This window comes from Mycobacterium sp. Soil_C_30 (assembly GCF_057656995.1).
This window is the reverse complement of sequence record NZ_JBDGJH010000029.1, coordinates 1-93,634: the sequence shown is the minus strand read 5'-3', so window position 1 is coordinate 93,634 and position 93,634 is coordinate 1. Positions and strand designations below refer to the sequence as shown.

General features: G+C 67.2%; 89 protein-coding genes and 1 tRNA gene. 46 read left to right on the top strand and 44 right to left on the bottom strand.

Translation table 11 applies throughout. From position 1 onward, the window contains the following. Window positions 1-82: 82 nt before the first annotated feature. On the bottom strand, window positions 83-574 hold the full coding sequence (locus AC3A6P_RS33280) for a methylated-DNA--[protein]-cysteine S-methyltransferase (protein WP_487696658.1): 492 nt from the start codon (window positions 572-574) through the stop codon (window positions 83-85). Then, the gene (locus AC3A6P_RS33275) at window positions 571-2,076 is read right to left on the bottom strand and encodes an AlkA N-terminal domain-containing protein (RefSeq protein WP_487696664.1); all 1,506 of its coding nucleotides are present in this window, start codon (window positions 2,074-2,076) and stop codon (window positions 571-573) included. Before AC3A6P_RS33275 ends, AC3A6P_RS33280 begins: the two co-directional genes overlap by 4 nt. 123 nt (window positions 2,077-2,199) lie before the next feature. On the opposite strand from AC3A6P_RS33275, the gene AC3A6P_RS33270 reads away from it, so the two are divergent. Together AC3A6P_RS33270 and AC3A6P_RS33265 are read left to right on the top strand one after the other, a co-directional pair. Continuing rightward, the gene (locus AC3A6P_RS33270; protein WP_487696657.1) at window positions 2,200-2,646 is read left to right on the top strand and encodes a nitroreductase family deazaflavin-dependent oxidoreductase; all 447 of its coding nucleotides are present in this window, start codon (window positions 2,200-2,202) and stop codon (window positions 2,644-2,646) included. Window positions 2,647-2,740: 94 nt separating this feature from the next. After that, on the top strand, window positions 2,741-3,454 hold the full coding sequence (locus tag AC3A6P_RS33265) for a phytanoyl-CoA dioxygenase family protein (RefSeq protein WP_487696656.1): 714 nt from the start codon (window positions 2,741-2,743) through the stop codon (window positions 3,452-3,454). Here the strand turns inward: AC3A6P_RS33265 and AC3A6P_RS33260 are convergent. Then, entirely contained in the window at window positions 3,427-3,744 is a 318-nt protein-coding gene (locus AC3A6P_RS33260) for a DUF732 domain-containing protein (protein WP_487696655.1), read from the bottom strand. The genes AC3A6P_RS33265 and AC3A6P_RS33260 overlap by 28 nt on opposite strands. Window positions 3,745-3,774: 30 nt before the next feature. Between AC3A6P_RS33260 and glsA the strand changes: the two genes are divergently transcribed. Continuing rightward, entirely contained in the window at window positions 3,775-5,070 is a 1,296-nt protein-coding gene (glsA, locus tag AC3A6P_RS33255; RefSeq protein WP_487696654.1) for a glutaminase A, read from the top strand. Here glsA and AC3A6P_RS33250 read toward each other — a convergent pair. Continuing rightward, the gene (locus AC3A6P_RS33250) at window positions 5,053-6,663 is read right to left on the bottom strand and encodes an adenylate/guanylate cyclase domain-containing protein (RefSeq protein ID WP_487696653.1); all 1,611 of its coding nucleotides are present in this window, start codon (window positions 6,661-6,663) and stop codon (window positions 5,053-5,055) included. The genes glsA and AC3A6P_RS33250 overlap by 18 nt on opposite strands. Window positions 6,664-6,824: 161 nt before the next feature. Here AC3A6P_RS33250 and nucS point away from each other — a divergent pair, with 161 nt between their 5' ends. Continuing rightward, window positions 6,825-7,496 (top strand): endonuclease NucS, encoded by a 672-nt coding sequence (gene nucS / locus AC3A6P_RS33245; protein WP_487696652.1) that lies wholly within the window; start codon window positions 6,825-6,827, stop codon window positions 7,494-7,496. Continuing rightward, window positions 7,496-7,792: a hypothetical protein gene (locus AC3A6P_RS33240; RefSeq protein ID WP_487696651.1), complete on the top strand. Its 297-nt coding sequence runs from the start codon at window positions 7,496-7,498 to the stop codon at window positions 7,790-7,792. The genes nucS and AC3A6P_RS33240 overlap by 1 nt, the downstream gene beginning before the upstream one ends. Before the next feature lie 5 nt (window positions 7,793-7,797). Here AC3A6P_RS33240 and mce read toward each other — a convergent pair whose 3' ends face one another. Continuing rightward, a complete protein-coding gene (mce, locus tag AC3A6P_RS33235; protein WP_487696650.1) occupies window positions 7,798-8,283 on the bottom strand; it encodes a methylmalonyl-CoA epimerase in 486 nt (161 codons plus the stop codon). An 81-nt stretch (window positions 8,284-8,364) separates the two neighbouring features. Between mce and AC3A6P_RS33230 the strand changes: the two genes are divergently transcribed. The 3 genes from AC3A6P_RS33230 (at window position 8,365) to AC3A6P_RS33220 (ending at window position 10,938) form a co-directional block, all read left to right on the top strand. Then, window positions 8,365-9,546, top strand: a complete 1,182-nt coding sequence (locus tag AC3A6P_RS33230; RefSeq protein WP_487696649.1) for an acetyl-CoA C-acetyltransferase — start codon at window positions 8,365-8,367, stop codon at window positions 9,544-9,546. A gap of 65 nt (window positions 9,547-9,611) precedes the next feature. Beyond that, window positions 9,612-9,995 (top strand): DUF3817 domain-containing protein, encoded by a 384-nt coding sequence (locus AC3A6P_RS33225; protein ID WP_487696648.1) that lies wholly within the window; start codon window positions 9,612-9,614, stop codon window positions 9,993-9,995. A gap of 13 nt (window positions 9,996-10,008) precedes the next feature. Then, entirely contained in the window at window positions 10,009-10,938 is a 930-nt protein-coding gene (locus AC3A6P_RS33220; RefSeq protein ID WP_487696647.1) for a tetratricopeptide repeat protein, read from the top strand. A gap of 6 nt (window positions 10,939-10,944) precedes the next feature. Here AC3A6P_RS33220 and glgB read toward each other — a convergent pair whose 3' ends face one another. Then, window positions 10,945-13,170: a 1,4-alpha-glucan branching protein GlgB gene (gene glgB, locus AC3A6P_RS33215; protein ID WP_487696646.1), complete on the bottom strand. Its 2,226-nt coding sequence runs from the start codon at window positions 13,168-13,170 to the stop codon at window positions 10,945-10,947. Between the two features lie 13 nt (window positions 13,171-13,183). After that, window positions 13,184-15,271: an alpha-1,4-glucan--maltose-1-phosphate maltosyltransferase gene (locus AC3A6P_RS33210; protein ID WP_487696645.1), complete on the bottom strand. Its 2,088-nt coding sequence runs from the start codon at window positions 15,269-15,271 to the stop codon at window positions 13,184-13,186. Window positions 15,272-15,464: 193 nt separating this feature from the next. Here AC3A6P_RS33210 and glgP point away from each other — a divergent pair, with 193 nt between their 5' ends. Both glgP and AC3A6P_RS33200 read left to right on the top strand, forming a co-directional pair. Continuing rightward, the gene (gene glgP, locus AC3A6P_RS33205; protein WP_487696644.1) at window positions 15,465-18,077 is read left to right on the top strand and encodes an alpha-glucan family phosphorylase; all 2,613 of its coding nucleotides are present in this window, start codon (window positions 15,465-15,467) and stop codon (window positions 18,075-18,077) included. After that, window positions 18,074-18,925, top strand: coding sequence for a virginiamycin B lyase family protein (locus AC3A6P_RS33200; protein ID WP_487696643.1), 852 nt, complete (start codon window positions 18,074-18,076; stop codon window positions 18,923-18,925). The genes glgP and AC3A6P_RS33200 overlap by 4 nt, the downstream gene beginning before the upstream one ends. On the opposite strand, the gene AC3A6P_RS33195 is transcribed toward AC3A6P_RS33200, so the two are convergent. The 3 genes from AC3A6P_RS33195 to AC3A6P_RS33185 form a co-directional block, all read right to left on the bottom strand. After that, the gene (locus tag AC3A6P_RS33195; protein ID WP_487696642.1) at window positions 18,922-20,376 is read right to left on the bottom strand and encodes a neutral zinc metallopeptidase; all 1,455 of its coding nucleotides are present in this window, start codon (window positions 20,374-20,376) and stop codon (window positions 18,922-18,924) included. The genes AC3A6P_RS33200 and AC3A6P_RS33195 overlap by 4 nt on opposite strands. 70 nt (window positions 20,377-20,446) lie before the next feature. Continuing rightward, window positions 20,447-22,426: an ATP-dependent DNA helicase gene (locus tag AC3A6P_RS33190; protein WP_487696641.1), complete on the bottom strand. Its 1,980-nt coding sequence runs from the start codon at window positions 22,424-22,426 to the stop codon at window positions 20,447-20,449. An 11-nt stretch (window positions 22,427-22,437) separates the two neighbouring features. Continuing rightward, window positions 22,438-23,730 carry a nicotinate phosphoribosyltransferase gene (locus AC3A6P_RS33185; protein ID WP_487696640.1) on the bottom strand — a complete coding sequence of 431 codons (1,293 nt, stop codon included), beginning with the start codon at window positions 23,728-23,730 and terminating at the stop codon, window positions 22,438-22,440. 98 nt (window positions 23,731-23,828) lie between these two features. On the opposite strand from AC3A6P_RS33185, the gene clpS reads away from it, so the two are divergent. The 13 genes from clpS (at window position 23,829) to AC3A6P_RS33120 (ending at window position 32,735) form a co-directional block, all read left to right on the top strand. Further along, window positions 23,829-24,131, top strand: coding sequence for an ATP-dependent Clp protease adapter ClpS (clpS, locus tag AC3A6P_RS33180; RefSeq protein WP_487696639.1), 303 nt, complete (start codon window positions 23,829-23,831; stop codon window positions 24,129-24,131). Between the two features lie 6 nt (window positions 24,132-24,137). Beyond that, window positions 24,138-24,725: an oxidative stress transcriptional regulator AosR gene (gene aosR, locus AC3A6P_RS33175; RefSeq protein WP_487696638.1), complete on the top strand. Its 588-nt coding sequence runs from the start codon at window positions 24,138-24,140 to the stop codon at window positions 24,723-24,725. Next, on the top strand, window positions 24,722-25,780 hold the full coding sequence (locus AC3A6P_RS33170; protein WP_487696637.1) for a P1 family peptidase: 1,059 nt from the start codon (window positions 24,722-24,724) through the stop codon (window positions 25,778-25,780). The genes aosR and AC3A6P_RS33170 overlap by 4 nt, the downstream gene beginning before the upstream one ends. Before the next feature lie 3 nt (window positions 25,781-25,783). Continuing rightward, window positions 25,784-26,197, top strand: coding sequence for a M67 family metallopeptidase (locus AC3A6P_RS33165; RefSeq protein WP_487696636.1), 414 nt, complete (start codon window positions 25,784-25,786; stop codon window positions 26,195-26,197). A 13-nt stretch (window positions 26,198-26,210) separates the two neighbouring features. After that, window positions 26,211-26,486, top strand: coding sequence for a MoaD/ThiS family protein (locus AC3A6P_RS33160; protein ID WP_487696635.1), 276 nt, complete (start codon window positions 26,211-26,213; stop codon window positions 26,484-26,486). Further along, complete coding sequence (locus AC3A6P_RS33155) at window positions 26,483-27,463, top strand: cysteine synthase (RefSeq protein ID WP_487696634.1); 981 nt, start codon at window positions 26,483-26,485, stop codon at window positions 27,461-27,463. The genes AC3A6P_RS33160 and AC3A6P_RS33155 overlap by 4 nt, the downstream gene beginning before the upstream one ends. A 76-nt stretch (window positions 27,464-27,539) precedes the next feature. Beyond that, the gene (locus AC3A6P_RS33150) at window positions 27,540-28,121 is read left to right on the top strand and encodes a rhomboid family intramembrane serine protease (RefSeq protein WP_487696663.1); all 582 of its coding nucleotides are present in this window, start codon (window positions 27,540-27,542) and stop codon (window positions 28,119-28,121) included. Further along, window positions 28,118-28,939, top strand: a complete 822-nt coding sequence (gene murI / locus AC3A6P_RS33145) for a glutamate racemase (RefSeq protein ID WP_487696633.1) — start codon at window positions 28,118-28,120, stop codon at window positions 28,937-28,939. The genes AC3A6P_RS33150 and murI overlap by 4 nt, the downstream gene beginning before the upstream one ends. A 60-nt stretch (window positions 28,940-28,999) precedes the next feature. Continuing rightward, window positions 29,000-29,773, top strand: a complete 774-nt coding sequence (locus tag AC3A6P_RS33140) for a cyclic nucleotide-degrading phosphodiesterase (protein ID WP_487696632.1) — start codon at window positions 29,000-29,002, stop codon at window positions 29,771-29,773. A gap of 98 nt (window positions 29,774-29,871) precedes the next feature. Continuing rightward, window positions 29,872-30,651 (top strand): ribonuclease PH, encoded by a 780-nt coding sequence (gene rph, locus AC3A6P_RS33135; RefSeq protein WP_487696631.1) that lies wholly within the window; start codon window positions 29,872-29,874, stop codon window positions 30,649-30,651. A gap of 8 nt (window positions 30,652-30,659) precedes the next feature. Beyond that, window positions 30,660-31,271 carry an RdgB/HAM1 family non-canonical purine NTP pyrophosphatase gene (gene rdgB / locus AC3A6P_RS33130; RefSeq protein ID WP_487696630.1) on the top strand — a complete coding sequence of 204 codons (612 nt, stop codon included), beginning with the start codon at window positions 30,660-30,662 and terminating at the stop codon, window positions 31,269-31,271. A 24-nt stretch (window positions 31,272-31,295) separates the two neighbouring features. Next, complete coding sequence (locus AC3A6P_RS33125) at window positions 31,296-32,192, top strand: MFS transporter (protein WP_487696629.1); 897 nt, start codon at window positions 31,296-31,298, stop codon at window positions 32,190-32,192. Between the two features lie 24 nt (window positions 32,193-32,216). Continuing rightward, window positions 32,217-32,735 carry an MFS transporter gene (locus AC3A6P_RS33120; RefSeq protein ID WP_487696628.1) on the top strand — a complete coding sequence of 173 codons (519 nt, stop codon included), beginning with the start codon at window positions 32,217-32,219 and terminating at the stop codon, window positions 32,733-32,735. Here AC3A6P_RS33120 and AC3A6P_RS33115 read toward each other — a convergent pair. The 3 genes from AC3A6P_RS33115 to AC3A6P_RS33105 are packed head-to-tail and all read right to left on the bottom strand — an operon-like array spanning window position 32,683 to window position 34,134. Beyond that, on the bottom strand, window positions 32,683-33,036 hold the full coding sequence (locus AC3A6P_RS33115) for a DUF3817 domain-containing protein (protein ID WP_487696627.1): 354 nt from the start codon (window positions 33,034-33,036) through the stop codon (window positions 32,683-32,685). The two genes, AC3A6P_RS33120 and AC3A6P_RS33115, sit on opposite strands and share 53 nt — an antisense overlap. Next, window positions 33,033-33,419: a hypothetical protein gene (locus tag AC3A6P_RS33110; protein WP_487696626.1), complete on the bottom strand. Its 387-nt coding sequence runs from the start codon at window positions 33,417-33,419 to the stop codon at window positions 33,033-33,035. The genes AC3A6P_RS33115 and AC3A6P_RS33110 overlap by 4 nt, the downstream gene beginning before the upstream one ends. 37 nt (window positions 33,420-33,456) lie before the next feature. Further along, window positions 33,457-34,134, bottom strand: coding sequence for a hypothetical protein (locus tag AC3A6P_RS33105; RefSeq protein WP_487696625.1), 678 nt, complete (start codon window positions 34,132-34,134; stop codon window positions 33,457-33,459). A 67-nt stretch (window positions 34,135-34,201) separates the two neighbouring features. Between AC3A6P_RS33105 and AC3A6P_RS33100 the strand changes: the two genes are divergently transcribed. Then, window positions 34,202-34,285, top strand: a tRNA-Leu gene (locus tag AC3A6P_RS33100). Window positions 34,286-34,311: 26 nt separating this feature from the next. On the opposite strand, the gene AC3A6P_RS33095 is transcribed toward AC3A6P_RS33100, so the two are convergent. The 6 genes from AC3A6P_RS33095 to AC3A6P_RS33070 form a co-directional block, all read right to left on the bottom strand. Further along, window positions 34,312-35,415, bottom strand: coding sequence for a GGDEF domain-containing protein (locus tag AC3A6P_RS33095; RefSeq protein ID WP_487696624.1), 1,104 nt, complete (start codon window positions 35,413-35,415; stop codon window positions 34,312-34,314). A 122-nt stretch (window positions 35,416-35,537) separates the two neighbouring features. After that, the gene (locus tag AC3A6P_RS33090) at window positions 35,538-37,004 is read right to left on the bottom strand and encodes a sodium:solute symporter family protein (RefSeq protein WP_487696623.1); all 1,467 of its coding nucleotides are present in this window, start codon (window positions 37,002-37,004) and stop codon (window positions 35,538-35,540) included. Between the two features lie 14 nt (window positions 37,005-37,018). Beyond that, the gene (locus AC3A6P_RS33085; protein ID WP_487696622.1) at window positions 37,019-38,623 is read right to left on the bottom strand and encodes a thiamine pyrophosphate-binding protein; all 1,605 of its coding nucleotides are present in this window, start codon (window positions 38,621-38,623) and stop codon (window positions 37,019-37,021) included. After that, window positions 38,616-39,575, bottom strand: coding sequence for an agmatinase (gene speB, locus AC3A6P_RS33080; RefSeq protein ID WP_487696621.1), 960 nt, complete (start codon window positions 39,573-39,575; stop codon window positions 38,616-38,618). Before speB ends, AC3A6P_RS33085 begins: the two co-directional genes overlap by 8 nt. Window positions 39,576-39,587: 12 nt before the next feature. Continuing rightward, complete coding sequence (locus tag AC3A6P_RS33075; protein WP_487696620.1) at window positions 39,588-41,156, bottom strand: purine-cytosine permease family protein; 1,569 nt, start codon at window positions 41,154-41,156, stop codon at window positions 39,588-39,590. Then, on the bottom strand, window positions 41,153-41,557 hold the full coding sequence (locus AC3A6P_RS33070; protein ID WP_487696619.1) for a YybH family protein: 405 nt from the start codon (window positions 41,555-41,557) through the stop codon (window positions 41,153-41,155). The genes AC3A6P_RS33075 and AC3A6P_RS33070 overlap by 4 nt, the downstream gene beginning before the upstream one ends. Window positions 41,558-41,800: 243 nt before the next feature. On the opposite strand from AC3A6P_RS33070, the gene AC3A6P_RS33065 reads away from it, so the two are divergent. From AC3A6P_RS33065 to AC3A6P_RS33055, 3 genes are read left to right on the top strand one after another with little or no spacing between them, the layout of a single operon-like run. Continuing rightward, complete coding sequence (locus AC3A6P_RS33065; protein WP_487696618.1) at window positions 41,801-42,763, top strand: Lrp/AsnC family transcriptional regulator; 963 nt, start codon at window positions 41,801-41,803, stop codon at window positions 42,761-42,763. After that, the gene (locus AC3A6P_RS33060; protein WP_487696617.1) at window positions 42,741-44,747 is read left to right on the top strand and encodes a TRAP transporter permease; all 2,007 of its coding nucleotides are present in this window, start codon (window positions 42,741-42,743) and stop codon (window positions 44,745-44,747) included. Before AC3A6P_RS33065 ends, AC3A6P_RS33060 begins: the two co-directional genes overlap by 23 nt. Continuing rightward, window positions 44,744-45,754: a TAXI family TRAP transporter solute-binding subunit gene (locus tag AC3A6P_RS33055; RefSeq protein ID WP_487696616.1), complete on the top strand. Its 1,011-nt coding sequence runs from the start codon at window positions 44,744-44,746 to the stop codon at window positions 45,752-45,754. Before AC3A6P_RS33060 ends, AC3A6P_RS33055 begins: the two co-directional genes overlap by 4 nt. A gap of 20 nt (window positions 45,755-45,774) precedes the next feature. Here the strand turns inward: AC3A6P_RS33055 and AC3A6P_RS33050 are convergent, their stop codons facing one another. The 5 genes from AC3A6P_RS33050 to AC3A6P_RS33030 all read right to left on the bottom strand — a co-directional run bounded on the left by AC3A6P_RS33050 (window position 45,775) and on the right by AC3A6P_RS33030 (window position 54,442). Further along, a complete protein-coding gene (locus AC3A6P_RS33050) occupies window positions 45,775-47,724 on the bottom strand; it encodes an HNH endonuclease signature motif containing protein (protein WP_487696615.1) in 1,950 nt (649 codons plus the stop codon). 208 nt (window positions 47,725-47,932) lie between these two features. Continuing rightward, a complete protein-coding gene (locus AC3A6P_RS33045; RefSeq protein ID WP_487696614.1) occupies window positions 47,933-49,738 on the bottom strand; it encodes a sulfatase-like hydrolase/transferase in 1,806 nt (601 codons plus the stop codon). Between the two features lie 207 nt (window positions 49,739-49,945). Further along, entirely contained in the window at window positions 49,946-52,315 is a 2,370-nt protein-coding gene (locus AC3A6P_RS33040) for a lysylphosphatidylglycerol synthase transmembrane domain-containing protein (protein WP_487696613.1), read from the bottom strand. A 59-nt stretch (window positions 52,316-52,374) separates the two neighbouring features. Then, window positions 52,375-54,000 (bottom strand): fatty acyl-AMP ligase, encoded by a 1,626-nt coding sequence (locus AC3A6P_RS33035; protein WP_487696612.1) that lies wholly within the window; start codon window positions 53,998-54,000, stop codon window positions 52,375-52,377. A gap of 31 nt (window positions 54,001-54,031) precedes the next feature. Then, window positions 54,032-54,442, bottom strand: a complete 411-nt coding sequence (locus tag AC3A6P_RS33030) for a DUF5994 family protein (protein ID WP_487696611.1) — start codon at window positions 54,440-54,442, stop codon at window positions 54,032-54,034. Window positions 54,443-54,706: 264 nt separating this feature from the next. Between AC3A6P_RS33030 and AC3A6P_RS33025 the strand changes: the two genes are divergently transcribed. After that, window positions 54,707-55,597, top strand: a complete 891-nt coding sequence (locus AC3A6P_RS33025) for an SDR family NAD(P)-dependent oxidoreductase (RefSeq protein ID WP_487696610.1) — start codon at window positions 54,707-54,709, stop codon at window positions 55,595-55,597. A 1-nt stretch (window position 55,598) separates the two neighbouring features. Here the strand turns inward: AC3A6P_RS33025 and AC3A6P_RS33020 are convergent, their stop codons facing one another. Beyond that, window positions 55,599-56,447: an oxygenase MpaB family protein gene (locus AC3A6P_RS33020; protein ID WP_487696609.1), complete on the bottom strand. Its 849-nt coding sequence runs from the start codon at window positions 56,445-56,447 to the stop codon at window positions 55,599-55,601. A gap of 158 nt (window positions 56,448-56,605) precedes the next feature. Here AC3A6P_RS33020 and AC3A6P_RS33015 point away from each other — a divergent pair, with 158 nt between their 5' ends. From AC3A6P_RS33015 to AC3A6P_RS32990, 6 genes are read left to right on the top strand one after another with little or no spacing between them, the layout of a single operon-like run. Next, on the top strand, window positions 56,606-56,956 hold the full coding sequence (locus AC3A6P_RS33015) for an L-rhamnose mutarotase (RefSeq protein ID WP_487696608.1): 351 nt from the start codon (window positions 56,606-56,608) through the stop codon (window positions 56,954-56,956). A 45-nt stretch (window positions 56,957-57,001) separates the two neighbouring features. Further along, complete coding sequence (locus AC3A6P_RS33010) at window positions 57,002-58,306, top strand: MFS transporter (RefSeq protein ID WP_487696607.1); 1,305 nt, start codon at window positions 57,002-57,004, stop codon at window positions 58,304-58,306. Between the two features lies 1 nt (window position 58,307). Beyond that, on the top strand, window positions 58,308-59,474 hold the full coding sequence (gene rhaI, locus AC3A6P_RS33005) for an L-rhamnose isomerase (protein WP_487696606.1): 1,167 nt from the start codon (window positions 58,308-58,310) through the stop codon (window positions 59,472-59,474). A 5-nt stretch (window positions 59,475-59,479) separates the two neighbouring features. Then, on the top strand, window positions 59,480-61,516 hold the full coding sequence (locus AC3A6P_RS33000; RefSeq protein ID WP_487696605.1) for a bifunctional aldolase/short-chain dehydrogenase: 2,037 nt from the start codon (window positions 59,480-59,482) through the stop codon (window positions 61,514-61,516). Next, window positions 61,513-62,952, top strand: a complete 1,440-nt coding sequence (locus tag AC3A6P_RS32995; RefSeq protein WP_487696604.1) for a rhamnulokinase — start codon at window positions 61,513-61,515, stop codon at window positions 62,950-62,952. Before AC3A6P_RS33000 ends, AC3A6P_RS32995 begins: the two co-directional genes overlap by 4 nt. 31 nt (window positions 62,953-62,983) lie before the next feature. After that, window positions 62,984-63,982 carry a LacI family DNA-binding transcriptional regulator gene (locus AC3A6P_RS32990; RefSeq protein ID WP_487696662.1) on the top strand — a complete coding sequence of 333 codons (999 nt, stop codon included), beginning with the start codon at window positions 62,984-62,986 and terminating at the stop codon, window positions 63,980-63,982. Window positions 63,983-63,989: 7 nt separating this feature from the next. Here the strand turns inward: AC3A6P_RS32990 and phoU are convergent, their stop codons facing one another. The 7 genes from phoU to AC3A6P_RS32955 form a co-directional block, all read right to left on the bottom strand. Next, window positions 63,990-64,655 carry a phosphate signaling complex protein PhoU gene (phoU, locus tag AC3A6P_RS32985; RefSeq protein WP_487696603.1) on the bottom strand — a complete coding sequence of 222 codons (666 nt, stop codon included), beginning with the start codon at window positions 64,653-64,655 and terminating at the stop codon, window positions 63,990-63,992. Window positions 64,656-64,725: 70 nt separating this feature from the next. Continuing rightward, window positions 64,726-65,883: an NAD(P)/FAD-dependent oxidoreductase gene (locus AC3A6P_RS32980; protein ID WP_487696602.1), complete on the bottom strand. Its 1,158-nt coding sequence runs from the start codon at window positions 65,881-65,883 to the stop codon at window positions 64,726-64,728. Between the two features lie 5 nt (window positions 65,884-65,888). Continuing rightward, entirely contained in the window at window positions 65,889-66,323 is a 435-nt protein-coding gene (locus AC3A6P_RS32975) for a type II toxin-antitoxin system Rv0910 family toxin (RefSeq protein ID WP_487696601.1), read from the bottom strand. A 271-nt stretch (window positions 66,324-66,594) separates the two neighbouring features. After that, a complete protein-coding gene (locus AC3A6P_RS32970; protein WP_487696600.1) occupies window positions 66,595-66,918 on the bottom strand; it encodes a putative quinol monooxygenase in 324 nt (107 codons plus the stop codon). Between the two features lie 10 nt (window positions 66,919-66,928). Continuing rightward, window positions 66,929-67,954, bottom strand: a complete 1,026-nt coding sequence (locus AC3A6P_RS32965; protein ID WP_487696661.1) for an NAD(P)-dependent alcohol dehydrogenase — start codon at window positions 67,952-67,954, stop codon at window positions 66,929-66,931. Between the two features lie 5 nt (window positions 67,955-67,959). Then, window positions 67,960-68,700, bottom strand: coding sequence for an iron-sulfur cluster assembly protein (locus AC3A6P_RS32960; RefSeq protein ID WP_487696599.1), 741 nt, complete (start codon window positions 68,698-68,700; stop codon window positions 67,960-67,962). A 2-nt stretch (window positions 68,701-68,702) separates the two neighbouring features. Beyond that, window positions 68,703-69,761: an amidohydrolase family protein gene (locus AC3A6P_RS32955; RefSeq protein ID WP_487696598.1), complete on the bottom strand. Its 1,059-nt coding sequence runs from the start codon at window positions 69,759-69,761 to the stop codon at window positions 68,703-68,705. A 165-nt stretch (window positions 69,762-69,926) separates the two neighbouring features. Between AC3A6P_RS32955 and AC3A6P_RS32950 the strand changes: the two genes are divergently transcribed. Then, window positions 69,927-71,387, top strand: a complete 1,461-nt coding sequence (locus tag AC3A6P_RS32950; RefSeq protein ID WP_487696597.1) for an AAA-type ATPase lid domain-containing protein — start codon at window positions 69,927-69,929, stop codon at window positions 71,385-71,387. Here the strand turns inward: AC3A6P_RS32950 and AC3A6P_RS32945 are convergent. The 3 genes from AC3A6P_RS32945 to AC3A6P_RS32935 all read right to left on the bottom strand — a co-directional run bounded on the left by AC3A6P_RS32945 (window position 71,380) and on the right by AC3A6P_RS32935 (window position 74,334). Beyond that, entirely contained in the window at window positions 71,380-72,834 is a 1,455-nt protein-coding gene (locus tag AC3A6P_RS32945; RefSeq protein WP_487696660.1) for an adenylate/guanylate cyclase domain-containing protein, read from the bottom strand. The genes AC3A6P_RS32950 and AC3A6P_RS32945 overlap by 8 nt on opposite strands. A 13-nt stretch (window positions 72,835-72,847) precedes the next feature. Beyond that, window positions 72,848-73,438: a TetR/AcrR family transcriptional regulator gene (locus AC3A6P_RS32940; RefSeq protein WP_487696596.1), complete on the bottom strand. Its 591-nt coding sequence runs from the start codon at window positions 73,436-73,438 to the stop codon at window positions 72,848-72,850. Between the two features lie 68 nt (window positions 73,439-73,506). After that, window positions 73,507-74,334 (bottom strand): SDR family oxidoreductase, encoded by an 828-nt coding sequence (locus tag AC3A6P_RS32935; RefSeq protein WP_487696595.1) that lies wholly within the window; start codon window positions 74,332-74,334, stop codon window positions 73,507-73,509. Between the two features lie 87 nt (window positions 74,335-74,421). Between AC3A6P_RS32935 and AC3A6P_RS32930 the strand changes: the two genes are divergently transcribed. The 4 genes from AC3A6P_RS32930 to AC3A6P_RS32915 are packed head-to-tail and all read left to right on the top strand — an operon-like array spanning window position 74,422 to window position 78,483. Next, on the top strand, window positions 74,422-76,047 hold the full coding sequence (locus tag AC3A6P_RS32930; RefSeq protein ID WP_487696594.1) for a methylmalonyl-CoA mutase family protein: 1,626 nt from the start codon (window positions 74,422-74,424) through the stop codon (window positions 76,045-76,047). A 32-nt stretch (window positions 76,048-76,079) separates the two neighbouring features. Continuing rightward, window positions 76,080-76,478, top strand: a complete 399-nt coding sequence (locus tag AC3A6P_RS32925) for a cobalamin B12-binding domain-containing protein (RefSeq protein WP_487696593.1) — start codon at window positions 76,080-76,082, stop codon at window positions 76,476-76,478. Continuing rightward, a complete protein-coding gene (locus tag AC3A6P_RS32920; RefSeq protein ID WP_487696592.1) occupies window positions 76,475-77,431 on the top strand; it encodes an LLM class F420-dependent oxidoreductase in 957 nt (318 codons plus the stop codon). The genes AC3A6P_RS32925 and AC3A6P_RS32920 overlap by 4 nt, the downstream gene beginning before the upstream one ends. After that, entirely contained in the window at window positions 77,428-78,483 is a 1,056-nt protein-coding gene (locus AC3A6P_RS32915) for a CaiB/BaiF CoA transferase family protein (protein ID WP_487696591.1), read from the top strand. The genes AC3A6P_RS32920 and AC3A6P_RS32915 overlap by 4 nt, the downstream gene beginning before the upstream one ends. Here AC3A6P_RS32915 and AC3A6P_RS32910 read toward each other — a convergent pair. Continuing rightward, a complete protein-coding gene (locus tag AC3A6P_RS32910) occupies window positions 78,471-78,797 on the bottom strand; it encodes a 2Fe-2S iron-sulfur cluster-binding protein (RefSeq protein WP_487696590.1) in 327 nt (108 codons plus the stop codon). The genes AC3A6P_RS32915 and AC3A6P_RS32910 overlap by 13 nt on opposite strands. Window positions 78,798-78,895: 98 nt before the next feature. Here AC3A6P_RS32910 and AC3A6P_RS32905 point away from each other — a divergent pair, with 98 nt between their 5' ends. Genes AC3A6P_RS32905 through AC3A6P_RS32890 form a run of 4 tightly spaced genes read left to right on the top strand, consistent with a single transcriptional unit; the run spans window position 78,896 to window position 83,052 of the window. Then, entirely contained in the window at window positions 78,896-80,335 is a 1,440-nt protein-coding gene (locus AC3A6P_RS32905) for a class I adenylate-forming enzyme family protein (protein ID WP_487696589.1), read from the top strand. Then, the gene (locus AC3A6P_RS32900; protein ID WP_487696588.1) at window positions 80,313-81,215 is read left to right on the top strand and encodes an acyl-CoA dehydrogenase family protein; all 903 of its coding nucleotides are present in this window, start codon (window positions 80,313-80,315) and stop codon (window positions 81,213-81,215) included. Before AC3A6P_RS32905 ends, AC3A6P_RS32900 begins: the two co-directional genes overlap by 23 nt. Next, window positions 81,202-82,290 (top strand): acyl-CoA dehydrogenase family protein, encoded by a 1,089-nt coding sequence (locus tag AC3A6P_RS32895; RefSeq protein ID WP_487696587.1) that lies wholly within the window; start codon window positions 81,202-81,204, stop codon window positions 82,288-82,290. Before AC3A6P_RS32900 ends, AC3A6P_RS32895 begins: the two co-directional genes overlap by 14 nt. Further along, window positions 82,291-83,052 (top strand): enoyl-CoA hydratase/isomerase family protein, encoded by a 762-nt coding sequence (locus AC3A6P_RS32890; protein WP_487696586.1) that lies wholly within the window; start codon window positions 82,291-82,293, stop codon window positions 83,050-83,052. A 51-nt stretch (window positions 83,053-83,103) separates the two neighbouring features. On the opposite strand, the gene AC3A6P_RS32885 is transcribed toward AC3A6P_RS32890, so the two are convergent. Beyond that, a complete protein-coding gene (locus tag AC3A6P_RS32885; RefSeq protein WP_487696585.1) occupies window positions 83,104-83,868 on the bottom strand; it encodes an SDR family NAD(P)-dependent oxidoreductase in 765 nt (254 codons plus the stop codon). Between the two features lie 115 nt (window positions 83,869-83,983). On the opposite strand from AC3A6P_RS32885, the gene meaB reads away from it, so the two are divergent. Next, a complete protein-coding gene (meaB, locus tag AC3A6P_RS32880) occupies window positions 83,984-84,883 on the top strand; it encodes a methylmalonyl Co-A mutase-associated GTPase MeaB (RefSeq protein WP_487696659.1) in 900 nt (299 codons plus the stop codon). A gap of 19 nt (window positions 84,884-84,902) precedes the next feature. Here meaB and AC3A6P_RS32875 read toward each other — a convergent pair whose 3' ends face one another. Then, window positions 84,903-85,556, bottom strand: coding sequence for a TetR/AcrR family transcriptional regulator (locus tag AC3A6P_RS32875; RefSeq protein WP_487696584.1), 654 nt, complete (start codon window positions 85,554-85,556; stop codon window positions 84,903-84,905). A gap of 190 nt (window positions 85,557-85,746) precedes the next feature. On the opposite strand from AC3A6P_RS32875, the gene AC3A6P_RS32870 reads away from it, so the two are divergent. Both AC3A6P_RS32870 and AC3A6P_RS32865 read left to right on the top strand, forming a co-directional pair. Further along, on the top strand, window positions 85,747-86,760 hold the full coding sequence (locus tag AC3A6P_RS32870) for an acyl-CoA dehydrogenase family protein (protein WP_487696583.1): 1,014 nt from the start codon (window positions 85,747-85,749) through the stop codon (window positions 86,758-86,760). Beyond that, window positions 86,760-87,935, top strand: a complete 1,176-nt coding sequence (locus tag AC3A6P_RS32865) for an acyl-CoA dehydrogenase family protein (RefSeq protein ID WP_487696582.1) — start codon at window positions 86,760-86,762, stop codon at window positions 87,933-87,935. Before AC3A6P_RS32870 ends, AC3A6P_RS32865 begins: the two co-directional genes overlap by 1 nt. A gap of 28 nt (window positions 87,936-87,963) precedes the next feature. Here AC3A6P_RS32865 and AC3A6P_RS32860 read toward each other — a convergent pair whose 3' ends face one another. The 6 genes from AC3A6P_RS32860 to AC3A6P_RS32835 are packed head-to-tail and all read right to left on the bottom strand — an operon-like array spanning window position 87,964 to window position 93,200. Continuing rightward, window positions 87,964-88,758 carry an acyl-CoA dehydrogenase family protein gene (locus tag AC3A6P_RS32860; protein WP_487696581.1) on the bottom strand — a complete coding sequence of 265 codons (795 nt, stop codon included), beginning with the start codon at window positions 88,756-88,758 and terminating at the stop codon, window positions 87,964-87,966. A 6-nt stretch (window positions 88,759-88,764) separates the two neighbouring features. Next, a complete protein-coding gene (locus AC3A6P_RS32855) occupies window positions 88,765-89,886 on the bottom strand; it encodes an acyl-CoA dehydrogenase family protein (RefSeq protein WP_487696580.1) in 1,122 nt (373 codons plus the stop codon). Next, on the bottom strand, window positions 89,883-90,323 hold the full coding sequence (locus AC3A6P_RS32850) for a nuclear transport factor 2 family protein (RefSeq protein ID WP_487696579.1): 441 nt from the start codon (window positions 90,321-90,323) through the stop codon (window positions 89,883-89,885). The genes AC3A6P_RS32855 and AC3A6P_RS32850 overlap by 4 nt, the downstream gene beginning before the upstream one ends. Continuing rightward, complete coding sequence (locus AC3A6P_RS32845; protein ID WP_487696578.1) at window positions 90,307-91,527, bottom strand: metal-dependent hydrolase family protein; 1,221 nt, start codon at window positions 91,525-91,527, stop codon at window positions 90,307-90,309. Before AC3A6P_RS32845 ends, AC3A6P_RS32850 begins: the two co-directional genes overlap by 17 nt. A 1-nt stretch (window position 91,528) precedes the next feature. Further along, window positions 91,529-91,858, bottom strand: a complete 330-nt coding sequence (locus AC3A6P_RS32840; RefSeq protein WP_487696577.1) for a hypothetical protein — start codon at window positions 91,856-91,858, stop codon at window positions 91,529-91,531. Beyond that, window positions 91,851-93,200 carry an aromatic ring-hydroxylating oxygenase subunit alpha gene (locus AC3A6P_RS32835; RefSeq protein ID WP_487696576.1) on the bottom strand — a complete coding sequence of 450 codons (1,350 nt, stop codon included), beginning with the start codon at window positions 93,198-93,200 and terminating at the stop codon, window positions 91,851-91,853. The genes AC3A6P_RS32840 and AC3A6P_RS32835 overlap by 8 nt, the downstream gene beginning before the upstream one ends. Window positions 93,201-93,634: the final 434 nt, after the last annotated feature.

Genomic DNA, 93,634 nt, shown 5'->3' with positions numbered 1-93,634 from the left:
CGGGTGGAAAAGTAGGACACCGCCGAACACACATTCAGAAATACCCCCCACACCCGTGGGGGGTATTTCTATTTCCAGACTTTCAATCGAACAGCGTCAAGGACGCCACATTCTGCTCCAATGCGAGCAGCATCCGCTTTCGATCGAGCCCGCCGCCGAATCCGGTCAAACTGCCATTCGCGCCGATAACCCGGTGGCACGGGACGATCACGGCGATCGGATTATGTCCATTCGCCAAACCGACGGCACGGAAAGCCGTCGGGCTTCCAATTTGAAGCGCAATATCGCCATAGGATCTGGTTTCGCCGTAAGGAATGGTGCGAAGCGCTTCCCAGACTTTCTGCTGAAATGGTGTGCCCTGGAATTCCAGCCGCAGATCGAATTGTTGCAATTCGCCTGCGAAATAGGCAGCCAATTGTTCGACTGCGTCGGGGAATGCGCGATCGTCGAGTGTCCAGTCGGCCCGGTCAGGCTCATACGTTTGATCGACCATTCGCAGATTCGTGAGCACCGGCCCTCTGCCGGCCAGTGTGAGTAGGCCGATGGGACTGTCAATCACGCGGTATCGGATCATGCTGCTTTCTTCGTTTCTTTCTGAGGCCCTCGCGGTGGCCAGTGGTTGACGTCGTGGTCCAGTGCGGTCCAGAGATATTGGGTGGCGTATGAGCGCCACGGGCGCCATCTGCTGCCGTATTCGGTGAGCGCTCGTACGCCGTCGGGTATGTCGAGCTGAGCAGCGGCGGCCCGGACCCCGAGATCCGAGGCGGGGAAGGCGTCTGGATCGCCGAAGCACCGCATCGCGATGATCTCTGTGGTCCACGGCCCCACTCCCGGCAATGCCATCAACTGGTCGCGGGCCCGTTGCCAGTCGCATCCGGCGTCGAGCACGAGCTCGCCGCTGGCCAATGACTCGATGAGCGCGATGACGGTACGCCGGCGGGTGTGGGGCACGGCGAGGCGCATCGGGTCCAGCTGCAACAGCTCCTCGGGGGTGGGAAAGGTGTGGGTGAGGCCACCGGCTGGGTCGGCGACGGGCATGCCGTAGTGCGCGACCAGCCGGGCCGCGTGCGTCCGTGCCGCTTTCGTGGACACCTGCTGGCCCAGCACGACGCGTATCGCGAGCTCCGCCTCGTCAACGGTGCGGGGTATCCGCTGGCCCGGGGACTTGGCGACCAACGGCTGCAGCGCCGAGTCCTCACCGAGGGCGGCGTCGATGGCTTCGGGGTCGGCGTCGAGGTCGAGTACCCGGCGACACCGTGCCACGGCCGCGGACAGGTCGCGAAAGTCCTCCAGGTGCAGGCTGCACCGCACATGGTCGGTGGCGGGCGTCAGGCTGACGATGCCCGTTCCGCGCGGCAACCGCAGACTGCGGCGATATGCCCCGTCGCGAACCTCCTCGCAACCCGGTACCGCCGTGGCGCCCAGATGGCCGAACACCCCGTCGTACGTGAATGGGGCCCGGACCGCGAACCGCAGGGTGAGGGTGCCCGAGTTTCCTGTGCGGGGCGTGCCCTTGGCGGCCTGGCGGCGCAACTCCGTTGGCGTGGAGGAAAAGACCTCGCGCACGGTGTCGTTGAATTGCCGCACACTGGCGAAACCCGCGGCGAACGCAATCTCACTGAAGGGCAGCGCGGTGGTCTCGATGAGCACTCGCGCGGTCTGTGCGCGTTGGGCTCGAGCCAGCGCCAGTGGCCCGGCACCGGCGTCCGCGTTCAGCAGCCGCTCGAGCTGGCGCGGTGTGTAGCCCAGCTTGGTGGCCAGACCCGTCACGCCCTCCCGGTCCACGGTGCCGTCAGCGATCAGCCGCATGGCCCGGGCCACCACGTCGCCGCGTTCATTCCACTCCGGCGACCCTGGGGAGGCGTCCGGCCGGCAACGCTTACAGGCGCGGAAGCCGGCTTGCTGCGCGGCGGCCGCAGTCGGGAGGAAGCGGACATTGCGGGCGAAGGGGGGACGCACCGGGCAGCTGGGCCTGCAATAGATCTTGGTGGTGAGCACGGCTGTCACGAACCAGCCGTCGAATCGCGGATCCTTGGATTGCACGGCGCGATAGCAACGATCGAAGTCGTCATGGATGCCGGGTTGCATGGGTACCACGATTACACCCGGGCACCGACACCGCTGGCGGGTTTACGACATCGCGGTGGCGGCTGCCAACCGGACCTCGGTCCGGTTAAGCTGGTACCGGGAGGTGATCCGATGAACCAGATCAACAAGGCCGAGCTGGCGTCCGATCCTGCGGCGCTCGGCGCATTCAATCGCGGTGTCATTGCCGAGTTCAGGGCGAACCAGGGGGCCATCGCCGGTCTGCCCGGCGGTGACGTCCTGCTGGTGCACACCACGGGCGCCCGGTCCGGGAAGGCGCGAGTGACACCGCTGGCTTATCTGACCGTTGACGGCCGAATGCTCGTGGCGGGCTCGTTTCTCGGATCGGCCAAAGATCCGGCGTGGGTGCACAATCTTCGGGCGCATCCGCGTGCACGCGTGGAGGTGGGCACCGAGGTCTACGATATCGACGCGCGGGAGGTGACCGGTGAAGAGCGAAATCGGTTGTACTCCAGGGTGGCCGAACTCGCGCCGGTGCTGGCGGACTATCAGGCCAAAACCGAACGGCCCATCCCGCTGTTCGAACTGCGCAGAGCCTGAACATTCGTGAAAAGAACTGTTACCGCCAGGCTTTCGTGACCTGCGGTGATAAATCGTTGGCGCTCCGGGAGCTTGACGTGCCACGCTGGCTGCTGTGGTCGATGTCGACGCGTTCATGGCACAGGGATATCTGAAGATCGAACAGCCCGAGTTGCGCTCGGCGGCGGACGACGCGCGGGCACGGCTGTGGAGACAACTGAACTTGGGGCCTGACGACCCGGACGGGTGGTCCGAGCCGGTGAGGTGGGTGTCCGATCTCACCGGCGGCGGGCCGTTCGGCGCCCTGGTGGGCAGTCGCCGCCTGGCCGAGACTCTGGACATGATCTGCGGCCCCGGCGGGTGGGTGCCGCGCGGTGCGCTGGGCAACATCCCGGTTCGATTCCCGGTGTCACCGCCGGCCCAGGACCGAGGGTGGCACATCGATCTGAACACCCCGGGTGCCGATGGCACCTGGTGGGTCAGTGGTGCACCGCACACGCTTCTGCTGTTGACCCTGCTGTCCGAGGTTGGGCAGGACGACGCCCCGACCCGCATCCGGGTCGGCTCTCATCGCGACGTGGCCGGCGTCCTCGGCCCGGCGTTGCTCGACGGTATGGAGGCCGGACCGATTGTCGACGCGGCGAGCGGGGAGCGGCCGGTGGTGCATGCGACGGGTGCACCGGGGGACATGTATCTGCTACATCCGTTCACTGTGCACGCCGCCGACGAACATCGTGGGCGCACACCGCGATTCATGGCGCAGTGCCCGGTGATGCTCACCGCGCCCCTGACGCCGGAACGCTACCCGAGCCTCAACGCGCTCTCATGATGGTCGCAGTACTCGGCCACCGCGAAGCCGGCGACCATACTGGCCGTCTCGAATGACAGGTCATGACCGGCCGACAACTGCTCAACCACGACGGGCAGGGCCTGCCCCGCATCGAAACCGGCGCACACCGACCGTCCCATCTCCGCCGCCGCCGCAGGGCTCTCGGCGGTGACACCGATCATCTCGAGTGCGCCGACGAATGTGTCATCGTCTGCGGCAGCGGGCGCAGCGGTCAGGCACGCAGCAGCGAGCAGGACGGTGGTCGCGGTGATGGTCTTGGGCAGGGTCACGTCTGCGATCTTGCCAGCTAGGATCGCGGCGTGGCGGAGTTGGTGCAGCAGTACCTCGATCGGATCTGTGAAGAGCACGCGATGTGCACCGAGGGGGCATTGGCCGCCTATATCCCGGAGCTCGCCGGTGTCGACCCGAACGGCTTCGGCATGTCCCTGTCGTCAGCAGATGGCCACGTCTATCAATCCGGCGATGCGACAGTCGAATTCACCATCCAGTCGATCTCCAAGCCGCTGACCTACGCGCTGGCCCTGCACCAGCTCGGTGAGGAGGCAGTGGATGCGAAGATCGGTGTGGAACCCTCGGGTGAGGCGTTCAACGAGATCAGTGTCGACCGCGTGAGCAAGACCCCGAAGAACCCGATGATCAACGCCGGTGCCATAGCCGCGGTGTCACTGATCGAGGGCGCTGACGCCGACGAGCGATTCGAGTGCATCCGCGATTTCTACTCCGCGTGCGCCGGCCGGCAGTTGCACCTCGACGAGCAGGTCTACCTCTCGGAGAAGGCCACCGGCAGCCGCAACCGCGCGATCGCCTACATGCTGCAGAGTTTCGGGGTGCTCGAAGGCGATCCCGACGAGGTTCTCGATGTGTACTTCAGGCAGTGCTCTCTGAAAGTGACGAGCACCGATCTGGCGCGCATCGGTGCCACCCTGGCGCGCGGCGGCGTGAACCCGATGACGGGCAGGCGCGTGACCGACAATCACGTGGCGCAGCGCACGCTCAGCGTCATGGTCACCTGCGGTATGTACGACGCCGCCGGGGACTGGGTGACAGGGGTGGGGTTGCCGGCCAAGAGTGGTGTCGGCGGCGGCATCATGGCGGTACTTCCGGGTCAGCTCGGAATCGGTGTCTACTCACCGCTGTTGGATGCCAAGGGCAACAGTGTTCGTGGGGTTCGGGTGTGCCGCAGCCTGTCTCGCCAGCTCGGGTTGCACTTCCTGACCGTCAGTCGTGAGTCCCGTTCGACCATCCGCGCGGTGTACGAACCCGTCGACAATGTGCGGGTCTATGAGGTGCATGGCGATCTCCTGTTCGCCGGGGCGGAGCAGGTGCTCAGAACGGTCAGCCGGGAGTGCGGCCATCTGGATGTGGCGGTGCTGGACGTATCGCGATTGGACACCATCAACGACCCGGCCCGGGAATTGTTGGCCGGCATGAGTTCTGCCCTGCGACAGCAGGGGAAGACAGGTCTGCTGGTGGACCCCGATGGGGCGGTGATCCGTTCTCCACACCGGTTCGACGCCACGGCGTTCACGACTCTGGAAGAAGCGGTCAAGGAGGCCGAGCGCTGGTTGCAGGAGCAGTCAGAGCTGGACCGGTAGCGCCAGCCGGGTGGGTTCGTCGTGACCGCGCAGCGTCACGGTCTCACCGAAAGTCCAATGGCGTCTTTCGTTTTCGGTCGCGCCCTCGATGGTATCCGACGACGCCAGTAGCCGGCCCGGCACGGACTTGGCCAGCTCGCACAACCGCGCTGCTTCGTTGACGGGTTCGCCTATCACGGTGTACTCGAAGCGCTGGCGTGCGCCGACATTGCCGGCCACCACCTGGCCGGCCGCAACGCCGATTCCGGCCTGACACTCGGGGATCTCCTCGACGAGCCGCCTGGCGATGGCCCGGGCCGCCGCCAGCGCGGCGTCCTCGGGACACTCCAGCCGGTTCGGGGCGCCGAACACCGCAAGGCACGCGTCACCCTCGAATTTGTTGAGCAGTCCCTGCTGGCGGTCCACTTCGTCGACGATGACGGCGAAGAATCGGTTGAGCAACTGCACCACCTCGGCCGCGGGGCGGCCCGTGACCAGCTGGGTGGAGCCGATGATGTCGACAAAGATCACCGCGGCGTGCCGCTCCTCGCCGCCGAGCTTCGGACGTTCCCGCTCGGCGGCGGCCGCCACCTCGCGACCGACGTGCCGTCCGAACAGATCGCGCACCCGTTCCCGCTCGCGTAGGCCCGCGACCATCGTGTTGAACCCGCGCTGGAGCTGGCCGAGTTCGGTGCCGTCGAACACCACCAGGTTGGTGTTCAGGTTGCCGTGCTCGACGCGGCTGAGGGCGGCGCGCACCACCCGCACCGGTGTCGCCGTGAGCCAGGACAGGATCCACATCAAGGTGAAGCCGAAGATCAACGCGAAGGCGGCCAGGATGATCACCGCGATGGTGAACTGCGTGGGGGTGACGTGTCGCAGCGTCAGGGTGATGATGGCCGCCAGCAGAATGCCCAGCACGGGAACCCCTGAGCCCAGGATCCACACCACCATCGTGCGGCCCATGATTCCGGCGGCGAACCGGCGTGGGGGCGGGCCGGCCTCGAGTGCCTGGGCGGCGACCGGGCGCAACGCGAACTCGGTGAACAGGTAGCAGCTTGCCGACACCACGATGCCGCTGAAACTGATGCCCAAGAGGAACTTCGCGATGTAGCGGGTGTCCTCGAGGCCGAACAGTGTGGTCAGCAGAACGGTGCCGCCGCCCCACAGCGCCAGCAGTACCCGAGTGAGGTGCCACGGCGCGAAGAAGGTGTTGCGCTGATCATCACGGGTCGGCGGGGTTTCTTCGATGGCCCAGCGGACGTTGTTGATCACCCGTCGGGTGGCCCAGAAGATCCCGACCACCAGTGCGGCCGCAATGTAGGCAGGGGCCACGCCGTAGGTGATCCAGCGGACCTCCGGCTCGAACACGCTGGGCTGAGGGAACGCCACCATCACGACGAGCGTGGCCACCCCGATGCCGATCAGGTTGGCCACGATGATCAACAGCGTCAGGATCGCCTGGATGCGCACCCGGCGTCGCGCCTGGGTCTCAGCGACCCGACCCAGAAGCCAGGAGCCGTACTCGGGCGCCTCCGGTAGCCGACCGCTCTGGCGGGTGACGGACTCGAGCACGCGGCCGAGGCGCTGCGCCAGCGTCGGGTTGGCATTCATGGTGGCGCAAGCCTAGTGGGCGCGCCCATCCGTTGAGCTCGACTTGGCGGCTCCTCAACCGTCTCGTCCCTCGACGGTATCGGTCGCCGCTGGGCGGGGTTGGGCGGCTCCTCAACCGTCTCGTCCCTCGACGGTATCGGTCGCCGCCTAAGGTGGTTCGCGTGCGTCTTGTCATCGCTCAGTGCACCGTGAACTACGTCGGCCGTCTGACCGCGCATCTGCCCTCGGCGCGGCGGTTACTGCTCGTCAAGGCGGACGGTTCGGTCAGCATCCACGCCGACGACCGGGCGTACAAACCGTTGAATTGGATGAGCCCGCCGTGCTGGCTCACCGAGGACAGCACCGACGATCGTCTGGTGTGGGTGGTCGAGAACAAGGCCGGCGAACAGCTGCGGATCACACTGGAGGAGATCGAGCACGACTCGAGCCACGACTTGGGTGTTGACCCGGGGCTGGTGAAAGACGGCGTGGAAGCACACCTGCAGGAGTTGCTGGCCGAACACGTGGAGCTCCTGGGTGCGGGGTACACCCTGGTGCGGCGCGAGTACATGACCGCCATCGGTCCGGTGGACCTGCTGTGCCGCGACGAACAGGGCCGCTCGGTGGCGGTGGAGATCAAGCGGCGCGGGGAGATCGACGGCGTGGAACAGCTCACCCGCTATCTGGAACTGCTCAACCGCGATTCGCTGCTGGCGCCGGTGGCGGGGGTATTCGCGGCCCAGCAGATCAAGCCGCAGGCGCGCACACTTGCCACCGACCGCGGAATTCGCTGTCTGACTTTGGATTACGACCAGATGCGCGGTATGGACAGCGACGAGTTCCGGCTGTTCTGATGGGCCGCAGGCGCAGGGCGGACAGGCGGCAGCAGCCGGTCCGCCCGCTGTTCCAGTCGCGGCGGATCGAGGTGGGGCCGGACGGGTACGACTACGAGGTGGTGCAACTACCCGGCGCCAGAGCCGTCAAGACCTACCGCTGCCCAGGCTGCGACCACGAGATACGAGTCGGCACCGCTCATGTGGTGGTCTGGCCGGCCGATCTGGGGGACAACGCCGTCGACGACCGTCGGCACTGGCACACGCCGTGCTGGGCCAATCGGGCTACCCGCAGCCCGACCCGACGGTGGTCGTGAGAAATCTAGTGTGAATCCGCGGCCGGCTCGACGAGCTCGATGAGCACGCCGCCACCGTCTTTGGGGTGGATGAAGTTGATGCGGGAGTTCGAGGTACCGCGCCGCGGAGCGTCGTAGATCAACCGCACACCCTGGTCGCGCAGACGTGTCGAGAGGGTGTCCAGGTCGCTGGTGCGGTAGGCGAGCTGCTGCAGGCCCGGGCCCTTCTTGTCGAGGAACTTCGCAATGGTCGACGAGTCGTCGATGGGCGCCATCAGCTGGATCTGGGCGCTGCCCTTGGGGGCGCCCCGCACCGACAGCATGGCCTCGACGATGCCCTGCTCCTCATTCACTTCCTCGTGCAGGACGATCATGCCGAGGTGGTCGTGATACCACTTCTTGGCCTCCGCCAGGTCCGGGACCGCGATGCCGACGTGATCGATCGCGGTGACCAGGGCAGAAGGCGTCGTGGTGCCCAGGACGGACTGGGTATCTAGCTGCTCGGTGGTCATAACGCAAAGGTAACCTTTTCAGCAGGATCACACACCTGCCGGTGGCCCGATCGGCCATTCACATCCACTCTGGAGGACTTTATGACGACGTCGGTGATCGTTGCTGGAGCGCGGACCCCGATCGGCAAACTGTCGGGGGCGTTGAAAGATTTTTCGGGGTCTGACCTGGGTGCGGTGGCGATCAAGGGCGCCTTGGAGCGAGCCGGGGTGGATGCCGGGCTGGTGGACTACGTGATCATGGGCCAGGTGTTGACGGCCGGGGCCGGGCAGATGCCGGCGCGCCAGGCCGCGGTGGCGGCCGGCATCGGCTGGGATGTCCCGTCGTTGACGATCAACAAGATGTGCCTGTCGGGCATCGATGCGATTGCACTGGCGGATCAGCTGATTCGGGCCGGGGAGTTCGAGGTGGTGGTCGCCGGTGGGCAGGAGTCGATGACCAAGGCGCCGCACTTGCTGATGGACAGCCGGGCCGGATACAAATACGGCGACGTCACGGTGCTGGACCATCTGGCCTACGACGGCCTGCACGACGTGTTCACCGACCAGCCGATGGGGGCGCTGACCGAACAGCGCAATGATCAGGATCGATTCACCCGCGTTGAGCAGGATGAGTACGCGGCCGGGTCTCATCAGCGCGCCGCGGCGGCGTGGAAGGACGGGGTGTTCGCCGACGAGGTGGTGCCGGTGTCGATTCCGCAGCGCAAGGGTGATCCCATCGAGTTCACCGAGGACGAGGGCATCCGCGCCAACACCACCGCCGAGTCGCTGTCGGGCCTGCGTCCGGCGTTCCGCAAGGACGGCACCATCACCGCCGGGTCGGCGTCGCAGATCTCCGACGGTGCCTGCGCCGTGGTGGTGATGAGCAAGGCCAAGGCCGAGGAGCTGGGCCTGGAGTGGCTGGTCGAGATCGGCGCCCACGGGGTGGTGGCGGGTCCGGACTCGACGTTGCAGAGCCAGCCGGCGAATGCGATCAAGAAGGCGGTGGCCCGGGAGGGCATCAGTATCGAGGAGCTTGACGTCATCGAGATCAATGAGGCGTTTGCGGCGGTGTCGTTGGCCTCGGCCAGGGAACTCGGCGTGAGCCTGGACAAGGTGAACACCAACGGCGGCGCCATTGCGGTGGGGCACCCGATCGGGATGTCGGGCGCCCGGATCACCCTGCATGCGGCGCTCGAACTCAAGCGCACCGGCGGTAAGTACGCCGTCGCGGCGCTGTGCGGGGCCGGCGGCCAAGGGGACGCCCTGATCCTGCGGGCGCCCTGACCTACGGCACCGATTCGTACGACGTGGCGTAGTAGCCAGCGCGCCGGTCAGGCACAATAGGGGCCATGTCTAGCGCTTATGATCTTCGGTCCACGGCAGGACGCTTCCGGCTCGTGGCTCTCCTGGAAGCCGTCAGCTGGGTCGGATTGCTGGTGGGGATGTTCTTCAAGTACGTCGGATCCCCCCGCACCGAGATCGGCGTGAAGATCTTCGGGCCGGTGCACGGCGGTGTTTTCGTCGCCTTCCTGGTCGCCGCGCTGTTCGCCGGGATCGCCTACAAATGGGGCATCGGCACATGGTTGCTGGCGTTGCTGGGAAGCATCGTGCCGCTGGGCAGTGTGATCTTCCTCATATGGGCTGACAAGACGGCTCGGCTGGGCGACGCCCCAGCCGTCCGGAGCAGCGTTGCGCCGGGCGGACCAGCGCGGCCCGCACCCGAGGCGACGTGACAGACTTGAGGGCGTGACGAGACCTGGATCTCCTGGGCGCCCCCCGGCCGGGGCCGCATTTGCCGCGTCGATGGCCGGGGCAGTTGACCTGTCGGGGCTCAAGCAGCGGGCACAGCAGCCCGCCGCAGGCGCCGCAGACGGCACCTCCGCGGGCTCGCCGCCGGGTACGGAGGTCACCGAGGCGACCTTCGAGTCCGACGTGCTGGTGCGGTCCAACGAGGTGCCGGTGGTGGTCGTGCTCTGGACTCCGCGCAGCGACTCCTCGGTGCAGCTGGTGGAGGACTTCTCCGGCCTGGCCGCACAGGACGGCGGCAAGTGGGCGCTGGCCACCGTCAACGTCGACACCACGCCGCGGGTGGCCCAGGCGTTCGGTGTGCAGGCCGTCCCGACTGTGGTGGCGCTGGCAGCCGGCCAGCCGCTGGCCAGCTTCCAGGGTTCGCAGCCGCCTGATCAGCTGCGCAAGTGGATCGACTCGCTGCTGAGTGCCACCGCCGGGAAGCTCAGCGGCGGCGCCGAGGGTGAGCCCGAGGAAGTGGACCCGGCTCTGGCGTCGGCGCGCGAAGCACTCGAAAACGGTGATTTCGCCACCGCCAAGACCGCCTACCAGGCCATCCTGGACAACGATCCAGGCCACGTCGAAGCCAAAGGCGCGGTGCGCCAGATCGACTTCCTCACCCGCGCCACCGCACATCCGCAGAACGCTGTGGCACTCGCCGACGCGGCGCCCTCGGATATCGACGCGGCGTTCGCTGCCGCCGACGTCCAGGTGCTCAGCCAGGACGTCAGTGGCGCTTTCGACCGTCTCACGGCACTGGTGCGGGCCACCTTCGGCGACGACCGCACCCGGGTGCGGACTCGACTGATCGAGTTGTTCGACCTGTTCGACCCCGCGGACCCGGATGTCATCGCCGGGCGCCGCAAGCTGGCCAACGCCCTGTACTGATATCGGCTACTCGGGCCGCTCCGGCTCGAGCCACAACGCCGAGTTGGGCGGCAACACCAGCACCGCAGAGGCGGGCCGGCCGTGCCACGGATCGGCGGTGGCGTCCACCCCGCCCATGTTGCCTGCGCCGCCCCCGTTGTAGATGGTGGCGTCGGTGTTGAGCACCTCACGCCAGCGTCCGGCCAACGGCAGTCCGAGCCGGTACTGGCTGTGCTCGGAGCCGGAGAAGTTGAAGATGCACGCCAGCGTCGAGCCGTCCTTACCGAACCGCAGGAAGCTCAGCACGTTGTTACCCGAGTCGTTGGCATCGATCCAGGAGTAGCCCTCCGGCTGAGTGTCCTGCGTCCACAGCGCGGGGTGGCTCTTGTAGATGCCGTTGAGGTCCCGGGTCAATGCCTGGATGCCGGTGGAGAAGCTCTGCTCGTCGAGCTGGTACCAGTCGACGCCGCGCTCCTCGGACCATTCGGCACGCTGGCCGAATTCCTGGCCCATGAACAGCAGCTGCTTGCCCGGGTGTGACCACTGGTAGGCCAGCAGGGTGCGTAGGCCGGCGGCTTTGACGTGATCGTTGCCGGGCATCCGGCCCCACAGCGTGCCTTTGCCGTGAACCACCTCGTCGTGGCTGATCGGAAGGACGTAGTTCTCGCTGAACGCGTACAGCATGGAGAACGTCATCTCGTGATGGTGGTAGCTGCGGTAGATCGGGTCGCGGCTGATGAACGCCAGGGTGTCGTTCATCCAGCCCATGTTCCACTTCATCGAGAAGCCCAGGCCGCCGAGATTGGTCGGCCTGGTGACACCGGGCCAGGACGTCGACTCCTCCGCGACGGTGACGATGCCCGGGGTGAGCTTGTGCACCGTGGCGTTCATCTCCTGCAGGAATTGCACGGCCTCGAGGTTCTCCCGGCCGCCGTATTTGTTCGGCGACCAGCCGCCCTCGGGGCGGGAGTAGTCCAGGTAGAGCATCGAGGCGACGGCATCCACCCGCAGCCCGTCGATGTGGTATTCCTGCAGCCAGTACAAGGCGTTGGCCACCAGGAAGTTACGCACCTCGGCTCGGCCGAAGTCGAAAACGTAAGTGCCCCAATCAAGTTGCTCCCCCCGACGGGGGTCGCCGTGCTCATAGAGTGGGGTGCCGTCGAATCGGCCCAGCGCCCACGCGTCCTTGGGGAAGTGGGCGGGCACCCAGTCGACGATGACGCCGATGCCGGCCTGGTGCAGCCGGTCCACGAGATAGCGGAAATCGTCGGGCGCGCCGAACCGCGACGACGGTGCGTAATACGACGTCACCTGGTAGCCCCAGGACCCGCCGAACGGGTGCTCGGCCACCGGAAGCATCTCCACGTGTGTGAATCCCTGTTCGACCACGTACTCGGTGAGCTCGTCGGCCAATTGGCGGTAGCTCAGCCCGGGACGCCAGGAACCCAGGTGCACCTCGTAGGTGCTCATCGGTTCGAACACCGGGTTGACCGTGGCGCGCTGGGTCATCCAGTCCTCATCGGACCAGGAGTAGCCGCTGGTGTACACCTTCGAAGCGGTTTGCGGCGGTACCTCGGTGGCGAACGCCATCGGATCGGCACGGTCGGTGACACTGCCGTCGGCGCCGCGGATCCGGAACTTGTACAAGCCCTCCTCCGGGAAACCGGGCCAGAACAGCTCCCACACACCGGTGGAGCCCAGGACACGCATCGGCGCCTGCTGGCCGTCCCAGTGGTTGAAATCGCCGACCAAGCTGACACCCTTGGCGTTGGGCGCCCAGACGGCGAACGACACCCCGTCCACGGTGCCGTCGGCGGTGGTGAACGAGCGGCGGTGCGCGCCCAGCACCTCCCACAGGCGTTCGTGGCGGCCCTCTGCGAACAAGTGCAGATCGATTTCACCCAAGGTGGGCAGGAACCGGTACGCGTCGGCGATCAGATGGGTGTCGATACCGCCGTCGGAGGACTGATAGCTGACCTCGAGCCGGTAGTCGATCAGGTTGGCGAACGGCAGAGCCACCGCGAAGAGCCCGGAGTCGATGTGCTGCAACGGATATCGCACACCTCCGATGACCGCCACCACGTCGGTGGCGTGCGGCCGGAATGCCCGGATGACGGTGTGGTCGCCGTATTCGTGCGCGCCCAGAAGGGCGTGCGGGTCGTGATGGGTACCGGACACCAGCCGGTCCAGATCAGACGGATCCGGTGCCAGATGCTTGCTGACGGTGTCTTTCTGGGTTCCCGAGTGAGTCATCGTGACGCTCCTTTCACTCGCGCCGCAGCAGAACTGCGCGCTTGTCGGGCGGAATGAGCGGCATGTTCAGCACATGCGCGACTGCCCTGGCCGGGTCGATGCGGACATAGTTGCCCTGACCCCATTGGTATTCCTCTCCGGTGATCTCGTCGCGGACCCAGAATCGCTCGTAGTCCTCCATACCCAGAGCGCTCATGTCCAACCACAGGGTGCCTTCCTCAGGCCCGAACGGATTGAGGGTCACCACCACCAGTACGGTGTCGCCGGTCTCGGGGTCGAACTTGCTGTAGGCCAGCAGCGCGTCGTTGTCGATGTGGTGATAGTGGATGGTGCGCTGCTGGCGCAGTGCCGGATGGATGCGACGAATTTCGTTGAGCCGGGCGATGAATGGCTCCAGCGACCGACCCTCGGCCAGCGCGGCGTCGAAATCGCGGGGCCGCAGTTCGTACTTCTCGGAGTCCAGGTACTCCTCGCTACCTTCCCGAACCGGCTGGTGCTCGAACAACTCGAAGCCGGAGTACACGCCCCACACCGGACTCATGGTCGACGCGAGAACCGCCCGGATGGCGAACATGCCGGGGCCGCCGTGCTGCAGGCTCTCGTGCAGGATGTCCGGCGTGTTGACGAACATGTTGTGCCGGGCTTCGTCGGTGCGGGCGGCGACCTCCTTGCCGAATTCGGCGAGCTCCCACTTGGCGGTGCGCCAGGTGAAGTAGCTGTACGACTGGGTGAAACCCAGCCGGGCCAGGCCGTACAGCCGCGCCGGCCGGGTGAACGCCTCGGCCAGGAACAGGATGTCCGGGTCGTAGGCTTTGGCCTGGCCGATCAGCCACGCCCAGAAGTCCGGCGGCTTGGTGTGGGGGTTGTCCACTCGGAAGGTCTTCACGCCGTGGTCGATCCAGAACTTCACCACCCGCAAGACCTCGTTGTAGAGGCCGGCCGGGTCGTTGTCGAAGTTCAGCGGATAGATGTCCTGGTATTTCTTCGGCGGGTTCTCGGCGTAGGCGATGGTGCCGTCGGGCAGTTCGGTGAACCACTGCCGGTGATCCTTGGCCCACGGGTGGTCGGGCGCGCACTGCAACGCCAGGTCGAGGGCTACCTCCATGCCGAGATCATTTGTGGCGGCGACAAATTCGTCGAAGTCATCGATGGTGCCCAGGTCCGGGTGCACGGCGTCGTGCCCGCCTTCGTCGCTGCCGATCGCCCATGGTGAGCCGACGTCGCCCGGGGCCGCGGTGACGGTGTTGTTGCGGCCTTTGCGGTGCACCTTGCCGATGGGGTGGATGGGCGGCAGGTACACCACGTCGAAACCCATCCTGGCGATACGCGGAAGTGCCTTGATGGCGGTGGTGAAGGTTCCGTGTACGGGGTTGCCGTCGGCGTCCCAGCCGCCGGTGGAACGCGGGAAGAACTCGTACCAGGACGCGAACCGGGCGTCGCTGCGGTCGACCCAGACGCCGTACTGGTCGCCGCGGGTCAACAGTTCGCGCAGCGGGTAGGTCTCGAGCAGGGCGGTGACATCCGCCGACAGTGCGGTAGCGGCGCGCACGAACGGGTCGCCGGGTTCGCGCAGCTTGGTGGCGGCCTGGATCAACGGATAACGATCCTGGCGCGGGACACCCGCGGCGGCGCGCTCCAGGAGTTTGGCGCCGATCAGCAGGTCATTGGACAGCTCGGCTTCGCCTTGGCCGGCGTCGAGCTTTGCGGTGATGGCTTTGCGCCAGGTCGCGATGGGGTCACCCCACCCGTCGACCCGGTAGGTCCACAGGCCCACCGCGTCCGGAACGAACTGCCCGTGGAACACGTCCGGTGTGCGCCCGGCCGACATGGGCAGGCGCTGGGGCTTGACCCGCGGTGACGGGGAGACGATCTGGTCGATGGGGATCGGCTCTACCGGTTGCGCGCTCGGGGTAGGACCCGCGACCAACTGCGGATACGAGGTGCCGTGATAGCGCACCACCAAGGTGGCGGCCACGGCGTCATGACCTTCGCGCCACACCGTGGCGGACACCGGCACAACCTCTCCCACCACGGCTTTTGCCGGGAATTTCCCGCCGGATATAACTGGCTGGACGTCGTCGATCTCGATGCGACCGGGCACCCGAGCTCTCCTCTAGGCGTCTAGGGCGCGGCGGGGCCGCGCGGTGAATTGCCGTCTCTGTCGTCCTGACTGGTACTTCGGTTAACCACTTCGCGTCCACCTCAACCGTAGTGTCCGCGCACCGCCGAAGGGAGGGGCGCAATCCGCTGTGTTGCTCACAAGGCGCGGCGCTCGCTCAGTAAGGTGGGGCTACGTGAAGGCTCTCCGACGGTTCACGGTCCGTGCTCATCTGCCTGATCGGTTATCGGCGCTGGAACAGCTGTCGGTCAACCTGCGCTGGTCATGGCACACCCCGACGCAGGAGCTGTTCGCCAGCATCGACCCGCAACTCTGGTCGCGCAGCGGCGGTGATCCAGTTGCCCTGCTCGGGTCGGTGACCCCGGCGCGGCTCGACGAACTGGCCGGCGACGGGTCGTTCCTGCACAGACTCGACGCGCTGGCCGCCGATCTGGACAACTACCTCACCCGCCCGCTGTGGTATCAGCAGCAACAGGACTCGTCGGACGCTGCGCTGCCGGCCGGAATCGCGTACTTCTCGATGGAGTTCGGGGTGGCCGAGGTGCTGCCGAACTACTCCGGCGGCCTGGGGATCCTCGCCGGCGATCACCTGAAATCCGCCTCCGACCTGGGTCTGCCGCTGATCGCGGTCGGCCTGTACTACCGCTCCGGCTACTTCCGGCAGTCGCTGACCGCCGACGGCTGGCAGCACGAGACGTATCCGTCGGTGGATCCCGCCGGCTTGCCGTTGCGGTTGCTCACCGAACACGGCGGCGCGCCGGTGCTGGTGTCGCTGGCGCTGCCCGACGGCGCGCAACTGCACGCCCGGGTGTGGATTGCGCAGGTCGGTCGCATCCCGCTGTTGCTGCTCGACTCCGATATCCCCGAGAACGACCACGACCTGCGCGGCACCACCGACCGGCTGTACGGCGGTGACCAGGAGCATCGCATCAAGCAGGAGATCCTCGCCGGCATCGGTGGGGTGCGCGCCATCCGCGCGTTCACCCGGGTGGAAGGGCTGCCCGCACCCGAGGTCTTCCACATGAACGAGGGTCACGCCGGGTTCCTGGCTGCCGAGCGCATCCGCGAGTACATCAGCGGTTCCGGGCTGGACTTCGGCACCGCGCTGGCCGTGGTGCGGGCCAGTACCGTCTTCACCACGCACACCCCCGTCCCGGCCGGCATCGACCGGTTCCCGACGGACATGGTGAGCCGGTACTTCGCCGATGACGTTGCCGCGCCGCTGTTGCCCGGGGTGACGCTCGAGCAGATCCTGTCCTTCGGCGCCGAGGACGATCCGTCGAAATTCAACATGGCCCATATGGGGTTGCGCCTGGCGCAACGAGCGAACGGTGTGTCGCTGCTGCACGGCCGCGTCAGCCGGGAGATGTTCAACGAACTGTGGCCGGGTTTCGACCCGCGCGAAGTGCCGATCGGGTCGATCACCAACGGTGTGCACGGGCCCACCTGGGCGGCCCCGCAGTGGCTCGAGCTGGGCCGTGAACTGCTCGGGACAGACGACCTGGGTTCACTCAGCGAGCCGGACACCTGGAAGCGGCTGCAGCAGGTGGATCCGGGCCACCTGTGGTGGATCCGGTCTCAGCTGCGGGCGCTGCTGATCGACGACGTCCGGGCCCGGCTGCGGCGCTCCTGGTTGGAGCGTGGCGCTTCGGAGGCCGAATTAGGCTGGATCGCAACAGCATTCGACAAGGACGTGCTGACCATCGGGTTTGCCCGACGGGTTCCGACGTACAAGCGGCTGACACTCATGCTGCGGGATCCGCAGCGGCTGGAACAGCTGCTGCTCGACGACACCCGGCCGCTGCAGTTGATCGTCGCGGGCAAATCGCATCCCGCCGACGACGGCGGCAAGGCGTTGATCCAGCAGGTGGTGCGGTTTGCCGACCGGCCCGAGGTGCGGCACCGGATCGCCTTCCTGCCGGACTACGACATGTCGATGGCACGGCTGCTGTACTGGGGCTGCGACGTGTGGCTGAACAATCCTCTGCGGCCCCTCGAAGCGTGTGGCACGTCGGGCATGAAGAGCGCGCTCAACGGTGGGCTCAACCTGTCGATCCGCGACGGCTGGTGGGACGAGTGGTTCGACGGCGAGAACGGCTGGGAGATCCCCACCGCCGACGGCATCATCGACGACAACCGTCGCGACGACCTGGAAGCGGCGGCACTGTATCGGCTGCTGGCCGAGTCGGTGACCCCGAAGTTCTACGACCGCGACCATTCCGGAGTGCCGGGGCGGTGGGTCGAGATGGTGCGCCACACCCTGCAGGCTCTGGGCCCGAAGGTGCTGGCCTCCCGGATGGTGCGCGACTACACCGAGAAGTACTACATTCCGGCGGCGGCATCGTTGCGGCGCACCATCGAACCTGCCGGGGGAGAGGCATACGGGACGGCCCGCAAGCTGGCCGATTTCCGCGACCGTGTGCAGAAGGCGTGGCCGCATGTCGAGATCACCGACGTCGACAGCAGCGGGCTGCCCGACACCCCGCTGCTGGGTTCGCAGCTGACGCTGACGGCGGTGGTCCAGCTGGCCGGGCTGCGCCCGGATGAGGTGGTGGTCCAGGCGGTGCTCGGCCGTGTCGACACCGGCGACACGCTCATCGATCCCATCACCGTGGTGATGACGCACGTCAGCAGCTCCGACGTCGGTGGTGTGGAGAGCTCGGCGACGTTCGCCACCACCACGCCGCTTCCGGTGGCCGGTTCCGTCGGCTACACCGTCCGCGTGTTGCCGCACAACGATCTGCTGGCCGGCGACAGCGAGCTCGGCCTGGTCACGCTGGCTCGATGAGCACAGCTCTGACGGTCGCCGTCGACGGCGGACCGTATGCGCTGGCGGCCGCCCCCGACGGGTCGATGTGGGTGACGTTGGTGCACAGCGGCTCGGTGGCCCGGATAGACAGGGCCGGAAACCCGACCGTGTTCCCGGTGGCGCCGGGTAGCAAGCCGTCGATCATCACGGCGGGACCGGACGGGGCGATGTGGTTCACCTGCGCCGGCAGCGACCGGATCGGCCGCATCACCGCGTCAGGTGAGTTGCGTTTTGTCGAATTACCGGACGGCAGTGGGCCTTTCGGGCTGACGGTCGGGCCGGACTCGGCGCTGTGGTTCACCACGATGACGCGCGGCACTCTCGGGCGGGTCACGACCGAGGGTGAGGTCACCGACGAGGCCCACCTCGGTGGGATGCCCTCGATGGTGATCACCGGCCCGGACAATGCGCTGTGGTGCACGCTCAACGAGCGAAATGCGGTGGCGCGAGTGGATCCGCGTACCGGGAAATCCACCGTGCGTGAACTGCCGACCCCGAACGCCGGACCGGTCGGGATCACGGCCACCCACGACGATGCGGTGTGGTTCACCGAGATCCGCGCCGGCAGACTCGGCCGCATCCCACTGCACGAGGCCATCCAGGAGATCGACCTTCCGGGCAAACCGCACGCCGTGGTGGCCGACATGGTCGACGGTGTCTGGGTGAGTCTGTGGGGTGCCGATCAGCTGGCCCGCGTCACCGGCGACGGTGAGATCACGACGTTCGATCTGCCCGCAGGCAGTGAGCCCCACGGCTTGGCCGTCGACGCCGACGGAGCGCCCTGGGTGGCGCTGGAGTCGGGATTTGTTGTCCGCCTGCCGCTTTAGGGGAACCGCCGCATACAGCGGTCCTGGTCACCGAGGACGCCGATCCGGAACGCGTCGATGCGGGAGAAGCCGGCCGGAACCGACTCGCCGTTGACATCGCCGGCGGCCAGACCGTTGGTCAACAGTCCCGCCACCGCTTCGTCGAGATCGCCCGCGGTGAGGGCGAAGGTGTTCCCGTCGGAGGTTTTCACCTGCTCGGCGAGTTTGGTGGTGGCCACGCCGGTCAGGCACGCCGTCCGCAGCCCGGCGGCGGCGTTGTCGAGCACCAGCCCGCCGTGCTCGCGCTGCACGGCCATCATGTACCGCGACATCAGGATCGAGTAGGCGGTGTTGTCGCCCGACAGTGCTGCCGAGAACTCGTCGTCGCCGCTCGGGGTGCCGATCGCCTCGAGTTCCGGCAGATCGACGGCAAGGGTGTTGGTGGCCGGGCAGTACGACACCGGCGGGCTGGGCCGGGCGTCTTCGCAGTCCTTCGCCGACTCCGCGTCGAAGCTCAGCGCGGGCGGGTTGGTCGGCTGGAACAGGATGGTCAGGGCATCCACCAGCGTGCGCACCGACTCCTCCGAGACCGGCCATTCGCCGGTTTGGCCGCCCTGCAGCTGCACCGGCAGCTCGCCGCGTCGCTGCGCCACCTCCTTGGCGTCGATGTTGGCGCACGCGGAGGGCCCGTCGCTGAAACCGAACTGGAAGGCGGAGATCCGCTCGAACGCCGATCCGTGCTCGTCGCCGCCGCTGTAGAGGTCGTCTTCGGTGAGGAGCGGATCGCGGAACGTGATGATGCCGGCCAACAGATTGTTCAAGCCGTCACCGGTGCTCAACGAGAACCGGGAGGAATTGCCCTCGGCGACCCAGCGCATGTACGAGCCCGCGAAACAGTCGGCCTGCTGTTCGCCGACCAGGACGGCGGTGCCGCGTTTGTTCAGTTTGGCCTGACGCTGGATGGAATGGCCGTACTCGTGGGCCAGCACCATGGTGATGCCCATGTCGCCGTTTGCGCGGCGCAACGACGGCAACAGCACTCCGCGATCCCAGCCGATGGTGCGGTCCATCGAACAGAAACCCGCGTTGACGAATCCATAGGTTTCCAGGTCGCAGAAAGTGCCGTCGTAGTCGTCGGCGTCCCAGGAGATCAGGGCCGACACCGGACGGAACTCCCCGGGGAAGACGTCACTGTAGACGCTGTTCCAGTACTCCTCGATATCGCTGATGGACTGGCCGGCGACCTCGTCGATGTCCCCGCCGTCGGTGCCCTCGACATCGCGGGTCGGTTCCTTGGCGTCGGGGCGCAGACCGGAGGGGCCGTCGACGGCCGGCAGGCCAGCGACGCGGAACGGGTCGGCGAACACCGAGACCGGAGTGCCCTCCAACGTCGTGGAGCAGGAGGTGAGCGCCGCCGTGACGGCAAGGACGGCGCCGGCCGATACGAGTGTGCGGGGTCGTCGCAGGCGCATGGGCCACCTCTCGCGTGAACACATCCGGGGTTGCCCCGTCCGGTGTTCGCCAGGATAGTGCGGGAGCGGGTCAGCCCGTGGTGCTGTCGAGACTCGCGCGCAGCCGGCTCAACGCCTGCCGGGCGGCGCCGGGGTCGGTGGTGGTCCAGAACGGAGGCAGCGACGCGCGCAGGTACCCGCCGTAGCGGGCGGTGGCCATCCTCGAGTCCAGGACGGCGACGACGCCGCGGTCGTCGGCGCGCCGCAGGAGCCGGCCTGCTCCCTGGGCCAGCAACAGCGCGGCGTGGTTGGCCGCCACCGCCATGAACCCGTTGCCACCTCGCGCTCCGATGGCGCGCTGGCGCGCCGTCAGCAGCGGGTCGTCGGGGCGCGGGAACGGGATGCGGTCGATCAGCACCAGCGACAGCGACGGCCCCGGCACGTCGACGCCCTGCCACAGCGACAGCGTGCCGAACAGCGACGTCGCCGGATCAGCGGCGAACTGTTCGATGAGTGCCGACATACCCTCTTCGCCCTGGCACAGCACCGGGGTGTCGAGCCGCTCGCGCATGGCCTCGGCGGTGGCGCGGGCGGCACGCATGGATGAGAAGAGCCCGAGGGTGCGACCGCCCAGTGCGGTGATCAGGCCTTCGATCTCGTCGAGTTGCTCGGCGGATCCCACACCGTCGCGACCCGGTGGCGGCAGGTGTTTGGCGATGTAGAGGATGCCGGACTTGGCGTGCTCGAACGGCGATCCCACGTCCAGTCCCCGCCACTTCGGCGCCTCGTCGCCGGCCAGCCCCCACGCGCCGGCCATCGCTTGGAAGTTGCCCCCCAGCGTCAAGGTGGCCGAGGTCAGCACCGCCGTGGACCGGGAGAACAACCGGGTGCGCAGGAGACCGGCCACCGACAGCGGGCCCACCCGCAGGATGGAACGCACCGAACCCCGGTTGTCCTCGCGGTCGAGCCAGACGATGTCCAGCCGCTCGGTCAGCGGCGGCTCGAACGAGGTGAGGATTCTGGTTGCGGTGTCGGCGATCTCGGTCAGCGCGGCGACTGCCTCGGTGCGCGCGGCCGCGGCCTGCGGATCCCGCGGTGCCGGGTCGATCGACTGCCGCGCGGCGCTGGCGGCATCGCGCAACGACGTCAGATACGTCGCGAGTTCGTCATCGAGGTGATCCATCCGGCCGGGTTCGGTGTCGTGGATCGCCGAGGAGAACACGGCCGCCGCCGCTTCGAGTCGCGAGGTCAGTTCGGGGCCCACCAGGCGGGTGGCGCGCCGCGTCGCGGCGCCCAGAGCGGCGGAGGTCAACTCACCGGTGGCCACACCGGTCACTCGGTCGACGAGTTCGTGGGCTTCGTCGACGACCAGCAGCTCGTGCTCGGGCAGCACGGCGGCATCGGCGATCGCGTCGATGGCCAGCAGCGCGTGGTTGGTCACCACCACATCCGCCAAACCGGCTTGGCCACGGGCTTTTTCGGAGAAGCACTCGGTGCCGAACGGGCACCGCTGCGCGCCGATGCACTCCCGGGCCGACACGCTGACCTGCGCCCAGGCCCGGTCGGACACACCGGGTTTCACTTCGTCGCGGTCGCCGCTGCGGGTCTCCGACGCCCACTCGGTGAGCCGGGCGACGTCGCGGCCCAGGGCGGAGGCCGCCATGGGTTCGAACAGCAGTTCCTGCGGCGGGGTGTCGGCATCGGTGCCCGCGGAACCGTTGTGGATCTTGTTCAGGCACACGTAGTTCGAGCGGCCTTTCAAGAGCGCGAAACTCGGCTCCCGTGGCAGCGACTCGGCCAGCGCGGCGCTGAGCCGGGGCAGATCCCGGTCGACCAGCTGGCGCTGCAAGGCGATGGTGGCGGTGGAGACCACCACCGGACCACGCTCGTCGGCGGCCTTGGCCAGCGCGGGCACCAGGTAGGCCAGCGATTTCCCGGTTCCGGTCCCGGCCTGCACGGCCAGGTGTTCGCCCTTGTCGAAGGCGCGCGACACCGCCTCGGCCATCTCGACCTGTCCGCTGCGCTCAGTCCCTCCGAGGGCGGATACCGCGAGCGCCAGCAGCTCGGTCACATCGAGCGTGCTCAGGGTGCGACGACCCGGGTCGAGATGGCCGGCTCACCCGCCGACAGTTTGAGGCCCTCCCACGGAATGCTGGTCAGTCCGGCGGCCACGCGGGCACGGGCCTCGGCCAGCTCGGTGGACGCCACGACGTCGCCGCCGCGGACCAGCGGCACCGTCAGCAACCGGCCTTCCTCGACGTCGGCGGGCGGAGTGTGCGCGGGGAAGATCACTTCTTCGACGATGGTGCCCGACGACCTGGCGTAGCGGACCGCCTGTTTGCGACCGCCATGGGATTCCTTGTGGCTGCTGCGTTTCTGCACCGGGATACCGTCGACCTCGACCAGCTTGTACACCATGCCCGCGGTGGGGGCGCCCGAGCCGGTGACCAGTGAGGTGCCGACGCCGTAACTGTCGACGGGCTCGGCGCGCAGCGCGGCGATGGAGTATTCGTCGAGATCGCCCGACAGCACGATCCTGGTGTTGGTGGCGCCCAGCGCGTCGAGCTGTGCCCGCGCCTGCCGGGCCAGCACACCCAGGTCACCGGAATCGATGCGCACCGCTCCCAGCTCGGTGCCGGCCGCGGCGATGGCGTTCTCGATACCGGTGGTGACGTCGTAGGTGTCCACCAGCAGGGTGGTGCTCACGCCCAGTGCGGCGACCTGGGCGCGGAAGGCAGCCAGCTCGTCGGAACCCTGGGCGGTGGTGTGCAGCATGGTGAAGGCATGTGCGCTGGTGCCCAGCGCCGGCACACCGTGCACCCGCTGGGCCTCCAGATTCGACGAGCCGTCGAACCCGGCGATGTAGGCGGCGCGGGCAGCGGCCACGGCCGCACGTTCGTGGGTGCGCCGCGAGCCCATCTCGATGAGGGTTCGGCCCTGGGCGGCGCTGACCATCCGGGCGGCGGCCGAGGCGATGGCGGCGTCGTGATTGAAGATCGACAGCGCCAGCGTCTCGAACAGCACGCATTCGGCGAAGCTGCCGTGGACCGAGAGCACGGGCGAGCCCGGAAAGTACAGCTCGCCCTCGGGGTAGCCGTCGATGTCGCCGGTGAACCGGAAGTCACGCAGATACAGCAGCGTGTCGGGATCGAGGAACTCCGAGAGCAGATCGAGGGCCTGTTGGTCAAAGGTGAACTCCGCCAACGCCTCCAGGAACCTGCCGGTGCCCGCGACCACGCCGTAGCGGCGACCCGGGGGCAGCCTGCGGGCGAACAGCTCGAAGCTGGTTCGGCGTTGCGCTGTACCGTCGCGCAGCGCAGCCGACAGCATGGTCAGCTCGTACTTGTCGGTCAGCAGCGCCACCGTCACGGCCATTACGCTAACGTCCGAGCGCCGGTTCCCGTTTACGGGTATCACAAGCGTGTCCGTGAGGCCGGTTACCCGCGCCTGCCGCCCTCGGTATCCTCATAGCCATGGCTTCGCCAGCATCGACCAAACCGGGGTCTGTCGGGCAGCGGCATGGCGACACCGTGGATTCGACACAACGGCCCTGGGTGACGATCGTCTGGGATGACCCGGTCAACCTGATGAACTACGTCACCTACATCCTGCAGAAGCTGTTCGGGTACTCCGAACCCAAAGCCACCGAGTTGATGCTGCAGGTGCACAACGAGGGCAAGGCGGTGGTGTCGTCGGGCACGCGGGAATCCATGGAGGTCGACGTCTCGAAGCTGCACGCCGCCGGGCTGTGGGCCACCATGCAGCAGGACCGCTGACGGACGGTGCGCAAATGGAAGCGAGTGGACACCGCTGACGGTCCCCGGTTTCGGTCCGCCCTCGACCCGCATGAAGCCGCGTTGCTGCAGAACATGGTGACCTCGCTGGTGGGCATGCTCGACGAGCGGGAATCGTCGTCGCCCAGCGACGAACTCGAACAGATCACCGGGATGCGCACCGGACACACCGCAGCCCCCGAGGACGCCACGCTGGGACGTCTGCTGCCGGACTTCTTCCGTCCGCAGAACGACCACCCGGCCGGCTCGGCGGCCGCCGAGAGTTTGAACAGCGCGCTGCGCAGCCTGCATGAACCGGACATCATCGACGCGAAACGTCAAGCAGCGCAACGTTTGTTGGACACCTGCCCGCAGGGTGGCGGTCGCTTCGAGCTCTCCGAGGACGACGCGTTCGCGTGGGTGGCCTCGGTGAACGACGTCCGGCTGGCGCTGGGCACCATGCTCGACATCGGTCCGGGCGGGCCCGACTCGTTGCCGCCGGGTCATCCGATGGCCGGGCACCTGGACGTCTATCAATGGCTGACCGTGCTGCAGGAGTATCTGGTGCTGAGCCTGATGGGCAAGAGCACGCGATGACGGGGTCGATCACCGACGTCGCCGGCATCCTGGTGGGCAACCACCACAAACTCGATCCCGACGCCACGCTCGGATCCGGCTGGGCCGTCGGCACCACCGTGATCGTCACCCCACCCGGCACGGTCGGGGCCGTCGATGTGCGCGGCGGGGCTCCCGGCAGCCGGGAGACCGACCTCCTGGAACCGGCGAACAGTGTGCGCTACGTGGACGCTGTGTTGCTCACCGGTGGCAGCGCGTACGGGCTGGCCGCTGCCGATGGCGTGATGCACTGGCTCGAGGAGCAGGGCCGCGGTGTCGCCATGGACGGCGGTGTGGTGCCGATCGTGCCCGGGGCGGTGATCTTCGATCTGCCGGTGGGGGGCTGGCAGTGCCGTCCCACCGCTGAATTCGGCTATGCCGCCGCGGCGGCCGCCGGGATCGATTTCGAACTGGGCACCGCCGGCGCCGGCGTCGGAGCCCGCGCCGGGGTTCTCAAAGGCGGTCTGGGAACCGCATCGGTGACGCTGCCGGGACTCGGCGTGACGGTCGGCGCCGTCGTTGCCGTCAACGCGGCGGGCAACGTCGTCGACCCCGAGACCGGGCTGCCCTGGATGGCGCATCTGATCAGGGCGTTCGGCCTGGTGACACCACCGGCTGAGCAGGTGGCCGCGCTCGCCGACCTCGACCGCGAGAAGGGGCCGCTCAACACCACCATCGCGGTGGTGGCCACCGACGCGGCATTGAGCCCGGCGGCCTGTCAGCGCATGGCCGTCGCCGCGCACGACGGTCTGGCGCACAGCATCCGCCCGGCTCACACACCCATCGACGGTGACACGGTGTTCGCGCTGGCCACCGGTGCCATCGAGGTGCCGCCGGACCCGGCCACCCCGGCTTCCATGTCACCGGAGACCAAATTGGTGGCCGCCATCGGCGCCGCCGCGGCCGACTGTCTGGCTGTGGCCGTGCTCACTGGAGTGCTGGCCGCTGAGCCCATCGCCGGAATACCGACCTACCGTGGCATGTTGCCCGGAGCGTTCGGTATCGGGGCGACGGGGAATGTTCACGAGGGAGTTTGAGAGTTGTTGACGATCCGTGCCGACCTGGTCGACGCGATGGTGGCGCACGCTCGCGCCGATCATCCCGACGAAGCGTGCGGTGTCCTGGCGGGCCCCGAAGGGGCCGACCGGCCGGAGCGGCACGTACCGATGGTGAACGCGGAGCGTTCGCCGACGTTCTACCGATTCGATTCCGGGGAACAGCTCAAAGTGTGGCGCGCCATGGACGATGCGGACGAGGTCCCGGTCGTCATCTACCACTCCCACACGGCCACCGAGGCATATCCGAGCCGCACCGACATCTCGTATGCCTCCGAGCCCGACGCCCACTACGTGCTGGTGTCCACCCGGGACCCTGAAAAGCACGAGCTGCGCAGCTACCGGATCCTCGACGGGGTGGTCACCGAGGAACCCGTCAACATCGTCAGTCAGTACTAGGAAGGCCCAACCCATGTCTGTTTCCGTGTCGATCCCCACGATCCTGCGCACCCACACCGGCGGTGAGAAGCGCGTCACCGCCGACGGTGCCACCCTGCAGGCCGTGATCAGCGACCTCGAGGCCAACTACTCCGGGATCTCCGAGCGCCTGGTGGACAACGGCAAGCTGCACCGGTTCGTCAACATCTACGTCAATGACGAGGACGTGCGCTTCTCGGGCGGACTGGACACCGCGATCTCCGACGGCGACTCGGTCACCATCTTGCCCGCTGTCGCTGGTGGGGCATGAGATACAACTCGCTGCTCGAGTCCGTTGGTGACACCCCGATCGTCGGGCTGCAGCGGCTGTCGCCGCGGTGGGACGATTCGGACCCGGCAACTGGGGGAGGCCCGCACGTGCGGTTGTGGGCCAAGCTCGAAGACCGCAACCCCACCGGGTCCATCAAGGACCGGCCCGCGCTGCGGATGATCGAACAGGCCGAACGGGACGGTCTGGTCAAACCTGGTGACACCATCCTGGAACCCACCAGCGGCAACACCGGGATCTCGTTGGCCATGGCCGCCCGTCTCAAGGGTTACCACCTGATCTGCGTCATGCCGGAGAACACCTCCATCGAGCGGCGTCAGATCTTGGAGCTCTACGGAGCGCAGATCATCTTCAGCCCCGCCGAGGGCGGCTCCAACACTGCCGTCGCCACCGCCAAGAAGCTTGCTGCGGAACATCCGGACTGGGTGATGCTCTACCAGTACGGCAACCCGGCGAACGCCGACGCGCACTATTACGGCACCGGCCCGGAGATCGTGGCCGACCTGCCCGAGATCACCCACTTCGTCGCGGGCCTGGGCACCACCGGGACGTTGATGGGCACCGGCCGTTACCTGCGCGAGCACGTCCCAGGCGTGCAGATCGTGGCGGCCGAGCCCCGGTACGGCGAAGGGGTGTACGCACTGCGCAACATCGACGAGGGCTTCGTGCCGGAGCTCTATGACCCCGAGGTGTTGACCACCCGGTATTCGGTGGGCGCGTTCGAAGCGGTCAAACGGACCCGGGAGTTGGTGCAGGTCGAAGGGATCTTCGCCGGGATCTCCACCGGAGCGATCCTGCACGCCGCGCTCGGTATGGGCGCCAAGGCGCTCAAAGCGGGGGAGCGCGCCGACATCCTGTTCACGGTGTGCGATGCCGGCTGGAAGTATCTGTCGACCGGGGCGTACGCCGGTAGCCTGGACGAAGCCGAAGACGCTTTGGAAGGGCAGCTATGGGCTTGATCTTCGCAACGGTGTCCATGTGAACCAGCCACTCGGATACACCCAGCAACCACAACCGAAGAAACGCCCACCCTGGATGGTGGGCGGCGCGACGGTCATCTCGTTCGTCGTGCTGCTCTACGTCATCGAGCTGTGGGATCAGCTGTCGGGACACACCCTGGACCGCAACGGGATTCGGCCGCTGGAGACCGACGGTCTCAAAGGCATCATCTTCGCCCCGCTGTTGCACGCCGACTGGCAGCATCTGGTGGCCAACACCGCGCCGGCCCTGGTGCTCGGGTTCCTGGTGTCGTTGGCCGGGATGTCGCGCTTCGTCTGGGCCACCGCCATCATCTGGATCCTGGGTGGGGTGGGGACCTGGTTGATCGGTGACCTGGGGTCGGCCTACGAGACCAACCACATCGGCGCCTCCGGGCTGATCTTCGGCTGGCTGACCTTCCTGTTGGTGTTCGGCTTCTTCGTCCGCAGTGCCGTGCAGATCACCATCGGCATTGTCGTGCTGTTCGTCTACGGCGGCATCCTGTGGGGTGTGCTGCCCGGGACGTTCGGAGTGTCCTGGCAAGGCCATCTGTGCGGTGCCGTCGCGGGCGTCATCGCGGCGTACCTGCTGTCCAAGCCGGAACGGGAAGCACGACAGAACAAGCGTCTGACGCGGTGAGCGACCCGTCCTCGCCGGTCGGGGTGTTCGACTCGGGCGTCGGTGGATTGACCGTCGCGCGGTCGATCATCGACCAGTTGCCCGACGAGAACATGATCTACGTCGGTGACACCGGCAACGGGCCGTACGGCCCGCTGTCCATCGCGCAGATCCGGGCCCACGCCCTGGCCATCATGGACGACCTCGTCGACCGCGGGGTCAAGGCGTTGGTGATCGCCTGCAACTCAGCGTCGTCGGCGTGTCTTCGGGATGCCCGCGAGCGTTACGACGTCCCTGTCATCGAGGTCATCCTGCCCGCGGTGCGGCGGGCGGTCGCCACCACCCGCACGGGGCGCATCGGCGTCATCGGTACCCAGGCCACCATCACCTCGCACGCCTACCAGGATGCGTTCGCCGCGGCGCGCGACACCGAGATCACCGCGGTGGCCTGCCCCCGGTTCGTCGATTTCGTCGAACGCGGAGTCACCAGCGGGCGGCAGGTGCTCGGGCTCGCCGAGGGTTACCTCGAGCCGCTGCAGCGCGCCGATGTCGACACCCTGGTGCTGGGATGCACGCACTATCCCTTGCTGTCCGGCCTCATCCAGTTGGCGATGGGTGACCACGTGACCTTGGTGTCCAGTGCCGAGGAGACCGCCAAGGACCTGCTGCGGGTGCTGACCGAACAGGATCTGCTGCGCCCTCACGAGGAGGGCCCGGCGGCGCTCAAATTCGAGGCCACCGGCGATCCTGACGCGTTCACCGGATTGGCCGCGCGTTTTCTCGGACCAGCGGTCACCGGCGTTGCTCCAGTGCAACGGCACGCGGCCACCCGAGGCTGATTTTCTGCGAATCCGATGCGGTGATGTTTTCATCGGGGTGATACCGGGCATGGCAAGCTAGTGACCGTGCGAATCACCGTGCTCGGCTGCTCCGGCAGTGTGGTGGGCCCTGATTCGCCCGCGTCCGGGTACTTACTCAACGCCCCTGACACCCCGCCCCTGGTGATCGATTTCGGCGGCGGCGTGCTCGGCGCCCTGCAGCGGTACGCAGATCCGGGCGAGGTGAACATCCTGCTGTCGCATCTGCACGCGGACCATTGCCTTGATCTACCCGGCCTCTTCGTCTGGCGGCGGTATCACCCGAACCCGCCGGTGGGGCGCAAGTTGATGTACGGCCCGAGTGACACCTGGTCGCGGCTGGGCGGCGCATCGTCGCCGGAGGGCACCGAGGTCGACGATTTCAGCGACATCTTCGACGTGCATCAGTGGGTCGACGGGCAGTCGGTGGAGTTCGGCGCGCTGACGGTGCAGCCGCGGCTGGTGTCACACCCCACCGAGTCCTACGGCATGCGGTTCACCCACTCGTCCGGTGCGGTGCTGGTCTACAGCGGCGACACCGGGATCTGTGATTCGGTGATCGAGCTGGCCCGCGACGCCGATGTGTTTCTGTGCGAAGCATCGTGGACCCACGCGCCCGATCGGCCCGAGGCCGTCCATCTGTCGGGCACCGAGGCCGGTCAGATCGCGACGAAGGCCAACGTGTCTGAGCTGTTGCTGACCCACATCCCGCCGTGGACGTCGCGCGAGGACGTCATCAGTGAAGCCAAGGCGGAGTTCGACGGCCCGGTGCGGGCCGTGGTGTGCGGCGAGACGTTCGACGTCCGAGTCGCCTGATCCTTGGGTCCGGGCGCACCGGCTCGACCATTTTGTAGCGGTGCCCGCTCTCCCCGGCTCCTTCGTCGCCGCCTCGGCGACACCGATAGGGTTGCCTGATGTCGAGTCGCGAAGACGGCCGCCGTGACGACGAGTTGCGGCCCGTGGTCCTCACCCGTGGATTCACCTCGCACCCCGCCGGTTCGGTGTTGGTCGAGTTCGGCGAGACCCGGGTCATGTGCACTGCCAGCGTCACCGAAGGTGTGCCCCGGTGGCGCAAGGGTTCGGGGCTGGGTTGGCTGACCGCCGAGTACGCCATGCTGCCTGCGGCCACGCACACCCGCTCCGACCGTGAGTCGGTCAAGGGCCGGGTCGGCGGTCGCACGCAGGAGATCAGCCGGTTGGTCGGCCGGTCGCTGCGAGCCTGTATCGACCTGCGGTCGCTGGGGGAGAACACCATCGCCATCGACTGCGATGTGCTGCAGGCCGACGGTGGTACCCGCACCGCGGCCATCACCGGGGCCTACGTCGCGTTGGCCGATGCCGTCACCTACCTGGGCGCGGCGGGCAAGCTGTCGGATCCCCGGCCGCTGTCGTGCGCCATCGCGGCGGTGAGCGTCGGCGTGGTCGACGGCCGGGTGCGCGTCGACCTGCCCTACACCGAGGACTCGCGCGCGGAGGTCGACATGAACGTCGTCGCCACCGACACCGGCACGCTCGTCGAGGTTCAGGGCACCGGCGAAGGCGCGACGTTCCCGCGCTCCACCCTGGACAAGCTGCTCGACGCCGCGCTGGGTGCATGCGACCAGCTGTTCGCCATCCAGTCGAAGGCCCTCGAGCTGCCGTACCCGGGTGAGCTTCCGGAGGGGCCGGCCCCCAAGAAGGCGTTCGGAAGCTGACGCAGCGGATGTCTCGGATCCTGGTTGCCTCGCGAAACGCCAAGAAGCTGGCCGAACTACAGCGCATTCTCGACGGCGCGGGTATCACCGGCATCGAGCTGGTGTCGCTCGCCGATGTCCCGCCGTATGACGAAGCTCCGGAGACCGGCGCGACCTTCGAGGAGAACGCGCTGGCCAAAGCGCGTGACGGTTTCGCCGCCACCGGATTGCCGTGTGTGGCCGACGATTCCGGGATCTCCGTGGATGCGCTGAACGGTATGCCCGGGGTGCTGTCGGCGCGCTGGTCGGGCCGGCACGGCGACGATCCGGCCAACACGGCTCTGCTGTTGGGTCAGCTGGCCGACGTGCCTGCCGACCGCCGTGGTGCGGCGTTCGTGTCGGCCTGCGCTCTGGTGTGGCAAGACGGCGAAACCGTGGTGCGCGGTGAGTGGCCGGGAACCGTGGCCCACGCGCCGCGCGGGGACGGCGGGTTCGGGTACGACCCGGTGTTCGTGCCCGTGGGTTCGGATCGTTCGGCGGCAGAGCTGACGCCGGCGGAGAAGGACGCCGCGTCACATCGTGGCCGCGCCTTGGTGCAGCTGCTGCCGGTCCTGGCGGACCTGGCCCAAAAGAATCGATAGCCTATCTAAGGTAGAGTCCGGGTGATGCCCCGGTCTTCGCATCCCGGCGTTCTGATCGCCGCGCTCTGTCTGGCCGGTATCGGCGTTTCGTTGATGCAGACCCTGATGATTCCCGTCATTCCGGAACTGCCCCGCCTGCTCGACACCAGTGCCGACAATGCGAGCTGGGCCATCACCGCCACCTTGTTGGTGGCCGCGGTCGCGACACCGATGTTCGGGCGCCTCGGCGACATGTACGGCCCACAACGGGTTCTCGTGGTGTGTGCGGTGCTACTGACGTGTGGTGCTCTGGTCGCGGCGACGTCCACGTCGCTGTTGCCGCTGATCATCGGTCGCGGACTGCAGGGCTTCGGCATGCCGATCATCCCGCTGGGCATCAGTGTGCTCAGGGCGAGTGTGCCCGCCGATCGGGTCGGCTCGGCGATGGGCATGATGAGCTCGTCGCTCGGAGTCGGTGGCGCACTTGGTCTTCCGCTGGGAGCCGTGATTGCCGAGAACCTGAACTGGCATGCGCTGTTCTGGTTCGCCACCGGACTCGGTGTGGTTTGCGTCGTGGTGTTCCTGACGATGGTCCCGCATGTCCCGGCGACTGCCCGCGACCGCTTCGATCCGCTCGGGGCGCTGCTGCTGGCGGCCGGGCTGGTGTGCTTGTTGCTGCCGATCTCCAAGGGGGGCGCGTGGGGGTGGACAAGCCCCACGACGGTGTCGCTGTTCGGTGCCTCCGCGGTGATCCTCGCGCTGTTCGGCCTGTGGCAACTGCGTTTTCCGTCACCGATCGTCGATCTCCGCACCACCGCGCGGCTGCCTGTTCTGACCACGAACATCGCCTCGGTCGGCGTCGGTGTCTCGCTCTACGGCATCTCGCTGGTGGCGCCGCAGATCCTCGAGCTGCCTCGCGAAACCGGGTACGGCCTCGGTTAATCCGTCCTGCACGCCGGGCTGTGGATGGCCCCCGGTGGCCTGGCGATGATGTTCGCCTCCAACATCGCGGCCCGGGTGGCGGCCAGACGTGGCCCGAAGTTCACGCTGGTGCTCGGTTGCCTGATCGTCGCCGCCGGCTACCTCACCGGATTCGTGCTCGTCACCAGCGCGCCCGGGGTCATGGTGATGAACATCGTGGTGAGCGTCGGCGTCGGCTTCGCCTTCTCCTCGCTGCCCGCGCTGATCAATGCCGCGGTGCCCGTGTCGGAAACCGCGGCAGCCAACGGGATCAACTCGCTGGCGCGGGCGTTGGGAACGTCACTGTCCAGCGCGGTGATCGGAGCGATCCTCGGCGGTATGACGATGGCCTACGCCGGGCGGGAGATCCCGACGGAGAACGCCCTGCACTTCGCGCTCGGGTTCGTCACCTGCGCCGCCGTCGTCGCCGCGCTACTGGCGCTGCTGATCCCGAAAGCGGCGGCGCCGGATCTCAGAGATCGAAGCGCGCCTTCAATGCCTTCGTCTGTTTCTGCTCGACGATGATGCCGAGGAGCGGGATGGTGCCGGCCAGCAGGATGCCCACCGTCTTGCCCAGCGGCCACCGCACCTTCACCGCCAGGTTGGCCGCGAACAACAGGTAGATGAAGTAGGCCCAGCCGTGCACGATCGCGATCCAGTTCCACCGTTCATCGCCGAAGCCGTACTTCATCACCATCTCGAAGCACAGGGCGATCAGCCACAGACCCGTCACCCACGCCAGCACCCGGTATCCCGTCAGCGCCTTGCGGATCTGATCGACAGGAGCCGTCACGATCGGGGCGTCGGGGGTGTTGGGAGCGGTCATGCGGTGGTCCTGTCCTGTTTCTCGTTGTCACCCTTGGCCAGCTCGGCCAGGTAAGCGTTGTACTCGCGGAGGGCGGGGTCGTCGGAGTCCTTGTCGGCCTCGGCCGACTTGGGACGCTCCGGCAGCAGACCCTCGGGAATCTCGGTCAAGTCGGTGGTCGACTTCTGCTCGGGCGGCGCCGCCTCCAGCACCACGAACTTGCGGTAGGCGTACACGCAGAACCCGGCGAAGAACGGCCACTGCAGCGCGTAGCCCAGGTTCTGGAAAGTGCCCGATGCCGACTCGTAGCGGGTCCACTGCCACCAGCCCAGAGCAAGGCAGCCGCAGGCAGCGACGATGACGAGCGCTATCAGCGCCCATCTCCGACGCTGTGTAGTGGGCATGCTTAGACGGTACCGCGATCGCCATTGCCACTGGTAATCAGCATTTCGGTCCGATGAACTCGTCGAGCCGCGCGGTGTCGGCCTTGCGGTACACGGCGATCATGTAGCGGCTGTTCTGCGTCCAGTGGATGCCCAGCATGTCGAGTGCCCAGCAGAACAGGCCGCGGATATCTTCGGAGTGATTAGTGAAGTGGTAGCGCACGCTGGCGACGCCGCGGTCGTTGGCCACCACGCGACAGCCGTCACTCTCGATGAGGCCGCGGATTGCGCGGAGGTGCTTCTTGCCCGGGCCATGCTGAGGTAGAAGGCATGGCCAATGCGCCGAGTAGAGATTGACCTCGACCCAGTTCCCGGCACAGGCCTGGACTGCCGCTCGTTGTCCTCGCATCACCGCGTCGATCGCGTCGCGGCACCGCTGGATGATGGCTGGGTACTTCGCGTCGAGTGCGATGCGCAGTTTCCAGACCTGTCGAGCCCGCGAGATGCATCCATCACCGAGGTACATGGCCAGGAGGTAGGCGTAGGGAGCCGCGGGCAATCCGGAGAAATCGTGATCGCAGATACCTGAATCCATCCGTCGTCGGCGGATACCTCGCTCTTGCCTCCAGTCGCGGATAGTGGGCCGTGGAATACCGGTTGCGCGCGAAATCGCGCAGTCATTCATGCCGGCGGCAATGAGCCTGTGCACGGCTTCGTATTCGTCGTGTGACCGCATGACTCAACGTATTCGCGGGCACCGACAAGTTCTCCGCCATAGAAAGGCGGTACGATCACACCCGCTTGCGGGCGTGGCGGAATTGGCAGACGCCATGGCTTTAGGTGCCATTGTCCGGAAGGACGTGGGGGTTCGAGTCCCCCCGCCCGCACTCACAAGGGGAGCAGTTGTCCGCGGCTAGCTCACCGAATCCTCGGCACAGTGGTGTGCCACTTGGTTCCCGCCATTGCGTTTCGCGCGGTACATCGCGGCATCGGCGTCGGCGGTGAGACGGGCGATCAGCGCCTGGTGGCTGGCGTCGTCGTTGTGGTCCAGCGGAGCGCTCGCCGTGCCGACACTGGCGGTGATCTTGACGGGCAGCGCGGCGATGGCATCGCAGATCCGTTGTGCCAGCCGGTCGGGTTCGCGGTGCGCCGACACGTGCGCGATCAGGAACTCCTCGCCGCCGCTGCGGGCAAGCACGTCGGCCTTGGCGGTGCTGGCTCGTAACGCGTGCGCCACTCGCACCAGCGCGCGGTCACCCGCCAGATGCCCGTGTGTGTCGTTCAGCGCTTTGAAACTGTCCAGATCGACCATGACCACGGTCAGGCAGACATCCGCGGCGTCGCGGGCCACTACCAGCCCGAGGGTCTTGTGTTCGAACGATCGGCGGTTGAACAACCCGGTCAGTGGATCGCGGTCCGAGTGCAGTAGATCCACGCCCAACGCGTTCACCAGCGCCCGGATGGCCAGCGGCATGGCGATGTTGATCTGCAGCACCAACAACAGATCCACCACCCCCAGCACCGGATGGCCCGACAGCGCCAGTCGCAGAGCCAGAGCCGACCCCACGGTCGCCGCGACCGCGAAGTTGTAGAGCACCACCCGGGTGGAGTGGAAGAAGGCGAAGTAGGCGCCGATCACGGCGAACGCATTACAGCCGATCAGGGCAGCGATCGGCTGGGGGTGCGCCAGGCAGGCCAGGGCGATGGCCAGACTGGACGTCAGACCGAACAGCATCGACTGCCGTTCGGTGGGCCAGCGCCAGATCCACAGCAGCGCCGACGCCAGGCCACCCGCGATCGCGAGCCAGGTCATGGCGACGGGCACGGTTCCGCGGGCCCCGTCGGGGCTCAGCAGCAGGGCCACCAGACACAGCGCCATCGAGCCGGCGATGCTGCCCATCATGATGCGCGCGGCTCCGCTCATACCGCGGGCGTGGAGGTAGCCGCTGAGCCAGTCGTAATGATCGGGGCGCTGCTGCCACCGACCGGGCTGCCACCACCGGTTCGACCACCGCATCGTCACTCCCTGGGCCAGCTACCGAACTCACAGCAGCAAAGAACCCGAGAGTACCAAGCAAAGACAGCGATGCAGGTCGGAAGCCTTTGTAGGGCAAGCTGGCTACGGGTGTGGCCAGCCGGCTACCGAGTGGCCGGCTGCGTGGCGTCGCGGCCCGCCAGCCGGTCTTCCCAGATCTGCAGTACCTGGGCATCGGTGCGGGGGCTGGTGAGACTGCCGACCACGTAGGCGATCAGGCTGGCGGCCAGGCCGTAGTAGATGGGCTCGTTGGCCAGCACATCACCCACCACCACCATGGTGGTCAGGGTGACGACCGTGCCCGCGGCCATCGACCACAGCGCGCCGGCGCCGGTAGCGCGTTTCCACAGGAACCCGCCGAGAATCGCCACCAGCAGACCGCCGACCAGGATGTCGTAGGCGATGGTCAGCGCTGCCACCACGTCGTTGAGCAGTGCCGCGATGACGATCACGGCGACGCCGAGCACCACGACGTACAGCCGGTCCGAATGCACGTCCCGTTCGGCGTCGGGGGATTCGTCGACGGTGCGGCCCACCAGCCGGGCCAGCAGTGGCTTGACGTCGGTGCGTGCGACGGTGGCGGTGGCGATCAGCGCGCCGGACGCGGTGGACATCATGGCGGCGACGGCCGCGGCCAGCACCAGACCGCTGATGCCGACCGGCAGGATGGTCTCGGCGATCTGGGCGTACACATCGTCGCTGACCTCGATGTCGGTCAGGAATGTCGACGCGGCTGCGCCGATCAGGGCACCGGCGACGCCGTAGAACAGGCAGTAGATGGCGGCGGCGGTGCCACCCCATTTCGCGACGGCCGGGGTGCGGGCGGTGAAGACGCGCTGCCAGATGTCCTGCCCGATCAGCATGCCGAAGCTGTAGACGATAAAGAACGTGATGATGGTCTGGGTGCCGATGGCACCGAAATCGAAGATGGAGTCGCTGGCGCGTTCCCGGATACCGTCCAGGCCGCCGGCTTCATTCCACGTGAACGGCAGCAGCAGGCAGAAGATGCCGATGGTCTTGAGGATGAACTGCACCATGTCGGTCAGCGTGATCGACCACATGCCACCGATCGACGAGTAGAGCATCACGACGGCCCCACCGATGATGACGGATACGGTCCGGTTGGTGCCGAACAGCACGTTGAACACCGTCGCATAGGCGATCGTCGAGGTCACCGACAGCATGAGCGTGTAGGCCACCATCACCAGCCCGGAGGCGGCGGTGGCATCCACCCCGTAGCGCAATCGCAGCATCTGGGCGACGGTGTAGACGCGCAGCCGCTGGATGGGCCCGGCGAAGAACAGGCTCAGCAGCAACAGGCCCACGGCGATGGCGACCACCAGCCACATGCCCGAGATGCCGTACTCGTAGCCCAGACCGACGCCGCCCACCGTCGACGCACCGCCGAGTACGACGGCCGCCATGGTGCCGGTGTACAGCGCGGGCCCGAGCCGGCGGCCGGCGACCAGGAAGTCGGCCGAGTCCTTGGTTCTGGTCTTGCCCCAGAAGCCGAACGCCAACATGGCGATCAGATAGACGACAATGATGGCGATGTCGATGGGCTTTCCCATGGGATCTCCTGTGGTCAGGTGGCTGCGAACATGCGCAGCGTTGTCGGTAGGACCACGAGGGCGGGTCCAGGGCGGGTGAACGTCTCGGCGATGGCATCGCCGACGGTATCCGGGGTGGAGACTGTAGCGGGAACGCCGAAACTGCTTGCGAGCGCGGCGAAATCGGGGCGTGCCAGTTCGGTGGCGGTGGCCTGGCCGAAGGCTTCGGTCATGTACTCCCGCAGGATGCCGTAGCCGCCGTCGTCGACGATCAGCCAGGTGACATCGGCGTTGTGTTGGCGGGCGGTGGCCAGTTCGGCGATCGAGTACATGGCGCCGCCATCGCCGGATACGGCGAATGTGCGTGTGCCCGAGCCGATTGCCGCCCCCAGAGCGGCGGGGTAGGCGAAGCCGAGCCCACCTGCACCCTGCGCGGAATGGAAGCCACCGTCGCGCGGGTCCCACGCCGACCACGCCCAGTAGCCGGCGATCGTCATGTCCCAGAAGGTGTGGACATGCGACGGTACGGCCGCACGAAGATCGCGCATCAGGTTCAGCTCGAGGTCGAGATCCTGCTCGGAAAGTCTGTGCTGCACCGATTTTCGAAGTTCTGAGGCGACGACGGCGCCGCGCCCGCCGTCTCGCGGGGTGACAGCCTTTCCGATGGCCTGCAGTGCGGCGGCTGCGTCGGCGTGAATGCCCAACCCCGGGTGGTTGGATTCCAGCACCCGCGACTCGGCGTCGATGTGGATGATCCGGCCCCGCGGCGCGAACGTGAAGTAGTTACTGGTGACCTCGCCGAAGGAGGTGCCCACCGCCAGCAGAACGTCGGCGTGTTCCAGCAGTTCGGTGGTGTGGCGGTCCTCGATCCAGGAGGCCGCCGACAGTGGGTGATCGAACGGCATCGCGCCCTTGCCGCCCACGGTGGAAATTACAGGTGCGTCAAGGGTTTCCGCCAACGACACAAGTGCCGGCGGTCCGCCAGGGGAACGACGTACCCCGCCGCCGGCCAGGATGACGGGGCGCGCGGCGCTGTTCAGCAGCGCCGCCGCTTCGTCGACGAGCTCGGTGCGCGCCGGGCGCTCGGCGATGTGTGTCACCACCGACGTCACCGGCGGCACGTGGGTGGCTTCCAGCAGTACGTCCTGCGGGATCTCCACCCATGTCGGTCCGGCCGGCGCGGACTGCGCGAGCGCCCACGCGTCGGCCAGCAGGCTGGGGATCTGCGCGGCCTCGCGCACCACCGCCGTGCTCTTGGTGACGTTGAGCGCGCTGCGCTGCTGGTCGTCGAGTTGGTGCAGCATGCCTTTGCGCTGCCCGAGCCCGGCACGTGGGACCTGGCTGGTGATCACCAGCAGTGGCACGCCGGTGGCGTAGGCCTCCTGCACTGCGCCCAGTGCTGTCAGCGCGCCCGGGCCGGTGGACAGGAACAGCACACCCACCTCGCCGGTGGCCCGGGTGTAGCCGTCGGCTTCGAACGCGGAGTTGTTCTCCACCCGCGAGCTCACGAACTTCAGGCGGCTGCGCCGGATCGCGTCGAACAGTCCGAGCGCATGCTGACCCGGAATGCCGAACACATGCGAAACCCCGAGAGCAGCAAGTGTTTCCACAACAACGTCGCCACCGTTGCGCTCAGCCACCGGAGTTCTCCTCGTGGCGTAACGCCAGCAGCGACACCAGGTCGTAGGCGACGTGGGACGCGGCCACACCGGTGAGTTGGGCGTGATCGTAGGCGGGGGAGACCTCCACGACGTCGGCTCCGATGACATTCAGCCCGCGGAACCCGCGCAGTATCTCCAGCAGCTCACGGCTGGTGATGCCGCCGGCTTCGGGGGTGCCGGTGCCGGGGGCGTGGGCGGGATCGAGGACATCGATGTCGATGGACAGGTAGACCGGCCGGTTGCCCAGCCGCTGGCGCAGCTTGTCGACCACCTCCCGGACACCTTGGTAGTACACGTCGGACGAGGTGACGATGCCGAAGCCGAACCGGCGGTCGTCCTCGAGGTCCTTCTTCCCGTACAACGGACCCCGGATTCCCACGTGGCTCAGCGCCTCGGTGTCGAGGATGCCTTCCTCGACGGCGCGGCGGAACGGGGTGCCGTGGGTGTATTCGGCGCCGAAATAGGTGTCCCAGGTGTCGAGGTGGGCGTCGAAGTGCACGAGCGCGACGGGGCCGTGCCGGTGGGCGGCCGCGCGCAACAGCGGCAGCGCGATGGTGTGATCGCCACCGATCGTCACCAGGCTGGCGCCACCTGCGGTCAGTTCGAGTGCGGCGGCCTCGACCGTCTCGATGGCCTCGTGGATGTTGAACGGATTCGCCGCGATATCGCCGGCGTCGGCCACCTGTGCGATGTCGAACGGCGACACGTCCAGTGCGGGGTTGTAGGGCCGGATGAGCCGCGACGATTCCCGGACGTGGCTGGGGCCGAAGCGCGCGCCGGGACGGTAGGACACCCCCGAGTCGAACGGCACCCCGGCGATCACGACGTCAGCAGAGGGCACCTGATCCAGCCGAGGCAGACGGGCGAACGAGGCGATACCGGCGAAGCGCGGGTTCTTCGAGGCGTCGACGGGACCGATGGGGCTGTTCATGAACCAATCTTTCTACGCAGGAACGGAATCAGGTTTGTCGATGGAAGTGATGGGGTGGTTGGCGGGAGCGCCGGTGGGTACCACCCGCGGACCGTCGGGGCCGAAGGCGTCGCGCGGTTCGGGGAAAGCGAACAGCAGCGCCGGGTACAGGACGGCGGCAATGCCCAAGCCCACCGGGATGCTGAGATCGATTCCGGCTGCCAGGTTTCCGAACGGGCCGACGAACTGACCCGGCAGGTTGACAAAGCAGATGCTCATGGCCGCGGCGGCCAGCCACGCGCCGAGGCCACGCCAGTTCCAGCCGTGGCGAAACCAGTACCGACCGCCTCGCTGACGGCGGTTGAACACCTGCAGTGCGTCGGAGTCGTACCATCCGCGGCGGACGAACCAGCCGATCATCATGACCACCATCCACGGTGCGGTGCAGGTGACGATCAGGACGGCGAACGTCGAGATGCTTTGCACCACATTGAAAGCGAAGCGACCCACGAAGATGAACCCGATCGCCAGCACCCCGATGAACACCGTTGCCTGGACCCGACTGAAACGGGGGAAGACACTGGAGAAGTCCAGACCGGTGCCATAGAGCGCGGTGGTACCGGTGGACATGCCGCCGATGAGGGCGATGAGGCAGACCGGAATGAAGTACCACCCCGGGGACACTGCGAGCAGACCGCCGATGTAATTGCCCTCGTCGAGGTATTCGGTGGCGTTGGTGGCCACGACGGTGGCGGTGACCAACCCGAACAGGAAGGGGACCAGCGTCGCGATCTGGGCCAGGAACGCCGCCGTCATCGACTTCCAGGCCGGGGTTTCGCGGGGGATATAGCGGGCCCAGTCGCCCAGGAAGGCGCCGAACGACACGGGGTTGGACATCACGATCAGCGCCGCGCCGACAAACGACGGCCAGTACAGCGCGTTGGTGTCGGGATCGGCATCAGGCCCGAAAATGCCGGCGTAGCCGGGATCGAATGTGTCTGCAAAGGCGAAGATGCCGAGGACGAACAGCAGGGTGGCGGCGATGACGGCCACCTTGTTCACCAGCAGCATGAATCGGAAGCCGTAGATGCAGACCGTCAACACCAGCAGCGCGAAGATCCCGTAGGCCACGGCCACCGCAAGATCGTTCTGGGCGCCGCTCTCGTCTGAACCGATGGCTCGGGTCGCTCCGCCCACCAGCACATCGCCGGAGGTCCATACCGAGATCGAGAAGAACGCGACGGCGGTGAGCAGGGACAGGAACGAGCCGATGACGCGGCCGTGCACACCGAGGTGCGCTGAGGAAGACACCGCGTTGTTGGTGCCGTTGCGGGGCCCGAAAAGCGCCATCGGGGCGAGGATCAGTGCGCCGAGCACCAGGCCGGCCAGCGTCGCCAGCAGCGCATCGCGGAAGGACAGCCCGAAGATGATGGGGAAGCTGCCGAGTACCACGGTGGCGATCGTGTTGGCACCGCCGAACGTCAACCGGAACAGATCGAGCGGCCCTGCGGTGCGTTCGGCGTCGGGAATGGGCTCGACGCCGTGGGTCTCGACCTGGGTCACCTTGGGCGGTGTTCCCTCGGGTGGGATTGTCGCGTTCACGCTGTTGTCTTTCCTGCCGGCGCGGGGCTCAGGTGTTCGTGCACGGCCAGTAGGCGGTCGCCGTCGCGGATGTAGACGATCGTCTCGCGCTCGCGGGTGGCGCTGTGCTGTCCGTCGATCGAGGTGACGGTCTCGACGGTGTGGGTGAGCACGGCGGTGTCCCCGAGAAGCTGGACCAGGCGGTCGCTGCTGACGCACGACTCAACCCGCCAACCGCTGTCCAGCCAGGACGCCCACAGCGCTTCGTAGCTGGCCCGGTCGTCGAGGCGGGCGTCCTCGGGGTGGAACACGAACGTCGCGGCGGGAGAGAAACCGGCGAAGTAGGCCGAGGTGTCGGTGGCGGCGAACGCCGCGACCAGCGACTCGGTAGCTGTGAGCACCTGCTCGGTGGTCAGGGCCATCTTGTTCCGATCAGTCAGAAGATCTGGGTGATGAACATCGGGGTGATGTGGTGCGGGTCACTGTAAAGCCGCGTTGGACGTGTCGCAAGCAGTTCGATCGTTACGCGGGTGTTTCTGATCAGGATCTGACGGCATTAGGTAGATGATGCGTACAACGATGCTCCAGAGGGGGTATCTAGCGCGCGATATGGTGTTGACGGCCGTCGCAAAAATCTTCGGGCGAGTTTGGGTGGGAGGGCGGATATGGACGAAATCGACGAGGCGATCGTGGCTCTGCTCGAGGTGGACGGCCGCCTCACCAACGGCGAGATCGCCCGCGCCGTGGGATTGTCCCGGTCGGCAGCGGCGGCTCGGGTGCAACGGCTGATCGCGAGCGGGCAGGTGATCATCCGTGGGGCGGTTCATCCGGCAGTTCTCGGCCGTGGCGCCCTGGCGCACGTGGGCCTGGCGCTGAACGGGCCTGCCGCGGCCGTCGCGCAGCTCATCAGCCAGCGGCCCGACGTGCCGTTTCTGTCCTTGACCAGCGGTCCGCACGGTATCGTCGCCGAACTCAGAGCGGCGTCGCTTCGCGACATCGACTGCAGCATCAACGAACTGCGCGCACTGGACGGCGTTGTCGGTGTCGACACCCTGACTTACGTCGAGGTGGTCCGCGACGTGATCGGACCGGTAGGTGACGTGCGCACCGAGATCGACGACGTGGACCGGGTTCTGCTGCGGGCATTGCAGGACGACGGCCGCGCTTCCTTCGTCGACCTGGCTGCGGTGGTGGGTTTGTCGGCCGCGGGTGCGCGCCGGCGCGTGTTGAGGTTGATGGACTCGCAGGTGGTACGCGTCGGCGCGGTGGTACGGCACTCGGGCCGGGACCGGCAGAGCGCCATGGGCCTCGGGGTGCGTCTGGCCGGTGACCATGATGATGTGGTGGCCGCCATCGCGGCCATGCCGTCGGCCATCTTCGTCGCCCGCACGTTGGGTCGTTACGACATCCTGGTCACGGTCCGAGCCTTCTCCAACACCCAACTCGTCGAGGCGCTGGACGCGGTGCGCGCTCTGCCCGGCGTCCTCGCCGTCGACAGCTGGGCTCACCTGGAAGTGGTGAAGGAAAGCTACGCCGCCGGATTCGAGGGACCGGAACTCGGGAATTCGCCACGCGCCGGCGCTGGGCGGCTTAACGTTTCGTTCGATGCAGAGGGCAGCTCCGAGTGAGCCACGCAGCGCCGATCAGCCGGCCCTGCCGCAGGTTGATGACCAGGAGCGCCCGGGGCGCGAACTCGGGGGCAGGGTCGACGGATTCGTCGCGATCGTCGCCTTCGCAGTTGCGGTGCTCACCATCTGGCAGGTGTTCCGCCCGCTGGCGCAGGGCAGCCAGTTCTATCTGATCGTCTTCCTGGCCGGCACGCTACCGCTGATCTTCCTGGTGTACCGGTCCGGTTGGCGGCGCCTGGATCCGGCCGACCGGCCGGGTGCCGTCGACTGGCTGCTGGCGGCGGTCACACTGGTGGTCTGCCTGTATCCGGTGCTGCCGATGACGATCGGTTCCGGCGGTGGCGGCTACAACGCCTTCCTGGACCGCCAGGGGCTGCTCGAGCCGACCGACGTGGTGATGGGCGCTCTGCTGCTGGTGCTGATCCTCGAAGCCTGTCGGCGTACGACGGGGTGGGCGTTGCCCGTCGTCGCGGGTGCGTTCCTGGCGTACGGGTATTACGGCGGGCTGCTTCCGCAGAGCTGGACCATCGCCCACGTGGGTCTGGATTTCGACCAGATCGTCGATGCCCTGTACAACTCAGGCAGTGGGTTCTTCGGCACGCCGCTGGACGTCGCCGCCACCTACATCGTGTTGTTCACCATCTACGGCGCGGTGCTCGAACTGTCAGGCGGCGCAAGGTTCTTCGTCGCGCTGTCGGTGGCGGCCTTCCGCAGGTCCCGCAGCGCAGCGGGCCGCACCACCGTGGCCTCCGGCTTCCTGCTCGGCACCGTGTCGGGTTCGGGCACCGCAACAGCCGTCACCGTGGGCGCGGTCACCTGGCCGATCATGCGGCAGTCGGGATACACCCCGGAACGGGCCGGCGGTGTCCTGGCTGCCGCCGGTGTGGGCGCACTGCTGTCGCCGCCAACGTTGGGCGCGGCGGCCTTCATCGTCGCGGAGTATCTGGAGGTTTCGTACCTGGTGGTGCTCGGCTGGGCCACCATTCCGACCATCCTCTACTACCTGGGCATCCTGCTCGCGGTCGAGATCGATGCCCGCCGTTTCGGTATGCGCAATACCGAGATCGAGGCAGAGTCCGCGTGGAAGCTGCTGGCCAGGTTCGGTTATCACTTCTCCTCGTTGATCGCCATCGTGGTGCTGCTGGCCGTCGGAGTCTCGGCAACCCGCGCCGTCGTGTACGCCACCGCACTGGCTTTTGTGCTGTCCTTCCTCGACCGTCGCGGCAGACTGACACCGCGGCGGCTGTTCGTGGCGCTCAGCTCAGGAGTGCGGGGGGTGCTGCCCGTGGTCGCGGTGTGTGCGGCGGCCGGTGTCATCACCGCGATGACCACGAAAACTGGCCTGGGCGCGCAATTCTCGTCGCTTTTGGTGGGCGGTGTCAGTGCGCTCACCGACAACCGGACGCTCATGCTGGGGTTGACGGCGGTGTTCGCCGCGATCGCGCTGGCGTTGCTGGGGCTGGCCGTTCCGGTGACGGCGTCGTTCGTCATCGGCTGGGTGATCATCGGGCCCGCGTTGCTGGCTCTCGACGTGCCTGCCCCGGCTGCGGCCATGTTCGTCTTCTACTACTCGGTGTTGTCCGAGGTGACTCCGCCGACTGCCCTTGCAGCCGTGGGTGCTTCCGCGGTCACCGGTGGTCGGGCGTTCCCGACGATGTGGCAGGCGTTGCGGTACGCCGCGCCCGCGTTCCTGGTTCCCATCGCCTTCGTGCTGACCGATCCGGGTGAATACCTGCTGGGCCGGGGGCCAATCCTCGGCGTGGTGTGGGCGCTGGCCGCCGCCTGTGTGGGCATCGTGGCGTTGTCCTTCGCCGCCGGCGGCTGGGTGCTCGGCGTCGGGTCGGCAGGGGTGATTCCGCGCATCCTGGCCGCTGCGGCGGCTCTTCTGCTGCTGTTTCTGCAGCCGGTCACCATCGTGGCCGGTCTGGCGTGCCTGCTGATCGCGGTCGCGCTCACTTTCATCGACCGAAGGAGATCGACGTGAGAAGTGCTGCAACAGTTTTCGCGCTGCTGGCGCTGGCCGGTGCGGCCGTCACCGGCTGCGGTGGTCGCCAGGACGCCCCGACGGCCGACTCCGGGGGCGAGGTCACCTGCGAGGTCAGCGGCGACACCAGGGTCAGCATCGCAACCGGTAATGCCACCGGCGTGTACTTCTCACTGGGCAACGCGTTCGCCGAGCAGGTCTCGGACGCCACCGCGGGCAAGGTGAAAGCCACCGCCGCTGAGACCGGAGCGTCGGTGCAGAACATCCAGCAGCTGGTCAGCGGCACCTATCAGGTGGCGTTCTCGCTGGCCGACACCGCTGCCGACGCGGTGGAGGGTAAAGGTAGCTTCGACGGCAAAGAGCAACCGGTGCAGGCGCTTTCCCGCATCTACCCCAACTACACGCAGGTGATCGTGCGCAACGACGCCGGCATCTCGACCATCGCGGACATGCGCGGCAAGCGGGTGTCGACGGGGTCGCCCGGCTCCGGCACCGAGGTGATCGCGAACCGTCTGCTGGAGGCGGCCGGCTTGAATCCCAGCGCCGACGTCTCCGCCCAGCGGCTGGATCTCACCAAGACCGTCGACGGTATGAAGGACGGTTCGATCGATGCCCTGTTCTGGTCGGGCGGTCTGCCCACCCCGGGTATCACCGACCTGTTCACCTCGGCGCGCAATGACGTCACGTTCCTCGACATCACGCCGGAGCTGCCCAAGATGCAGGAAATCAGCCAGGTGTACGAGGAAGGGGTGATCCCGGCTGCGACCTATGGGCTGCCCGCTGACGCCAAGACCATCGTGGTGCCGAACCTGCTGTTGGTCCGCGACGACCTGGACGCCAACGTGGCGTGCGTGCTGACCAAAACGCTGTTCGAGCGTCAACCGCAGCTCGCCGAGGTGGTGGGTGCGGCCAAGGGAATCGAGCTCGACAACGCGCGCAACACCGATCCCGTCCCGCTGAACCGGGGTGCCGAGGCCGCACTCGATCAGCTCGGCGGGGCCTCCTAGTTTCTGCCTCGCTTCTCCAATCAGAAGGGCGGTGGGTCGTTGGGGTCGGCGTTTTGGGTGTGGTCTTCGAAGAAGAGGCGGTAGCCCCAGTTGTCTTTGGGGGTGGCCGCGCGGTGGGTGGGGGTGCCGGCGCTGGCGCGGTGGGCAGCGTTGAGTGCGCGCTCTGCGGCGATGCGGTAGGCGCGGTCTTTAGCCTTGGTGCGTTTTCGTTTCGGCATCTTCACCGACTTGTCGGCGGCCGCCTCTTGTCTCGGACTGCCCCGCTGCACCGGCGCCGAGGTGGTGTTCACGCCCGGGAACAGGATGCGACTCAGCGGGATGCTGGTGTAGGTGTGGCCGGTGGGGGTGGTGAAGAGGACGGTGCCGTTGGGCTTTTGGACTTCCGACCAGCCGTTGCGGAAGGTTTTGATCAGGTGGTGATGGCGGCAGTGGCCCTTGAGGTTGGAGGCATGCGTGGGCCCGCCCTCGCCCCAGGGGATGGTGTGGTCGAGGTCGGCGTCGCGAATGGGTCGGTCGCAGCCCGGAACCCGGCAGGTCAGGTCACGGGCTTGCACGAATTCGCGGTCCGCGGCGCGGATGCGGTAGCTCTCGGTCGGGTCGACCGCCGGGGCCTTGATGTGCCGGACCTCGGCGCCGGCGGCGATCAGGGCCGCGATCAACGCATTCGGCACCACCCCATAGCCGGGGATGAACCCCGGCACCGTGCCCGTCTTGGGAGCTGTTGGGGCGGATATGGTTTCGGCAGCCTCTGGCGCTATCGCAGCAGCGGGCTCACCAGCCTCGGCGACCGGCGCGCCTGCGTGTGTGGTTTCGCCGGCGGTAGCAGCGTCGCTGTCTGCGTCCGCGCTCGCCGCCTCTGACCCGGACTCCTCGCCCGCCGGCAGCTCGGCTTCTCGGTCGGCAGGAGCCGGGCAGTGCCGCGGAGCCGACGGCCGCGGCTCCTGGTCCGCCTCGGACTGCGCCGGTTGCCCGTTCGGTGTCGCGGGATCGTCGCCGGCGCTGGGCTCCGCTGCGTCTGCCTGCTCGGGCTGGCGGGCCGCAGGCTTCGTGTCCTTGGTGGGGTATGTGATGGTGACGTTCGTAGGCCCGGTGGGGAACACCCCGTCGCCATGGATCAACGGATCGGGTTGGCTTTCGAGCAGGGCGCCCTCGGCGTAGATGTGCACCACGAACCGCGAGGCCACCCCGTCGTCGGCGGCCGCGGGGCAGATCTCGGAGCCGCACAGGCATTTCAGGTGATCGGCGTCAGCGCCCAAGGCCTCGGCGGCGTCGGCGAGCCGCTGATCCAGCGTGCGGGGATCATTGGGGCACACCGCTTTGGCCATGGTGCGCAGTTTGCCCATCAGCAGGGCGCCACCCGGTTTGGTCAACCGCATCGTGAGGGTGGTGATGCCGGCCTTGTCATCGGTGTGCTCCACGGTGACCCCACGCCCGCGCACCGTGTTACGCACCCGCCGCACCGCATCCGGGTCGAAGCGTTCGACCCAGACATCGATGGCGTTTTTCAGTTTGTAGTACGACAGCCCGCTCCACCCGCACAGCGTGGCCGCCTCGACACACGCGGCGTCGATGGCGGCCAGCGCCTCGTCATCGACCACCAAGAACGTGCGTTCCACCACGGTGGACATCACCCGCAACGAAATCTCCCCTCGGTGAAACAGGGCGGCGAGCTGGGGGAAGCGGTCTCGCATCGCGGCGCCGATCTGCAGTTCGCGATAGGCCCAGCGCGGAGAGATCCCGAAGGCCAGCCCGATCTGGGCCACCACGTCGTCTTCGTCATCGACGGCACCCAGGCAGGTGTCCTCGTCGGCATCAGCGAGCCACCGCGCGGCCCACTCCGCCAACAACGCCAACCGCTGCGCTTCCCCGGCGGCGACGAACCGGCCCCAGCCCACCGCGGCATCGACGAGCGGGGCGGCATCACTGCCACCTCGCAACTCGTCGATCATCGTCGGCAACTGGGGGAACATGCCCCGACCATACCGACCGGGTCCGACAAAAACGGGCGCGGCGGAAACGGTCAGAACACAAGCAGCGGAACTACTTTCACGTCGCTGAAAAGTCGCTCCCAGGCGGGCACGCCCGCACTACAACCCCGCGACCACCGCCCAGCTCCCCTCAGCATCACCGAATCCACAACTACCTCCGAGTCGCTGAAAAGTCGCTCAAAGGCGGGCACTAGGTGAATCGCTCCCACAGTTGACGCAACAGACTCTTGGCCTCGGGTGCCTGCCGAGCCGCGTACGGCCACGGTTGATTGCGTTCCGGCACCGACGCCGCGCGGGACTGCTTCAGCCGGGTGCGCAGGTACGTGCGTAGCTCGAGCAGGCCGGGATCGGTCCAGCGGTTCACACTCTCGATCGGGTCGGCGGTGAGGTCGTAGAGTTCCCACTGATCGTCGAGCGGATCGGTGCGGTAGGCCGGCCCGCCCATACCGGTGGCGGCCAGGTGCCGTACGCCCGGTTCGGTCCAGGTGGCGGGGTCGTCGAAACACCGCACCAGTTTCCACAGGTGTCCGGCGGCCCCGGGTGCCGCGGCATCGTCGACGCGTACCACCAGGCCCTCGAAGTTCGCGGCGACGTGCGCAGGCAGCTTGATACGCAGTGGCGCAGGCGGATTGGAGGTGATGCCGAGCTGGCGCGCACTCGCGGAAGCGCCGGTGTCGCCCTCGAGGACGTTATCCCGGGTCATGAGGTAGATCGCGCGGTCCTCGTCGGCTGCAGCGCCGTGCACCACCGGCATCAGATCGCGACCAGGAAGGGGATGGACCTCGGAGAATGATTCGGCCAACTCCGACGCCACCGCACCAACGTCCACGCCGGCCGCGGCCAACAACGTCGGCACCAGGTCCACGTGTGATGTCGGCGCTGACACGGTGCGCGGTTGCGTCGCCTGCTCGCCGATCCGCGCGATGACGAATGGCACGCGGGTGGCCTCGTCGTAGAGGTTGAACCACTTCTGGTGGAGGCCACCGTGCGCCCCCAGCAGGTCGCCGTGGTCGGAAGTACGCACCAGCACGGCATTTTCGGACCCGCCCTCGGTGACGGCGCGGCGCACCCGGTCAAGTGGACCGTCGACTTCGGCGTGCAGGCGGTAGTAGAGATCCCGGTAGCGCTGCGCCTGCTTCCGGTAGGTCCGGCTGATTGCGGCAGCAGGGCCGTATCCGGAGTAGTAGGACTCACGGAAGGCGATCTGCGCTGCGGGTTTGGTCGACAGATCTTCGTTCGCGGTGGGTGGTGCCGGAACCGGGGGCGGATCAAGCGGTGAAGCCACCACCGGGCTGCGTCGCGTCCACGCCGGAAACAGCACGATGTCGTGGGGATTGACGAAACTGGCCACCAGCAGGAAGGGGCGCAGGGCGGGTTCGTCGCCCGCGCGTCTGCGCTCGTAACGGTCGTTCAGCCACGCGACGATGCGGTCGGCGAACAGGCCGTCGCGACGAAACCCGCTGTTGGACAGGGCAGCGCCATGCGGCTCGGGTCCCACCCAGCCGGAGAACCCGTACGGCGCCAGTGGGTCGGCATCGAGGTAGCGCTGTACGGCGGCGGGGTCGATCACGCCGGCGTCGTCGTTGGTGGCCAGCGGCCGGCCGGTGTCGGGATCGGTGAGATCGGCGTGGGAGATGTGCCACTTTCCGTCGTAGTGGGTGTCGTATCCGGCTGCGCGGAACCAGTTCCCAAGGGTTGGTACTTCACCGGCGCGCAGCCAGCGCAGCCGCGAGTCGTCGTAACGCTTGCCGATGCCGTCGGTCTGGGTGACACCGTGGAGGTCGGGGTACTGCCCGGTGAAGATGGTCGGACGACTCGGCACACACGCCAACGATCCGGTGTAGTGCCGGGTGAACGAAACGCCGTGGTCGTCGAACCACTTTCGTCCCGTCAGCACGCGGTCGCGCCAGGACCGCACCTCGTCGGATTCGTAGGGTGGGATGGCGCGTTCCTCATCGGTCATGATGATCACGATGTCGGGACGGTCAGGCGACATAGGTGTCCTTCCACTGTGCTGCGAGCCCGGCGAAAAGCTTGCCGGACTGTTGGGCCGAGACGGTGGTGGTGAGCGTCACCGTGGTCAAATCCGAGGCATGCGCTCGACAGTGGTTGCCCATCCGCTGAGCGCTCCGAAATCGGCGAGCACGTCCCAGATCGCTTGTCGGCTGGCAGCTGGTGCGGCCGCGGCTGATGTGCGCCACTGTCAGATCATCTCGTTCTTGCCCAGCCAGCGCATGACCTGCCAACCGACGATCACCGGCAGCCAGCAGGTGAGCACCCGGTAGAGCAGTACCGACGGAACGGCCACGGCGGCGGGCACACCGAACGCGGCCAGGCCGCCGATCAGAGCGGCTTCCACCGCGCCCACTCCGCCCGGTGTCGGGGCCGCCGAGGCCAGTGTTCCGCCCACCATCGTGACCACCGTGACGGTCACGAAGGTGGCGTCACCGCCGAACGCCTCGACGCTGGCCCACAGTGCCAACGCCTGCCCGAGTGTGGTTGTGGCACAACCCAGCACGATCACCGCCAGCCTTTTGGGCTCGCGGGCCAGGTCTTTGAGGTCTTTGAGCACCTCGTTGAGCCGCGGCCGGACGGCGTCCTTGAGCCAGCGGCGCAGTTTCGGCACGAACATGAACACCCCGACCAGCCCGAGTGCCGCACCCGCGATCAGGTACAGCACGGTGGCGTCGGGGACGAATTTCGCCAGGTCGGCCGGTACGGCCGCGGCGAGGCTGAACGCGATGAGCAGCGCGATGTGCGTCATCACCTGAACCGACTGCTGCAGTGCCACCGCGGTGGTGGCGCGCAACGCACCCAAACCGCCCTTCTGCAGGAACCTCGTCGACAGCGCGAGGCCGCCGACGCCGGCGGGGGTGGTGGTAGCGGCGAAGGTGTTGGCTACCTGCATCAAGGTGAGCTTCCAGAAACTCACCAATCCCGCCGCGGACGCCCACAACGCCGCTGCCGCACCGGTGTAGCGCAGCGACGAGATCGCCAGGCCGGCCACTGCCCACCACCAGTTGGCGTTGCTCAGCTCGTCGAAGAAGGCCGGCACGGTACTGATGAACGGATAGGCGACGTAGACGAGTGCGACCAGCAGGACCAGCTGGATCAGCTGATTGCGGGTGAACCGGGTGATGGTCTCTTTCTTGATCTGGTCGGCGCCGGTCTGGCGCATCACCTCGTCACGGGCGTCGGCCATCACCGCCTTGTCGTCGGGAATCTCCTTGAGCAGCCGCGAGGGCATCGCAGCCTTGGTCAGCCGGCGTGAGGCGGTGAGCACCGCGTCGGAGTCGAAGGCCGCGATCGCGGCGGCCACAGCGGGCTGAGCACCGTAGAGATGCGTGGTGGTCACCAGCAACTGCGCGATGTCGGCTTGCAGGTGCACATCGGATGCCCCGAACTCGGCGCTGTCGAAGCCGCCGAAGAGGGTGGCGCCCTCGTCGACGGTCAGCTCCTTGGTCCGCAGATCGCCGTGGGCGATCACGTGGTCGTGCAGCTGCCGCAGGGAGGCCCACGCGCTGGCCGCGGTGTCGCGGCTGGTGCATTCTTCGATGGGCACGCCGCGCGCCGGCGTGTGGGCATACAGTGTCCAGCCCCGGTTGAGGTCGGCAACGGCGATCGTGGTGGTGTTGGCCACGCCGATGTCGTCGATGGCAATGCCCATCAGGGCCCGGTGTTCGACCGCGCGCCGCTGGGAAGCGTGCAAGGGGGCGATCTCCCGTTTGCGCAGGCGCGCCCATCGCCAGAATTGGCGCAACGCGCCCCCACTTCGCTGATTGGGGCCGTACAACTCGACGACGGCGGGTTCGTCGGGCCCGAAGGCCGAGATCACCAAGGGTCCCGCCCCGGCCGGACGCACCACCGTCAGCCCCGTCACCGCGAGACCGCGGCGGGCCAGGGCGCGCACCGCGCCGTCGAGGGGCACCTCCAGTGCGGGGGTTCCCACCACCAGCACCGTGAACGCCCCGACGAACCAGCCGACCGACAGCCCGAGCAACGACCGGGCGGGCACCACGGCGCTGACCACCAGGTGGATGGGGACGAACGCCAGCAGCAGCCCCCACCACCAGCGCCGCCACCGCGCGGGCAGCCACGGCCCGGAGACGGTCAGCACCGCGGCCAGCATCGCGATCCAGCGCGGGTCGTCGAGGAACTGAGACAGCAGGGTGTCCAGCCGGTCGGAGAGGTCGAAGTGCCATCGTGGTGCGGCGATGCCGTTGCCGGTGATCGACAGCGACAGCACGGCCACCACCCCGGCGGCTGCGTACGCGCCGAGCAGTTTCCATTGCCTGCCGACGATCAGCCCGATCAGGATGGCGAACGGCAGCGCCAGGATGGCCACGCCATAACCCAGGTAGACCAGGTTCGACTGGGTGGGGGTGAGCACGCCGACGATCTCGGAGATGGACCGTTCCAGCTGTTCCCATTCGTTGCGGGTGATCAGCGAGCTGGTCACCACGAAGATCAGGAATGCGGTGGCGAAACCGAGCCGGATGATGTCATTGGTGCGTCGGGTCAGTGGCTGCAGCAAGCTGCCCGAAACGGCGATCTCCCGCCCGTCAACTCGCATAGTGCCGGAATTCTTTCAGATCCCCCGAGGCTGGCCTAGCAGGCGACGTCGGCGGGCCGTCAGGCAACCAGCGAGCGGGCCTCGGTTCGCCGAAGCTTTCCCGACGGGGTTTTGGGGATCATGCCGGGGCTGAGGACGACGACGTTTCGCGGGCGCACGTTGGTCTCGAGGAAGACCTCGTGGGCCACCTGATGCTGGATGGCGCGGACCCGCTGGGGGTCGTCGTGGGACTTCGACTCGACCACCACTGCGAAGCTCTCCCGCTGATCGGACTCCAGCCGCACAGCCACAGCGCAGCCGGGCCGTACGCCCGATACCCGCGCTGCAGCGCGCTCGATGTCGGTGGGGAAGACGTTGCGCCCGCCCATGATGATGATGTCCTTCACCCGCCCGCACACCACCAGCTGGCCGTCCTCGGTGAGGTAGCCGAGGTCTCCGGTGTCGAACCAGCCCTGCGAGTCCTGGGTGGCCATCGCGCCCGCCACCGTCCGGTAGCCACGCGTGACGGAGTCCCCGCGCACCTGGATCACGCCGACTCCGCGGATCGGCAGCGTTGCGGCATCTTCGTCGACGATGCGCGCCTGCAGTCCCGGCAGCGGCGGCCCCAGGCGCGCCAGCCGCCGCATGTGGCCTTTGGTGTGCGGCACAGCGCGGCCGAGTGCCGCCAGGATGTCGGCATCGACCTCGTCGACCTGCAGTCCGCCACCGCACGCCGAGAACGACACCGCGACGGTGGTCTCCGCCATGCCGTAGGCGGGCAGGATCGCTTCGGCCCGCAGTCCGAACGGAGCGCCCGCGGCGCACAGCGATTCGACGTCCGCGGGTTCCACCTGCTCGGCTCCCGACAACGCCCACCGCAGCGAAGACAGATCCAGCGAAGCCGGGTCCGCGTGACGCAGCCGCTTGGCCAGCAGCGCATAGGCGAAGTTGGGTGCCGCGGTCATGGTGCCGCGGTACTTGTCGATCAGCCTGGCCCACAACAGGATATCGGTCAGGAAGTCCATCGGCATGATCTTCACCAGCTCGGCCCCGAAAAGCATGGGCACCACCAGGAATCCCGTCATCCCCATGTCATGGAACAACGGCAGCCAGCTCACGATCACGTCGGTGCCCAGGTCGTATTCCGCTCCGGCGAACATGGCTTCGGCGTTGGCGAACAGGTTTCGGTGTGTGATGGTCACCGCCTTGGGCGGGCCTGTCGAGCCGGATGTCAACTGCAGCAAGGCCACATCGTCCTCGTCCGACGGCAATGGCTCCGCAGCAGAAGAATTCAAGAGGTGCTCGACGGTGAGAGTGCGCAGACCGAGTGCCTCGAGGATGGGCACCGCCGCCAGGAACGGCTCGGACACGACCACCACGTCGGCCTCGATCAGCTTGATGACGCCGGCAGTCTCCTCGGCCCATCGCTGCAGATCGGTGCGCGGCGTGGGTTGGTGCAGCATGGTGAGGCTGGCTGCGCGCATCCAAATGCCTTGTGCAACAGGGGCAATGTCCGCAGGTGCCCCAGCCAGGACGGCAACGGCGGCGCCGCGGCTCACACCGGCGCCGCTCAGGCCACCGGCTACGCGGCATGCCCGGTCGTGAACTTCGCGCCAGGTGCGCCGAACGGGTGCACCCGGTTCACCGGTCACCATTCCGCGTTCGTCGGTCGCATTGCTGGACATGGTGTCGGTGAATCGGCTCATGAGCTCTTTCCTGAATGGAGAAGTGGTGCGATCACGGATGCAACGTGATATCGGGATGAGGTCGCAGGAGCCGCCTGACCATCGCAACGGTCATCGGTTGGGTTGAGTTCGCGACCGCAGTCAGGACGCACCTGGCGGTGGCCTCGGGTTCTGCTGCCGGTACGACGAACAGCACGGCGTCGCGGGAATGGGTGCCGAGCAGCAGCACGGTGTCGCTGGCCCGCAAACGGTACGGATCGACGGCCACCGAAGTGTCGCCGCGGATGATGCGCGCGGGTGCGGGCGGCCACATTCGGTGGTCGTACACGACGCGACGGACCGGCCCGATCCACGAACCCACAACGGAAACCAGGTCCGGTAACGCGGTGCTCAGATCCTGTGCCGCCGGCCACCAAGCGCCGTCGACACCACCGGATCCGGTTGCCCGGTCACAGATGGCCAACCGCGGAAGGTCCGTAATACTGTGAGCGATACGCACGCTCCTGCCGGCTAAGTAGCCCTTCGCGAACGGCACCACCTACGGTGGTGCACGACGAACCCGCGACCGACTCAGCGTAACAGCCGCGCTGCGGCGCTGAGTGTTACCGCCGAGCTCGGCGATTCGATTGTTTATTGACAGTTCAAAAGTCGTCATCTGCAACGTTTTTGCGTGCTCTGGGGCGTTTCTCCGGGTGTGGGGCGAGTCGCGGACGCTAGTGTGGGCACCGTGTCAGCACACTGGTCGCCGAGCCGCCTCGGCAACTTGGCAGGCAAGCGCATCATCGTCACCGGTGCCACCAACGGAGTGGGTCTGGCCACGGCCCGCGCGCTGGTGAACGCGGGTGCGCACGTGATCCTGGCGGTGCGCAACACCACGCTGGGCGCCCAGCGGGCCACCGAGATCGGCGGCTCCACCGAGGTGCTCCACCTGGATCTGGCCGATCTGTCGTCGGTTCGGGCGTTTCCGGACGCGCTCGCCGGGGATATCGACATCCTGATCAACAACGCGGGCGGGCTCACGCAGCACCGCCGCGACACCGCCGACGGTTTCGAGACGACGATCGCCACCAATCTGCTCGGTCCGTTCGCGTTGACGAATCTGCTGTTGCCGCGAATTTGCTCGCAGATCATCACGGTGGGCTCAGAGGCTCACAAGCGCGCGACGCTGCGCTTGGAGGACATGCACCTGCGCACGGCGAAGTGGACGGTGATGGGGGCTTATTCGCGGTCGAAGCTGGCGACGATGCTGTGGGGGCTGGAACTCGACCGGCGGCTGCGCGTGGCGGGCTCGCCGGTCACCAGTCAGCTCACCGACCCGGGCTGGGTGTCGTCGAACATCTCCAATGTCGCCGACAGCGGGCCCATGGCGCTGGTGCACCGAGGCGTCAAAGCGGTGGGGGACCGGTTGGCCAATGACATCGATCAGGGTGCGGCGCCGACGCTGTACTGCATCAGTGAGCCGATTCCCCCCGGCAGCTATGTCGGCGTCGACGGCATCATGGGCCTGCGGGGCGGACCGGTCCTGATCGGGCGGTCCGCTGTGGCGTGCGACTACGAGCTGGCCGCCCGTGTGGTGGCCTTTGCTGAAAAGGAAACGGGCACAAGCATTCCGGTGTGATTCAGCGTGGGCCCATCGCCCAGCGGATACCGCCGACCAGTACCTGGCCGGACCATCGCACCGTGGTCGCTTCGGTGAGCGGCAGATACGGGAGCCGCAGCGGAAACCGGGCCCACGACGGCAGCATGGCCACTGCCGCTGCCGACAGCGCGGCGTAGGGCCCGCGGGCCACCAGAGGCAGCGGCGGGGTCAACAGCAGGAACCGGGCCGCATCGCGTGCCTCGGCGGTGCCGCGCAGCTCGGGCCGGAACTGCTGAATGCGTTGTGCCAGTTCAGCTTCGGTGCGCGGTGGATCCGCGACGCCCAGTGCGGTGGCTATCCGGGCGGTGTCGGCGACGTACCCGTCGCGGCCAGCCTGGTCCAAAGGTGTTGCGCCGTAACGCTGGAACGCCGTCAGGAAGCTGTCGATCTCGGCGATGTGCACCCACTCCAACAGATGCGGGTCCGAGGCTTCATAGGGCGTGCCGTCAGAGGCGGCGCCATGGACGCGGCGGTGGATGCCGCGGACCTTGTCCACGGCGCGCTGGGCATCGACCGCGGTGCCGTAGGTGGTGACCGCCAGGAAGGTGCTGGTGCGTTGAAGCCGACCCCACGGATCGCCGCGGTAATCGGAATGCTGGGCGACGCCGGCCATCGCCAGGGGATGCAACGACTGCAGCAGCAGCGCGCGCAAGCCGCCGACGAACATCGACGCGTCGCCGTGGACCCGGCGGATGGGCCGGTCCTCGGCGAACCAGCGTGGGCCCGGCGTCTGGTGGATGCGGGCGCGGTTGGAGGGGCCGTCGGGGCCGGCAACCAGGCCGAACAGGCCCCGCCCCAGGCTCTCGCGCACACCGTCGAGGCTGACCATGTAGTCGACGGTACGCGCGGTCGGCCGTCGGTGCGGTGGGCCCCACCGTCGATCTGCACCGCCCGACCAGGGATCTTGACGAACCACAGCGAGCGTTCTACTGTGACCGTACTCACGGGATTGAAACGTTTCAATCTTCAGACAGCGAAGGGGCTGGGATGCCGGAGACGTCGACGACGCCGGACACCGCGATTCAGCGGGTCTGTTTTCTCCTCCAGTTGAAACCCGACCGTGTGCAGGACTACCTGCACGCCCACGAAGAGGTGTGGCCGGAGATGCTCGACGCACTCCGTGCGGCCGGCTGGCGCAACTACTCGCTGTTCGTCCGGCCTGACGACGGCCTGGTGGTCGGGTACCTCGAGACGCCGGACTTCGAGGCCGCGCAGCGGGCCATGGCCGCCACCGACGTCAACTCCAAGTGGCAGGCCGGTATGAGCCAGTACTTCCAGGACAGTGCCCACCCTGATGAGGCCATGCGCCCGCTACAGCACTACTTCCATCTCGCCTGAACCGACACCTGATCCCCACCGCCTACTGAGACCAGAGGACATCGTATGAAAATCGGAGCACGCTCCACGACCGGCTGGCGGGCCACCATCGCCGTCGCCATGTCGAACTACATCGAGGCCGGCTCGATCATCGCCATCGCCACCAGCCTCGCGTTCTGGCAGGCCGAATTCGGCATCAGCAATTTCGCGGTGGGGTTGCTGGCGGCACTGAGCGCCAACGCCTTCGGCGCGGCCATCGGCGCCATCCTCGGCGGACCCCTGTGCGACCGCTTCGGCCGCAAGGCGATCTACACCTACGATCTGCTGGTTTACATGGCCGGCGTGCTGTTGGCCGCCTTCGCCGTCAACTTCACCATGCTGTTGGTGGCGTTCATCGTGACCGGTATCGCCGTCGGCGCCGGTGTGCCCGCATCGTGGACCTACATCGCCGAACAGGCGCCCTCGGTGGAGCGCGCCAAGCACGTCGGTACCGCGCAGCTGGCCTGGTCGGTGGGCCCGCTGATCGGCTTCGCGCTGGCCGCCGCCCTGGCCCCGATGGGCCTGCTCGGTTCCCGGCTGATCTTCCTGCACCTGTTCGTGGTCGCCGCGATCGTCTGGTGGGTGCGCCAGGGGCTGGAAGAGTCGAAGATCTGGTCCGAAGAAGGGAAAGCCGAAGCGTCCGTGACCCTGGGCGCCCGCGGTCTGCGCGGCCTGTTCTCCCGCAAGGTCAACATCACCGCCCTGCTCTTCCTCGGCGGCATCTACCTGTTCTGGAACACCGTCGCCGGCCAGGCCGGCATCTTCATGCCCCGCGTCTACGACACCGCCGGCCTGCACAGCCCGGTGGCGCAGAACCTGCTGCAGGTGCTGGTGTGGGGTTGCACGGTGCTGGCCACCTACTTCGGCTTCATGCGCTACGGCGACCGGGTGTCGCAGAAGAAGCTCTACATCGGTGGCGCCGCGCTGGGAATCGTCGGCTGGATCGTCCTGGTGGCCTTCACCGACGGCGGCGTGCCCACCATGCTGATCTTCGCGGTGCTGTGGGGAATCTCGTCCGGCCTCGGCGCGCAGGCCTTCTACAGCCTGTGGACCAGTGAGCTGTTCGCCACGCCGTACCGGGCCAGCGCCCAGGGCGTGATGTTCTTCGCGGTGCGTACCGCGACGGGCCTGCTGAGCTACTTCTTCCCGACCCTGCTGGCCGCCACCGGCCTGACGGTCGTCGGCCTGTTGCTGGTCGGTCTGCTGACGGTAGCCTTGATCATCGGGGCCATCTGGGCGCCCCAGACGCAGGGAAAGACGTTGCAGCAGATCGAAATCGAGCGCTATGGCCAACCGGTGCAGGATCCGGCGGCCGGAAAGGCAGTGGTCTGAAGTGACGCAGAAAACCTTCACTGGCGAGACCTTCGACAACCTCGCGATCGAACTCCCGTCGTGGGCGTTCGGTAACTCCGGGACACGTTTCAAGGTGTTCGGGACACCGGGCACGCCGCGCACCATCGAGGAGAAGATCGCCGACGCCGCCACGGTGCACCGCTTCACCGGGCTGGCGCCCGTGGTGGCTTTGCACATCCCGTGGGACAAGGTGGACGACTACACCAAGCTGGGCGCCTACGCCCGCGAGCACGGGGTGGCGCTGGGGACCATCAACTCCAACACCTTCCAGGACGACGAGTACAAGTTCGGCAGCCTGACCCATACCGACAAGATGGTGCGGCAGAAGGCGATCGATCACCATCTGGCGTGTATCGAGATCATGGACCAGACCGGCTCGCGGGATCTGAAGATCTGGCTGGCCGACGGCACCAACTATCCGGGCCAGGGCGATATCCGCGGCCGCCAGGACCGGCTCGCCGAATCGCTGGCCGCCATCTACCAGCACATCGGCGAAGGGCAGCGCCTGGTGTTGGAGTACAAGTTCTTCGAGCCGGCCATGTACATGACCGACGTCCCGGACTGGGGCACGTCCTACGCACAGGTCAGCGCACTGGGAGACCGGGCCAAGGTCTGCCTGGACACCGGCCACCACGCGCCGGGAACCAACATCGAGTTCATCGTCGCTCAGCTGCTGCGGCTCCGGAAGCTGGGTTCCTTCGACTTCAACTCACGGTTCTACGCCGACGACGACCTGATCGTCGGGGCCGCTGATCCGTTCCAGCTGTTCCGCATCATGTTCGAGGTGATCCGGGGCGGTGGGCTGGAGAGCGGGTCGGATCTGGCGCTGATGCTGGATCAGTGCCACAACGTCGAAGCCAAGATCCCGGGGCAGATCCGCTCGGTGCTCAACGTCCAGGAGATGACCGCGCGCGCCCTGCTGGTCGACACCGAGGCGCTGACCACAGCGCAGGAGACCGGTGACGTGCTGGGCGCCAACGGAATCTTCATGGACGCCTTCTACACCGATGTCCGTCCCACGCTGGCTCAATGGCGCAGCGAACGGGGGCTGCCGGAGGACCCCATGCGTGCCTTCGCCGAATCCGGATACCAGAACACCATCAACGCCGAACGTGTCGGCGGAACCCAATCCTCGTGGGGAGCCTGAGAAACATGACCAACCAGACCGTCCAAGACCTGATCGCCCGGTCAAACCGGCTGGGCTCTGACCCGAAGAACACCAACTACGCCGGTGGCAACACCTCGGCCAAGGGCAGCGAGACCGACCCGGTCACCGGCGAGCCCGTGGAACTGTTGTGGGTCAAGGGTTCCGGGGGAGACCTCGGCACCCTCACCGAGAAGGGCCTGGCGGTACTGCGGCTGGACCGGATGCGCGCGCTGGTGAACGTCTACCCCGGCGTGGAACGCGAAGACGAGATGGTGGCGGCGTTCGACTACTGCCTGCACGGCAAGGGTGGCGCGGCGCCGTCCATCGACACCGCCATGCACGGTCTCGTCGACGCCCCCCATGTCGATCACCTGCACCCGGACTCCGGTATCGCGCTGGCCACCGCCGCCGACGGTGAGGCGCTGACCAAGCAGATCTTCGGTGACCGCGTGGTGTGGGTGCCGTGGCGGCGTCCCGGATTCCAGCTCGGCCTCGACATCGCAGACATCAAGAAGCGCAACCCGCAGGCCATCGGCACCATCCTCGGCGGTCACGGCATCACGGCGTGGGGTGACACCTCCGCCGAAGCCGAGGCGCATTCGCTGGAGATCATCGAGACCGCGCAGCGCTACATCGACGCCAACGGGAAACCGCAGCCCTTCGGCGGCGCACTGGAGGGCTACGCGGCCCTGCCCGACGAACAGCGGCGCACCAAGGCCGCCGAGCTGGCCCCGTTCATCCGCGGTCTGGCGTCCACCGACAAGGCGCAGGTCGGTCATTTCAACGATGACCCCCGGGTGCTCGAATTCCTTGCCAGCAGCGAACATCCGCGACTGGCCGCGCTGGGTACCAGCTGTCCCGACCACTTCCTGCGCACCAAGGTCAAGCCGTTGGTGCTGGACCTGCCCGCCGACGCCCCGGTCGACAAGTGCCGCGAGCGGCTCACCGAACTGCACGAGGCTTACCGCGCCGACTACCAGGCCTACTACGACCGGCACGCCGACGCCGACAGCCCAGCGATTCGAGGCGCCGATCCGGCGATCGTGCTGATCCCCGGCGTGGGGATGTTCAGTTACGGCAAGGACAAACAGACCGCGCGGGTGGCCGGCGAGTTCTACCTCAACGCCATCAACGTGATGCGCGGCGCCGAGGCCATCTCCACCTACGCCCCGATCGACGAGTCGGAGAAATTCCGCATCGAGTACTGGGCGCTGGAAGAGGCAAAACTGCAGCGGATGCCGAAGCCCAAGCCGCTGGCCACACGCATCGCGCTGGTCACCGGTGCCGCCTCGGGTATCGGCAAGGCCATCGCCACCCGGTTGGCCGCCGAAGGCGCCTGCGTCGTCATCGCCGACCTGAACGCCGACAAGGCTGCCGAAGCCGCGAAGGAGATCGGCAACTCCGACGTCGCCGTCGGGATCGCCGCCGACGTCACCGACGAGGATGCCGTGCAGGCCGCCGTCGACGCCTGCGTGCTGGCCTTCGGTGGCATCGACATCGTGGTCAACAATGCCGGTCTGTCGCTGTCGAAGTCGCTGCTGGAGACCACGGCCGCGGACTGGGACCTGCAGCACAACGTGATGGCCCGCGGGTCGTTCCTGGTGTCGAAAGCGGCCGCCAAAGCGCTGATCGACCAGAAGCTCGGCGGCGACATCATCTACATCTCGAGTAAGAACTCGGTGTTCGCCGGCCCCAACAACATCGCCTACTCCGCCACCAAAGCCGATCAGGCGCACCAGGTTCGGTTGCTGGCCGCCGAGCTGGGCGAGCACGGGGTCAAGGTCAACGGCATCAACCCCGACGGTGTGGTGCGCGGATCCGGCATCTTCGCCGGCGGCTGGGGCGCCAAACGTGCTGCGGTGTATGGGGTTCCGGAAGAGGAGCTGGGCAAGTACTACGCGCAGCGCACGTTGCTCAAGCGTGAGGTGCTGCCGGAGAACATCGCGAACGCGGCGTTCGCGTTGTGCACGTCGGACTTCTCCCACACCACCGGGCTGCACGTGCCGGTGGACGCCGGTGTGGCCGCCGCCTTCCTGCGATGACGGGGTCCGTCGCCGCGGTCGACCTGGGGGCCACCAGCGGTCGGGTGATGCTCGCCGAGGTCGGGCCGGACCGGCTCGAGATGCGGTCGGTGGCCCGGTTCGCCAACGATCCGGTGTCACTGTGGAACGGCCGCCGCGACGCTCTGCACTGGGATATCGCGGGTCTCTACCGCAACGTCGGCGAAGGTCTGGCCGCGGCCGGACACGAGGCGCCGGACCTGGCGGGTATCGGCGTGTGCTCGTGGGCCGTCGACTACGGCCTGCTGCGCGACGGCCGGCTGTTGTCGACGCCGCACCACTACCGTGACGAGCGCACCTCGCGCGGTGTGGAGTTGGTGCACGCCCAGATCGGCCCCGAGGAGCTCTACCGTCGCAACGGTATTCAGTTCCTGCCGTTCAACACCGTCTACCAGCTGGCCGCGGAGAAGGCCGACGGGCTGCTCGATCTGGCCGACACCGCGCTGCTGGTGCCCGACCTGATCAACTACTGGCTCACCGGTGTCCGCGCCGCCGAACGCACCAACGTCTCCACCACAGCGTTGTTGACGTTGGAGGGGGCGTGGGACACCGAGCTGATGCAGCGGCTGGGCCTGCCGACATCGCTGCTGCCGGAGCTGGTGGAGGCCGGCAGTGTGCGCGGGCCGCTGTTGGCCGACGTCCGTGCCCGGCTGAGCCTGCCGGTGAGCGCCGAAGTGGTGTCGGTGGCCTCGCACGACACCGCTTCCGCAGTTGCCGCCATCCCGATGCGTTCGGAGAGGGCCGCCTACATCTCCTGTGGCACGTGGGGGCTGGTGGGTGTCGAGCTGCCCGCTCCCGTCGTCACCGATGCGGCGCGGCAGGCGAACTTCACCAACGAGGTGGGCACCGACGGCCGGATCCGGTTCCTGCACAACGTCATGGGCATGTGGCTGCTCAGTGAGACCGTGCGCCAGTTCGACCGCGACGGGCACCGCCTCGAACTCGGTGTCCTTCTGTCCGAGGCCGCCGAAATGCCCAGACCCGCTGAAGTTTTCGACACCGACGACCCTCGTTTCCTGCCACCCGGCGACATTCCCGGCCGGATCGCGCAGTGGTACACCGAGCGCGACCTGCCCGCACCGAACGGCCCCGCCGCGATGGTGCGGGCCATCGTGGAGAGCCTGGCCGCGGCGTTTGCCGGCGCGGTGCGCACCGCGGCGGAGCTGACGGGTGTGGACGTCAGCGAGGTACACATCGTCGGCGGTGGTTCACAGAACGAACTGCTGTGCCAGCTCACCGCCGACCGGCTGGGGATGCCGCTGCTGGCGGGCCCCGTCGAAGCGACCGCGCTGGGCAATGTGCTGCTGACCGCGCGGGCGCGTGGCTTGGTGACCGGTGACCTGGAATCGCTGCGGGCCCTGGTGGCCGCGCGCTTCCCGGTGCGGCGCTTCGAACCCCAGGCGGCTGCCGTCGGTTGAAGTCATCTGGTGTGATGGTCGCGTGGTGAGCATGCGTGACGTGGCCGCGGCCGCTTCGGTGTCGATCGGGACCGTCTCCAACGTCCTCAACGCTCCGGGCAAGGTCGCACCTGCCACGGTGGCGCGTGTCCAGGCGGCGATCGACGAGCTCGGCTTCGTCCGCAATGACGTGGCCCGTCAGCTGCGGGCGGGCCGGTCCCGCAGCGTCGGGCTGGTGGTACTCGACGTCGGCAACCCGTTCTTCACCGATATCGCGCGTGCCGCCGAGCACCGGGCCGGGGAGCTCGACCTGACCATCCTGCTCGGCACCTCCGATGACGACCCCCACCGCGAACGCACCTACATCGACACCTTCGACGAGCAGCGGGTGTTCGGCCTGCTGGTCTCACCGATCGGCGACGACCTGAGCCGGCTGGCCGCGCTGCAACGGCGCGGTACGCCGGTGGTGCTCGTCGACCGGGACGGCAGCGGCACCCCCTTCGATTCGGTGGCCGTCGACGACATCGCCGGCGCGCGGATGGCGGTGGCGCACCTCGGCGAGGTCGGCCGTCGCCGGATCGCCTTCGTCGGCGGGCCCGCCGAGCTGCGGCAGGTCCGTGATCGGCGGACCGGCGCCCAGCAGGCCGTCGACGCCATTCCCGGCGCGCAGCTCGAGGTGATCAGCACTCCGGCCCTGACGGTGCTCGAGGGCCGCGCCGTCGGAGAGCTGTTGCGTGACCGGCCGGCGAGGCTGCGCCCGGACGCCGTGTTCTGTGCCAACGACCTGCTGGCCATCGGTGTGTTGCAGGCGCTGACGCTGATCGGGGACCTCCGGGTGCCCGAGGACATCGCCCTCGTCGGTTACGACGACATCGACTTCGCCCGGTCTGCGGTGATCCCGCTGAGCTCGATCCGCCAGCCCACCGCCCGGATCGGCGGCACCGCGGTGGACCTGCTGATCGACGCCGCCGAAGATCCGGCCAACCACCGCCCGGATCATGTGGTGTTCCAACCGGAACTGGTGATCAGGGCCTCCACCCAGGGCGGGTGAGGTTCCGTTATTCGGCCGGCGGTGGGGAGTCGGTGAGCTTGGAGCCGGTGGTCTGGAAGATGATCCGCCGGGCGATGTCGACGGTGTGGTCGGCGAACCGCTCGTAGAACCGGCCCAGCAGCACCAGGTCCACGGCCGCGGCCACCCCGTGGCGCCAGTCCGCCCCCAGCACGACCGTGAACAGGTGCCGGTGCAGGCTGTCCATGGTTTCGTCGTCTTGCAGGATCTGTTTCGCCCGCCCCACATCGCCGGAGAGCACCACCTCTTGTGCACTGCGGGCCAGGGCGACCGCCACCTCACCCATCTCGGCGAAGTATCCGTCCACCTCTTCGGGCAGGACCCGGGCGGGATGACGGCGACGGACGATGCGCGCGACGTGTGCGGCCAGACCGCCCATCCGATCGGCGTCGGCCGAGGTCTGCAAGGCGCCGACGACGGCCCGCAGGTCGGACGCGACGGGGGACTGCAGGGCCAGCAATTGGAAGGCGTCGTGCTCGACCTGATTTTTCATGGTGGTCAGCTGGTCCAGTTGCGTGATGACATCTTCGGCGGCTTCCAGATCCGCCTGCAGCAGCGCATGCGTGGCCCGCTCGATTGCGCCACCTGCCAGCGCACACATCCTCGCCAGGTTGGACGCCAAGTCATCGAGGTGCTGGTGGAATTCGGTGCGCATGCTTTCTCACGGTCAAGATCAGCTAATAAAGCCGCATATTACCCACTGCGCTCGCCGGTAAACCGAACGGTCACCGCGGCGGTGCCGCTGCCTGCTCGATCAGCTCTTTGCCGGCGTCGTAGTCGTCGTCTGCGTGGTAGGTGAGCACCCCGACGGCGGCGCCTCCGTCGTCGGTGTACCAGACCGTGAATCCGCTGCCGTGCTCGACCAGCCTCGCATCCGAGAACCCGTCACCCCACGCGTGGTACTTGATGGTGGCTTCGCCGATGGTGCTCCAGAACCCCGGCGCCGAATCCCACCGAGCTGCTTCCCCGGCGGCCACCGTCCCGGCGATGCTGCCCTGGTCGACGGCGTCTTGCCAGTGCTCGACGGCGAGATGACGCCCGGCGGTGTCGTTGAAGGCGAAGGCGAGATCGCCCGCGGCGAAAACATCGGGGGCAGAGGTGCGCATATCGCTGCCCACCACGATCCGGGAATCCCGCACGTCGAGTCCGGCGGCCTCGGCGGGACCGCTCTGCGGCGCGACACCGGTGGCGGCCAGCACCAGGTCGGCTACCAGGCGGGTGCCGTCCTCGAGCAGCACCGCGGTGCGGTCGGCGCTCTTCTCCAATGCCTTCACCGTCGACTCGGGGTGGTAACGCACCCCGGCGCGCTCGACCAGTTGCCGCACCCGCTGACCGGCCTCGTGGCCCAGGCGCTTGACCTGAGGTGCCGGATCGGGGGCCACCAGGTCAACCGAAATGCCCTGCGCGGCAAGCGAAGCCGCCGCCTCGCATCCGATGAAGCCGGCACCGATCACCACCGCGGTCTCCGCGCGCTTCGCCGCTGCCTTCAAGGTCACCGCGTCGGTGGCCGACCGTAACTGCAGAGCCAACTCGGAGCCGGGCACCGGTAACGGCACCGGCGCGGCGCCGCAGGCCAACACCAAGGTGTCGTACTCGAAGCGACGGTCCCCGGCCGTCACGGATTTCTGCGCGACGTCCACGGCTTCGACCCGCACCCCATGGGTCACCTCGATGGACCGGTCGCGGTACCACTGCGGCGGGTGCAGGGCGATGTCGTCGGCGTCCCCGCGCAGGAACTCCTTGCTCAGCGGAGGACGCGCGTAGGGCGGGTCCGGGTCAAATGTCAGGATGCGCACGGGTGCGTCCGGGCGGTGTTCGCGAAACGCTTCCGCGGCGCTGACACCGGCGGGACCGCTGCCGATGATCAGCAGGCCGGCGGGCATGGGACTCACACCGGACGCAGCGAGGCCAGGTTCTCCACGGACCTGCGCACGTCGGATTCGAGCACCCTGGCCACCAGCGACCCGACCGGGCCGTTGAGCAGCCCGCCGGTCAGGCGCGCGACCAGGTGGAACGTGGAGCCTGGGTTGTTGTCGCTGATCGTCATGTCCAGCGCGATGTGCACGCCGCCCCGGCCGCTGCCCCTCATCTCGAGGCGTTTGAACAGCTCGAAGCTGGTCACTTCCCAGTGGATGACGTTGCGGAAACCCTTGACCTTGATCAGTGAGGACACCTTCGTGCCCAGTTGGACCTCGGCCGGAACCTCGCTCTTCCAGCCGCCGAAGATCGTCATCCATTCACCGAAGCGGTCGAGGTCGGATGCCAGCGCCCAGGCTTCGCGCGGTGACTGGTCGGAGGAGACAGACACGTCAACTGTGGCCATGGGTGTCTCTCTACCCGTTGCCCGTCGCCGCTAACCGCCTCATAGGTGGCGGCGCGTCAGTTGCACCCACCACTCCCGTCCGGCGCAGTCGGGACTGACGCAGCGCCGCTGGTCGCGTTTACCGTCGAGCGGAGCCGGTTCGGTCTGCCCGCCGCACACCAGACAACAACGTTCGTCCTGGCTTCTGGCCATGAAGACGGATATCCACCCGGGTCGCAGCCCTATCGGGAACAGCGAGGACGTTGTTGTCCGGTTGGTCACATCGGCGCTGTCAGCCAACCTTGATCTCACCCATCTCCGACCATCCGTCGGCGTCGATCGTGTGGCTGATGATCAGCGGCGTGGAAGCCAGCGCGTTCGGCGCTTCGGCGACGAACTTCTTGAAGTGCTCGCTGGTGACATGCTCCTTACCCGCATCACCGTCGCGGAACCCTTCGACCAGAACGTATTCCGATGGATCGTCGAGGCTGCGGGACCACTCGAAGAACAGGTTGCCGGGCTCGTTGCGGGTTGCCTGGGTGAACTCGGCGACGACGTCGGGGAATGTCTCGAGATACTCCTGTTTCGGCTTCCACTTGACCACGATGAATATCATCTGAGAACTCCTAAGGGGTGAGGATGGCGCGCCCGCGGACGTTGCCGGCGTCGAGATCGTTGATGGCGGACTGGAAGTCGTCGAGGGCGTACTTCTGGGTGTGCAGATTGACCGCGCCGCGGGCGGCCAATGCCATCAGGTCGCAGAGGTCGTTGTACGAGCCCACCAGGTTGCCGATGAAGTTGATCTCCGTCGAGATGATGTCAATCGTGGGCACGTTGATGTTCTCGCCGTACCCGACGACGTGATAGTCACCGGCCCGCCGCAGCATCGCCACGCCTTCGCTGGTGGCACCCCCTTCGCCCACGAAATCGACGACGGTCTCCGCACCGTGCCCACCGGTGAGGGTCAGCACCTGGTCCACCTGGGTGCCGTCGGCGACCACCCCATGGTCGGCGCCGATGGCTTCGGCGAGCTTGAGCGCCTCCGGATTACGGTCGACGACGATGAGTTCGGCGGGGGACAGGGCCTTGAGTACCTGAATCCCGATGTGGCCCAACCCGCCGGCGCCGATCACCACACACCGGTCCCGCGGGGTGAGGCGGCGCGCGGCCTTGGCTGCGGCGTGGTAGGCGGTCAGGCCGGCGTCGGCCAGTGCCGCCACATCCGAGGGTTCCAAGGAGTCGTCGATCTTGACCACGCTGCGCGCCGAGGTCCTCAGGTACTCGGCATAACCACCGTTGGTGTCGATTCCGGGAAAAGCGTTGGCCTCACAGTGCACATCGTCACCGGATCGGCAGGCGCGGCACAGCCCGCAGGTGATCAGCGGGTGGACGATCACCTTGTCGCCCTCGGCGACGTTGGTGACCGCGGCGCCGACGGCATGAACCCAGCCGGCGTTCTCGTGACCGATGGTGTACGGCAACTGGACTTGCGATTTCTCTGCCCACTGTCCCTCGAGGATGTGCAGGTCGGTACGGCACACGCCGGCGCCGCCGATCTTGATCACCACGTCGAAGGGGCCGGTGGTGGTGGGGACCGGGACTTCCTTCATCTCCAGATTCTGGTGGTAGCCGACCACTTGGACGGCGCGCATCGTGCTCATGACAGTGCTCCTTGCAGGGGGGACAGGGGAATCAGGGTGTGCGCCGAGGTGGGCGTGACGGGGTCGTCGTAGCGCGTCTGCAGCAGGCCGCGGCAGAAATGAGCGTTACCGTCGATCGAGATCCGGGTGGACCGGGCCCGGCGCAGGGCCAGCGGGACGTCACCGGCCGAGTAACCGCGGCCGGCATGGTCGACCATGACGAGATCGTCTGGCCAAGTTGACAATCCGAGCGCGACCCGGCGCCGTAACAGCGCTGCCGTGGTGCTGTCGTCGGGCAGCTCGCAGAGTGTGACAGCGCCCAGGCCCTCCTCGGTGCGCTCGGGGTCGGCCCTCAGCAGCGCGGTCAGGCAGCGTTCCATCGCCGCGGTGTGGGCCTTGCGCTTGAAGGTCTCGCGCAGCTCGTCCAGCGACTGGTCGGCTTCATGGCCGAAGGTGCCGCGATACCCGGCGTCGGTGGCCAGTCCGGTGTTGATGATGTCGGAGTCGTGGTGGTCGTCGAGCTCGACCACCACGTTGTTGGTCCAATCCAGCGCCGACAGAGCGTCTTTGGCGTCCGACGCCATCAGGTAGGCGAAGTTGGGTGAGCAGAACGAGGTCGGAAGACGCAGGTGCAGTTTCACGTTGAGCGCCGGACTGATCACCAGTGTGTGCACGAAACCGAGGTCGGTGATCGGTTCGTCGAGCTCCGGGTCGACCACCGTCGACAGCGCGGCCATCGCTTGTTGGTGGCGGCTCATTCTCACGCCCCCACCAGGTGGTCGGCATTCTCGGCGGTGTTGTCGGCGCCGCGCGGGCCGACTGCCGGGTCGTCTGCGGAGGGGATCTGCAGTTCGGCCGGCACCGGGATGTCGTACATCTTGGCTGCGTTGAGCCCGAGGATCTTGCGCTTCTGGTCTTCGGTGATCGCGGGGTATTCGCCGAGCTCGTCGGGAATCTGGAAGTCGACGAACGCCTCGATCAGCCAACGTGGCGTCCACAGCGCGTAGTCCGAGGAGAATTGGATGCGGTCTTCGCCGACCCAGTAGAGCAGCTCGCCCATGATCTGTGCGAAGTACTTGGGCCGGGTGTGGATGAAGGGCATCGCCACCGCCAGCCCGGCATGCACGTTCGGTTCCTGCGTGGCGATCCAGCAGAAGTCCTCCAGCCGGGGCAGGCCGCAGTGTTCGACGACGAAGTTCAGGTCGGTGAAGTCCGAGGCCACGTGGTCGATGTCGGCCACGTCGAACGCGTCGCGGTCCAGCGGGCGGATGGTCGGCCCCTTGTGTACGTGGATGTTGCGCACGCCGAGTTCGCGGCAGGCCTCGAAATAGCGGTAGGCCCACGGGTCGTCCATCCGCCAGCCGCGGGAGTCGCCGTGCCATTCGGCGGTGTAGAGCTTGACGCCTTTGAGGTTGTACTTCTTGGCGTCTTCACGGAACTGGTGCAGGCCCGCTTCGCCGTTGCGGGGGTCGAAGTTGTGGTTGTAGGTCAGCTTGTCCGGGTGCTTGGTGGCCAGCTCGAACGCTTCGTCGGTCTGGCCGAAACCCTTGTAGTAGAACTCGCCCAGCTGGGCGGGCTGAAAGATCGCGTGGTCGACATAGCCGTCGGTGAACAGGTCTTTCATCAGGCGTTCGCCGCCCTGATAGAGGTATTCCTCGTAGCTCCAGACTTCCGATTCGGGCGACAGGTTGCGGTGATAGTCGTAGAAGCAGTCGATGAACTGTTTGCCGTGGATATTGCGCTGATTCTCCGGGCGCGCATCCCACAAGGCGATGTGGGCGTCGACGATGAAGTACGTGGTGTCGTCCTTGCGGTACATGGGCTGGCCTCTCTCTCCTGTGACGGCTGTCACAGCACTGGCCTGAGAGTAGGTTCGCGAACCGGCTTCGCGGAGGGTCTGGGCGTCTCAATCTGAGACGCCACCTCGGCGGCGTGGAACCGGGCTCGATGTAATCTGGGTCACAGCGAAGGAGGGGCCGGCGGAGTGTCTGACGGAGTACCGGACCGAGTGCAACGGCAGCAGGAGGTGGACCGCGCGCTGCCGCGGCGCCTGCTGGCTTCTTGGCAGCGCAGCGAGGAGTACGGCGTGCCCCTGGAGTCGGTGGAACCGGTGTTCGCCGGCACCGAGAACCTGGAATCGCTGTTCGTCGAGTGCGGCAACGAGGTGCTCACCGACCTGCATCGGACGCTGTCGGCCGAACCGGTCAGCATGATGCTGACCGACGCCGAGGGAGTGGTGTTGAGCCGGCTCTCCGGTGACCACAGCCTGCTGCGGGCCCTCGATGACGTGCACCTGGCGCCCGGGTTCGCCTACTCCGAACGCGAGGTCGGCACCAACGGGCTGGGACTCGCGTTGGCCGACCGGGTGCCGACGCTGGTGCGTGCCGACGAGCACTACGCGTTGAATCTGTGCTCGTTCACCTGCGCGGCGGTACCGGTGCTGGATCCGGTCAGCGGGCGGCTGGAGGGCAGCGTCAACTTCACCACGTGGTCGCAGTCGTCCAGCGACTTGTTGCTGGCCCTGGCGCGTTCGGCGGCCAGCAACACCGCCGCGCTGATGCTGGCCCGCTCCAGCGGCCGACGGCCCCGGCCGACCTCCCGTGGTCAGGTGTTCCGGGTCGAGATGCCGCGGCTGGAACCGGGATCCGGCACGTTGCACCAGTTGTCCGAGGCGTGGAACCAGGTGGTGGCCCGGGCCGAACGTGCCATGGCGTCGCGCCACGTGGTGGCCGCCATCGGCGAGCCCGGCGTGGGCCGGGCGACGCTGCTGGCCCAGGCGGCCCGCCATGTGTATCCGCGGGATCGCATCCTGTCCGCGGGGGTGCCCGCGCCGTCGGACACCTCGACCTGGCTCGAACTGTGGGCGCCGGAGCTCGGCAAGGCCCACACCGCCGTCGTCGTGCGTGACGTCGACACCCTGCCCACCTGGGCGGCCGAGCGGCTCCGCGACCTGGTGGCGCAGACTTCCAGCGTGCCGTTCGCGATGACCGCCGAGCGGTTCACCGACATCCCGGTCGCCCTGTCCGGGCTCGTCGACACCGTGGTGGAAGTGCCGCCATTGCGTGACCGCAGTGCCGATGTGCTTCCCCTGGCCGCACACATCGCCAGACGCACCCGCGGTCGTGACGTCCAGATCAGCCCGGCTGCCGCGCGTGCTCTGAAGAACTACGGCTGGCCCGGCAACGTCGATCAGCTGTCCCGGGTGGTGGCACAGGCGGCGGGCCGTTCCGACGTCGTCGACGTGGCGATGCTGCCGTCGGAAGTCCTCGCCGGCGACACCCGGCACCTGTCCCGGATCGAGGCGTTCGAGCGCGGCGAGATTGTCCGGGTCCTCGGTACCGGGGCGCCCACCATGGCCGAAGCGGCGCACGAGCTGGGGATGAGCCGGGCCACGCTGTATCGCAAAGCGGCGCAGTACGGTATCGACGTCTCGCGGCCTAAGTAGGCACGCTGAGGTCGGTGGCACTGGAGCGGCCGCGCAGCACTTCGGAAACTTCGGTGCGCCAGTTCTTCTGCTCTGCCCCATCGGCGCGGGTCAGGGCGGCGCCCGAACACGCCACGCGGCCCGTCAGCGTCTTGGCCCGGTCGGCGAGCCGCGCTGCTTCGTTGACCGGGTCACCGACGACGGTGTACTCGAAGCGGTTCAGTGCGCCGAGATATCCGGCGAACACCGGCCCGGCCGACACTCCGATACCGAAATCGACCTCGGGGACATCACGCATGCGCTGTGCCAGGTCGCGGGCGGTGGCCAGGGCGTCCGTGGCGGCTGCGGCGTTGTGGATCGGGGCGCCGAACACCGCGAGTGCGGCATCACCTTGGAACTTGTTCACGAATCCGTGGCCCTGATCCACCGCGGCCACCACGGTCTGGAAGAAGCGGTTGAGGGTGTCGGCCACGTCCTGCGGTGGGCGGGCCGCCGCGAACTGGGTACTGCCGGTCAGATCGACGAACAGCACCGCGACCTCCCGGACATCGCGGTAGAGCGTGGTGTCGCGCTGCACCAGCAATGTCACCAGATCCGCGCCGACGTGCCTGCTGAACAGGTCGCGCAACCGGTCACGTTCGCGCAGACCGGCCACCATCCGATTGAAACCGCTTTGTAGGCGCCCTATTTCGGAACGCTCGTAGACGTCCACGGTGCGCCTGATGTCACCGCGCTCCACGTGGGCCATCGCGTCCACGACATCACGCACCGGGTCGGAGATCGACCTCGACACCACGATGATCGCCCGCAAGCCCCACAACACCGCCACCACCGACAGCACCAGCACGGGCACCTCGATGGAGCCGGAGTCGGAGATCACCACCCCACGCGCGCGGGCGACGATCAGCAGCGCGATACCGACATTGGGCAGCGCACAACACAACACCCACATGGTGATCAACCGGGCCAGCACGCCGGGCGCGGTGTCGCGGGAGCCCAGTGTCGGGGCGGCGGCAGCGGTGATGGGCCGCAGCGTGCGCATCGTCAGCAACAGTGCGGTGCACACCGCGGCGGTGACCCCGAAGAACACCGCGGGTGCGGTCAGCAGTGCCACGTCCGCGGCGTGGCGTGGATCGGCCAGGACCGTGACGGCGCCACTGGCCACCCAGACACCGAGCAACAGCAGCGACTGCCGCCTGGCGATCCCGATGGCGGCACGGCGTTGTCGCGCAGTGGGTTCCGACCCCGGCACGAACCAACGCAGCGACGGCGTCACGTTGGCGATGCTGCCCACGGCGACGACGGTGATCGCCGCGACCACCACGGTGACGATCAGCACCGCGTTCTGGTCCCGGAACAGGGCCTGCGCCGAACCGGTGGTCTCGGGGCGCAGGGTGGTCATGATGAACAGGACCTCGGTGACGGCCAGGATGTGGGCGATGGTGACGCCGGCCGCGTAGCGAAACACCAGGCGGGCCGCCTCAGGTGAGAGTCGCTTCACCCACCCGGACCCCGATGCCGCTGAGACAGAACCGCACCAGGTGTTCGACATCTTCCTGCGGTGGCTGCCGCCCCGAGCCCACGTAACGACGCAAGGTGCCCATGGTGCAGTGGAACACCGCGTCCGCGTCGCGGCCGGCGTCGACGCGGCCCATCTGCTGCAGTGGCGCGGTCAGCAGTTCGCGCAGCGGCTGCATCATCTCGTCATTGGGGGCCGACATCTGCGCCACGGTGGCGTGGCACAGGGTGAACAGGTGCGGGTCGGTGACCTGGTCCAGCAGCCCGCGCACCCAACGGCCGAGCTTGGCCGCCGGCTCGCATTCGCTGTCCATCTGCTGATGCAGGTGCGCGGTCACCCGGCCGATACCGCGTTGCATCACGGCGAGTATCAGGTCGTCCTTGCCGGCGAAGTGGCGGTAGAACGCCTTGTTGCAGGTGCCGGCTTCGCCGATGATGTCGCTGACCTTGGGTGCATCCGGCGCGGTGCGCGACATCACCCGGACCGCGGCGGCCAGGATTCTCTCGATTTCCTCGGCGGCCTCGGTGCGTCGCTCGATCTGCTCGATCGTCATGGTGGCCGTCACCTCCATTCGCGTGTGAGAATAGTCCTCTCGTTATGCGCAATGGAGGTTTCCGCGAACTAGTCCGCGTCGAGGAAGAGATCGAGGATCGGCTTGTCCCCGCCGCCGTAGCGGGAAAGGTCGGTGACGCCGGCGTCGCCCAGCACCTCGGAGTCGATGTAAGCCTGCCCCGTCGCGCGTCCGCGCAGGATCGCAACGGCGGCATCAGCCATGATCTGCGGGCTGCGGGACGCCTGCGCCAGTTCGTCTCCGCCGGCGAGATTGCTCACGGCGGAGGTGGCGATGTAGGTCTGCGGCCACAGGCAGTTGGCCGCGATTCCGGCCTCGCGAAATTCTTCCGCCCAGCCCAGGGTCAGCAGCGTCATCCCGTACTTCGACAGGGTGTAGGTGGGATGGGCGCCGAGCCAGTACGGGTTGAGGTTCAGTGGCGGCGCGATGGTGAGAATGTGCGGATTCGACGATGCCCGCAGGTGCGGAAGGCACGCCTTGGTCAGCAAAAACGTTCCGCGGCAATTGATGTCGAGCATCAGATCGTACTTCTTGGCGGAAAGCTGCTCGGTGCCGTCGGTGGCGATGGCGCTGGCGTTGTTGACGCAGATGTCGACCCCGCCGAACCGCTCGACGGCCGCGGCCACGGCGCGCTGCACGTCGTCCTCGTTGCGGACGTCACCCACCACGGCAACCGCCTGACCGCCGGCCGCCTCGATGTCGCGCACCGCGGTGTAGACCGTGCCGGGCAGCTTCGGGTGCGGCTCGGCGGTCTTGGCCAGTAGCACCACGTTGGCACCTTCGCGGGCCGCGCCCACCGCGATCGCCAGACCGATTCCGCGGCTGGCGCCGGAGATCACAAGGGTGGCGCCACGAAGGCTGGAGCTGTTCTCGGGCATGTTTCTCCGATGGTCGGGTCCGGCTATGAGCGGGCATTGCTCAGCGATGGTATTGGCATTCTCTTTTTTTGCAAGTACGTTATCCGTGTGGATTCACCGCCGAAGAACGGAGCTCAGACGCCCCGGTTCGACTACAGCACCCAGACGTCGTCCGGTATCCCACTCGAGCCGGTCTACGGGCCGGCCGATCGCAGCGCCGCGCACGGCGAACCACCCGCACCGGGGGAGTATCCGTTCACTCGCGGCAACTTCGCGACCGGCTACCGGGGGCGGCTGTGGACGTTTCGGCAGTACTCGGGTTTCGGCACCGCCGAAGAGTCCAACCGGCGCTACCGCTACCTACTGGACCAGGGCGGCACCGGGCTGTCGGTGGCCCTCGATCTTCCGACACAGTGCGGCTACGACTCCGACGATGCCGAATACGGCGAGGAAGTGGGCCGGGTCGGGGTGGCGGTGGACACGCTGGCCGACGCCGAGGTCTTGTTCGACGGCATTCCGCTGGACAAGATCAGCACCAGTTTCACCATCAACGGCACCGCGGCGATCCTGCTGGCCTTCTATGTCGCGGCCGCCGAGAAGAAAGGTGTGCCACGCGAGAAGCTCACCGGCACCATCCAGAACGACATCCTCAAGGAATACGCCTCCCGCGGCACCTGGATCTGGCCACCTGAGCCGTCACTTCGCCTGATCGCCGACACCATCGAATTCTGTGCCGCCGAAGTGCCGCGCTTCAACGCGATCTCGGTGGCGGGCGCGCATTTCCGGGACGCCGGTGCCAGCGCGGTACAGGAGATGGCGTTCACCTTGGCCGACGGTGTGACCTACTGTGACACCGTGGTCGAACGCGGCCGGATGAGTATCGACAAGTTCGCCCCGCAGGTCTCGTTCTTCTTCTACACCCACGGTGACTTCTTCGAAGAGATCGCCAAATACCGTGCGGGGCGCCGCCGATGGGCCACCATCGTGCGGGAACGCTACGGGTCCACCCACGACAAGGCGTCGATGTTCCGCTTCGGCTGCGTCTCCGGCGGTGCCTCGCTGTATGCGCCGCAGGCGCAGAACAACGTCGTCCGGATCGCCTATGAGGCAATGGCATCCGTGCTCGGCGGAGTACAGTCCATGTTCACCGCCGCCTGGGACGAACCGTTTGCGTTGCCCAGTGAGGAGTCAGCCACACTGGCACTGCGCACCCAGCAGATCCTGGCCTACGAGACCGGCGTGACCCGGGTGGCCGACCCGCTCGGTGGTTCCTATTTCGTCGAGGCGCTGACCGACGCCACCGAAGAGAAGATCATCGAGATCATGGCTGATCTCGAGCAACACGGCGGCATGGTGCGCTGCATCGAAGACGGCTACCTGCAGGGCCTGATCGCCGACGAGGCGTACCGCACCCACCAGGACGTCGAGTCCGGGGTGCGGCCGGTGGTCGGGGTCAACAAGTTCGTCTCCGATGAGCCGCCCCCCGATATCGACACCTACGAACTCGATGCCGAAGGTCGTGAGCTGCAGTTGAAACGGCTGGCGCGGGTGAAAGCCGAGCGTGATTCGGCGGCTGTCGCCGCTGCGCTGGCGGCGCTGTCGCGCGCCGCCGAAGGAACCGACAATCTGATGCACACGCTGATCGACTGCGCGAACGCATATTGCACGGTGGGTGAGATGGTCAGTGCGCTCAAGGCGGTCTGGGGCGAGTTCCAGCAACCGGTCGTTTTCTAGGAACGAAGCTTTCTCGGAAGGGGAGTGATCTGGTGGGTGTGCGTGTACTGGTCGCCAAGCCGGGTCTGGACGGCCATGATCGCGGCGCCAAGATAGTTGCGCGAACCCTGCGCGACGCCGGCTTCGAGGTCATCTACACCGGGATCCGTCAGCGTATCGAGGACATCGTGTCCATCGCACTGCAGGAAGACGTTGCGGTGGTGGGCCTTTCGATCCTGTCCGGGGCGCATCTGGCGTTGACCGCACGCACCGTCGAGGCGCTGCGTGCCGCCGATGCCGGCGATATCGCCGTCGTGGTGGGCGGCACCATCCCCGCCGGTGACGTACCGAAGCTGAAAGAGGCGGGCGCGGCGGCGGTGTTCCCCACCGGCACGTCACTGGACACGTTGGTCACCGAGGTGCGTGCGCTGACGGGTGAGGCGGTCAAATGAGACTGGGTGTGATGATCGGGGCCGAGCGCGGCGACATGGCGCGCAAGGTCAACAAGCTGCTCGCCGACATCGAGTGGGCCGAGTCGGCGGGGATGGACACCGCGTGGATGCCACAGGTGCCCAACGACTTCGACGCCCTGACCATGGTGTCGCTGATGGGTGCCCGCAGTACCCGCATCGAGCTCGGCACCGCCGTGGTGCCGTTGCAGGCCCAGCACCCCATCGCCCTTGCCCGGCAGGCCCTTTCGGTGCATGCCGGAACGGGCGGTCGGCTGGCGCTGGGGGTGGGGCCGTCGCACCACTGGATCGTGCGGGACATGCTCGGCCTCCCGTACGACAAGCCGGCCGCCTACACCCGGGACTACCTGCAGGTGCTCAACGCCGCGGTGGCCGGCCCCGGTGACGTCGATGTCGAGAACAACTCGTTCACCGTGCACAACCCCACCGTGCTGGGTGCAGACCAGCCCATGCCGGTCCTGGTGGCCGCGCTGGGGCCCGTCATGCTCCAGATCGCAGGTGAACTGGCCGACGGCACGGTGTTGTGGATGGCCGACGAACGTGCCATCGGTGATCACATCGCCCCGCGGATCACCAGAGCCGCCGAGAGCGCCGGGCGCCCGGCGCCCCGGATCGTCGCGGGTATCCCGGTGTGTCTGTGTGCCAACTCCGAGATCGACGCAGCCAAGGAACGTGCGAATCGTATTCTCGCCGAGGCGGAGACGTCGCCGAACTACCAGAAGTTGTTGGACCGAGGGGACGCCCGCAATGTCGGTGATCTGTGTGCGGCCGGTGACGAAGATGCCATCCTGGCGCGGTTCCAGCAGTTCGCCGACGCCGGCGTGACAGATCTGTCGGTACGGCTGCTGCCGATCGGCGACACCCGGGACGAACTCGTCGCCTCGAAGTACCGCACCCGCGAGGTGATCGCCGAACTGGGGAAGTCCATCCGGTGAGCGCACCGTTGGCCGGCATCAAGATCCTCGAGGTCGGCACCATGCTGGCCGGCCCCTACGCCACCATGATGCTGGCCGACCTGGGTGCCGAGGTCACCAAGATCGAACCCCCCACCGGTGACATCTCCCGGCAGGTTTCCGACAGCTACTTCGCCAGCCTCAACCGCGGTAAACGCAGTGTCTGCCTGGAGCTGGCCACGGACGCGGGACAGCAGCGCCTGGGGGAGCTGGTGGCGGATTCCCATGCGCTGCTGGTGAATCTGAAGCCGTCGGCCATCCACAAACTGGGACTGACCTATGAGGCGCTGCAACGCCACAACCCGGGGATCGTGTGTGTGGCCATCACGGGCTTCGGCCTCTACGGCGGCGATGACCCCGCATTCGACTACATCGTGCAGGCCTCGACGGGGATCGCCGCGCTGACCGGTGATCCGGATGGCCCACCCACGTTGCCGGGTTACTCGTCGGCCGACAACTCCACGGGGTTGACGGCCGCCCTGGGGTTGCTGGCGATGGTCGTGTCCGGGCGCGGCGGGCAGGTTGATGTCTGCCTGCGCGATGTGATGCTCTCGCAACTGAACTATCGTGCCGCGGCCTACCTCAACGACGGGATCCACCCGCAGCGATACCCCCATGGTGCGCACTCCTATTACGTTCCGGCGCAGCTGTTTCCCACCGCCGCCGGATATCTTGCGCTGTTCGTCACGCACGACGGATTCTGGCGGTCCTTCGCCGGAGAGGCGGGTATCGAGGGTTTTGCCACCATGGCCGAACGCGTCGCCCACCGGGACGAGGTGTTGGCGGTGGTGTCCGAGGCCCTGCTGACCGACACCGCGGTCAACTGGGAGGCCCGGTTGCGTCCACTGGGCCTCCCGGCCGCGGCCGTGCGGTCGCTGCCCGAGGCGTTGGACGCACTACCGGAGGTGGTGGTGACGGCGGGGACGCACCGGTTGGTGCGCAGCTCGGTCAACGTCGATGGGTACCAACCGGATTACCGTCCGTACCCACGTCTGGGTGAGCACGATGTCGAGCATGCGGCTCAGCAGTCGTAATCGCACACGACGGGACCTTCGGGGACGGCCTGGCAGGTCAGCACGTAGCCTTCCTCGACCTCGTCGTCGTCCAGGGCGTCGTTGATCCGCATGGTCGCGGTGCCCTCGGTGAGTTTGGCCATGCACGTGCCGCAGTTGCCCGCCTCGCACGAGAACGGTGGTGACATCCCAGCCCGTCGACCGCTTTCCAGCAGCGTTTCGCCCGGGTTGGGGCGGATGGTCGCCGACCTGCCGTCCAGCAGGATCGTGATCGCCCCGGCTTCCTGTGTGTCGGTCGTGGCGTCCGTTTCTGTGGCCGAATTCGTCGAGCTCAACTCCGTCACCCTCCTCGGCTTCCGTTCGGCGTGGTCTGGTATGTGAATTCTACCCCAAAGAGAATATAGTTCTCCGTGAGCGATAGGATCTTCTCACCATGACTTCGACGCAGGCCACGTCTCGCCTTGCCGCGCATGCGGACGATGCCGAGGTGCTTGCCTTCGAGGACAGGCGGATTCGTCGCTCCGAACTCGACGGCCTGGCCGCGCACTTCGCCGCCGCGCTGCACCGACACGGAGTCCGGCCGGGACAGCGCGTGGCGCTCATGTCCTCCAACCGTCCTGAGTTCGTCGTCGCGCTGCGCGCCATCTGGAGGCTCGGCGCGTCCGTGGTCCTGATCAGTCCGGCCTGGAAACGCGCCGAGGTCACCGCCGCACTCGACCTCACCCGGCCCGTCCACGCGGTGGGTGACCAACCGGTGCTGGGCGAGCTGATGCCGATGATCTCTCTCGATGACCCGGTATCGGCGGCGGCCCCGGTGCCCGGCGTCACCCCCGCCCCCGGCGATGAGGCCGTGCTGGTGTTCAGCTCGGGGACCACCGGTCTGCCCAAGGCGGTCCGGCACACCCACGGCGCGTTCGCCGAAGCGGTGCGGCACTGGCGGCGGGCACTGGATCTGAGGCCCACGGACCGCCTGCAGATCGTGACTCCGCCCTCACACATCCTGGGGCTGCTCAACATCGTCACCGTGCTGGACTCCGGTGGCTGGCTGCGATTGCACCGCCGCTTCGACATCGATGCGCTGCTGGCGCACATCGAGTCCGACGGCATCACCATCGAGATGGCCGTGGCGCCCATCGCGCTGGCCATTGCCGCCCATCCGAAGCTGGAAGAGTACGACCTGTCCTCACTGCGTTTCATCATGTGGTGCGCCACCCCGGTGACCGCCAGCGTGGCCGAGGCCGTCACCCGCCGCTGTGGCGCCAACTGGGTGACGGCGTACGGGGCCAGTGAGCTGCCGGTGCTGGCCTGCAACGTCCTGACCGACGCACAGCTGGACACCGTGGGACGGGCCGTCCCCGGGGTGCGGCTGCGCATCGTGTCGCTGGAGACCGGGGAGCCGGTTGCCGCCGGTGAAGTGGGCGAGATTCAGGCGCAATCGGATTCGGTGATGTCGGGCTATCTACCGGATTCCGCGAATGCCGGCGCCTTCGACCACGGTTGGTATCGCACCGGCGACGTCGGCTACCTCGATGCCGAGGGCTGGTTGCGAATCACCGACCGCGCCAAGGAGATGATCAAGGTGCGCGGTTTCCAGGTGGCACCCGCCGAGATCGAGGCGGTGTTGCACGGCCATCCCGCGGTACGCGATTGTGCGGTGTTCGGTGTCGCACATGACGCGCACGGTGAAGCCGTGGTGGCGGCCGTGCAAGGCACCGCCTCAGCCGACGAACTCGCCGCACTGGTGGCCGACCGGCTGGCGTCGTACAAGCGGCTGCACGACGTCGTGTTCGTTCCCGAGATCCCGCGCCTGCCGTCGGGCAAGGTGCTCCGTCGCGTACTGAAGGAGAGGTATGGACGTACGTCTGACCAGTGAACAGCAACAGCTGCGTGATGCGGCCGCGAAACTGGCCGACGATCTCGGTCCCCATTCGGTGGCCGACCTCGCTGACCAGAGCCGAATCGCCCGACTGGACAAGCAGATCGCGGCGACGGGGTGGCGGTCACTGCGCACCGACGAAGCCTCCGGCGTCGAGGTGGCCATCGTCGCCGAGGAGTTCGGCCGGGGTTTGGTGGACGCGCCCTTCCTGGGGCCGGTGCTGGCCGATGACCTGCTGCGCCGGCTCGGCCTGGAAGCCGGCACCGATACCGTTGCTCACAACCGCATTGCCGCCGACGCCCGCGGGCACACCCACTCGCTGTCACTGCGCGGCACCGTCGTGCTGCGTGGCGAAATCGATGGCCACACCGTGGATGTCGACCTGACCCGGGTCGGCGCCGGCGCAGGCACCCTCACCGTTGTCGGTGAAGTCACCGAGGACGACGCCGCGCGCTGTCAGGCCCTGGCCGTCGCCACCACGGCCGCCGATCTGGTGGGCGTCTCCCGCGGGGCCCTGGCACTGGCCAACGACTACGCGAAAATCCGTGAGCAGTACGGTAATTCGATCGGCTCGTACCAGGCCGTCGCGCATCTGCTGGCCGAGAGCCTGGCGCTGACCGAGGGTGCGGTGAGCATCATGCGCTACGCCGCGTGGGCCGTCGACGAGCTGCCAGCCGCCGAGGCCCTGCGCGCGGCGCGGATGGCCAAGGTCTACTGCGCGCGCACCGCCCGCACCGTATGTGAGACCTCCATCCAGGTGCACGGCGGGATCGGCAACACCTGGGAATGCCTGGCGCACGTCTTCCTGCGGCGTGCCCTCGTCTCGACCGAACTGTGGCCCGTCAAGCTGGAGGAGATCGATCTTGGACTTTCGTGATTCACCCGACGAGGCCGCATTCCGGGACCGACTGCGCGCATGGCTTGCCCTGCACGCGAAAGACTTCCCGACCTCCGGTGACGAGTACTGGGCCAACGCGGGGAAGTGGCACCGCGCCCTGTACGAGGGGGGATTTTTCGGACTGTCGTGGCCCAAGGAGTACGGCGGGCAGGAGTTGCCGCCGGTGTATGACGTCATCCTCGATGAGGAGCTGACCCGCGCGGGCGCACCGGCGCGGCCCAGCCTGGGGTATCTGGTGGTCGGCCTGGGCCGGCACGGCAGCAGGGAGCTGCAGCAGCGGTTTTTGCCCGGCATGATCAACGGCACCGAACGGTGGTGCCAGGGTTTCAGTGAGCCCGGTGCCGGCTCGGACCTGGCGTCGTTGACCACCACGGCCACCCGGGATGGTGACAACTACATCATTCATGGCCACAAGATCTGGACCAGCTACTCCGACGAGGCCGACTGGTGTCTGCTGCTGGCCCGCACCGACCCGGAGGCCAAACGCCACCGCGGCATCTCGGCGTTCATCATCTCCATGCACCAGGACGGCATCGAACAGCGGCCGCTGAAGATGATCAGTGGCGTCACCAAGGAGTTCGGGCAGGTGTCGTTCGACGGCGCGGTGGTGCCGGCCGATCAGATGGTGGGCGCTCCCGGCGAGGGCTGGCCGTTGGCGATGACGGTGGTCGGCCACGAACGCGAGCCCTCCACGCTGGGCTTCGCCGCGCGTTACGGCAAGACCGTACGTGATTTGGTCAGACGCTCGGATGGCGAGGTGCCCGCGGAATTGGCATGGGCCGCAGTCGAAACCGAGATGCTCACCCGTCACGTGCAACGTCGGCTGTCCGAACAACTCGACGGGGTGGTGCACGGTTCCGACGGGTCCATCGACAAGCTGTTGATGACGTGGGCCGAGCAGTCGGTTGGCCATGCCGTGCTGGCGGTGACGGGCACTCGTGACGATGACCTGCTGGGTGCGTACCTCTACAGCCGCGCCCAGAGCGTCATGGGCGGCACCTCGCAGATCCAGAAGAACATCATCGCGGCACGCATTTTGGGACAAGGAGTCTAGATGTACGGAATGCCCGACGAGATCCAGGTGACCGCCGACGGACCGCTGCGGATCATCACGCTCAACCGGCCCGACGAACTCAATGCCGTCAACGATGCCCTGCATGTCGGCTTGGCGAGGATCTGGGAGGAGCTCAACGAGGACACCGAGGCGCGTGCGGCCGTCATCACCGGTGCGGGACGGGCGTTTTCGGCCGGCGGTGACTTCAACTACCTCGACGAGCTACGCGGTGACGAGGCGTTGCGCACCAAGACGATCAAACACGGTCGCGACCTGGTGATCGGCATGGTGCGCTGCCGCATCCCTGTGATCGCCGCCGTCAACGGCCCGGCCGTCGGATTGGGCTGCAGCCTGGCCGCGTTGAGCGATATCGTCTACATCGCCGAGAATGCGTTCTTCTCCGACCCGCACGTCCAGATCGGGCTGGTGGCCGCCGACGGTGGGCCACTGGTGTGGCCGTCGCAGATCTCGCTGTTGCAGGCCAAGGAGTTTGCGCTCACGGGTGTGCGCATCAAGGCGGCACGGGCCGTCGAGCTGGGCCTGGCCAATCACGTGGTCGCCGACCCGCTGGCAGCGGCGATCGCATGCGCGGAGAAGATTCTCGAACTGCCGCAGCAGGCGGTGGAAAGCACCAAGCGCCTGATGAACATCCAGCTGGAGAAGTCGGTGTTGGCGTCGCTGGATTACGCCAACCTCGCCGAGTACGTGTCGTTCGGGACCGCCGACTTCAACAAGATCGTCGACGGCCTGATCTCCAAGTGATTTCGGCGCGCTGGTAACCGCTCAGCGGTTACCAGCGCGCCCAAATCGCAACTATTTCGGTGGGAAGCGCAGGGCGCCGTCGAGGCGGATGACCTCGCCGTTGAGGTAGTCGTTCTCGATGATGGACGCGGCGAGTTGGCCGTATTCGAGCGAGCGGCCCATCCGTTTGGGGAAGGGGATCTGCGAGCTCCAGTAGGCCTCGAGCTGGTCGGCGGCCTGGCCGTACGCCGGGGTGTTGATGGTGCCCGGAGCGATGGTGACGACGCGAATGCCCAACGGCGACAAGTCCCGTGCGGCCACCAGCGTCATCCCGATGACGCCACCCTTGGCGGCCGAGTAGGGCACCTGGCCGATCTGGCCCTCGTAGCCGGCGATGGAGGCGGTGTTGATGACGACGCCGCGCTGACCTTCCTCCAGCGGCTCCTGCTTGGCGATGGCCGCCGCCGAGAGCCGCAGCACGTTGAACACCGCGGTGAGGTAGAACTCGATGGTGGTCTTGAAGCCCTCGAGGCTCAGCGGGCTGCCGTCCTTGCCGACCAATCGGCCACCGCTGGCCGGACCGCCGTGAGTGTCCACCGAGATACGCAGCGGGCCAAGCGATTCCGCTTCGGCCAGGGCGGCCTGCACGCTCTCCTCGCTGGTCGCGTCGGTGCGGACATAGCGCACGCCGAGTTCGGATTCCAGCGCGTTGCCTTTGTCGTCGGCCATGTCGGCGACGACGACCTTGGCCCCGGCGCCGTGCAGTCGACGCACGGTGGCCTCGCCGAGCCCGCCTGCCCCGCCGACGACGATCGCGGACGCCCCACTGATCTGCATACTGCTCCCCTTCTTGCAATTACTACTCTCGTTGAACGAGAATACTATTCTCGCAGTGAGGTGCGTGCGAGGGTGGCGATCCAGTTCGGAAAGGCGATGAACCGATTCGATGACCATGAACATCGCCGAACTGGTGGAAGCGGCGCGTGGCGGTTCCATCCGGGCCGCAGGGCGCCTGCTGAGCCTTGTCGAGAGCGAGCGCCGCGACGAACTGCTGCCCTTGCTGGCCGGCGCGCCTGCGCACGTCGTCGGCATCACCGGGCCTCCGGGTGCGGGTAAGTCCACGACGGTCGCCGTCCTGGTGGGTGCCTACCGACGCCGTGGCCTGAGGGTGGCCGTCCTGGCGGTGGACCCGTCATCGCCGTACAGCGGTGGGGCGCTGCTGGGGGACCGGATCCGAATGGCCGCGCACATCAACGACTCCGGGGTGCTGATCCGGTCGATCGCCACCCGCGGCCACCTGGGTGGTCTGGCCGCCGCAGTGCCCGCCGCCATCCGGCTGCTGTCCACGCTGGCCTATGACCTGATCCTGATCGAGACGGTGGGTGTCGGGCAGTCGGAGATCGAGATCGCCGCCGTCGCCGACCCGACGGTCGTCATCCTCAATCCCGGGGCGGGCGACGCCATCCAGGCCGCCAAGGCGGGGCTGCTCGAGGTGGCCGATCTGGTGGTGATCAACAAAGCCGATCGCGAGGGTGCCGACCAGACGATGCGGGATCTGCACGCCGAGACCAGCGCGCCGATCCTGAAGCTGATCGCCGCCCACGGGGAGGGGGTCGACGACTTGGTCGAGGCCATCGACGCCCATCGCCGGTCGGATTCGCCCGAGCGACGGCGGGCAAGGGCGCGGGCGCAGATCCTGTCGCTGGCGCAAACCCGGCTCCATCACCACCCCGACCTGGAGCGGTTGGCGGCTGATGTTGCCGAGGGCACCAGCGATCCCTACCAGGCGGCGGTGTCCCTCCTGGCCGAGCATGAGATCGCCGGCCACCCTCGACGTGAGAGCGGCTCTTGATTACAGAGAATCGAATTCTCTAGTCGGCGGCGAAGCCTTGGGCGCAGAAGTTCCACACTTCTTCGGAGGTGATGGGATGCGCGATGTCGTCGTCGGCCGGCGCGCTGGACTGTGCGGTGAACATCACCGTCTGCATCGTCATCGCGGCCATCCGCTTGGGGTTCACACCGGCGCGCAGGACTCCGGCTTCGGCGGCGGCGTCCATCAGTTCCGTGAACAGCTGGATCACCGGCGCGTGGGCCACCCGCACCTCGGTGGGGTGGGAGATGAGCAACTGGGGAGCGAAGTCGGTGAACAGCGGCCGCTTGGCGGTGGGGTCCGGCCGAGAAAGCTCGAACAGCAACTCAATTGCGACTTTCAACCGGTCCAACGGATCGGACTGCCCGGTGGTAGCGGCGCGGATCTGATCGGCGGCGCGGCTCAGCGCATCCTCGAACAATGCCAGCAGCAGCTCGTGCTTGCCGTCGAACTGGAGGTAGAAACTGCGCAGTGACTGACGCGAGCGGTCGACGACTTCTTGCACCGTGAAGTCGGTGCTCCCCTTCTCGGTGATGATCGCCTGAGCGGCATCCAAGAAGCGCTGCACTCGTTGGGCGGCACGGAGCTTGGCGGTCTTGATCGACCGCTCGACCGCGCGCTGCTTCCATGCGGGTTCCTCGCTGGGGCTGCTCACCGGATCACCGAGCCGTGCCGGGTCGGAAGGCCCGCATGAAGAGAGACATGGAAGAACTGTACCGGAGAACAGAGTGACATTGGGTCTCCAGGCCCCCACCTGTCGATGATTCTTGAGATCAATCCTTCCGCAAGTAGAGAATGGTATTCTCCGTCAGCGGGAGATCACTCTGGAATTGTGAGGTGGACGGATGCTGTTGGAGCTCGATTCCGACCAGCGCTTGTGGCGTGACACCGCCCGCGAAGCCTTGGCCAAACAGTGCCCGGCATCGCTGGTTCGGAAGGTCGCCGAAGCGGACAGCGACGACGCGGGCACCGAGACCGGTCAGCTCTGGCGAAGTTACATCGACCAGGGGTGGACCGAACTCACCGACGCCACCGAGATGGTGGAGTTGGGCCTGCTCGTCGAGGAACTCGGCCGCGCCACCGATCCCACCCCGTATCTGGCGACACTGACACAGTTCACGCCCCTGGTGCCCGAACTCGCCGATCCCACCGCCTCGGGGGCGGCCGTGTTCAGCGGTGTCAGCGCGGCTCGCTCCGGTGAAGGCTGGGTGCTCGACGGCACCGCACGCCACGTACTCGACGGTGACCGGGCCGACCGGCTCGCGGTGGTGACACCGGCGGGGGTGTTCGTCGTCACGGCCGATCAGGTGAGGGCACGCCGCGTTCCGGTGTTCGATCCGGTGTTGCACGTCAGTGAAGTCACGTTCGACGGGGTACGGGTCGGGCACGGTGAGCGCGTGGCCTCCGATCCGGACCGCGCCCGTCACGTCGCCCTGACGGGGCTGGCGCTGACGATGGTCGGGGCCTGCCAGCGTGTCCTGGATCTGGTGCTCGATCATGTGCGCAGCCGTCAGCAGTTCGGCGTGGCCATCGGCTCGTTCCAGGCCGTCCAGCACAAGGCCGCCGATATGCACGTCGCTGTCGAACGGGCCCGCGCACTGTCCTATTTCGCCGCGCTGACCATCGCCGCCGACGACCCGCGCCGCGCCCTGGCCGCCGCCATGGCGAAGGCGTCCGCCGGTGAGTGCCAGTCGCTGGTGTTCCGGCACGGTGTACAGCTGTTCGGCGCAATGGGTTTCACGTGGGAGAACGATGTGCAGTTCGCGCTGAAGCGAGCCAAGGCCGGCGAGCTGCTGCTCGGCGGTGCCGCCGAACACCGCGCCCGCATCACCGAACTGACCCTGGCGGGGAGGGTCTGATGCAGCTGAGCTTCGACGCCGAGGTCGAAGCGTTCCGGGCAGAGTTCGTCGCGTTCCTCGATGAGCATCTTCCCGACGCTGCCGAGACCACACAGCGGTCGCACTCCAGTGCCGACATCCCGGAGTGGGCACGTCGCTGGCAGCGCACCCAGTTCGACCACGGCTGGCTGTTGCCCGGTAACCCGCCGGAGTTCGGCGGGCGCAACGCCTCGATCCTGCAGCAGTACGTACACCTCGAGGAACTGTCGCGGCGCCGGATCTACCACAGCTTCAACCCGCAGGGCCTCGGCATCATCGCGGCCTCACTGCTGTCGTTCGGCACCGACGAGCAGAAGCACCGGTGGGCGGTGCCGATCCTGCGCGCCGAAATCACTGCGGCCCTTGGCATGAGCGAACCCGGCGCCGGCTCCGATCTGGCGTCACTGCGCACGTCCGCGGTGCGCGACGGCGACCACTTCGTGGTCAATGGCCAGAAGGTGTGGACCTCGGGCGCCCACCACGCGGACGTGCTGTTGACGTTCGTGCGCACCGACCCCGACGCTCCCAAACACAAGGGCATCAGTGTGCTGTTGATCCCCACTGACACCGAAGGGGTGACCCGGCGGCCGTTCGCCTCGTGGTGCGACCGCGACGACCTGGACTTCAACGAGGTCTTCTTCAGCGACGCCAGGGTGCCGGCGGAGAACCTCGTCGGCCCGCTCGACGGCGGTTGGGGAGTGGCCAACGGCTCGCTCGGGCACGAGCGGACGTTGTTGTGGCTCAGCTTCGCAGACCGGCTCGACGGTCTGGTCGCCGATTTCACGCCGCAGAGTGTGCTGGACCGCGACCATTACGCAAAACTGGTGATGGACGTGCAGGCGCTGCGGCTACTGGGCTCGGCGGCGCTGGCCCGGGAAGCCCGCGGCGAACAGGATGTGGCGTCGCTGTCGGTGCTGAAACTGCTTGGCTCCGAGGCCATTCAAGAGGCTGCCGAGCATGCTCTCGATGCCGCGGGTCCGGACGGGCTGGCACACCCGTCGCGGACATCTCCGTTCACCCCGTACAACGAGGACAGTGAAGGGGTGGGTTGGTTCGAGCGCTACCAGCGCAGCTTCGCCGGCACCATCGCAGGCGGTACCTCGGAGATCCAGCGTTCCATCATCGCCGGCCGGGTACTGGGACTACCGCGCAGCTGATGACCCGCCCACGCGAGTGGGCGGTTTATCAGAGGTGCGCCAGACGCGGCGTCGAACCGCGCGCCCGCAGGCCGGCTCCGGCCTTGCGGGTGAGTTCGCGTGAGCTGCCCAGCAATCCGTCGAGCACCAGCACCCGCTTGACGTGGTGCTGCACCTGGTGTTCCTCGGTGAACCCGATACCGCCCAGGACCTGCTGGCAGTGTTTGGCCGCGGTCAGTGCGGCCTTGCCCGCGGCGGCCTTGGCCAGCAGTGCGGTCAGGTCGGGGTTGTCCGCCCCCGGAAGGGTCAGGGTCGCCTCGGCGCCTTCGATGGCGACCAGCGTCTCGGCCAGCCGGTGCCGGACCGCCTGGAACGACGCGATCGGCTTGCCGAACTGCACACGGTCCAGCGCGTGTTGGCGGGCCAGCGCCAACATCGCTTTCGAGGCGCCGATCAGCCACCAGCTGACGGCCAGGCGTGCCTCGGCCACCCGGATGGGGTAGCCCTCGTCTTCGCGGCGCAGCGGTAGCCCGCCGAGTGTGCTGCTGGCACCGTCGGTGCGGTCCCACACCACCCAGGTGTTACCGGCGTAGGGGATCGGCAGCTCCAAGGTCCCGCCGATCTCGTTACCCGTCGCATGCAGTACCACGTCGACGAGAACCGAGGCATGCGAACCGGTTTCACCCAGCAGCCGGAACACCAGCGGTACCGCCAACCCGGGCATGTCGCGCAGCATGTCGGCCCAGCCGAGTTCCGTCAGCGCGGCGTCCAGCTCGGCGCCGGAGGCCGACAACATGGTCTTACGCAATGCGGTTTCGAGCATCTGCAGTGATTCGTGGTCCACTGTCGCTCACTCCTTACCGAGGTCGAGCAGCCGGCGGGCGATGATGTTGCGCTGTACCTCTGCGGTGCCGCCGTAGATGGTGGCCGCCCGCGAGTACAGGTATTCGGTACGCCACTCGGTATCGTCGAGTTCGATCACACCCGGCAGGAGATCGCGGGCCGTGTCGTACAGCCGTTGTTCGGCGCCGGCCAGCAGTACCTTGTCGATCGAGGTGTCCGGCCCCAGCTTGTGGCCCTCGGCCAGCCGGTGCTGGGTGGCACGCGACCGGCAGCGCAGCGTGTGCAACGCCAGATACACCTCACCGATATCCGAGTCGGCCGCCTGGCCAACACTTTTCACGTCCTTGATCAGGGCATCGAACCGCGAGTACAGGTAGGCGATGCGCTGCCAGAAGCAGGTCGAGCGCTCATACGGCAGCAGGTCCATGGCCAGCTGCCAGCCGTCGCCCGGCTTGCCGAGCATGCGGCCGGCATCCACGGTGACGTCATCGAAGTACACCTCGCAGAACTCGTCCACACCGTGCATGGTCCGCAGTGGGCGCACGGTGATACCCGGGGTGTCCAGGTCGACGAAGAACGCGGTGATGGCTTGGTGGTTCGGGGTGTCGGCATCGCCGGTGCGCGTGAGCAGGATGCACCGGTGCGAGTACTGGGCGAAGCTGGTCCACACCTTCTGGCCGTTGATCGTCCATCGATCACCGTCGCGCACGGCGCGCGTGGTCAGCGAGGCCAGGTCGCTGCCCGACCCTGGCTCGGAAAACCCTTGGCACCACTGCTCTTCGCCGCGCAGCAGCTTCGGCACCATCTCGGCGGCCAGCTCCGGGGTGGCGTAGTCGATCATGGTGGGTGCCAGGACCTCGAGCATCGAGTAGGGCCCGGGCTCGGCCAGTCGCCGGCCCACCACCTCTTCGCCCACGATGGCGCGCAGGATCGCCGGGCCACCGAGGCCGCCGGCGTGCTCGGGCCAGCCGTAGCGGCTCCACCCGGCGTCGTACAGCGCCCGCTGCACCCGCGCGAACTGACGGATGTGGCCCTGCAGAGTGTGGTCGTCGCCGGGAGTCAGGTCGTTCTCGGAGAGCCAGGCCGTCAGGGCGGTCCGGAATGCCGCGGGTTCGAACAGGTCCGTCATGCGCTGGGCCGCCCGATCGCATGCGGGCGCCCGGAATCGTGCTCGCCACTGCGCCGGATGAAGGTCATGGCCCGGGTTTTCAGCCGCCATCCGGCATCGGTACGCAGATAGGTGTCACGGTAGTAGCCGATGCGCATGTCATGCGCGGAGTGCTCGATGAAGCACAGCGTCTGCGTACCGGAGGCCGTGTCCTCGGATTCGAATTCGACCAGCGGTGTCCCTGTCATGAACAGGCCCTTGGGTGCCGCATCCACGAGTACCGGAAAACGTTCCAGCGCATAGGTTTCGCCGAACGCACTGTAGGTTCCGTCGGGGGTGAACACCGAGACCAGCCCCTCGATGTCGCCTTGGGTGATGGTGACCGCGTATTTTGCGAGCAGTTGCTGGATCGCGACGAGATCATCAGTGCGCGGTGCTGAATCATGGTGTGGAGTCATGTCGGTAGACCTTGCCCCCTTTCATGACAAAACTTACGTTCTTTGTAACGGTGATGTCCAGTAGGGGGTCACCGGGCACCGCGATGACGTCGGCCAGATACCCCTCGGCGAGGCGGCCCAGGTCCGGTCTGTTGATCAGATCCGCGGCCACCACCGTGGCCGCCCGCAGCACCGCCGCCGGCGGCATGCCCCAGTCGACCAGGGTCACCAGTTCGTCGGCGTTCTTGCCGTGTGGGATGGCCGGGGCATCGGTGCCCACGGCGATCTTCACCCCGGCTTCATAGGCCGCCTTGATGGACGTGCGGGCCTTGGGGAACATCTCGGCGGCCTTGGCCTGCAGTTCCGGCGGCGCCTTCGACACGTCCATGTATTCGGCCAGCCGGCGGGTGGTCACCAGGAACCGGTCGTTGTCGACGAGCATCTGGATGGCCTCGTCGTCCATCAGGAAACCGTGTTCGATGCAGTCGATCCCGCAGGCCACCGCGTGTTTGACGGCCTCGGCGCCGTGGGTGTGTGCGGCCACCCGCAGCCCACGCCGGTGCGCCTCGTCGACGATGACACGCAGTTCCTCATCCGAATAGTGTTGCGCGCCGGCTTCTCCCGTGAGCGACATGACCCCGCCGGAACAGCACACCTTGATCAGCTGCGCGCCGTGCTTGATCTGGTAGCGGACGGCTTTGCGGATCTCGTCGTTGCCGTTGGCGATACCCTCCTCGACGGTCAGCTCGAGCACCCCGGGCATGAACGCGGCGAACATGGTCGGGTCGAGATGGCCGCCGGTGGGGGTGATGGCATGCCCCGCGGGGATCACCCGCGGACCTTCGATCCACCCGGCGTCGATCGCCTTGCCCAGCGCCACGTCCAGCAGATAGCCGCCGGTCTTGACGAACAATCCGAGGTTGCGGACAGTGGTGAACCCGGCCCGCAGCGTGCGGCGGGCATTGCCCACCGCACGCAGTACCCGGGTCGGGGGATCGTCCTGGACCTGGGACAGGCCGGGGTTCTCACCCCGGCCACCCATCAACAGGTTGACCTCCATGTCCATCAGGCCGGGAAGCAGGATGACGTCGCCGAGATCGAGGACCTGCCCGCGCGATTCGCCTCCGACGCCGACGATCCTGTCCTCGTCGATGTGCAGCACTCCGGGCCGGATGATCTCGCCGGCGTCGACGTCGAGCAGACCTGCGGCGCGCAGTGTCAGCACGTCAGACCACCGGCTCCTTGACCAGCTGGATGTACGCCGCGCCGCTGTCGAGGACTCGGGGTTGCTTCCAGACCTCGACCGGGAAACTCACCATGACGATCGACTGCCCAAGGTGCACCAGGGCTTTGGCGTCCTCGGGCATGCCCTTGAGGGGGAAGCGCGCGTCGACGTAGACCATGATGTCCTCGAGTCGCGCCATGCCGGCGTCGTAGAGTTCCTGCATCTCCTCCATCGACGACGCCAGTCGCTTGCTGTACCGCTCTTCCTCGGTGGGCAGGCACCAGTCGGAGAAGCGCTCCAGATCGGCGAATTCCTCTGGCAGCTTAGACATGTGCAGCATCCTTTTCGGTGGCCTTGTCGCTTGCAGCGGCATGTTTGCCGTTCGACGATCCGCTCCCGTTGGCGAGAGACTCCTTGTACCGGTCCACGTACTTGTGAGCGGTGTGGTGCAGGTGGCGCAGCAGGATCTCCTGGTCGCACAGCGGGAAGTCGAGTACCGCGCGGGTGCCGATCTGCGTCTGTGTGGCTTCCAGCGTGTTGGCGTCCTGGAACGCGTATTCCTTGAACGTCACCGCGGCCAACTCCTGGGAGAGCCGTTCACGCAGGTTCTTCGGCGGCACGAAGTACAGGTCCGCCTCGAAGATATGGGTGTCGACACCGGTGGGCCAGTAGTTGTAGGTCAGATACCAGCCCGGCACCCAGAACAGCAGGGTGAAGTTCGGGAAGAACTCGAAAGAGTCCTGGCCCCAGGTTTTGTGACGGCCCGGGTTGATGGCCGGCGGCAACTCGTCGGGCAGGATGCCCTTGATGTCCGGGCGGTCCCACGGTCCGAACAGGCCGCTGTGCAGGATGCGCTCGATGGGCTTGACCATGTTCAGGTCCTTGGGCGGGCTCATGCCACCCCAGGACGAGATCATCGAGTGATCGCCCTTGATGTCGTAGTGCAGGGCCTCGAAGCCGAACTTGGCCAGCTTCTCGGCCTCCTCCTTTTCCGCCTGCTTCATGTGCAGGATCGGTGCGTGGTAGAACTCGACGAAGGCGTCGATGAACAGCTTCCAGTTCGACTTGATCTCCGAGCGGTAGCTGTAGTGCTCGGTCATCTCATGGAACGGGTAACCCTTGAGGCCTTGGCCGAACTCGCCGAGGTATTCCTCGAGCGAGACCGCGTCGTCGTCGAAGTTGACGAAGATGAAGCCTTCCCAGACCTCGCAGCGCACCGGCTTGAGCGGGTAGTCGGCCTTGTCGAGGTCGAAGAATTCCTGCTCCTGCTGGACGAACGTCAGGTCGCCCTTGAGGTCGTAGCGCCACGCGTGGTACTTGCAGACGAACTGGCGGCAGCTGCCCGAGGTCTCCTCACCGGGGTAGTCGTTCCACACCAGCTTGTTACCGCGATGGCGGCACAGGTTGTAGAACGCGCGGATCTGGTCGCCGTCATTGACGATGATGATCGACACCCCGGGGCCGACCGACGGAAGCTCGCGGGTGATGTAGCGGCCCTTCTTGGGAACCAGTTCGATGCGGCCCATCTGCAGCCAGGTCTTGCGGAAAATGGCCTGCTGCTCCAACTTCCAGTGCTCGGGATCGATCGAGTCCTCGTAGTTCACCGGCGCGGTGCCGAGTTCGGGCCAGTTCTCGGTCCAGCTGCCCACCGCGGGCTTCGGGAAAAACGCCACTTGTCTACCTCTCCTCTAACGAGTCGTTCGTGCCGGGCCGGATGCCGAGCGGCCGCACCGGGAGGAGGCACGTCAAGACCGCGGCGACGTTCATGTCCTGACTCCTCTCGGTTGTGAGAATCATATTCTCATATCGGGATAACAGATTTCCACGAAGTCGCCGATTGGTCAACGCCTGGCATCGCCGCCGCTCCGGGGTGTCGCTCCGGCCGCGCCGGCTTTGTGCAGGTGGCGGGGCCGAGACGGGGTGCGGGCCGGTTGTCCGCGTGTTGATTCTCTCAGGATGAGAAGCTAGTTTCCTAGTTCAGAGAACCCTTGAGCCAATCGGACCCGAGGCAGCCCAGACGAAGGGATGTGTGTCGTGCACAAGGATGAGATGGTCTTGATTTCGGTGGATGATCACATCATCGAGCCGCCGGATATGTTCAAAGGGC

Bases quoted from the DNA above. Each gene is read 5' to 3' on its own strand.
- AC3A6P_RS33060 (WP_487696617.1), top strand. From the start codon at position 42,741: ATGCAGAGGGCAGCTCCGAGTGAGCCACGCAGCGCCGATCAGCCGGCC.
- mce (WP_487696650.1), bottom strand. From the start codon at position 8,283: ATGACCACCGAGCAGCTAGATACCCAGTCCGTCCTGGGCACCACGACG.
- AC3A6P_RS32975 (WP_487696601.1), bottom strand. From the start codon at position 66,323: ATGGCCACAGTTGACGTGTCTGTCTCCTCCGACCAGTCACCGCGCGAA.
- AC3A6P_RS33160 (WP_487696635.1), top strand. From the start codon at position 26,211: ATGTCTGTTTCCGTGTCGATCCCCACGATCCTGCGCACCCACACCGGC.
- AC3A6P_RS32990 (WP_487696662.1), top strand. From the start codon at position 62,984: ATGCGTGACGTGGCCGCGGCCGCTTCGGTGTCGATCGGGACCGTCTCC.
- AC3A6P_RS32850 (WP_487696579.1), bottom strand. From the start codon at position 90,323: ATGACTCCACACCATGATTCAGCACCGCGCACTGATGATCTCGTCGCG.
- rph (WP_487696631.1), top strand. From the start codon at position 29,872: ATGTCGAGTCGCGAAGACGGCCGCCGTGACGACGAGTTGCGGCCCGTG.
- AC3A6P_RS33020 (WP_487696609.1), bottom strand. From the start codon at position 56,447: ATGGTCAGCCTCGACGGTGTGCGCGAGAGCCTGGGGCGGGGCCTGTTC.
- AC3A6P_RS32855 (WP_487696580.1), bottom strand. From the start codon at position 89,886: ATGACGGACCTGTTCGAACCCGCGGCATTCCGGACCGCCCTGACGGCC.
- AC3A6P_RS33240 (WP_487696651.1), top strand. From the start codon at position 7,496: ATGGGCCGCAGGCGCAGGGCGGACAGGCGGCAGCAGCCGGTCCGCCCG.
- phoU (WP_487696603.1), bottom strand. From the start codon at position 64,655: ATGCGCACCGAATTCCACCAGCACCTCGATGACTTGGCGTCCAACCTG.
- clpS (WP_487696639.1), top strand. From the start codon at position 23,829: ATGGCTTCGCCAGCATCGACCAAACCGGGGTCTGTCGGGCAGCGGCAT.
- AC3A6P_RS33065 (WP_487696618.1), top strand. From the start codon at position 41,801: ATGGACGAAATCGACGAGGCGATCGTGGCTCTGCTCGAGGTGGACGGC.
- AC3A6P_RS33015 (WP_487696608.1), top strand. From the start codon at position 56,606: ATGCCGGAGACGTCGACGACGCCGGACACCGCGATTCAGCGGGTCTGT.
- AC3A6P_RS32940 (WP_487696596.1), bottom strand. From the start codon at position 73,438: ATGACGATCGAGCAGATCGAGCGACGCACCGAGGCCGCCGAGGAAATC.
- AC3A6P_RS32970 (WP_487696600.1), bottom strand. From the start codon at position 66,918: ATGATATTCATCGTGGTCAAGTGGAAGCCGAAACAGGAGTATCTCGAG.
- AC3A6P_RS33125 (WP_487696629.1), top strand. From the start codon at position 31,296: ATGCCCCGGTCTTCGCATCCCGGCGTTCTGATCGCCGCGCTCTGTCTG.
- AC3A6P_RS33150 (WP_487696663.1), top strand. From the start codon at position 27,540: ATGGTGGGCGGCGCGACGGTCATCTCGTTCGTCGTGCTGCTCTACGTC.
- AC3A6P_RS33040 (WP_487696613.1), bottom strand. From the start codon at position 52,315: ATGCGAGTTGACGGGCGGGAGATCGCCGTTTCGGGCAGCTTGCTGCAG.
- AC3A6P_RS32885 (WP_487696585.1), bottom strand. From the start codon at position 83,868: ATGCAGATCAGTGGGGCGTCCGCGATCGTCGTCGGCGGGGCAGGCGGG.
- AC3A6P_RS32840 (WP_487696577.1), bottom strand. From the start codon at position 91,858: ATGTCTAAGCTGCCAGAGGAATTCGCCGATCTGGAGCGCTTCTCCGAC.
- AC3A6P_RS32890 (WP_487696586.1), top strand. From the start codon at position 82,291: ATGTACGGAATGCCCGACGAGATCCAGGTGACCGCCGACGGACCGCTG.
- AC3A6P_RS32905 (WP_487696589.1), top strand. From the start codon at position 78,896: ATGACTTCGACGCAGGCCACGTCTCGCCTTGCCGCGCATGCGGACGAT.
- AC3A6P_RS33225 (WP_487696648.1), top strand. From the start codon at position 9,612: ATGTCTAGCGCTTATGATCTTCGGTCCACGGCAGGACGCTTCCGGCTC.
- AC3A6P_RS33070 (WP_487696619.1), bottom strand. From the start codon at position 41,557: ATGGCCCTGACCACCGAGCAGGTGCTCACAGCTACCGAGTCGCTGGTC.
- AC3A6P_RS32935 (WP_487696595.1), bottom strand. From the start codon at position 74,334: ATGCCCGAGAACAGCTCCAGCCTTCGTGGCGCCACCCTTGTGATCTCC.
- AC3A6P_RS32900 (WP_487696588.1), top strand. From the start codon at position 80,313: ATGGACGTACGTCTGACCAGTGAACAGCAACAGCTGCGTGATGCGGCC.
- meaB (WP_487696659.1), top strand. From the start codon at position 83,984: ATGAACATCGCCGAACTGGTGGAAGCGGCGCGTGGCGGTTCCATCCGG.
- AC3A6P_RS33270 (WP_487696657.1), top strand. From the start codon at position 2,200: ATGAACCAGATCAACAAGGCCGAGCTGGCGTCCGATCCTGCGGCGCTC.
- AC3A6P_RS33280 (WP_487696658.1), bottom strand. From the start codon at position 574: ATGATCCGATACCGCGTGATTGACAGTCCCATCGGCCTACTCACACTG.
- AC3A6P_RS32920 (WP_487696592.1), top strand. From the start codon at position 76,475: ATGAGACTGGGTGTGATGATCGGGGCCGAGCGCGGCGACATGGCGCGC.
- AC3A6P_RS33045 (WP_487696614.1), bottom strand. From the start codon at position 49,738: ATGTCGCCTGACCGTCCCGACATCGTGATCATCATGACCGATGAGGAA.
- AC3A6P_RS33185 (WP_487696640.1), bottom strand. From the start codon at position 23,730: ATGGCCGTGACGGTGGCGCTGCTGACCGACAAGTACGAGCTGACCATG.
- AC3A6P_RS33195 (WP_487696642.1), bottom strand. From the start codon at position 20,376: ATGCGCCTGCGACGACCCCGCACACTCGTATCGGCCGGCGCCGTCCTT.
- AC3A6P_RS33155 (WP_487696634.1), top strand. From the start codon at position 26,483: ATGAGATACAACTCGCTGCTCGAGTCCGTTGGTGACACCCCGATCGTC.
- AC3A6P_RS32995 (WP_487696604.1), top strand. From the start codon at position 61,513: ATGACGGGGTCCGTCGCCGCGGTCGACCTGGGGGCCACCAGCGGTCGG.
- AC3A6P_RS33090 (WP_487696623.1), bottom strand. From the start codon at position 37,004: ATGGGAAAGCCCATCGACATCGCCATCATTGTCGTCTATCTGATCGCC.
- AC3A6P_RS33200 (WP_487696643.1), top strand. From the start codon at position 18,074: ATGAGCACAGCTCTGACGGTCGCCGTCGACGGCGGACCGTATGCGCTG.
- glgB (WP_487696646.1), bottom strand. From the start codon at position 13,170: ATGACTCACTCGGGAACCCAGAAAGACACCGTCAGCAAGCATCTGGCA.
- AC3A6P_RS32955 (WP_487696598.1), bottom strand. From the start codon at position 69,761: ATGTACCGCAAGGACGACACCACGTACTTCATCGTCGACGCCCACATC.
- rdgB (WP_487696630.1), top strand. From the start codon at position 30,660: ATGTCTCGGATCCTGGTTGCCTCGCGAAACGCCAAGAAGCTGGCCGAA.
- AC3A6P_RS32865 (WP_487696582.1), top strand. From the start codon at position 86,760: ATGCAGCTGAGCTTCGACGCCGAGGTCGAAGCGTTCCGGGCAGAGTTC.
- AC3A6P_RS33010 (WP_487696607.1), top strand. From the start codon at position 57,002: ATGAAAATCGGAGCACGCTCCACGACCGGCTGGCGGGCCACCATCGCC.
- AC3A6P_RS33095 (WP_487696624.1), bottom strand. From the start codon at position 35,415: ATGCGGTGGTCGAACCGGTGGTGGCAGCCCGGTCGGTGGCAGCAGCGC.
- AC3A6P_RS33170 (WP_487696637.1), top strand. From the start codon at position 24,722: ATGACGGGGTCGATCACCGACGTCGCCGGCATCCTGGTGGGCAACCAC.
- AC3A6P_RS32965 (WP_487696661.1), bottom strand. From the start codon at position 67,954: ATGCGCGCCGTCCAAGTGGTCGGCTACCACCAGAATCTGGAGATGAAG.
- AC3A6P_RS33230 (WP_487696649.1), top strand. From the start codon at position 8,365: ATGACGACGTCGGTGATCGTTGCTGGAGCGCGGACCCCGATCGGCAAA.
- AC3A6P_RS33120 (WP_487696628.1), top strand. From the start codon at position 32,217: ATGGCCCCCGGTGGCCTGGCGATGATGTTCGCCTCCAACATCGCGGCC.
- AC3A6P_RS33035 (WP_487696612.1), bottom strand. From the start codon at position 54,000: ATGAGCCGATTCACCGACACCATGTCCAGCAATGCGACCGACGAACGC.
- AC3A6P_RS32960 (WP_487696599.1), bottom strand. From the start codon at position 68,700: ATGAGCCGCCACCAACAAGCGATGGCCGCGCTGTCGACGGTGGTCGAC.
- AC3A6P_RS33110 (WP_487696626.1), bottom strand. From the start codon at position 33,419: ATGCCCACTACACAGCGTCGGAGATGGGCGCTGATAGCGCTCGTCATC.
- AC3A6P_RS33115 (WP_487696627.1), bottom strand. From the start codon at position 33,036: ATGACCGCTCCCAACACCCCCGACGCCCCGATCGTGACGGCTCCTGTC.
- AC3A6P_RS33105 (WP_487696625.1), bottom strand. From the start codon at position 34,134: ATGCGGTCACACGACGAATACGAAGCCGTGCACAGGCTCATTGCCGCC.
- speB (WP_487696621.1), bottom strand. From the start codon at position 39,575: ATGAACAGCCCCATCGGTCCCGTCGACGCCTCGAAGAACCCGCGCTTC.
- AC3A6P_RS32980 (WP_487696602.1), bottom strand. From the start codon at position 65,883: ATGCCCGCCGGCCTGCTGATCATCGGCAGCGGTCCCGCCGGTGTCAGC.
- AC3A6P_RS32870 (WP_487696583.1), top strand. From the start codon at position 85,747: ATGCTGTTGGAGCTCGATTCCGACCAGCGCTTGTGGCGTGACACCGCC.
- AC3A6P_RS33050 (WP_487696615.1), bottom strand. From the start codon at position 47,724: ATGTTCCCCCAGTTGCCGACGATGATCGACGAGTTGCGAGGTGGCAGT.
- AC3A6P_RS33250 (WP_487696653.1), bottom strand. From the start codon at position 6,663: ATGAATGCCAACCCGACGCTGGCGCAGCGCCTCGGCCGCGTGCTCGAG.
- AC3A6P_RS33000 (WP_487696605.1), top strand. From the start codon at position 59,480: ATGACCAACCAGACCGTCCAAGACCTGATCGCCCGGTCAAACCGGCTG.